At 61.6% G+C, this 115,343-nt stretch carries 93 protein-coding genes and 15 pseudogenes (2 of these 108 only partly in view); 57 read left to right on the top strand and 51 right to left on the bottom strand.

The features are described from left to right. The 3 genes from MIC97_RS17940 to MIC97_RS17930 form a co-directional block, all read right to left on the bottom strand. Nucleotides 1-843: the beginning of a TonB-dependent receptor gene (locus MIC97_RS17940; RefSeq protein ID WP_239801358.1), read on the bottom strand. It extends 2,832 nt beyond the left edge of the window; the window shows 843 of its 3,675 coding nt (coding positions 1-843); the start codon lies at nt 841-843; its stop codon lies beyond the left edge, outside the window. A gap of 144 nt (nt 844-987) precedes the next feature. After that, nucleotides 988-2,001: a FecR family protein gene (locus MIC97_RS17935; protein ID WP_239801357.1), complete on the bottom strand. Its 1,014-nt coding sequence runs from the start codon at nt 1,999-2,001 to the stop codon at nt 988-990. A 131-nt stretch (nt 2,002-2,132) separates the two neighbouring features. Beyond that, nucleotides 2,133-2,648, bottom strand: a complete 516-nt coding sequence (locus MIC97_RS17930) for a sigma-70 family RNA polymerase sigma factor (RefSeq protein ID WP_239801356.1) — start codon at nt 2,646-2,648, stop codon at nt 2,133-2,135. Between the two features lie 678 nt (nt 2,649-3,326). On the opposite strand from MIC97_RS17930, the gene MIC97_RS17925 reads away from it, so the two are divergent. Beyond that, nucleotides 3,327-4,313 carry a diaminopimelate dehydrogenase gene (locus MIC97_RS17925; protein WP_345773565.1) on the top strand — a complete coding sequence of 329 codons (987 nt, stop codon included), beginning with the start codon at nt 3,327-3,329 and terminating at the stop codon, nt 4,311-4,313. A gap of 133 nt (nt 4,314-4,446) precedes the next feature. Here MIC97_RS17925 and MIC97_RS17920 read toward each other — a convergent pair whose 3' ends face one another. The 4 genes from MIC97_RS17920 to MIC97_RS17905 all read right to left on the bottom strand — a co-directional run bounded on the left by MIC97_RS17920 (nt 4,447) and on the right by MIC97_RS17905 (nt 10,021). Then, nucleotides 4,447-5,559, bottom strand: coding sequence for an ABC transporter permease (locus MIC97_RS17920; protein WP_239801354.1), 1,113 nt, complete (start codon nt 5,557-5,559; stop codon nt 4,447-4,449). A 3-nt stretch (nt 5,560-5,562) separates the two neighbouring features. Further along, on the bottom strand, nt 5,563-8,340 hold the full coding sequence (gene rbbA / locus MIC97_RS17915) for a ribosome-associated ATPase/putative transporter RbbA (RefSeq protein ID WP_239801474.1): 2,778 nt from the start codon (nt 8,338-8,340) through the stop codon (nt 5,563-5,565). A gap of 2 nt (nt 8,341-8,342) precedes the next feature. Further along, nucleotides 8,343-9,410, bottom strand: coding sequence for an HlyD family efflux transporter periplasmic adaptor subunit (locus tag MIC97_RS17910; protein WP_239801353.1), 1,068 nt, complete (start codon nt 9,408-9,410; stop codon nt 8,343-8,345). 287 nt (nt 9,411-9,697) lie between these two features. Next, a complete protein-coding gene (locus MIC97_RS17905; RefSeq protein WP_239801352.1) occupies nt 9,698-10,021 on the bottom strand; it encodes a hypothetical protein in 324 nt (107 codons plus the stop codon). 96 nt (nt 10,022-10,117) lie between these two features. Between MIC97_RS17905 and MIC97_RS17900 the strand changes: the two genes are divergently transcribed. The 4 genes from MIC97_RS17900 to MIC97_RS17885 are packed head-to-tail and all read left to right on the top strand — an operon-like array spanning nt 10,118 to nt 15,218. Continuing rightward, entirely contained in the window at nt 10,118-10,894 is a 777-nt protein-coding gene (locus MIC97_RS17900) for a TetR/AcrR family transcriptional regulator (protein ID WP_239801351.1), read from the top strand. After that, entirely contained in the window at nt 10,878-12,629 is a 1,752-nt protein-coding gene (locus MIC97_RS17895; protein ID WP_239801350.1) for an alpha/beta fold hydrolase, read from the top strand. Before MIC97_RS17900 ends, MIC97_RS17895 begins: the two co-directional genes overlap by 17 nt. 7 nt (nt 12,630-12,636) lie before the next feature. Next, nucleotides 12,637-14,043, top strand: a complete 1,407-nt coding sequence (locus MIC97_RS17890) for a bifunctional enoyl-CoA hydratase/phosphate acetyltransferase (protein ID WP_239801349.1) — start codon at nt 12,637-12,639, stop codon at nt 14,041-14,043. Continuing rightward, entirely contained in the window at nt 14,040-15,218 is a 1,179-nt protein-coding gene (locus tag MIC97_RS17885; RefSeq protein WP_239801348.1) for an acetate/propionate family kinase, read from the top strand. Before MIC97_RS17890 ends, MIC97_RS17885 begins: the two co-directional genes overlap by 4 nt. An 84-nt stretch (nt 15,219-15,302) precedes the next feature. Here the strand turns inward: MIC97_RS17885 and MIC97_RS17880 are convergent, their stop codons facing one another. Together MIC97_RS17880 and MIC97_RS17875 are read right to left on the bottom strand one after the other, a co-directional pair. Then, the gene (locus MIC97_RS17880) at nt 15,303-15,800 is read right to left on the bottom strand and encodes a DUF3016 domain-containing protein (RefSeq protein ID WP_239801473.1); all 498 of its coding nucleotides are present in this window, start codon (nt 15,798-15,800) and stop codon (nt 15,303-15,305) included. Further along, complete coding sequence (locus MIC97_RS17875) at nt 15,755-16,714, bottom strand: IS481 family transposase (RefSeq protein ID WP_239801347.1); 960 nt, start codon at nt 16,712-16,714, stop codon at nt 15,755-15,757. Before MIC97_RS17875 ends, MIC97_RS17880 begins: the two co-directional genes overlap by 46 nt. A 386-nt stretch (nt 16,715-17,100) precedes the next feature. Here MIC97_RS17875 and MIC97_RS17870 point away from each other — a divergent pair, with 386 nt between their 5' ends. After that, entirely contained in the window at nt 17,101-17,901 is an 801-nt protein-coding gene (locus tag MIC97_RS17870) for an energy transducer TonB (protein ID WP_239801346.1), read from the top strand. Between the two features lie 68 nt (nt 17,902-17,969). Here the strand turns inward: MIC97_RS17870 and MIC97_RS17865 are convergent, their stop codons facing one another. From MIC97_RS17865 to cofG, 8 genes are all read right to left on the bottom strand, one after another. Continuing rightward, nucleotides 17,970-18,827, bottom strand: coding sequence for a 3-hydroxyacyl-CoA dehydrogenase (locus MIC97_RS17865; RefSeq protein ID WP_239801345.1), 858 nt, complete (start codon nt 18,825-18,827; stop codon nt 17,970-17,972). A 188-nt stretch (nt 18,828-19,015) separates the two neighbouring features. Then, nucleotides 19,016-20,266 carry a Zn-dependent hydrolase gene (locus MIC97_RS17860; RefSeq protein WP_239801344.1) on the bottom strand — a complete coding sequence of 417 codons (1,251 nt, stop codon included), beginning with the start codon at nt 20,264-20,266 and terminating at the stop codon, nt 19,016-19,018. A 108-nt stretch (nt 20,267-20,374) separates the two neighbouring features. Beyond that, the gene (locus tag MIC97_RS17855) at nt 20,375-21,382 is read right to left on the bottom strand and encodes a TIGR03842 family LLM class F420-dependent oxidoreductase (RefSeq protein WP_239801343.1); all 1,008 of its coding nucleotides are present in this window, start codon (nt 21,380-21,382) and stop codon (nt 20,375-20,377) included. Nucleotides 21,383-21,461: 79 nt separating this feature from the next. Next, entirely contained in the window at nt 21,462-22,139 is a 678-nt protein-coding gene (gene npdG, locus MIC97_RS17850) for an NADPH-dependent F420 reductase (protein WP_239801342.1), read from the bottom strand. Beyond that, nucleotides 22,136-23,506 (bottom strand): coenzyme F420-0:L-glutamate ligase, encoded by a 1,371-nt coding sequence (gene cofE / locus MIC97_RS17845; RefSeq protein WP_239801341.1) that lies wholly within the window; start codon nt 23,504-23,506, stop codon nt 22,136-22,138. Before cofE ends, npdG begins: the two co-directional genes overlap by 4 nt. Next, the gene (gene cofD, locus MIC97_RS17840; protein ID WP_239801340.1) at nt 23,503-24,477 is read right to left on the bottom strand and encodes a 2-phospho-L-lactate transferase; all 975 of its coding nucleotides are present in this window, start codon (nt 24,475-24,477) and stop codon (nt 23,503-23,505) included. The genes cofE and cofD overlap by 4 nt, the downstream gene beginning before the upstream one ends. A 3-nt stretch (nt 24,478-24,480) precedes the next feature. Next, nucleotides 24,481-25,752, bottom strand: a complete 1,272-nt coding sequence (gene cofH, locus MIC97_RS17835; RefSeq protein ID WP_239801339.1) for a 5-amino-6-(D-ribitylamino)uracil--L-tyrosine 4-hydroxyphenyl transferase CofH — start codon at nt 25,750-25,752, stop codon at nt 24,481-24,483. A gap of 3 nt (nt 25,753-25,755) precedes the next feature. Then, nucleotides 25,756-26,874, bottom strand: coding sequence for a 7,8-didemethyl-8-hydroxy-5-deazariboflavin synthase CofG (cofG, locus tag MIC97_RS17830; RefSeq protein WP_239801338.1), 1,119 nt, complete (start codon nt 26,872-26,874; stop codon nt 25,756-25,758). Nucleotides 26,875-27,620: 746 nt separating this feature from the next. Here cofG and MIC97_RS17825 point away from each other — a divergent pair. Further along, nucleotides 27,621-29,051: an NCS1 family nucleobase:cation symporter-1 gene (locus tag MIC97_RS17825; protein ID WP_239801337.1), complete on the top strand. Its 1,431-nt coding sequence runs from the start codon at nt 27,621-27,623 to the stop codon at nt 29,049-29,051. Nucleotides 29,052-29,285: 234 nt separating this feature from the next. Then, nucleotides 29,286-30,740, top strand: a complete 1,455-nt coding sequence (hydA, locus tag MIC97_RS17820; RefSeq protein WP_239801336.1) for a dihydropyrimidinase — start codon at nt 29,286-29,288, stop codon at nt 30,738-30,740. 57 nt (nt 30,741-30,797) lie between these two features. Here hydA and MIC97_RS17815 read toward each other — a convergent pair whose 3' ends face one another. Continuing rightward, entirely contained in the window at nt 30,798-31,433 is a 636-nt protein-coding gene (locus MIC97_RS17815; protein ID WP_239801472.1) for a TetR family transcriptional regulator C-terminal domain-containing protein, read from the bottom strand. A 607-nt stretch (nt 31,434-32,040) separates the two neighbouring features. Between MIC97_RS17815 and repA the strand changes: the two genes are divergently transcribed. From repA to MIC97_RS17795, 4 genes and pseudogenes are all read left to right on the top strand, one after another. Further along, entirely contained in the window at nt 32,041-33,249 is a 1,209-nt protein-coding gene (gene repA, locus MIC97_RS17810; RefSeq protein ID WP_239801335.1) for a plasmid partitioning protein RepA, read from the top strand. 71 nt (nt 33,250-33,320) lie between these two features. Further along, the gene (gene repB, locus MIC97_RS17805; protein ID WP_239801334.1) at nt 33,321-34,304 is read left to right on the top strand and encodes a plasmid partitioning protein RepB; all 984 of its coding nucleotides are present in this window, start codon (nt 33,321-33,323) and stop codon (nt 34,302-34,304) included. Between the two features lie 156 nt (nt 34,305-34,460). Beyond that, the gene (repC, locus tag MIC97_RS17800) at nt 34,461-35,666 is read left to right on the top strand and encodes a plasmid replication protein RepC (protein WP_239801333.1); all 1,206 of its coding nucleotides are present in this window, start codon (nt 34,461-34,463) and stop codon (nt 35,664-35,666) included. A gap of 492 nt (nt 35,667-36,158) precedes the next feature. Beyond that, nucleotides 36,159-36,306 (top strand): annotated as a pseudogene (locus MIC97_RS17795) (IS5/IS1182 family transposase); the annotation flags it as partial. Nucleotides 36,307-36,357: 51 nt separating this feature from the next. Here the strand turns inward: MIC97_RS17795 and MIC97_RS17790 are convergent. Then, nucleotides 36,358-36,998, bottom strand: a pseudogene (locus MIC97_RS17790) (transposase); the annotation flags it as partial. 268 nt (nt 36,999-37,266) lie between these two features. Between MIC97_RS17790 and MIC97_RS17785 the strand changes: the two are divergent. Beyond that, on the top strand, nt 37,267-37,596 hold the full coding sequence (locus MIC97_RS17785) for a DUF1403 family protein (RefSeq protein WP_345773563.1): 330 nt from the start codon (nt 37,267-37,269) through the stop codon (nt 37,594-37,596). Nucleotides 37,597-37,628: 32 nt separating this feature from the next. Here MIC97_RS17785 and MIC97_RS17780 read toward each other — a convergent pair. The 3 genes and pseudogenes from MIC97_RS17780 to MIC97_RS17770 form a co-directional block, all read right to left on the bottom strand. Further along, a pseudogene (locus MIC97_RS17780) lies at nt 37,629-38,320 on the bottom strand (IS6 family transposase). Nucleotides 38,321-38,386: 66 nt separating this feature from the next. Beyond that, the gene (locus MIC97_RS17775) at nt 38,387-39,343 is read right to left on the bottom strand and encodes a GGDEF domain-containing protein (RefSeq protein WP_239801331.1); all 957 of its coding nucleotides are present in this window, start codon (nt 39,341-39,343) and stop codon (nt 38,387-38,389) included. Between the two features lie 463 nt (nt 39,344-39,806). After that, nucleotides 39,807-40,160 (bottom strand): hypothetical protein, encoded by a 354-nt coding sequence (locus tag MIC97_RS17770; protein WP_239801330.1) that lies wholly within the window; start codon nt 40,158-40,160, stop codon nt 39,807-39,809. 136 nt (nt 40,161-40,296) lie between these two features. Here MIC97_RS17770 and MIC97_RS17765 point away from each other — a divergent pair. Both MIC97_RS17765 and MIC97_RS17760 read left to right on the top strand, forming a co-directional pair. After that, nucleotides 40,297-41,262: pseudogene (locus MIC97_RS17765) on the top strand (IS66 family transposase); the annotation flags it as partial. Nucleotides 41,263-41,362: 100 nt separating this feature from the next. Then, a pseudogene (locus MIC97_RS17760) lies at nt 41,363-41,443 on the top strand (nucleoside kinase); the annotation flags it as partial. 314 nt (nt 41,444-41,757) lie between these two features. Here MIC97_RS17760 and MIC97_RS17755 read toward each other — a convergent pair. Then, nucleotides 41,758-42,088: pseudogene (locus MIC97_RS17755) on the bottom strand (IS481 family transposase); the annotation flags it as partial. 44 nt (nt 42,089-42,132) lie between these two features. Beyond that, nucleotides 42,133-43,059, bottom strand: coding sequence for a LysR family transcriptional regulator (locus MIC97_RS17750; protein WP_239801329.1), 927 nt, complete (start codon nt 43,057-43,059; stop codon nt 42,133-42,135). Nucleotides 43,060-43,189: 130 nt separating this feature from the next. Here MIC97_RS17750 and lysA point away from each other — a divergent pair, with 130 nt between their 5' ends. From lysA to MIC97_RS17720, 6 genes are all read left to right on the top strand, one after another. Then, nucleotides 43,190-44,518 carry a diaminopimelate decarboxylase gene (gene lysA, locus MIC97_RS17745; RefSeq protein ID WP_239801328.1) on the top strand — a complete coding sequence of 443 codons (1,329 nt, stop codon included), beginning with the start codon at nt 43,190-43,192 and terminating at the stop codon, nt 44,516-44,518. After that, nucleotides 44,515-45,402, top strand: a complete 888-nt coding sequence (gene dapF, locus MIC97_RS17740; protein ID WP_239801327.1) for a diaminopimelate epimerase — start codon at nt 44,515-44,517, stop codon at nt 45,400-45,402. Before lysA ends, dapF begins: the two co-directional genes overlap by 4 nt. 96 nt (nt 45,403-45,498) lie before the next feature. After that, on the top strand, nt 45,499-46,599 hold the full coding sequence (locus MIC97_RS17735; RefSeq protein WP_239801326.1) for a polyamine ABC transporter substrate-binding protein: 1,101 nt from the start codon (nt 45,499-45,501) through the stop codon (nt 46,597-46,599). Nucleotides 46,600-46,700: 101 nt separating this feature from the next. Further along, a complete protein-coding gene (locus MIC97_RS17730) occupies nt 46,701-47,699 on the top strand; it encodes a succinylglutamate desuccinylase/aspartoacylase family protein (protein ID WP_239801325.1) in 999 nt (332 codons plus the stop codon). A gap of 22 nt (nt 47,700-47,721) precedes the next feature. After that, nucleotides 47,722-49,488, top strand: coding sequence for an ABC transporter permease subunit (locus tag MIC97_RS17725; protein WP_239801324.1), 1,767 nt, complete (start codon nt 47,722-47,724; stop codon nt 49,486-49,488). 12 nt (nt 49,489-49,500) lie between these two features. Next, the gene (locus MIC97_RS17720; RefSeq protein WP_239801323.1) at nt 49,501-50,571 is read left to right on the top strand and encodes an ABC transporter ATP-binding protein; all 1,071 of its coding nucleotides are present in this window, start codon (nt 49,501-49,503) and stop codon (nt 50,569-50,571) included. A 143-nt stretch (nt 50,572-50,714) separates the two neighbouring features. On the opposite strand, the pseudogene MIC97_RS17715 reads toward MIC97_RS17720, so the two are convergent. Further along, nucleotides 50,715-50,954: pseudogene (locus tag MIC97_RS17715) on the bottom strand (DDE-type integrase/transposase/recombinase); the annotation flags it as partial. 245 nt (nt 50,955-51,199) lie between these two features. On the opposite strand from MIC97_RS17715, the pseudogene istA reads away from it, so the two are divergent. The 3 pseudogenes from istA to MIC97_RS17700 form a co-directional block, all read left to right on the top strand. Then, nucleotides 51,200-52,768: pseudogene (gene istA / locus MIC97_RS17710) on the top strand (IS21 family transposase). Beyond that, a pseudogene (gene istB / locus MIC97_RS17705) lies at nt 52,701-53,431 on the top strand (IS21-like element helper ATPase IstB). Before istA ends, istB begins: the two co-directional pseudogenes overlap by 68 nt. Nucleotides 53,432-53,754: 323 nt before the next feature. Continuing rightward, nucleotides 53,755-54,702 (top strand): annotated as a pseudogene (locus MIC97_RS17700) (IS481 family transposase); the annotation flags it as partial. 90 nt (nt 54,703-54,792) lie between these two features. On the opposite strand, the pseudogene MIC97_RS17695 reads toward MIC97_RS17700, so the two are convergent. From MIC97_RS17695 to MIC97_RS17660, 8 genes and pseudogenes are all read right to left on the bottom strand, one after another. Then, nucleotides 54,793-55,400: pseudogene (locus tag MIC97_RS17695) on the bottom strand (IS481 family transposase); the annotation flags it as partial. A gap of 292 nt (nt 55,401-55,692) precedes the next feature. Then, entirely contained in the window at nt 55,693-57,162 is a 1,470-nt protein-coding gene (locus MIC97_RS17690) for an FAD-dependent oxidoreductase (RefSeq protein ID WP_239801322.1), read from the bottom strand. 54 nt (nt 57,163-57,216) lie between these two features. After that, entirely contained in the window at nt 57,217-58,014 is a 798-nt protein-coding gene (locus MIC97_RS17685; protein ID WP_239801321.1) for an SDR family oxidoreductase, read from the bottom strand. A 67-nt stretch (nt 58,015-58,081) separates the two neighbouring features. Then, the gene (locus tag MIC97_RS17680; RefSeq protein ID WP_239801320.1) at nt 58,082-58,846 is read right to left on the bottom strand and encodes an SDR family oxidoreductase; all 765 of its coding nucleotides are present in this window, start codon (nt 58,844-58,846) and stop codon (nt 58,082-58,084) included. Nucleotides 58,847-58,868: 22 nt separating this feature from the next. Further along, nucleotides 58,869-59,693, bottom strand: a complete 825-nt coding sequence (locus MIC97_RS17675; protein WP_239801319.1) for an aspartate dehydrogenase — start codon at nt 59,691-59,693, stop codon at nt 58,869-58,871. Next, complete coding sequence (locus tag MIC97_RS17670) at nt 59,690-60,238, bottom strand: 3-hydroxyanthranilate 3,4-dioxygenase (RefSeq protein ID WP_239801318.1); 549 nt, start codon at nt 60,236-60,238, stop codon at nt 59,690-59,692. The genes MIC97_RS17675 and MIC97_RS17670 overlap by 4 nt, the downstream gene beginning before the upstream one ends. 48 nt (nt 60,239-60,286) lie before the next feature. Then, nucleotides 60,287-61,243 carry a dihydrodipicolinate synthase family protein gene (locus MIC97_RS17665; protein WP_239801317.1) on the bottom strand — a complete coding sequence of 319 codons (957 nt, stop codon included), beginning with the start codon at nt 61,241-61,243 and terminating at the stop codon, nt 60,287-60,289. Between the two features lie 99 nt (nt 61,244-61,342). Continuing rightward, entirely contained in the window at nt 61,343-62,278 is a 936-nt protein-coding gene (locus MIC97_RS17660) for a LysR family transcriptional regulator (RefSeq protein ID WP_239801316.1), read from the bottom strand. Between the two features lie 54 nt (nt 62,279-62,332). Here MIC97_RS17660 and MIC97_RS25140 point away from each other — a divergent pair, with 54 nt between their 5' ends. The 7 genes from MIC97_RS25140 (at nt 62,333) to hpaR (ending at nt 69,182) form a co-directional block, all read left to right on the top strand. Continuing rightward, nucleotides 62,333-62,467, top strand: a complete 135-nt coding sequence (locus MIC97_RS25140; RefSeq protein ID WP_275592500.1) for a hypothetical protein — start codon at nt 62,333-62,335, stop codon at nt 62,465-62,467. A 2-nt stretch (nt 62,468-62,469) separates the two neighbouring features. After that, nucleotides 62,470-63,903 (top strand): NAD-dependent succinate-semialdehyde dehydrogenase, encoded by a 1,434-nt coding sequence (locus MIC97_RS17655; RefSeq protein WP_239801315.1) that lies wholly within the window; start codon nt 62,470-62,472, stop codon nt 63,901-63,903. A 38-nt stretch (nt 63,904-63,941) separates the two neighbouring features. Next, nucleotides 63,942-64,961, top strand: coding sequence for a transporter substrate-binding domain-containing protein (locus MIC97_RS17650; RefSeq protein ID WP_239801314.1), 1,020 nt, complete (start codon nt 63,942-63,944; stop codon nt 64,959-64,961). Nucleotides 64,962-64,982: 21 nt separating this feature from the next. Further along, on the top strand, nt 64,983-65,771 hold the full coding sequence (locus tag MIC97_RS17645) for an amino acid ABC transporter ATP-binding protein (RefSeq protein WP_239801313.1): 789 nt from the start codon (nt 64,983-64,985) through the stop codon (nt 65,769-65,771). After that, nucleotides 65,768-66,820, top strand: a complete 1,053-nt coding sequence (locus MIC97_RS17640) for an ABC transporter permease subunit (RefSeq protein WP_239801312.1) — start codon at nt 65,768-65,770, stop codon at nt 66,818-66,820. Before MIC97_RS17645 ends, MIC97_RS17640 begins: the two co-directional genes overlap by 4 nt. Before the next feature lies 1 nt (nt 66,821). Then, nucleotides 66,822-67,853 carry an ABC transporter permease subunit gene (locus tag MIC97_RS17635; protein ID WP_239801311.1) on the top strand — a complete coding sequence of 344 codons (1,032 nt, stop codon included), beginning with the start codon at nt 66,822-66,824 and terminating at the stop codon, nt 67,851-67,853. A gap of 792 nt (nt 67,854-68,645) precedes the next feature. Beyond that, the gene (gene hpaR / locus MIC97_RS17630) at nt 68,646-69,182 is read left to right on the top strand and encodes a homoprotocatechuate degradation operon regulator HpaR (protein WP_239801310.1); all 537 of its coding nucleotides are present in this window, start codon (nt 68,646-68,648) and stop codon (nt 69,180-69,182) included. 110 nt (nt 69,183-69,292) lie between these two features. Here the strand turns inward: hpaR and MIC97_RS17625 are convergent, their stop codons facing one another. The 6 genes from MIC97_RS17625 to MIC97_RS17600 all read right to left on the bottom strand — a co-directional run bounded on the left by MIC97_RS17625 (nt 69,293) and on the right by MIC97_RS17600 (nt 75,064). Further along, the gene (locus MIC97_RS17625) at nt 69,293-69,691 is read right to left on the bottom strand and encodes a 5-carboxymethyl-2-hydroxymuconate Delta-isomerase (protein ID WP_239801309.1); all 399 of its coding nucleotides are present in this window, start codon (nt 69,689-69,691) and stop codon (nt 69,293-69,295) included. A gap of 19 nt (nt 69,692-69,710) precedes the next feature. Next, the gene (locus MIC97_RS17620; protein WP_239801308.1) at nt 69,711-70,868 is read right to left on the bottom strand and encodes an alanine--glyoxylate aminotransferase family protein; all 1,158 of its coding nucleotides are present in this window, start codon (nt 70,866-70,868) and stop codon (nt 69,711-69,713) included. Between the two features lie 31 nt (nt 70,869-70,899). Then, nucleotides 70,900-71,655: an amino acid ABC transporter ATP-binding protein gene (locus MIC97_RS17615; protein ID WP_275592499.1), complete on the bottom strand. Its 756-nt coding sequence runs from the start codon at nt 71,653-71,655 to the stop codon at nt 70,900-70,902. Then, complete coding sequence (locus tag MIC97_RS17610) at nt 71,652-72,749, bottom strand: amino acid ABC transporter permease (protein WP_239801307.1); 1,098 nt, start codon at nt 72,747-72,749, stop codon at nt 71,652-71,654. The genes MIC97_RS17615 and MIC97_RS17610 overlap by 4 nt, the downstream gene beginning before the upstream one ends. Further along, nucleotides 72,746-73,930 carry an ABC transporter permease subunit gene (locus tag MIC97_RS17605; RefSeq protein WP_239801306.1) on the bottom strand — a complete coding sequence of 395 codons (1,185 nt, stop codon included), beginning with the start codon at nt 73,928-73,930 and terminating at the stop codon, nt 72,746-72,748. Before MIC97_RS17605 ends, MIC97_RS17610 begins: the two co-directional genes overlap by 4 nt. 99 nt (nt 73,931-74,029) lie before the next feature. Then, entirely contained in the window at nt 74,030-75,064 is a 1,035-nt protein-coding gene (locus MIC97_RS17600; protein ID WP_239801305.1) for an amino acid ABC transporter substrate-binding protein, read from the bottom strand. Between the two features lie 231 nt (nt 75,065-75,295). Here MIC97_RS17600 and MIC97_RS17595 point away from each other — a divergent pair, with 231 nt between their 5' ends. The 7 genes and pseudogenes from MIC97_RS17595 (at nt 75,296) to MIC97_RS17565 (ending at nt 83,029) form a co-directional block, all read left to right on the top strand. Continuing rightward, nucleotides 75,296-76,150, top strand: coding sequence for a fumarylacetoacetate hydrolase family protein (locus tag MIC97_RS17595; protein ID WP_239801304.1), 855 nt, complete (start codon nt 75,296-75,298; stop codon nt 76,148-76,150). Continuing rightward, nucleotides 76,147-76,944 (top strand): 2-oxo-hept-4-ene-1,7-dioate hydratase, encoded by a 798-nt coding sequence (hpaH, locus tag MIC97_RS17590; protein WP_239801303.1) that lies wholly within the window; start codon nt 76,147-76,149, stop codon nt 76,942-76,944. The genes MIC97_RS17595 and hpaH overlap by 4 nt, the downstream gene beginning before the upstream one ends. Before the next feature lie 8 nt (nt 76,945-76,952). After that, complete coding sequence (locus tag MIC97_RS17585) at nt 76,953-77,720, top strand: HpcH/HpaI aldolase/citrate lyase family protein (RefSeq protein ID WP_239801302.1); 768 nt, start codon at nt 76,953-76,955, stop codon at nt 77,718-77,720. 598 nt (nt 77,721-78,318) lie between these two features. After that, nucleotides 78,319-78,423 (top strand): annotated as a pseudogene (locus MIC97_RS17580) (IS481 family transposase); the annotation flags it as partial. A 260-nt stretch (nt 78,424-78,683) separates the two neighbouring features. Next, nucleotides 78,684-79,193 (top strand): sigma-70 family RNA polymerase sigma factor, encoded by a 510-nt coding sequence (locus MIC97_RS17575; RefSeq protein WP_239801301.1) that lies wholly within the window; start codon nt 78,684-78,686, stop codon nt 79,191-79,193. A gap of 74 nt (nt 79,194-79,267) precedes the next feature. Then, nucleotides 79,268-80,179 carry a FecR domain-containing protein gene (locus MIC97_RS17570; RefSeq protein WP_239801300.1) on the top strand — a complete coding sequence of 304 codons (912 nt, stop codon included), beginning with the start codon at nt 79,268-79,270 and terminating at the stop codon, nt 80,177-80,179. Between the two features lie 96 nt (nt 80,180-80,275). Then, a complete protein-coding gene (locus MIC97_RS17565) occupies nt 80,276-83,029 on the top strand; it encodes a TonB-dependent receptor (protein WP_239801299.1) in 2,754 nt (917 codons plus the stop codon). A 188-nt stretch (nt 83,030-83,217) separates the two neighbouring features. On the opposite strand, the gene MIC97_RS17560 is transcribed toward MIC97_RS17565, so the two are convergent. Together MIC97_RS17560 and MIC97_RS17555 are read right to left on the bottom strand one after the other, a co-directional pair. After that, entirely contained in the window at nt 83,218-83,949 is a 732-nt protein-coding gene (locus MIC97_RS17560; protein WP_239801298.1) for an IclR family transcriptional regulator, read from the bottom strand. An 84-nt stretch (nt 83,950-84,033) separates the two neighbouring features. Next, the gene (locus MIC97_RS17555; RefSeq protein WP_239801470.1) at nt 84,034-84,801 is read right to left on the bottom strand and encodes an SDR family NAD(P)-dependent oxidoreductase; all 768 of its coding nucleotides are present in this window, start codon (nt 84,799-84,801) and stop codon (nt 84,034-84,036) included. Nucleotides 84,802-85,031: 230 nt separating this feature from the next. Between MIC97_RS17555 and MIC97_RS17550 the strand changes: the two genes are divergently transcribed. From MIC97_RS17550 to MIC97_RS17500, 11 genes and pseudogenes are all read left to right on the top strand, one after another. Beyond that, a complete protein-coding gene (locus MIC97_RS17550; RefSeq protein ID WP_239801297.1) occupies nt 85,032-86,294 on the top strand; it encodes a sugar ABC transporter substrate-binding protein in 1,263 nt (420 codons plus the stop codon). Nucleotides 86,295-86,307: 13 nt separating this feature from the next. Beyond that, nucleotides 86,308-87,831: a sugar ABC transporter ATP-binding protein gene (locus MIC97_RS17545; RefSeq protein ID WP_239801296.1), complete on the top strand. Its 1,524-nt coding sequence runs from the start codon at nt 86,308-86,310 to the stop codon at nt 87,829-87,831. Nucleotides 87,832-87,848: 17 nt separating this feature from the next. Next, nucleotides 87,849-88,826, top strand: coding sequence for an ABC transporter permease (locus MIC97_RS17540; protein WP_239801295.1), 978 nt, complete (start codon nt 87,849-87,851; stop codon nt 88,824-88,826). A 37-nt stretch (nt 88,827-88,863) separates the two neighbouring features. Next, nucleotides 88,864-89,289 (top strand): cupin domain-containing protein, encoded by a 426-nt coding sequence (locus tag MIC97_RS17535; RefSeq protein ID WP_239801294.1) that lies wholly within the window; start codon nt 88,864-88,866, stop codon nt 89,287-89,289. Nucleotides 89,290-89,309: 20 nt separating this feature from the next. Then, nucleotides 89,310-90,098: an N-acyl homoserine lactonase AttM gene (attM, locus tag MIC97_RS17530; protein WP_239801293.1), complete on the top strand. Its 789-nt coding sequence runs from the start codon at nt 89,310-89,312 to the stop codon at nt 90,096-90,098. 17 nt (nt 90,099-90,115) lie between these two features. Next, nucleotides 90,116-90,964: a fumarylacetoacetate hydrolase family protein gene (locus MIC97_RS17525; protein WP_239801292.1), complete on the top strand. Its 849-nt coding sequence runs from the start codon at nt 90,116-90,118 to the stop codon at nt 90,962-90,964. Between the two features lie 16 nt (nt 90,965-90,980). Continuing rightward, nucleotides 90,981-91,763, top strand: a complete 783-nt coding sequence (locus MIC97_RS17520) for an SDR family oxidoreductase (protein WP_239801291.1) — start codon at nt 90,981-90,983, stop codon at nt 91,761-91,763. Between the two features lie 881 nt (nt 91,764-92,644). Then, a complete protein-coding gene (locus MIC97_RS17515) occupies nt 92,645-93,100 on the top strand; it encodes a MarR family transcriptional regulator (RefSeq protein WP_239801290.1) in 456 nt (151 codons plus the stop codon). After that, nucleotides 93,081-94,736 (top strand): MFS transporter, encoded by a 1,656-nt coding sequence (locus MIC97_RS17510; protein WP_239801289.1) that lies wholly within the window; start codon nt 93,081-93,083, stop codon nt 94,734-94,736. Before MIC97_RS17515 ends, MIC97_RS17510 begins: the two co-directional genes overlap by 20 nt. Before the next feature lie 23 nt (nt 94,737-94,759). Continuing rightward, entirely contained in the window at nt 94,760-95,818 is a 1,059-nt protein-coding gene (locus MIC97_RS17505) for an HlyD family secretion protein (RefSeq protein WP_239801288.1), read from the top strand. Nucleotides 95,819-95,883: 65 nt separating this feature from the next. Then, nucleotides 95,884-96,028: pseudogene (locus MIC97_RS17500) on the top strand (IS6 family transposase); the annotation flags it as partial. A 176-nt stretch (nt 96,029-96,204) separates the two neighbouring features. Here MIC97_RS17500 and ugpC read toward each other — a convergent pair. From ugpC to MIC97_RS17470, 6 genes are read right to left on the bottom strand one after another with little or no spacing between them, the layout of a single operon-like run. After that, nucleotides 96,205-97,272, bottom strand: coding sequence for a sn-glycerol-3-phosphate ABC transporter ATP-binding protein UgpC (gene ugpC, locus MIC97_RS17495; RefSeq protein WP_239801469.1), 1,068 nt, complete (start codon nt 97,270-97,272; stop codon nt 96,205-96,207). Between the two features lie 53 nt (nt 97,273-97,325). After that, on the bottom strand, nt 97,326-98,501 hold the full coding sequence (nagA, locus tag MIC97_RS17490) for an N-acetylglucosamine-6-phosphate deacetylase (RefSeq protein WP_239801287.1): 1,176 nt from the start codon (nt 98,499-98,501) through the stop codon (nt 97,326-97,328). Continuing rightward, on the bottom strand, nt 98,498-99,820 hold the full coding sequence (locus tag MIC97_RS17485) for a class II D-tagatose-bisphosphate aldolase, non-catalytic subunit (protein ID WP_239801286.1): 1,323 nt from the start codon (nt 99,818-99,820) through the stop codon (nt 98,498-98,500). Before MIC97_RS17485 ends, nagA begins: the two co-directional genes overlap by 4 nt. Continuing rightward, the gene (locus MIC97_RS17480; RefSeq protein ID WP_239801285.1) at nt 99,817-100,743 is read right to left on the bottom strand and encodes an ROK family protein; all 927 of its coding nucleotides are present in this window, start codon (nt 100,741-100,743) and stop codon (nt 99,817-99,819) included. The genes MIC97_RS17485 and MIC97_RS17480 overlap by 4 nt, the downstream gene beginning before the upstream one ends. After that, on the bottom strand, nt 100,727-101,875 hold the full coding sequence (locus tag MIC97_RS17475; protein ID WP_239801284.1) for an SIS domain-containing protein: 1,149 nt from the start codon (nt 101,873-101,875) through the stop codon (nt 100,727-100,729). Before MIC97_RS17475 ends, MIC97_RS17480 begins: the two co-directional genes overlap by 17 nt. Next, nucleotides 101,875-102,726 (bottom strand): DeoR/GlpR family DNA-binding transcription regulator, encoded by an 852-nt coding sequence (locus MIC97_RS17470; protein WP_239801283.1) that lies wholly within the window; start codon nt 102,724-102,726, stop codon nt 101,875-101,877. Before MIC97_RS17470 ends, MIC97_RS17475 begins: the two co-directional genes overlap by 1 nt. A 274-nt stretch (nt 102,727-103,000) precedes the next feature. On the opposite strand from MIC97_RS17470, the gene MIC97_RS17465 reads away from it, so the two are divergent. The 5 genes from MIC97_RS17465 (at nt 103,001) to MIC97_RS17445 (ending at nt 108,713) form a co-directional block, all read left to right on the top strand. After that, complete coding sequence (locus tag MIC97_RS17465) at nt 103,001-104,299, top strand: ABC transporter substrate-binding protein (RefSeq protein ID WP_239801282.1); 1,299 nt, start codon at nt 103,001-103,003, stop codon at nt 104,297-104,299. A 64-nt stretch (nt 104,300-104,363) separates the two neighbouring features. Next, the gene (locus MIC97_RS17460) at nt 104,364-105,392 is read left to right on the top strand and encodes a Gfo/Idh/MocA family oxidoreductase (protein WP_239801281.1); all 1,029 of its coding nucleotides are present in this window, start codon (nt 104,364-104,366) and stop codon (nt 105,390-105,392) included. Then, complete coding sequence (locus MIC97_RS17455) at nt 105,389-106,360, top strand: sugar ABC transporter permease (RefSeq protein ID WP_239801280.1); 972 nt, start codon at nt 105,389-105,391, stop codon at nt 106,358-106,360. Before MIC97_RS17460 ends, MIC97_RS17455 begins: the two co-directional genes overlap by 4 nt. An 11-nt stretch (nt 106,361-106,371) precedes the next feature. Beyond that, entirely contained in the window at nt 106,372-107,265 is an 894-nt protein-coding gene (locus tag MIC97_RS17450; RefSeq protein WP_239801279.1) for a carbohydrate ABC transporter permease, read from the top strand. A 14-nt stretch (nt 107,266-107,279) separates the two neighbouring features. Beyond that, nucleotides 107,280-108,713, top strand: coding sequence for a sulfatase-like hydrolase/transferase (locus MIC97_RS17445; RefSeq protein ID WP_239801278.1), 1,434 nt, complete (start codon nt 107,280-107,282; stop codon nt 108,711-108,713). A gap of 192 nt (nt 108,714-108,905) precedes the next feature. Here the strand turns inward: MIC97_RS17445 and MIC97_RS17440 are convergent. Then, nucleotides 108,906-109,223: pseudogene (locus MIC97_RS17440) on the bottom strand (DDE-type integrase/transposase/recombinase); the annotation flags it as partial. Between the two features lie 73 nt (nt 109,224-109,296). After that, complete coding sequence (locus MIC97_RS17435; protein ID WP_239801277.1) at nt 109,297-110,790, bottom strand: PLP-dependent aminotransferase family protein; 1,494 nt, start codon at nt 110,788-110,790, stop codon at nt 109,297-109,299. Nucleotides 110,791-110,900: 110 nt separating this feature from the next. On the opposite strand from MIC97_RS17435, the gene MIC97_RS17430 reads away from it, so the two are divergent. Further along, complete coding sequence (locus tag MIC97_RS17430) at nt 110,901-112,133, top strand: benzoate/H(+) symporter BenE family transporter (protein WP_239801276.1); 1,233 nt, start codon at nt 110,901-110,903, stop codon at nt 112,131-112,133. A 66-nt stretch (nt 112,134-112,199) separates the two neighbouring features. On the opposite strand, the gene MIC97_RS17425 is transcribed toward MIC97_RS17430, so the two are convergent. Beyond that, entirely contained in the window at nt 112,200-112,997 is a 798-nt protein-coding gene (locus tag MIC97_RS17425) for a helix-turn-helix transcriptional regulator (protein WP_239801275.1), read from the bottom strand. Between the two features lie 85 nt (nt 112,998-113,082). Here MIC97_RS17425 and MIC97_RS17420 point away from each other — a divergent pair, with 85 nt between their 5' ends. After that, complete coding sequence (locus MIC97_RS17420) at nt 113,083-114,546, top strand: MFS transporter (RefSeq protein ID WP_239801274.1); 1,464 nt, start codon at nt 113,083-113,085, stop codon at nt 114,544-114,546. A 200-nt stretch (nt 114,547-114,746) separates the two neighbouring features. On the opposite strand, the pseudogene MIC97_RS17415 reads toward MIC97_RS17420, so the two are convergent. Further along, nucleotides 114,747-114,968 (bottom strand): annotated as a pseudogene (locus MIC97_RS17415) (IS481 family transposase); the annotation flags it as partial. 352 nt (nt 114,969-115,320) lie between these two features. Here MIC97_RS17415 and MIC97_RS17410 point away from each other — a divergent pair. Next, nucleotides 115,321-115,343, top strand: the start of a protein-coding gene (locus MIC97_RS17410) for a hypothetical protein (protein WP_239801273.1). It continues 493 nt past the right edge of the window; only the first 23 of its 516 coding nucleotides appear in the window; its start codon is at nt 115,321-115,323; its stop codon lies beyond the right edge, outside the window.

Below are 115,343 nucleotides of genomic sequence, written 5' to 3'. Positions count from 1 at the left end.
CCTGACGCCCCAGGTGTTGCCCGGCTTGACGATATCGTCGGCATTCACGGTGCGCATGGCGACCGAGCCGGCATTGCCCCATGAGGCGGTATCCGCACCCTTGGTGACGTCGATGCCGGCGATAAAGTCTGGATCGACATAGGTGCGGTTGGAGACGCCCTGATAGCCCTGATAGACGGTGACGGCATTTTCGGCGCCGTCGATGGTCGTCGTCACGCGGCCCATGCCCTGCATGCCGCGAATGTTGACGTCGACGGCGCCGGCGCCGTTGCGCGCCTCGCCCGACATGACACCCGCCGTGCCGCGGAACATGTCCGCCGGACTGGAGCCGCGAAAGCGCTCGATGTTCTCGCCCTCGATATGGCTGGTCGCGGCCGCCGTCTCATAGGGGCTGTAGGGCGAGCCTTCGGCATTGCCCTTGACGTCGATGGTGGCAAGAACCATCGAGCCATCGGAGGGCTGCGGCTCGAAAGCCTCTGAAACACGATCCACAAGCGTTGCGGTCGCCGGTCCGGTAAGGCTCACCCGGATGCCGGTTCCTGCAAGCATGGTCTGCAATGCCTGCGCGGGCGACATCGCGCCCGAGACTGCCACCGAGGTCTTGCCGCGCACGATTTCTGACGTGTAGCCGACCTGCCAGCCGGAAGCGCGGCTGAACGCGCTGAGCGCCCCGGAAAGCGGCTGGGCGGGAATGGAAAACCGCACCGTCTGCGCCGCGGTGGCTGAGGTCGACTGGGCGAAGGAAGCGCCCTGCAGCAGGATCAGCGAGGATACCAGAACGGTGCTTGCCAGCAGGAGCCGGACCGGCGCTTTGCCCATGGCTGCCGTTTTGGCGCGAGCCATTGCTGCGTGCGGTGCCGGACCAGTGCGATGCCCCATGAGGAGAGTTCCTTGCGTCAGAGTAGATGCGGCGATTTTTCCCTGCGGAAGAGCGCCTCGAACATCTGACGAACGAGCTGGTCCGATCTCACAAAAAAACTTGAGTAATCAGCGAAGAATTATGATTCCGCCGGGCAAACGCGTGACTTTCGCTCCGGCCGCTTCCGCCAGAGAACGGATGACGCCTTCAGGGTCGTCCAGCCTGTAATTGCCGCTGACCCTGATGTGGCCAAGGCCGCCGTCGACGGTTATCACGCGGCCGGTGTAATAGCGGCCGAGATCGGCCAGCACATCTGCGAGCGGCTTTTCCTGAAAGATGATCCAGCCGGTGCGCCAGGCCAGCTCGCTTTCCGTGTCGACCCCGGCGACAGGAGAAAGACCTGCCGGCGATACCTCCACCATCTGGCCGGGCGACAGGCTGGCATGGTGTGCCTCATGCGCGCGTTGGGCAACCTCGACACGCCCGCGCTCAAGGATGACCTTGTCTTCACCGCCGGTGCGTACCGAAAAGGCGGTGCCTTTCACTTCGACGTCGCCGAAAGCACCCGCAACCCTGAACGGTCGGGCCGGATCGGAAACGACATCGAAGAAGGCTTCCCCACGCAGCAAAGTGACGGATCGCTTCTGTCCCTCGAAATCGAGCGCCACCGCCGAAGCGGTGTTGAGCAGAATGCGCGACCCATCCGGCAACACGAAGGCGCTTTGCTCGCCGGTAGCTGTCAGATGGTCCGCGTTCCAGCGCAGCATCATCTCGGGATAATACCGGATACCGGCCGCGATCATGACCACGGCCGCGAGGGCAGCGATCCGTATCGTCCAGCTGCCGGAGCGGTGCACCGGCACCCGGGCCAGCGGCGTCCTTTGTTCCCGCCTTGCATCAAGCCGGCTGGCATGGCGGGCGCTGGCGATATCCAGTTCGGGAAGCTCCCACATGTTCTGAAGCTTTGCGAAAGCTGCTGCGTGGCGCGGATCGCTGTCCAGCCAGTCTTCAAGTCGGGCCTGCACGCCAAGGTCGTCCGGCGCTTCCTGAAGGCGCACAAACCAGTCAAGCGCCGCATCCGTAACCGGATCGGGATGCTGCAAGGTCTGGTCTGGCTGCGGGCCATCGGCCCTGTCACTCACCACGCGGTCCACCTGCCTTGTTGCAGAATCGCAAGCTCATACAGATGAGACGAATGACCGGCTGCAATCTCACAAAAAACCTCCGGGCTTCCGCTCAGGCTGCGCGATAAAATGTTCTCTTAATATCGGATTCAACCGCGGTCGAGACGATCGAGCGCCTGCTGGCAATGGGCCAGCGCCAGCTTCACATCGTTGAAAACTGTGCTGTGGGAAATGCCGAGGTGGGCGGCGATCTTCGGGTAGGGCCATTTTTCGACCCGGCTGAGCCGCCAGACCTGCTGCGCGCGGGCGGGCAGTTGCGAAAGGGCATCCTCAAATGCCCTCAGCCGCTCGCGATGGATGACCACCGCTTCCTGCGTAGGCTGATCGGCGGCGATGTTGGCGATCTCGGCCTCTGTCGCGCCGAAATGCTCGACACCGCCGCGCATCCGGCTGCGGCGTTGATGATCAAGCGCCAGATTGCGGGCCGTCTGATAGAGAAACGCCTCGATGTGCTCCACTGGTCCAGACACCATGGCCTGACTGGCCCGGACATAGGTTTCCTGCGTCAGATCTTCGGCGATCTGCGGATCGCGCACGATCCGCATCAGGCTCCACATCAGGGAGCGGCGGTTGTTGAGAAACGCTGCCGTCAGACCACTCGCCACGGCTGCCCACTCCGATCGGAAAACTGCGCAATGTGGAGCCCCACCATCGGAGCGATTTGCCACTCTGGCTTCATCAGTGCTTCGACACGCATATTCATCCTGCCGTCGTTCCCGCGAGGCGCAGCGCGGCAGAACTCTCTAATCAGATCGCTGAAACCTCTTCAATGGTGTTGAATTGCGCCGGAATCGGCACAATTTCGGCTCTTCGGCGAAAAACATGTGTAAAATTATCATGTTTTCTGCGGGGTGCGGCGCATATGCATGCCGCTCCCTGCCCCGGATGATGTTATGTGATGATTGTTGGCGGGCGGATGAATATCGGCAACTGTCACATCACGGCAACAGTAGCGGCTCGCCACCTCCGCAATCGGCGATACCATGCTTTTTCCCGAGCACCGAATGGGAGAAGCGCAGGCTGTAGCTACGGCTGGTTCGCTGCCGCTGCTGACATGCAGAAATATCAGCAGCGGCAGCACCGCTCATAATCATTAGCCGGTCAATCAAATGGCAATTGTGCCGACGGTAGTGGAACGCCGGAGAGACTGTAGTCGCGGGCGATGCCGGAACGGCGCCCTGCGCTTCTTGAAATGTTTCTCCGATTCGGTATTGCCTTGCCTTTCTTCGCTTCCTCGCTGTTTCAGAGGAATCATCTCCCCATCAGGAATGACGATCATGAGCATGCCCCAACCCATCCGTGTTGCCATCGCCGGCCATGGTAATCTCGGAAGAGGCGTTGAAGCGGCGATGCCGCACAACCCCGACATGAACCTTGTGGGCATCTTCACGCGGCGCGCACCTGAACAGCTCAGCCCGAAGTGCCCGGCAACGCCCGTATTCTCCATGGCGGAAATATCGGGCCATGCCGATCACATTGACGTGCTGATCCTGTGCGGCGGATCCAAAGAGGATCTGCCGCAACAAGGGCCTGAACTGGCTGCCCTTTTCAACACCGTCGACAGCTTCGACACGCATGCGCGTATCCCGGAATACTTCGCCGCTGTGGATGCATCGGCACGGTCTGGCGGCAGAACTGCGCTGATTTCCGCCGGATGGGATCCGGGAATGTTCTCCATCAACCGCATTGTCGGCGAAGCCCTGTTGCCCGATGGCGACACCTACACGTTCTGGGGTGACGGCCTGAGCCAGGGGCATTCCGATGCGGTGCGCCGCATTCCCGGTGTGGCCGGCGCGGTGCAGTATACGCGTCCGGTTCCGGCCGCGGTTGAACAGGCCCGAAGCGGCGCGAGGCGGATTCTGACCACGCGGGAAAAACATCATCGCGAATGTTTCGTGGTGCTGGAGGAGGGCGCGGATGCGGCTCAGGTGCGCGATACGATCATCAAGATGCCGCACTATTTTTCCGACTATGACACAACGGTGAATTTCATCAGCGCGGCGGAACTGGCCAGGGATCATTCGGCGATGTCGCATGGCGGCTTCGTGATCCGCAGCGGCAACACAGCGGCCGGCACAACGCAAACGATAGAATACAGCCTGAAACTGGAGAGCAATCCAGAATTCACGGCCAGTGTTCTGGTGGCTTATGCGCGTGCCGTGCATCGCCTTCACCAGATAGGGCAATATGGTGCCAAGACGGTGTTCGATGTGGCTCCGGGCCTGCTTTCACCCAAAAGCGCCGAACAACTGCGCGCCGAACAGCTGTAGGATATGATCCGCAGCTACGAAATCGGGGACCGCGCAGCAGGCTGACAGCGACATGAAATCCGCCTGCCCCTTGCGGGGCAGGCTACGATCTGCCAGCGGCATATTTTCCCGGCTATCCGCCCGGACCGGTAAATCAGCGCAGATAGTTTCGGAAGCGTCGCAGCGAGAGCATGAAAAGCACCGAGCCGATCACGAACAGCGCCAGTATCTGAGGCCAGACCACATCCAGACCCGCACCGCGGAAAAGCACGCCCTGCGCCAGAATGACGAAATGTGTGTTGGGAGCGGCCAGCATGATGTCCTGAACGATCTGCGGCATGCTCTCGCGCGGCGTAAGGCCGCCCGAGAGCACCTGCAAGGGGAGCAGGATGAGCATCAGCAGCAGGCCGAACTGCGGCATCGAGCCTGCCATGGTGGCAAGGAAAATGCCCATCGAGGTCGTGGCGAAGAGATGAACGGCGGCTCCGAACAGAAACAGCGCCACCGAACCCTGAATGGGCACATGCAGCAGCCCCTGCACCACGAAGACGATGGAGGCGGCTGAGGCGACCAGCACCACCAGCCCCATCGACAGCACCTTGCTGATCATGATTTCGGCTGGCGTCACAGGCATGACCAGAAGGTGCTCGATGGTGCCATGTTCGCGCTCGCGGATAAGCGCGGCGCCGGTGAGCACGATGGAGAGCATGGTGATGGAGAACACCACGTTCGACAGCGCACCGAACCAGCCCTTGTTGAGTTGCGGATTGAAACGCATGCGCATTGCCAGATCGACGGGAAGCTCCGTAGCGCCGCGATGGCGGGCGAGGAACTCGTTTACCTCGCTGGAGACGATTGCCTGCACATAGGTGCCACCGGTGAAGGCCTGGCTGACGCGGGTGGCGTCGATGTTGAGCTGGATCGAAGGCGATCGGCCGGCCAGCAGGTCGCGCTGAAAATTCGGTGGAATGTCGAGCGCGAAGGTATCACTTCCGGCGTCCATGCGCGCGTCCATCTCGGACTGGTCGATCAGCTTCGGCACCACGAAATAGGGAGGATAGAACGCCGTGGTGATGCGCGAGGACACCGGCGACTGGTCTTCGTCGACGATGGCGATAGCGGCGCGGTTAAGCGATTCCGGCATCGCCGTCACGGCCGTGTAGATCGCTATGGTGAAGGCATAGACGATCAGGAACAACAGCATCTTGTCGCGGCCGAGGCCACGCAGTTCTTTCACGCCCAGATTGTAGATGTTGGCAACACGCATGGATCAGGACGCCTGTTTTTTCAGGAGCACGATGCCGAGGATGAAGAGCACCGGCACGGCAATCAGCAGCGGGATGAATTGCGGGGCGAGGTCGGCGAATTCCAGCGCCTTCGAGAAGGCGCCGCGCGAGATGTTGACGAAATAGGTCGTCGGGTAAATGTTGCCGATAACGGCACCGAAACCCTGCAATGACGAGACCGGGTCAATGAGGCCGGAATACTGCACAGCCGGAATGAGCGTGAGCAGTGCGGTGGCGAAGATCGCCGCGATCTGGCTTTCAATGAAGGTGGAGACCACCAGCCCCATGCCGGTCGTGAAGATCACATAAAGCAGGGCCGCCGCCGTGTAGGCCGCGAAGCTGCCGGTGAACGGCACGCCGAATATGTAGACGGCGAAGAAGGACAGCATCACGAAGTTCAGCATGGCCAGCGCCACATAGGGCAGTTGCTTGCCAAGCAGGAACTCCGTGCGGGTCACCGGCGTAACATAGAAGTTGACGATGGAGCCCAGCTCCTTTTCACGCACCACGCTCAGCACCGCCAGCATGGCCGGTATCATCAGAAGCAGGATTGGAATGATCGCGGGAACGATCGCCACAAGGCTCTGAACGTCAGGATTGTAGCGGTAACGCACCTCAAGCTGGAATTTCCCGATGGTGGCTGCATCGCCATAAATCTCGCGCGCCTTCTGGATGAGCCATGTTTGGTGAACACCCTGAACATAACCGCGCACCGTTTCGGCGCGCATCGGCATGGCGCCATCCACCCAGGCGCCGATCTGCACATTGGTGCCGCGCGAAACATCCCGGCCGAAACCGGGCGGGATTTCGATGGCGAGACTGAGCTTGCCGCTGGCCATGCGCCGGTCGAGATCGGCATAATCCCTGATCGGCTCCTTCTCGATGAAGTAGCGTGAGCCGGCGAGCTGAAGTGCGTAGTCGCGGCTAATGGTGGTGTCATCGCGGTCGAGCACCGCGAAGGACAGGTCCTCCACATCCATGCTGATGCCGAAGCTGACGACGAACATCAGAAGCACCGATCCGATGATCGCAAGGCTGGCGCGAATCGGGTCGCGGCGCAGTTCCAGCGCCTCGCGCTGGGTATAGGCGAACATGCGGCGGAAACTGAAAAAACGCTGATCGGAAGTTTTCCCGGATTCAGGTTCCGGCTCAACGGGCGTGATTTCCGCGGCCTGCGGCTGGCCGGCATCGCCGATTGCCTCTTCCAGATAGGCGACGAAGGCTTCCTCAAGCGTTTCCGCGCCCTTACGCTTGATGATACCGTCCGGCGTGTCGGAGACCAGAACCTTGCCGGCATGCATGAGCGAAATGCGGTCACAGAGCGCCGCCTCGTTCATGAAATGGGTCGAGACGAAAATGGTGACGCCATCCTTGCGCGACAGTTCGGCAAGGGTTTCCCAGAACGCGTCACGCGCCACCGGATCGACACCGGATGTCGGCTCGTCGAGGATCAGGATTTCGGGTGAGTGGATCAGCGCCACGGCCAGCGACAGGCGCTGGCGAATGCCGAGGGGCAGCGCTTCGGGCAGCGCTTCCATAACGGCGCTGAGATCGAAACGGCGCACCATTTCCTCGATGCGGCCGGGAATGGTTTCAGGCGCCATGGCGAACAGGCGCGCATGAAGCTCAAGATTCTGGCGGACGGTAAGCTCGGAATAGAGCGAGAAAGCCTGGCTCATATAGCCGACGCGCCGGCGTATCTCCATGTCGCGCGTGTCGACTTCCTTGCCGAACAGCATGGCGGTGCCTTCACTGGCCGGCAACAGACCGGTCAGCACCTTCATGGTGGTGCTCTTGCCGCAGCCATTGGAGCCGAGGAAACCAAAAATCTCGCCGCGCGGGATCTCGAAGCTCACATTGTCGACGGCCGTAAAGTTGCCGAAGCGAACGGTGACGTTCTTCGCGCCGATGGCAATGTCGCTGGCGGCATCGGCCGGCCGTGGCGCGATCACGACCTGCTTGTGGCCTCTGCGCTTTTCTTCCGGCAGCAGCGCCACGAAAGCCGCATCCAGATTGTCGGTGCCGGTCCTTGCCAGCAGTTCCGCCGGTGTGCCGGTGGCGAGGATCTTGCCGTCGTCCATGGCGACCAGCCAGTCGAAGCGCTCGGCCTCTTCCATGTAGGCGGTGGCAACGATGACGCTCATGCCTTCGCGCTCGCCGCGAATATCGTCGATCAGCTCCCAGAACTGTCCGCGCGACAGCGGATCGACGCCCGTGGTCGGTTCGTCGAGAATGAGGAGGTCAGGGTCATGGATCAGCGAACAGCACAGGCTGGTTTTCTGCTTCATGCCGCCGGAAAGCTTGCCGGCCGGCCGCGTCGCGAAAGGCGACATGCCGGTGCGTGCCAGAAGCGTGTCGATGCGGTGCTGGCGCTCTTCCTTCGAGTGGCCGAACAGGCGGCCGAAGAAGTCGATGTTCTCGAACACCGACAAGGTCGGGTAGAGATTGCGGCCGAGGCCCTGCGGCATGTAGGCGATGCTGGAATAGGCCTCGCGCCGGTGCCGCCGGTCGGCGATATCGCCGCCCAGCACCTCGACCTGTCCCTCCTGAACCACGCGGGCACCCGCGATCAGCGACAGCAGGCTCGATTTGCCCACGCCGTCGGGACCGATCAGGCCGACCATGCACCCGGCCGGAATCTGGATGTTGATCCCGTCCAGTGCCCGTGTCTCGCCATAGCTCAGGCCGACATTCTGCAACCGCGCGACGAATTTGCCATCTGGCTTTTCGTCTGACGGCGCCACGGCTTCGGCAGCATCCATGGTCACGGCTTGACGACCTCGCGCAGCTGTGCCGGCCATTCGGTCTCAGGGTCCAGCTTGACATAGGCGACACCCGGCAGCCCGGTTTTCACATACTGGATATATTCGCGCAGAAGTTCAGGCGAAATCTGTGCCTTGACGCGGAACATCAGCTTCTGGCGCTCTTCTTCCGTTTCCACAGTCTTCGGCGTGAACTGGGCGACGTCGGCGACGAAACTCACCTTGGCGGGGATGACATACTGCGGAACCGCATCCAGCACGATGCGCACTTCGGTGCCCATGGCCACGCGCCCGGCCTGTGCCGTCGGCAGGAAGAAGGTCATGTAGACATCGCCGACATTGACCAGATTGAGCACGCGGCCGCCGCTGGCGATAACTTCTCCGGGCTGCGCCACGCGATACTGGACGCGGCCATCGCGCGGCGAGCGCAGGACCGCATCATTGATGTCGGCGGTAATGCTCTCGATCGCTGCCCTGGCTGCATCCACGGCAGCCTCCGCATCGACGACCTGCGCCTGCGCGGCACTGATGCCGGCCTCCGTTGCCGCAAGCTGGGCACGGGCCGCGTTGACGGCTGCTGCGGCCTCCAGCGCAGCTGCGCGGTCATTGTCCAGAAGCTGCTGCGAAAGGTTTCCGCTGCGGGCAAGCTGCTCGGAGCGCACCAGTTTCTTGTCGATGACATCCTGCTGCGCCTCGCGCTGAGCGACCACGGCCTGCGCGGCAGCGTTCTCGGCATTGCGCTGCTTGACCAGTGCGCTCGCCGTTTCGATGCCGATCGAAGCCCGCTTGAGCTGGGCTTCGAGCTGGCGCCGCTGCGCTTCCATCTGCTCGGTATCCATGCGGGCCAGAACCTGTCCGGCCTCCACGAACATGCCTTCGTCGGCAAGAATTTCCTTGATGCGGCCCGGCGTGCGGGCGGAGATGTCTATCTCCACAGCCTCTATGCGCCCGTTGCCCGCGACAATGCCGTCAGGCAGTCCGGAACCATCGTAGAACCGCCAGAAATAGTAGCCTCCGGCAACCACTGCGGCGACCACTATGGCCACAATCCAGTTCTTGGCAGATTTCATGATGCTGTAACCTCTGCATTTGCCGCGGCGATGAGCCCGCACTCGAAAGAGGGCGCGAACGGAGAAACCCGCGCCGGACCGGATCGGATATATTTCACTTGATCCCCTCGCTGCCTGATCCGCCGCGAACCGGCGGTCATGATACTTAAATTCGGTGTCCCTCGGAGTGAAACGGATGTTTCGATTTACTTCGAGTCGTCAGGTTGCGGATAACGGTATCTTCATACCCGGAGAGTGCAACCTGTTGTTTGCTCTTTCCTTACCTGAATGTTTAACGTGCCCCCGGATCAGCCGACCTGCCGTGAAGCGGCAATGAGCGCGACATTCCTGTCGAACACCTGCCGCCCTTCAGCGGCGACGCTGCTGACGACCTTCTGCACGAATTCCCTGCTGCTCGTAACCGCATCGGACGGCCGCTCGGCTTCCGAAAGCTTTTTCAGATAATCGGCCTGATACTGGAGCTGTTTGGCTGTGGTGCTCAGCACGCCGCCCCAGACGCCGACGCCGAACCGCACCTGTGCGGCTGTGGCCACGGCAAGCCAGTCGGGTCGAAACAGGGATGGGAAGCGGGCGTAATGCGTCTGCGCTTCAGTCGGTTTCCCCTCGGCCATGATCGTCCACTCCTCGCAATGATGAGAACCTTCGAGCCCAGGATTCACCGAAGCGGATGAATCGTCATTGATCTATGTCAACAATGTTGACCTCCATTGCCGGTAGAAGCAAGCTGTATTGCGAAGCATGAGGCCACGAAAAATTCCAAGATGACCGTTCCCCAGACAGCGCCAGTCAAAACATCAGCCGCCAACTCTGGCGGAAACACCCGCGAGCGTATTCTCAGGGCTGCCATGGCGCGTTTCGCAACCCAGTCTTACAGCACCACCTCGCTGCGCGATCTGGCTTCCGATGTCGGTGTGGACGTGGCCTATGTCCACCGCTGCTTCGGTTCCAAGGAAAATCTGTTCCGGGCGTCCATCCGTGCGGCGATGCGGCCGGACTGGATGTTTTCCGGCAACATTCAGGAACTCGCCGCCACCCTTGCACGGCAGACGCTGGGCGACGAGCCGCAGAATGAAGTCCGCATGCTGGACATTGTTTTCCGATCCTTCTCCAGCCCTGATGCCTCGCAGGTGCTGCGCGAGGTGCTGATGGAAGATTTCATCGGCCCTCTGATTGCCGCTCATCCGCATGTGTCGAAACGCCAGGCCGCCCTGGTGGCCGCCTTCTTTGCCGGTGTCAGCATTCTGCACGACGTCATCGGCAGCGAACCGCTTCTCGACGGTGATGACGGCGAGACCGAACGTCTCTTCGTGCTGGCACTCGGTCAGCTGCTGGGCCACGGCCCATGTGCCACCCCTTCTTCTCCTGCTTTGTGGAAAGGTGAATCCAGTGAGTGCTCAAACATCTCCGCGGAACAAGGCGCCTGCCAGGAGCCAGACGCAGCTTCGAAAGACCAGCAAAAATGCCGTTATGCCGCGGGCGATTGACGAGAGCGTCTCGTCCGAAGCCTACCGTGCCATCGACCAGATGCGCGAGGCGCTGAGCGCGCATCTCACCGGGGGGCTGTCGCCGGCCTCGCTCGCTCTGGCGCTCATCGACTGGAGCATCCATCTTGCCGCCGCGCCCGGCAAGCGGCTTGAACTCGTTGATAAGGCCGTCCGCAAATCTGCCCGGCTTTCCACCTATCTGGCAGCCGCCGCCGTCGATCCCGAAACGCCGCCCTGCATAGAGCCGCTGCCGGGAGATTATCGTTTCAAGGCGCAAGGCTGGTCGCAGCAACCGTTCTCATCCTTCGCCCAGTCTTTCCTGCTGGCGCAGCAGTGGTGGCACAATGCTACGCATGAGGTTCCGGGCGTGACCCCGCATCACGAGGATGTGGTGTCGTTCATGGCGCGCCAGATGCTCGACGTCTTCTCCCCGTCGAACAACCCGCTGACAAATCCCGAGGTGCTGGCAAGAACGCTGGAGGCGGGTGGAACCAATTTCGTTCAGGGCATGCAGAACTGGATGGAAGATGCCGCGCGCGCCGTATCGGGCCGGCCGCCGGTCGGGACGGAGAATTTCACGCCGGGAGAGGAAGTCGCCGCCACGCCGGGCAAGGTGGTCTATCGCAACCATCTGATCGAACTGATCCAGTATGAACCCGCGACGGACAAGGTTCTGGCCGAGCCGGTGCTGATCGTGCCTGCGTGGATCATGAAATACTATATTCTCGACCTGTCCCCCCACAATTCGCTGGTTCGCTATCTGGTGGAGAAGGGCCACACGGTTTTCTGCATCTCCTGGCGCAATCCAACCGCCGATGACCGCAACCTGACCATGGACGACTACCGCAAGCTCGGTGTCATGGCCGCGCTCGATGCCATCAATGCGATCGTGCCGGACCGGAAGGTCCATGCCACAGGATATTGCCTCGGCGGCACGCTGCTTTCGATCGCAGCCGCTGCGATGGCGCAGCGCAATGATGATCGCCTTGCCTCGCTGACCCTGTTTGCCGCGCAGACCGACTTCGCGGAGCCCGGCGAGCTTGCGCTGTTCATCGACCACAGCCAGCTGCATTTCCTTGAAAGCATGATGTGGAACCGTGGCTATCTGTCTTCCGACCAGATGGCCGGAGCGTTCCAGCTTCTGCGTTCAAACGACCTGATCTGGTCGCGCATTGTGCGCGATTACATGCTGGGCGAACGCACGACCATGAACGACCTCATGGCGTGGAACGCGGACCCCACGCGCATGCCCTACAAGATGCATGCCGAATATCTGAAGCGGCTTTATCTCGACAACGAACTGGCCACGGCGCGCTTCATGGTGGAGGGGCGCCCCGCCGCGATGCAGAACGTGCGCGTTCCGATGTTCGTCGTCGGCACCGAGCGGGACCATGTTGCTCCATGGCAATCCGTCTACAAGATCCACCAGCTGACCGATGGCGATCTCGTCTTCGTGCTGACCAGCGGCGGCCACAATGCCGGCATCGTCAGCGAGCCCGGCCACAAGGGTCGCCGCTACCGCATTGCCGAGCGGCGCCAGCATGATCCCTATCTCGATCCGCAGGAATGGGTCGAGGCAGCTTCGGCGAAAGACGGTTCGTGGTGGCTCGAATGGTCGGACTGGCTGCTTGAGCGCTCGACGAAAGAGAGGGTCGCTCCGCCTTCAACCGGCGCACCCGACAAGGGCTATGCGCCTCTTGAAGACGCCCCCGGCACCTATGTGTTTCAGCGATAGGATGATCATGCAGACCCAGCTTCTGACCAACCGCACCTTCGACCAGTTACAGATCGGCGACAGCGCCTCCATCGTGCGGGTTGTCGGCCGTGACGACATCGAGCTGTTTGCGACGGTTTCAGGCGATGTAAACCCTGCCCATCTCGATGCTGCCTTCGCTTCCACCGATCTCTTCGGCCACATCGTTGCCCATGGCATGTGGACCGGCGCGCTGGTATCGGCCGTGCTCGGCACCAGGCTGCCCGGCCCGGGCACCATATATCTTGGACAGGAGTTCCATTTCCTGAAGCCGGTCGCTCCCGGCGATACGGTCACCGCCACGGTGAAGGTCACGGAGAAGCGAGCCGACAAGAACATTGTTCTGCTTGATACCATCTGCACCAATCAGAAAGGCGAGGACGTCCTGTCCGGGATCGCAACAGTGATTGCTCCCTCCCGTTCGGTGGAATGGCAGGCGACACGGCTTCCCGATGTGTCACTGAGGCGGCACGACCGCTACGAAGCTTTCGTGCGTGAAGCCAGAAGCCTTCCCACGGTGCGTGCGGCAATCGTGCATCCCTGTTCCACGGCCGCCATTCTGGGTGCCGTGGAGGTGCGCGACGAAGGGCTTTTCGAGCCCCTGCTGATCGGCCCGGAGGAAAAGATCAGGGCGGCGGCGGAAGCTGCCGGCGTCGATCTTGCCGGAATTGCCATCGAAGCTGTGGAGCACAGCCATGCCGCTGCCGCGCGCGCTGTCGAACTGGCGGTGGCGGGCAAGGTTTCCGTGCTGGTCAAGGGCAGCCTGCATTCCGACGAATTGCTGGGTGCCGTGGTGGCGAAGGATTCCGGCCTGCGCACCGAGCGGCGTATCAGCCATGCCTATGGCATGGACGTGCCCGCCTATTCCAAGCCGATCATCATCACCGATGCCGCCATCAACATCCAGCCGACGCTGGAGCAGAAGCGCGACATCTGCCAGAACGCGATCGACCTTCTGCGGATACTCGGCGTCGAAACGCCGCGCGTCGCGGTTCTCGCCGCCGTGGAGACGGTGAACCCTAAGATGCAGGTCACGCTCGATGCGGCCGCTCTTACGGTGATGGCCACACGTGGCCAGATCACCGGCGGCAAGGTCGATGGTCCTCTGGCCTTCGACAATGCGGTAAGCATGGATGCGGCGAAGATGAAGGGCATCGTCTCCGATGTGGCCGGCCAGGCCGACATACTGCTCACACCCGATCTGGAATCGGGCAACATGCTTGCCAAGCAGCTTATCCACTTTGCCGGCGCGACGGCGGCCGGACTGGTGCTTGGCGCGCGCGTGCCGATCGTTCTGACCAGCCGTTCCGATCCGCTCAGCGCGCGGATCGCCTCGGCGGCTCTTGCAAAGCTGGTTGCGGCCAGAAAATCTCTCGCGGGGAAGCTGCCGGCATGAACCAGAAAATGCTTGTAACCTTCAATGCCGGTTCCTCGACGGTGAAGATCGGCCTGTTTGCGCTCGATCAGGACAAAGCCCGGCGTATCGGCAAGGGCATGATCGACTTTCGTCAGACGCCACTTCGTTTCCAGCTCTCGGAGGGGCCGGATCGGTTCGACGTCGAGCTGAAAGCTCAGCCCGGCGAGGAGCTTGATGCCGTCCTAGGCGAGGCCTTCGAGCGCCTGTCGTGGCACTATGATCTCGATGATGTCGCAGCCATCGGCCATCGCGTGGTGCATGGCGGCGACCTGTTCGACGGGCCGGTCGCTATCGATGACGAGAGCCTTGCACAGATCGGGAAACTGGTCGAGCTGGCCCCCTTGCACCAGCCGCAGGCATTGAGGCTGATCGACGCCATTGCGCGCCTGCGGCCGGGCATCCGGCAGACCGCTTCGTTCGACACGGCCTTCCATGGCACAAATGCGGATGTCGTGCGGCGTTTCGCCCTGCCGCGCGCGCTGCATGATGATGGCATCAAGCGCTACGGTTTCCATGGCCTGTCCTACAAGTTCATTGCCGGTGAACTGGCGCGCCGCGATGCCGTGGCTGCCGCCGGCAAGGTGGTGGCAGCCCATCTGGGTTCGGGCGCCAGCCTGTGCGGCATGGAAAACGGCGCCAGCCTCGACACCAGCATGGGCTTTTCCACGCTCGACGGCATACCCATGGCGACGCGCTGCGGTGCGCTGGACGCAGGCGTTCTGCTGCATCTCCTGGGCGCGGGCGGGCGCAGGCTGGAGGATGTCGAGGATCTTCTCTACAACCGTTCCGGTCTGCTCGGCCTTTCCGGCATCAGCGCCGACAGCCGCGTTCTGCTCGAAAGCGACCGGCCTGAGGCCCGCGAAGCCATCGAGGTATTCACCTTCCGCATCGCCGGCGAGATGGCGAGACTTGCCGCCACGCTTGGCGGGCTGGACGCCATCGTCTTCACCGCCGGCGTTGGCGAGCATCAGCCAGCCGTGCGCGCCGATGTGTGCGAAAGGCTGCAATGGCTTGGCGTCGCGGTCGACCCGGAGGCCAACAAGGCCAATGCCCCGGTGATCAGCAGCGCCGGGAGCCGCGTGTCTGTTTTCGTCATTCCCACGGATGAGGAACAGGTGATCGCCGACGAAGCCCTGTCGGTCGTTAACGGGTAGCACGGGTGCATTTTTCGAAAGCTGGCCCGGAAACAGGAGCGGCTTTCGGATGCTGAAGGCGCCCGGCCTCTTCCGCTGCGGATTTCAGCCGCGCGGCGGTTTCAGTTCGACGAAGCGCTTGCGGAACCAGTCCCGCAGCATGTCCTTTTCATAGGCAAAGCGTTCCGTGGAATTGCGTGCGGAGGCGCGCCACATATAGCTGAGGTCGCTGACGGTTTCCTCGCCGCTGGCGATGATCTTGCCGTTCTGACGAAGCGTGTAACGGATCACGAAGCGCGGCGGCGTTGTGTCCCTCAAAATGCGGACGTCGTTGAATGTCGGCTGCCACCGCTCGTAGCGCCCGGCCAGCCGTGCATCGAGCACCGCAATTTCCAGCTTCTCGCCCGCGGTGAGATAGCGTTTGTCCAGGCGCTCGAAATGGCGGGTCAGCTCCCTGATCACGCCTTCCCGCTTCGACGCATTGCGGAAATCTTCGTCCCGATATTTTTCCGGTTTGACGAATGTGACATTGACCGCCGCCGCTGCACTTGCAGTGCCTAGCTGTTCAGTCCCGGCATCTGGTGGATCGGATTGAGGATGAATCGATCCGGGTCTGATGTCCAGATCTTGCAGATGTATTCGTAGGGCGTGAGACCGCCGAGGGTCTTGAGCCTTCGTGCGAAGTTGTAGGCCGCCATGAAGTCGGCGAGGTGTGTATGCAACTGCTCGTGGCTGTCGTAATGGAAGCGCTTGACGGTGGCCTCCTTGATCGTGCGGTTCATCCGTTCGACTTGGCCATTGGTCCATGGATGGTTGGGTTTGGTCAGCCTGTGCTCGATCCCGTTGGCCTCGCAGATCATGTCAAAGCGCATCGGCCGGGAGTAGATGGTATTCCGGTTCCGAGGCTGCTCTGCGAACTGAATACCGTTGTCGGTGAGAATGGTATGGACCTGGTAGGGCACGGCTTCGAGCATATGCTGAAGGAATTCCCAGGCGGTCTTCCTGTCGGCCTTGTCGACGAGTTGGGTCACGGCGAACTTGCTCGTGCGGTCGATACCGACAAACAAATATAGTTTGCCTTCAGCGGTCTGAACCTCGGCGATGTCGATATGGAAGAACCCTATGGGGTAGCGCTTGAACTTCGACCGCTTAGGTTTGTCGCCCTCCACATCCGGCAAGCGCGAGATGCCATGCCGTTGCAGGCACCGGTGCAGTGCGGATCGTGTCAGGTGCGGGATCGAGGGCTGCAGGGCGTAAAGACAATCATCTAATGGTAGAAGCGTATGGCGCCTGAACGCCACAACCATCGCCTCCTCGGCTTCGGTGAGGACGGTGGACCGCGGCTCTGACGGCCCCGTCTTCATATCCTCTACCGTCGCGCGCTTGCGCCATTTCGCAACGGTCTTGGGGTTGATACCCAACTCCCTGCTCAGTTGCGCGAGCGAAGCTTGCGATCGCTGTATTGCTGCTCGGACAGCGTGCGTGGTCGTGGCGCTGCCGTGACGAATTTGTCCCATAGGGCTTCCCTCCATTCCAGAGAAAGGATCGCACCATTAAACCGTGGGATCAAACACCTAGCAGCAGGGCAGCCAGCATGGCCGTGGCGATTCTGGAGGCGCGCATGACTTTTTCCTTACGAATGAATGTCGCTCACAACTGACAAATAAGCGCCTGACGAGCCTATTTCATCCCATATTCAAAAGAACGTCTACCGCTCACCAAAAAAATATGACACTAACAGTCATCTTTATGGCAGGGCGACGCTTTCGGATCGCCTCACCCTCCGAAGCGCCGGATCGTGTCGCGCTGACCATGAACAGTTTTGATGCCAACGGGGATGAATTCAGGGGTCCGGGGAAAAGCTGCCGTCCGGCTTCGTACGCAGAAGCCGGGTCGTTCCCGCATGCCGGAAGCAACCGCGTTTCCGCGTTGGCTTGCATTTCTGATCTCCGTGGTCGTGCACATTGGCGCGGGTACGGCCCTGATTGCCTTTTCCTTTTCGGCAGATCACCCGGTTCCTGAACCCGAGCCCATGGCGATCATGGTCGAATTCGTCGCGGATCCGACCGTCGACAATGAGGAACTGCAGGAAGCCCGCAAGGGCGATCCGGAAGCGGACGCGCCGGAAGAAGCCGTTCCGGAAGAAAGCGATGTGGAGGAGCTAGAGGAACCCGAACCGGAAGAAGCTGTCGTGCAGCCCGAGCCCCTGCCCGACAGCATTCCCGTGCCGGCGCAGCGCCCGAGCCCTGAAACGCGCAAGATCGAGGAAAGCGCGCCTGACAAATCGAAGGTCGCAAAGGCGAAGGGACTGGAAGACGATCCGCTGCCCGATATTCCGCAGGCGGACGAGCTGAAACTGGCCAATGATGCCGATGCCACCCTTGCCATGGAGGCTATGCGCGGGGTCAACCGCAATGTCCAGGCCGAGCAGAAATGGCTGGGGCGTCTTGCCGCTCATCTCGAACGGCGCAAACGCTATCCGAAGGCGGCGCTGTCACGCCGGCAGGAGGGGCTGGTACAGGTTCGCTTCGTCGTCGCGCCGGACGGAACGATCATGGCACCCGAGCTGGTCAGCCCGTCCGGCGTGCCAGAACTGGACGAGGAAGTGCTCGGTCTGCTGCGGCGGGCTTCGCCGGCTCCGAAGCCTCCGCCGGACGTCAACACTTTTGTCACGGTGCCGATCAGCTTCACGATAGAGCGCTGATCGGGCGTGATCGGAAACGGCCCTGCCGGGCGGGCAGGACGATCGCCCGGCAAAGTCGGTTTCGGGGTTCAGCCCTTATAGGTGTAAAAGCCCTCGCCGGTGGCGATGCCGAGCTTGCCCTTGTCGATGTAGTTTTCCTTCAGCCACGCGGCGAGCTTCTGATGATGCTCGTTTCCGTGCGACAGGATGTTGTAGGGCGTGGTGAGGCCGATGATGTCGTAGATCTGGAACGGCCCCATCGGGGCGCCGGTGGCGATGCGCCAGACCCTGTCCACATCGTGCGGTTCCGCATAGCCGCCGGCGGCGAGCTCGGCAGCAGCATTCAGGAGCGGGACCAGCAGGGAGTTGAGCACATAGCCCGCCTTCTCCTTGCGCACCGGGATCGGCACCATGCCGATCTCGCCCGCAAATTCGACAAGCGTGTCGAAGACGGCCGGATCGGTGTCGGCCGTGCCCATCACCTCCGCGGTGTTGAACTTCCAGATGCTGTTGGCGAAATGCAGGGCAAGAAAGCGGTCGGGACGACCAGTGGAATCCTTCATGGCACTGGGCAGGAGGGTGGAGGAGTTGGTGGCGAAGATGGTCTTTTGCGGAGCGAATTCGCCAAGCTTCGCATAGGTCTCCTGCTTGAGGCTGAGAACCTCGGGAATGGCCTCGATCACCAGATCCGCATCGGCGACGGCTTCAGCAAGGTCGGCGGACAGCGAAAGGCGCGACAGCGTGGCTTCGGCCTTGCCGCCGGCCGCACCCGGCACTTCCTTGGTGTAGGTCTCGACCAGCCCGGCGAAACGTTTGCGGGCCTTTTCAAGGGCGGCCTCATTTATGTCGTATGCGGTGACATCGAAGCCGCTATAGGCTGTCTGGAAAGCGATCTGCGCACCCAGAACGCCCGTGCCGAGCACCGTTACCTTGCGGATATCTGTCATTGCCGAACTCCTTGTCCTCAACAGGCAAGCTCTCCGGCAATCACGGGTGTCACCGGGGCGATCTTGCAGAAAGGCATTATGTTGCCTTCCTGCAAAGACGTAACCACTTTCTGGTGACATTTCAGCGGTCTGGTATCATTTGCCGCGGCGACGCAGCGTAAGCTTTTCCGGCAAATGGGAGCCGTGTTTCAGGTTACGATCTCCGCCGTTTCGATGACGGCATGGAGGAGGACGTCGGCGCCTGCTGCGGCCCATTCCCTGGAGATGTCCTCGGCCTCGTTGTGCGACAGACCGTCGACGCAGGGGCACATGATCATCGTCGCCGGCGCCACCTTCGCCACCCAGCACGCGTCATGGCCGGCGCCCGAGATGATGTCCATGTGCGAATAGCCCAGCCTGTCGGCCGCGGCGCGCACCCGCGCCACCAGCTCGGGCGCGAAGGTCACCGGATCGAAATGGCCCACCGCCTCCACCGCGCAGCCGACGCCAAGCTCGTCCGCGATCTTCTGCGCCCCGGCCTCGACCTTCGCCCGCATGGCGTCAAGCTTGGCCCGGTCGGGCGAGCGGATGTCGACCGTGAACACCACCTTGCCCGGCAGCACGTTGCGCGAATTGGGCGCGAACGTCACCTGTCCCACCCCGCCAACGGCGCCCGGCTGGTTTTCCATGGCAACAGTCTGCACCAGCTCCAGAATGCGGCCCATGGCAAGGCCGGCATTGACCCGCATCGCCATCGGCGTCGAGCCGGTATGGGCTTCCTTGCCCGTCAGCGTGAATTCCAGCCACCACAGCCCCTGGCCATGGGTGACGACGCCGATCTGCCGGCTTTCAGCTTCGAGGATCGGCCCCTGCTCGATGTGGTATTCGAAATAGGCGTGCATTTTGCGCGCGCCCACCTCTTCCTCGCCCACCCAGCCGATGCGCTGCAGCTCGTCGCCGAAGCGCTTGCCCTCCATGTCGGTGCGGCCATAGGCATAGTCGAGCTCAAGCTCGCCGGCGAACACGCCCGACGCCAGCATGGCGGGTGCAAAGCGCGCGCCTTCCTCGTTGGTCCAGTTGGTGACAACGATGGGATGCTTTGTGGCGATGCCGAGGTCGTTGAGCGAGCGCGCCACTTCCAGCCCCGCCAGCACGCCCAGCACGCCGTCGAACTTGCCGCCTGTCGGCTGGGTGTCGAGATGCGAGCCGATATAGACCGGCAGCGCTTCCGGGTCGGTGCCGGGGCGCGTCATGAACATGTTGCCCATGCGGTCGACGCCCATCTCAAGGCCGGCATCCTCGCACCAGCGCCGGAACAGATGACGGCCCTCATTGTCGGCGTCGGTCAGCGTCTGGCGGTTGTTGCCGCCCGCAATGCCCGGACCAACCTTCGCCATCTCCATCAGCGAATCCCACAAACGGTCCGGATCAATGCGAAGGTTCTCGCCGGAAGTGGACATGACATGTTCCTTTCGATGCATTTCGGGGCACTGGTCGGTTTTTGTCGGCATGATGCAGGCGGCCGGTTTCGGTCGCCTGCACCGGATCATGGCTTGTTTCCGGCCAGATCAGTTTTTCGCAAAGGCGGGAATAACCTCGCGGCCGTAGCGCGCAATGATTTCCTCTTCCTCGCCGCTGTCGAGATAGATGTTGAACTGCGTGACGCCTGCCGCCTCCAGTTCCCGGATCTTGGCGATATGGTCCTCCGGCTCGCCGAGCACGCAGAAGCTCTCGACAATGTCGGGCGTGATGAAGTCGAGATAGGGATTGTCGCTCTGGCCGTGCTTGGAATAGTCGTAGCCGCGGCGCTTCTCGATGTAGCTGGTGAGGCTTTTCGGCACGAGATCGGAATCGGCGCCGTATTTCTCGACGATGTCTGCGACGTGGTTGCCGACCATGGCCGGGAACCATTTGGTCGCCTCGATGGCTTTTTCTTTGGTGCCGAAATAGGCAGGAGCAGCGGCCATGGAGCGGAATTTGGACATGTCGCGCCCGGCTGCCTTGCCGGCTTCGATGCACTGGTCGGTGAACCACTTGCACAGGCTCGGATCGCCGATCTGGAGCACTACGCCATCGGCGGCTTCACCGGCGGCCTTCAGCGCCAGCGGGCCATAGGCGCCGATCCAGGCCGCCATGTCGTGGCCGACGGCCCAGGGAAATTTCACCGGCTCCGGGCACTCCGGATAGGTGACTTCCTCACCGCGCACCATGGCCTTCATCTTCTGCACGAATTCGGTGACGCGCGACAGCGGGGCAGGCTTCTTGCCCATCACGCGGCGCGAGGAATCGCCGCGGCCGACCGCGATCTCGAAGCGGCCGTTGCTCTGCTTGTTCAGCGAGGCGAACAGCGAGCCGGCTACCGACCAGTCGCGCACGTCCGGATTGGTGACGAGCGGACCGAAATGCATTTTCGTGGTGTGCTCCATGCACATGGCGATGGCCGGATAGCACTCGCGCCACAGAATATGCGAGTCATAGAACCAGCAATGGCTGAAGCCCGCATATTCGGCGGCGCGCACCAGATAGCGGGCGCGGTCGGGCTCGACGAAGCCTTTGAACGTAATTCCGAATTCCATTGTTTTCCTCCATTTTATAACGACGCGGACTTGATCGGGTGCCGCGCTTCAGACCCCTTGGTGTTGGGTGGCGCGCCCGTCAGTGTCCGGGCGCCCAGATGCGGACACCCGCATGGGAGAAGGAAACCTTCTTCGAGATGTTGAGGCGGATCAGCAAAGGCGTGATGGCCTCGACGCAGCGCGCGCTTTTGGCGGGGCCGGCATCGTAAGTCTGAACGCCAATGTCCTCGATCAGCGCCTGCACTTCTTCCTTGGCGGCGAGATCGTCGCCGCAGACGAAGACGTCACAATTGATCGGCGTCGGCAGATCGTTCAGCGAGTGTGCGGAAACGTTGTGCAGAGCGCCCACGACCTTAACCCCCTCGCCCAGCAGCTTCTGGGCTGCCTCGGTGGCCGAGCCTTCCGGGGGCGGGCCGTAGCCGCGCGGATTGCCCTGCTCCAGCGGCACCACGACATCGACGAGGATCTTGCCGTCGAGGGCTGCGCGCACTTCCTCCAGCGTGGCCTCGTGCGCGGCGAATGGCACGGCAAGCATCACCATGCGCTCGGCAGACTGCGCGGCGTTCACATTGTCCGTGCCGGTGATGGAGGTGAAAGATCCGCCTGCTTCGGTCAGCTTCGCGTTGAGGTCTTCGGCAATGGCGCGCGCCCGTTCGGCATCGCGCGAACCCAGCGCCACGGCCACGCCGCTGCGCGCGAACCTGAGCGCCAGCCCCTGCCCTTGCGGGCCGGTTCCTCCGAGAATTGCAATGGTCATAGAAACAGCTCCTGTGAAAGCGGTCGAAGAAAGTCGCCGGCGCTGGCCGAAGGCGTGTCGCTCCATGGCAGGCCGCGTATGATCACGACGGGAAGGCCGGCATCCTTCTGCATGAGCAGGCCGGATGCGGCGGCCAGTTCATCGGCAAAGGCCGGCAGTGTCGCCTTGAGGCCACGCCCATAGGCGTCGGCGCGCACCGTCCAGTCGACGACTGCGGGCACGCCGGCCACGCCGATGGCGACATTGACCAGACCGTGACGCCATGGCCTGCCGAAGGTGTCGGTGATGACGACGCCGATCTGCACGCCATAGCGCTCCTCAAGTCCGGCCCGGAGGCGGGCGGCGCTGGCATCGGGGTCCTCGGGGAGAAGCAGCAGCATGTCGTCCCTGCCCTCGCCCAGATTCGACTGGTCGATGCCGGCATTGGCGCAGATCCAGCCCTGACGGTGGCGGGTGATCAGAAGGCCGTCCGGCTCCTGCCGCCGGGCGCGGATGATGTCGGAGGATTCCGACAGGATCGCCTCGACCTTGCGCGCGTCCTTGCCGATTTCGGCCGCGAGCTCGAGAGCGCGCGGCGAGGGCACGAAGGCGTCGAGCGCAAACATTCGCGCTTCGCTCTTGGAGACGATCTTCTGCGCAACGATCACGATGTCGCGCGGCATCAGCTCGCTGCCCATGTCCGAGAGGGCCCGCGCGATCGCCGCCGACAGATCGTCACCCGCCCCGATCTCCGGGATGCCGGCCACGGCGAACAGGCTGACGCCCTGCCTGCGGATGCTGCCCGAGGTTGAGGCAGAGAGGAGGTCGTGTGGCGTGTCGATGTCGCGGCAGAGATTTGGAAGCGTGAGCCGCGTGCAGCCCCTGCCCTTCCCCTTTGCCGCCGTCTCATGCGCATCCGCCGAGCGTGGGCCGAAGCTGAACGGGATTGCGTCGGGCGGCGAAAGCAGGATCGCATTGGTGCCGCCGTCATGGGATTCGGCGATGACGACAGAAGCTTCGTCCGATGCCCCGATCAGGATGGCGATCTCGGCCGCCTCAAGTGTCGGGATGTCGGCATGGATGACGAGAAGCTTTTCGGCGTTGATGGAGCGGGCCCATTCGGCGGCGCGGGCCGCCGCCCCGTTGATGCCGGCCTTTCCGTTCTGGCCGAGCGCGGTCGCATCATGAGCGCGCGCGATCTCGGCCACGCGCTCCGATGGCGTAACCACCGCCAGAGGATTGTCGCCATAGAAGCGGCGAAAGAAGCCCAGCGTATTTTCGAACAGGAGCAGCGCCAGCGTTTCGCGCGCGTCGTTGCCAAGTGCGGGTTTGAGACGCGTCTTGGCCTGACAGGGGTCCTTCATCAATATGGCGATGGCGACCGTCATGCCCGAACTCCGGGTGCTGGGGCTCCGACCCCTTGCGCAAAGCCGATAAGCTCGCGGGCAAGGCGTTCCGCGCCGGCGGGATCACGCATCAATATGTCGGTGGCATGAACCCTTATGCCGTCAGCCTCGATCACTGCGATGTCGTTGACGTCGCCGCTGTCGACCAGAAAACCGTCGATCAGGCCCCTGTAGCGGGCGGCAACGCCGGCAGCGCCGCCGGCTTGGCGGAGATCGGCAAGCAGCTTGTCGAGCGGGCCTTTAACTGCCTTGCCGCCAATCAGAGGCGATACGCCGATGCGGGGCGAATGGCTTGCGGCAACCGCCTCGCGCAGGGCCTTCACCGACAGGAGCGGCTCAAGCGACAGAAGCGGGTTGGAAGGAGCGAAGACGATCAGGTCTGCTTCCCTGATGGCGGCAAGTGCCTGAGGGCTGGCGGCAGCCTCTTCCGCGCCGGCATAGCTGATTTCGCGCACGGCCGGCTGGCAACGTTCGCCGACGAACCAGTTCTGGAAGTCGAGCAGGCCCTTCTCCGTCATCAGCCTGGTGCGCACGGGATCGTCCGTCGCGGGCAGGATGCGAGCTTTGATACCGAAACGAGTGGCGCATTCTTCCGTTACCTCGCTCAGCGAGGCGCCCTGCGACATGCGCCAGTTGCGCCAGATATGCAGGCCGAAATCGGCGTCTCCGAGCTTCATCCACACCGGCGCGCCAAGATCGCGCAGGACATTGAGGCCGTTCACCGTATCGTTGGCGACGCCCCATCCCTGCCCCCGGTCGATCCGGTCGGAGAGCGTATAGAGTATGGTGTCGATGTCGGGACAGACGAGCAGGCCATAGAAGGTGTCGTCGTCGCCGACATTGACGATGACGGTGAGCGCCCCTTCCGGTAAGGCGTGCATCAGGCCTTCGGCCATGCGCGCGCCACCGACGCCACCGGCAAGCAGCACCACTTTTTGAACGTCAGCTTCCATCCGTCAGCCCCTCGCCGCCTGCTGCATTTCTGCCTGCGTGAGGAAAGCGACCGGGCTCGCGCCGCACGCCCGCTCGACCAGCGGCTCGATCTCGGGAGGATCGTGATCGGTGAAGTCTTCCAGCGTCTGATAGAGCGTGTTGCGCTGCACGGGGATACGGCCTGCGGCACGGATGATGCGCACCATCTCCAGCGGCGTGATCTCCTGCCCGTGCTTTGCACCGGCTGCCCGCGAGATGCTCTCGTTCATGAGCGTCCCGCCGAGATCGTTAACGCCGCAGGCCAGCATGGTCTGCGCCATTTCCGGGCCGAGCTTCACCCACGATGCCTGGATGTTATCGATGTAACCCTGAAGCATGATGCGCGCCACGGCGTGCATCTTCAGGTTCTCGGTCATGGAAGGTCCCGGCCGCACGCCCGGCACATTGCGGTAGAGGCGGGTGTTTTCGTGGATGAAGCCGAGCGGCACCAGTTCGGTGAAGCCGCCGGTGTCCTTCTGGATCGAACGCAGCCGGTCGATATGGGCGGCCCAGTGCGACGGCCCGTCGATATGGCCGTACATGATGGTCGAGGTGGTCGGAATATTCTGCCGGTGCGCGGCGCGGATGATCCGTTCCCACTCGTCGGCGGAAAGCTTGTTGCGGGTGAGCTGCAGGCGGATTTCGGTGTCGAGGATTTCCGCTGCCGTGCCCGGCATGGAGCCCAGCCCCTCGTCGCGCAGCATGGCGAGGAAATCGTCGAGCGGCATGCGGCTCTTGCGCACGCCGTACCAGATCTCGAAGGGCGAGAAGGCGTGGACATGCATCTTCGGCACGCGCTTCTTCACCGCGCGCAGCAACTGCACATAATAGTCGCCCGGAATGTCGGGATGCAGGCCGCCCTGAATGCAGACTTCGGTGCCGCCCCGGTTCCACGCTTCCTCGGCGCGTGCCGCCACCTGTTCGGGCGTCAGCAGCTCTGCGCCGCTGGCCTCCTTGCGCACGCCGAAATTGCAGAACTGGCAGGCCATGTAGCAGACATTGGTGAAGTTGATGTTGCGCACCGTGACGAAAGTTGCCCTGTCGCCCACCCGCTCGCGCCGCACCGCATCGGCCACCTTGAGAACGGCGGAAAGGTCCGCGCCCTCCGTGTTGAACAGGATTTCACCTGCCTCGCGCGAGATTTCTCCGCCTGCCAGCGCGCGCTCGAGAATGGCGCGCACCTTTGCAGAGGCCCGTGCCAGAACCTCATCCGGGCGGTTTTCCAACTGCTTCATGACTTCGAGATCGATGCTCATGGCTCAACTCGTGAATTGTTCGCGCGCCAGACCGTCGGCGCGGGCAAGACGGGACAGCGGGCCGGCCAGCGCTTCCCGGCACTCGGCCAGATAGCGGGGGTAGACGGTCAGCCGTTCGGCGAGGCGATACCCCTTGGCGGAGGTGCGGCGCGAAAGCTCGCCCAGCGCCGGCCATGCCCGCTCGGGGTTGATGTGGTCCCTGGTGAGCGGCGAGATGCCGCCCCAGTCGTTGATGCCGGAGTCGATGTAGTCCTCGAACTCCTCATCGAGATTGGGCGGGGCCTGCAGGCTGATCGTGGGGTCGAGCACGATACGGGCCGCGGCCAGCGTCTTCAGCATTTCGTGGCGCGAGGGCTCGATCCATTCGGCCATGGCGGTGCCCGCCTTGGCGCGGAAATTCTGGACGATCACCTCCTGCACATTGCCGTGGCGCAGATGGATTTCGTTGATGGCAATCAGGCTGTCGATGCGCTCGGACCACGTCTCGCCGATGCCGATCAGAATGCCGGTGGTGAAGGGAACGCCGAGACGCCCTGCCGCCTCGATGGTGCGCAGGCGCAATACCGGCGCCTTGTCGGGGCAGGCATGATGCGGCAGGCCGGGCTTCGACAGGCGCTTGCTGACATTTTCCAGCATCATGCCCATCGAGGCCGAGACCTCGCCAAGACGCGCCACCTCCTCTTCGGTCAGCGTGCCCGCATTGACATGCGGGATCAGCGAGGTGTGTTCGAGAACCAGACGGCAGGCATCGACCAGATAGTCGACGGTGGTGGCGTAGCCGAGATCCTTCAGAATGGCTGCTGCTTCCGGGTAGCGCCGCTCCGGGCGCTCGCCCAGCGAGAACAGGGCTTCCTTGCAGCCGAGGCGCTCACCCCGGCGGGCGATGTCGAGCACATCGTCGGGCGTCAGGTAATTGGCCGCCGGATCGCCCGGATGCTTGACGAAGACGCAGTAGCCGCAGGTGTTGCGACACATATTGGTGAGGGGGATGAAAACCTTGCGGGAGTAAGTGATCTCCCGTCCCCAGTGCTGATCGCGGATTTCACAGGCCCGCTGACGCAGGCGCGCAAGTCCGGCTTCGCTGACGCGGTCTGCCGCGTAGACGTCTTCGATCGTGATCATGGTGCCGGCCGTCAGACGGTCGCAGGAGAGTGATCGTGCAGAAAAATGCCTTGTCCGGAACTGACGCGGATACGGATTCCGCCCCTCCTCCGTGGCAAGCCTGCACCTGTGGCGAGTGCCTGCTTCATGGGTTCCTCCTCCCATTTTTTATCATCTGATCAAAATTTGACTGCATGATAAAAAAATGTCAAGTGGGTGTTTACGAAACGTCAGCCGGAATGTTTCCGACTAAGGTAACCCACTGAACTTTCGTTATTTTTGGCTCCGGTATCCTGAGTCCATCTGAAGATGGGTGCCGGCGCCAGGCTTGGGGATCCGCTCAACCGGACATCAGAATCCGGGCAGGAAATCTCCGATGCCATGCATATGGGAGAGAATTCGACATGATGTGTCGGCGTGAAGTTCCCGATGTGACCGGCAAGGCGCGATCCGCGCAGCCAATAGCATTTTCCATCGGCTGCGCCGTACCGTCCGCAAGATGCCCGCAAGTGCCTTTCAAGGCATTTCAGGACATGCAGAGCCCGCCCCTCCTGCACCATGCCGGTGCCTGTGGTGAGGTTCTGCCCCCAGCCCTCATGACAAACGGATCATTCCACAACCGCCTCCCCCCGATGGGGCGAAGACGGGTGGCGTGTATCGCAAGGGGGTCGACCATCATCGACAGCTGAACATCGGCGTATCCCGCAGCGGCCTAGGAGGTGCCGGGCAGGATACGACATCAACGCAACCATTCTGGGAGGAGCTTAATGCATAAGCATGCAAATGAATCGTCTCGACTTTTCAACGTCGAGCTATCGCCGGAGACGGCTACGGGTACATGGAAGACATGGAACCTGTTTGCCTGGTGGATGTCGGGCTGGCACAGCCTTGGCGGATACACGATGGCGGTCGGCCTGTTCGCACTGGGCCTGAGCGGATACCAGATGATCGCCGCATTCACGGCGGGCATCATCATTCTCTATTTCACCAACAATATGAGCGGCGTGGCCGGTCAGCGCGTCAAGGTGCCGTTCCCGGTCTTTGCGCGTGCCAGCTTCGGCGTCTACGGCGCCAACATACCCGCCATTTTGCGTGCCATCGTTGCCGTGGCGTGGTACGGCATCCAGACTTATCTGGCCTCCGCGGCGATGATGCTTCTGGTCATCAAGGTGTTTCCATCTTCGGCAACCCTGACGGAAAGCTCGTTCGCCGGCCTTTCGACGCTCGGCTGGATCTGTTTCCTCGTGCTGTCCTTTGCGCAGCTCATCGTCCTGTCACGCGGCATGGAGGCAGTGCGCCGCCTCTCCGACTTCGCCGGTCCCGCCATCTGGATCGCCATGATCGCGCTTGCCGTATGGGTTCTGGCACGTGCCGGCTGGTCGGTCGATTTCAGCTATCGCACCATAGAGCACGACAGCGGGCTTTTCGGCATGGCTTCCGCCATGTTCATCGTTGTCGCCTATCTTGCCGGCCCGACGCTGAACTTTGCCGACTTTACCCGCAACGCGCCCGACGAGGCCTCGGTGCGCCGTGGCAACGCATGGGGCCTGCTGCTGAACGCGACGGCTTTCGGCGCCATCTCCATCGTCATCGCACTGGCCTCGGTGAAGGTCTATGGCGAGGCGATCCACGATCCGATCGCGCTGATGAAGGACATCGACAGCATCGCCATCCTGCTGGTGGCCATCATCGCCATCGGCACGGCCACGGCCGGCATCAACATCATCATGAACTTCGTCGCGCCGGTCTATGACATCATCAATGTGTGGCCGCGTCACTTCACCTTCCGCAAGGCGGGTGTGGTCGTGGCCATTCTTTCGGTGATCGTGACGCCGTGGAACCTGTTCTCCAGCCCGGTGATCGTCAATCACTTCATCGGCAGCGTCGGAGCCCTGATGGGGCCGCTCTACGGCATCGTGATGGCGGATTACTACATCATCAGGCGTCAGAAGATCGATTCGGATGCTCTGTTCGACGATACGCCCGGCGGCAAATACTATTACAATGGCGGCTACAACACCAACGCCATCATTGCCCTTGTCGTCTCGGGCGTCATTGCCATCGGCATGTCGGTCATCCCTGCGATCAGCGCCTGGACGCCGTTCTCCTGGCCTGTCGGCGTCGTGCTGTCGGCGGTCATCTACTGCCAGCTCAGCACAGCCAAGCGTCGTGCGCTGGGTACTGTCGCCACCGACTAGGAAAAAGCCGAGGGAAGGGAATCTGATTCCGTTCCCATCGCACATCCCTTCAAGACAGCCGCCGGCTGATGGCCGGCGGTCTCCACCACCGCCCTGTGGCGCAGCGGTGGTTCGCAGGCTGATTCCCCCCGATCCGTCAGCTGCGCGACAGACGAAACAAGCGCCCGCATAGCCCCGTTCGACCCGGCCGCATCGCGCGCCCGGTCACCCGCATGAAAATGAAAGGCTTCAGCAATGTCGAAAGTAATCAAGGGAGGCACGATCGTCGCCGCCGACCGCAGCTATGAGGCGGATGTGCTGATCGAAGGCGAGACCATCGCCGCCATCGGACCGGATCTCAAGGGTGATGAGGTCATCGATGCCGAAGGCGCATTGATCATTCCCGGCGGCATCGACCCGCACACCCATTTTGAGATGCCCTTCATGGGCACCACTACGGCCGAGACATGGGAAAGCGGCACTTATGCCGCCGTTTCCGGCGGAACGACGATGGTGGTGGACTTCGTCATCCCCGGTGAGGACGGACTGATAGCAGCCCTTAATGAGTGGGAGGAGCGCGCGGCGCGTCAGGCGTGCAGCGACTATTCCTTCCATGTCTCGATCACCGGCTGGTCGAAAAAGATTTTCGAGGAGATGGAAACCGTCGTCGGGCGCGGCGTGAACACGTTCAAGCACTTCATGGCCTACAAGGGCGCGCTGATGGTCAACGACGACGAGATGTTCGCCTCGTTCCAGCGCTGCGCCGCGCTTGGCGCCATTCCCTTCGTTCATGCCGAAAACGGCGACCTTGTCGCGGCCATGCAGCAGAAGCTGATGAATTCCGGCCTGAGCGGCCCCGAGGCGCATGCCTATTCGCGCCCGCCGGATGTCGAGGGGGAGGCCGTCAACCGCGCCATCACCATTGCCGATGCCGCCGGCGTTCCGATCTATATCGTGCACGTCTCCTGCGAGCAGGCGCATGAAGCCATCCGCCGCGCCCAGCACAAGGGCATCCGCGTCTATGGCGAACCACTGATCCAGCACCTGACGCTGGATGAGAGCGAATATGCCAATCCCGACTGGGCCCATGCGGCGCAGCGCGTCATGTCCCCGCCCTTCCGCGACGCCCGCCATCAGGCTTCGCTGTGGGCGGGTCTGCAATCGGGCTCGCTGCATACGGTGGCCACCGATCACGCCGCCTTCACCATGAAGCAGAAATTGCTTGGGCTCAACGATTTCACGAAGATCCCCAATGGCACGGGTGGCGTCGAAGACCGCTTGTCTGTGCTGTGGACCACTGGCGTCGAAACCGGCAGGTTGACGCCGAACGAGTTCGTCGCCGTGACCTCCACCAATATCGCGAAGATCCTCAACATCTATCCGCGCAAGGGCGCCATCGTGCCGGGTGCCGATGCCGATCTCGTTGTGTGGGACCCGAAGGCGGGCAAGACCATCTCGGCCGCGACCCAGAAGTCGATCATCGACTACAATGTCTTCGAGGGCATGAAGGTGTCCGGTCTGCCGCGCTACACGCTTTCGCGCGGGGACCTGGTGTGGGGCGAAGGCGTTGCCAGAGCAAAGCCCGGGCGCGGAAAGTTCGTTGCCCGCCAGCCTTTCCAGGCCGTCAACAAGGCGCTTTCGACATGGAAGGAACTGACGGCACCGCGCGCCGTCACCCGTTCCCCTGAGCATATGCCCATCGGCGTGTGATCCCGCCGAAACACATGCAGGACCACACCGGCCGCGCAGAGCAATCTGCGCGGCCGGTCAGTTTCTGCTGGCCTCTGGCGAAAGCCCGTTGAGGTAAAGCTGTTCAAGAAACTGTGCTCCATCTTCAAACAGCCGCTCCCCACTGCGATCAGGCCCAAGAACCGCCCTCACCTGCACCTCGAAATCGGCATAGTGCTGTGTCGTCGCCCAGAGCGAGAAGATCAGATGATATGGATCGGTCCGGGCGATACGGCCATCTTTCATCCACCCTGCGATGACCTTCACCTTTTCGTCGACAAGCGGTTTCAGCACATCCTGAAGCATTTCCAGCGTGTGCGGTGCGCCCTGCAAAATCTCGTTGGTGAACAGCCTTCCCTCTCTCGGGAAATCCCGGGACATCTCCATCTTGCGCCGGATATATGACTGCAACTCGGCCATCGGATCGCCATCGGCATCGAGATCACGGAGCGGCTGTAGCCAGTCGTCCAGCAGACGCTTGATCAGTGTGCTGTGGATCTCCTCCTTGCTGCGGAAATAGTACAGCAGGTTGGGCTTGGACATGCCGGCAGCTTCAGCGATCTGGTCGATGGTCGCGCCGCGAAAGCCATGCGTGGAAAATATCTCCAGCGCTGCTTCCAGAATTTTTCGGCGCCGCTTTGTCTGAATGCGGGTGAGCGGACGAGATTTCTCCACTGCGGTCAGGCCACAGCTTTGATGAAACCGGGCCCGGCTGATCCGACATAAGACTTTTGAGATGCCACCAGCCATGTGAAAACCGCGCCGGACGGACGGTTCATTGAAGTCGTGATCGTCATAGGCAACTGTTTCCCCTCTCCCCATTCGACGAAGGTTCCCGATTCCGGCGAATGACATGCCGAGCATAACATCATCCGCCCGGCACAGCACAACTTCCGTTATACGGGGTCAGTGTGCTGGAATGCGTCCGGTGTTCGCGAGCATCTGCTACAGGCCTCCAGACGACATGCAGAGCGCAACGCGTAAAATCGATTCGCTGGCTGTTTCACCGTCAGCGGCCATAACATTTTCGCCTGAACAAGGGCTGTCGGCGAATTCTTGTGTCTGAAAAGGTGGGGATGCAGGCTTGTCAGCGGACAAAATCCCAACAAAGGGCTTTTATTTCAAAGGCATATAAATTTCTATGGAAGGTGAGGGCTGTTATTTAGCTGGGGGAGGGGATTGATTCAGCAGGGGGCGCTATTGCCGGCAAACCCGAATCGGGCATAATCACGGTTGTTTGGAGAAACTCCTCTAAAAATCGTTATTAGGAAATGCAGCCCGAATGAACGTGAGTTCACCGAGACCAGCAAGAGAGCCGTTGCATTTCGAGAAACACATTCTCGAGCAGGGCGATCAGATTTCGCAGAAGCTGCACCTTCTGAGCCTGCAGCGATTCCCACCGCTTGCTAAGAAGAATCTGCGTTCGTTCACGCTGGCGGAAGTCGCGAATTACCTGGGCGTTTCCCAGAGCCATCTGAAGAAGCTGCATCTGGAAGGGAAGGGTCCCGTTCCTGAAACGTCATCGACGGGCAGGCGTTCTTATACTGCCCAGCAGATGCTGGAGCTCAGGCAGTATCTCGACCAGTACGGACGCTCGGAAGCGCGCAGATATGTTCCGCATCGCCGCCCGGGAGAGAAGCTGCAGGTTCTGGCCGTCGTCAATTTCAAGGGCGGCTCCGGCAAGACGACGACGGCGGCGCATCTGGCGCAGTATCTGGCGCTGACCGGGCACCGGGTGTTGGCAGTCGACCTCGATCCGCAGGCATCGATGTCTTCGCTGCATGGCTTCCAGCCCGAACTCGACAGGATCAAGTCGCTCTACGACGCCATCCGTTATGATGACGAACGGGTCTCCCTTTCCGACATCATTCATACCACCAATTTCCCGGGGCTCGACATCGTGCCTGCAAATCTCGAATTGCAGGAATTCGAGTACGATACGCCGCTGGCGATGGCCGACCGCAGCTCCAATGCAGGCAAGGCCTTTTTCACGCGCATCGCGCGATCTCTGGAAGAGGTGGAGAGCCGCTATGATGTTGTGGTCGTCGACTGCCCGCCGCATCTCGGCTATCTGACGATTGCTGCTTTGACAGCCGCCACGTCGGTGCTGATTACCATTCATCCGCAGATGCTGGATGTGATGTCGATGGGCCAGTTCCTGCTGATGCTGGGCAATATTCTGGAGCCGATCCGCAGCGCCGGCGCAGAGGTCAATCTGGAATGGTATCGCTATCTGATCACGCGCTACGAACCGATGGATCAGCCGCAGGCGCAGATGGTGGCTTTCCTGCAGACGCTTTTTGGCGAATTCATCCTCAGAAACCAGATGCTCAAGTCCACGGCCATATCCGATGCCGGCATCACCAAGCAGACTTTGTACGAGGTGGAAAAGAACACCATGACCCGTTCGACCTATGAGCGGGCGATGGAATCTCTGGATGGCGTGAACTCGGAAATAGCCGGACTTATTCACGAAGCGTGGGGGAGGTGATCTTGTCAGCCGACAAAAACACGTCTTCGCCGTTGTGTTTCAACGAATTAGGCAACAACAGGAGAGGTTGAATGGCCCGTAAGAACCTGCTGTCAGGCCTTATGGAGACAAATGAGGAAGGGCAGGGCGCTTCGAATGCGCCAGCCTATCCCATGCGCGGGGCGTCCAAGTCGATGATCCGCTCCGTCAGCGAACTGGCGCGGCAGGCCGATGCCTATCTTGAAGGCGAGCAGGTGGTGGATCTCGACCCCGAGATGATCGATGGCTCGTTTGTTGCCGACCGTCTCTCCGAAGATCAGGAACATCATCAGGAACTTCTCGAAGCCATTAGAGAGAATGGCCAGAATTCGCCGATACTGGTGCGACCTCATCCCGAGAGGGAAGGTCGCTACATGATCGTGTTCGGCCATCGTCGCGTCAGGGTGGCGAAAGAGCTCGGCCGCAAGGTCCGGGCCGTAGTGAAAGCGATCGATGACAAGGCGCATGTCATCGCTCAGGGGCAGGAGAATTCTGCCCGGGCGAATTTGAGCTTTATCGAGAAGGCCGCATTTGCAAAGCGCCTCGAGGATCTTGGTTACACCCGCGACATCATCTGTTCGGCTCTGGCTTCTAACGAAGCGGCTGTGTCTAAGATGATCACGACGGTAACCCGCGTCCCAGAAGATATCATCAGGGCAATCGGCCCGGCGCCGGCTATCGGCCGGGAGAGGTGGATAGAGCTCTCCCTTCTGGTGCCTCGCCGGCTGGAAATGGCAAGCTCCGTCGCCGCAACGCCCGAATTCAGCCAGCTCGACAGCAACGCCCGCTTTGAGGCTTTGCACGCAGCTTTGGCTGCCGGGAGCAAGCCGGCTCGCAAGACTGTCACGAAGTCTGCGGACACAGCCTGGTTGCCGCAGGACAAGAAGGTCAGCGTACGACTGAAAAAGGCAGGTAAGACGGCAACTCTTGCAATTGGAGCAGCCGACGGACCCAGATTTGCCGAGTGGATTTCGAGTAATCTGAGCAGCCTTTATGAGGCATTCAGAAAATCGGAGAAAACCGAACAGGAGCATTGAAGCCGCAAAAGAAAAAGGCCCCCGAACGACTGTCGTCGCGGAAGCCCTTCTCGTATCTGGACAATCCGAGAATCGCATTTCCGTGAATCTGTGTCAAGCGTTGAAACTGTCGTTTTGACGGGCGGGCTTCTTTTGCCTGATTGAAGGTGGAAGGACATGGATACGCATATTGCAGCGACGCCTTTTGGGCGGCGGCCGATGTCGCTTGCCATGCTGGCAGTGCAGCAGGAAGCGGCTGCTATCCCGGAAGGGGCGACCGCGGGCAAGTGGCAGGTCTACAGAGATCTGTGTGAGGGAAAGACGATCATAGGCGTGGGCGATCGGGCGCTGGCCATCCTCGCGGCATTGCTGTCGTTTTATCCGCATGAGGAGCTATCCGAGGAGCATGGCCTTGTCGTGTTTCCGTCGAATCGCCAGCTCGCTCTGCGGGCGCACGGCATGTCGGAAGTGACCTTGCGGCGCCATCTGGCGGCCCTGGTGGATGGCGGATTGATTGTTCGCCGCGACAGTCCCAATGGCAAGCGCTATGCGCGCAGAAGCCGGGAAGGGGAGCCTGGAGAGGCGTTCGGCTTCTCGCTTGCGCCATTGCTGGTGCGGGCGGGGGAGTTTGCGGCGGCAGCCGAACGGGTGCGGGCCGAGGCTCAGGCGCTGAAGCTGATGCGTGAGCGCATTACGCTGCACCGCCGCGATATCAGCAAGCTGATCGAGGCGGCTCTGGAGGAGCAGGCTGCGGGCGACTGGACAAGCCTTTGGCAGCGTTTCCGCGCCATTGTTGAGGCCATTCCCCGCCGCGCTTCACTTGCGGATATGGAACTTATTGTCAGCAACCTTGAACAGATTCGCGAGGATGTCGATAAGTTGCTGGAAATGCATATGAATACCGAATTTATGAACGGCAATGACCAACAAAATGAACGGCAGCAATCTGATTCAAACACAAACACCTATTCTGAATTTGAACCTGCTTCAGAAAAAGACAGGGGCGAGACTGAGCCAGCTTCCCAACCGTTTGATCTACCAAAGGCCTATCCGCTTGGTTTGGTTTTGCGTGCCTGCCCGGATATCCGCGACTATGCTGTTGATGGCATCGATAGCTGGCGTGATTTCATGGCAACCGCAGCACAGGTACGCGGCTACCTGGGCATATCGCCATCCGCCTATGCCGATGCGCTGGAGGTGATGGGGCAGGAAAGCACTGCCATCGTCATAGCCTGCATTCTCCAGCGATCACAGCATATCCATTCAGCCGGAGGTTATCTGCGAGCCCTCACCGAAAAGGCAGGCAGCGGCAACTTCTCCGTCGGCCCGATGCTGATGGCAGCGCTTAAAACTGGAGCGGCGGAGGCGGCGATGACAGCATGACGGAAGCCGTTCTGGCATAACGGGAAACCGGCGCAAGCTGCTGAAGAGCTTTTTCACACAAGAGAAGAGGCTGGGGTGCGACTGAACGTTCTTTATGCGGTTCAGAAAAGAGGGGAGGGGTTTCGTGGTTTGTTTCGATGGGATTGTAAACAGAAGCTTGTTTCGCACGAAAACCATTCATACGGCTCAGGATTGTTCATGGTGGAGGATGTTGTCGGTACGGTCTGATATCGGAAGGGGATTTAGGCCGGAGTGGATAGGCACAACTACCCGGTCTCGGACAAGCGTTTCGCGAAATGCTGGCTCAGGCTTGCCCTGTCATTCGTGACAGCTGCATCATCTCCGTCGACCGCAAGCGGCTTGGGTGGCACGATGTGCCGAAGGAATATGCTCCATCCAAGCCGCTTTTAAACCGTTGTAAGGGCTGAGGCGAGAAGGACATCTTCCTGCAAGTTGATGGATGATCTGGTCATGCCTCAGATTCCAGGATGCAAGACGATTATGACTGATACGACCTATCTCAAGGCAGCACCGCCTGGCTTCTGGTTTACGAGTAAAAAAGGGGCGTCTGATCGGCTGCACGAAAGGTGCTACGGACATCAAGCTTTATGCCGTAATGGATGCGAGCGGTCGCCCGATCATCTTGGTCATAGGCGATCACGTTTTCTTCGGCGGTGTCCATGAGTTGGGGGAGCTTGACGCCGCGCAGGCTGTGCCGCGTCAGCTTGCGCAGGAACTCCCTCCAGATCGGCTCTGGCCTCGGAGATGCCGATCTCCATGCCCAGCACCTCGCGGCGGCCATCCGTGTTGACGCCGACGGCGATGATGACGGCGACCGAGACGAACCTTCAGATAGGTGGCGTCGATCCAAAGATACGGCCAGTCGCCCTCGATGGGTCGGGCGAGGAAGGCGCCTTCACCTGTCGTCGATCTCCTCGCACAGGCGGCTGACCTGCGCTCTTGGAGATGCCGCTCATGCCCATCGCCTTGACCAGATCGTCGACCGAGGGGGTCGAAACACCCTGGATGACGGGCGGTCAGGGCCTTTTCCGCCATGCGGCGCGGTTCGAGAAAGTTCGGGAAGTAGCTGCCGGTGCGCAGCTTCGGGATACGCAGTTCCACCGTGCCGGCCCGCGTCTCCCAGTCTCGCTCACGGTAGCCATTGCGCTGGGCAAGCCGAAGGGTGTCCTTCGCGCCATAGGCCGCGCCCGTCTTCGCCCTGACCTCCAACTCCATCAGCTTCTCGGCGGCAAAACCGATCATCTCGCGCAGCAAATCCGTGTCCGCCCTTTTCTCAACAAGCGAGCGCAGGTTCATCATCTCGTCGGTCATCGGTGGTCTTCCCCTCAGGTTGGCCTTGAACAACCCGACCCTAACGGAAAAACACCGATGGCCACCCCGCCAGCTACACCACCTGCAGGGACGTCATCATGTCCGCTTTGGCGCTCACAAAATCTGTATGGCGCCGATAGCACTGGCTGTGATGTCGCGCTGCGGCTGGCAAGCCCGCATTTTCGCGCTTCTGCCAGCCGGGAACGCCAATTTTGCACTGTGCGGCATAAGGAGCGATAAGGCAACATTATCAGTTGTTATCTAAACTATGCAAGCCGTTCGGAATCTCGCCAAAATTTGGTATAAATCGCACAGGTTGCTTATCCTTCGGTTGATGCAACAGACCGAATCGACCGCCATCGCCAGCCTTTCGCTCCCGACCGTCCCCGGCTGGGCGATCCCGCGCGGCCCGGTCACCAGCGCCGTCGCGGCGGCCTATCTTGCCGGTGCCGCCTTGAATTTGCTCGACAATCTCGCGCGCACTGATCTGCCTTGGGCCGGCGTGTGGCGCCAGCGGCTCGCCCTGAAATGCGCGGCGGCCGCAGCGACCTTGGCCGGCCGGACGGAAGACGAAGGTCGCTGCTGTCACATTGTTTGATGTGCAGGCGCGCGGAAGCTGTGAGCGGAATTTTAGGCGATCTGCAGGGCGGCGGTCGTCCATTCGGCTATGGCGTCTTGGCGAAAGGATCTGATCTGGGAGGCGGAACGATTTGATCTGGAGTGGACAAAGTGGTTTTGAACGGCTGAGAAGATCGAGACGAAATGCTGCAGCGATCCGATCGACCGAAATCCTTGCCGGGTTCGCTCTCGCTTCCGGAATGGCAAATGTGAATTCTCCGCCCGGTTGTTCAGGCTCTTGTGGGAGCGATGCGCGACGTGCGGCATGATCTGGCGCCTGGGCGGCGCCATAGGATCGCAGCTTGTCGGTGATCATGCGCTTTGGCGCAATACCCTGCTTTTTCAGCAATCGCCCAGCAGCTTTGATGTTACGACGTGTCTGGACGATTTCAACCAGAATCTAGCCTTCCTGATCGACGGCGCGCGACAGCCAGCACTTCTTCCCGTCGACGCAAACGACAACCTCGTCGGTGCCACAAGTCGCTGGAGGAAGGCGCTTTACGGCGCAACTGCGCCGTCATCGTGGCGCCGTGTACCCGGCACCATCGACGGATCGTCTCGTGAGATACCGCAATGCCGCGCTCAAGCATCATTTCCTCGATTTCGCGCAGGCTGACATTGAACCGGAAATAGAACCAGATCGCGCGGGAGACGATTTCGATCGGGAAGCGATGGTTTTTATAGGTCGGCGGCACGCTGTTCATGCCACACGGCTACCACAAGTCCTTTGACGAAAATTCAATGTGCCAGCACCGGTCGGCGTCTGGCAGTCAGGCCGCGCCAATCTGTTTTTGCCAAACGCGCACGTTGTTCCGTCCCGCACCCTTTGCGTCATACAAAGCGAGATCCGCCTCGCGCAAAAGTGTCTCGCGCAACACCGTCAGATCGATGTCTCGCGGGATCCTTGAAACGCCGGCGATGCCAATGCTGACGGTTAGCTTTTCACAGGGGTGGGATTCATATGTGATAGCGCGCGCTGAAATCGCGCGCTGAATGGTGTCGCAGACATGCTGCGCACCAGCCAGATTTGTATCTGGCAAGATCACAATGAATTCCTCCCCGCCATAGCGCGCAACACAATCCCCCGGCCTGCGGATCGATTGTTGTATGACCTTGCCGACCAGATTCAGCGCGCAGTCACCGGCAAGATGCCCAAAACGGTCATTGAATTGCTTGAAATAATCTATGTCGATCAGAGCCACGGAAAGCGGCTTTTCTTCTCGACGGCACCGGCGCATTTCAGTGCAAACGAAACGCTCCATGCCCCGCCTGTTTGGAAGGCTGGTCAGCGCGTCCGTTTCCGCCAGTTCCTGCAATTTGCTGGTGAAGCTTTGCAGCTTTTCAAATTTGCCCGATAAATCCGCGATCCGTCTTTTGAACGCAGAAATGTCGGTGAGCGTCACGAAAGTAGCAATCATTGCCCCTGTTTCGTGGCGAAGGGGATGAATGGTGGCGAGATACATACGCCCATCGATGACAAGCTCATCAGTGGCCGTTTCCAGACCATTTTCAAGCGCTTCAAAATCTCCTTGAAACCCTGAAATGACCGAGTCCGGAACAATCCCCACCATCGAGCGCCCGATAAGCTGATCGACGGTCGCGCCGAAGAGATCAGCGTAACGGTCACTGACCGATAGATAGATAAGTTGCTTGTCAACCAGACAGGCCGCAACCGGTAAGGATCGAATTGTTGCCTGATGCTCTTCCAGCGTGATTTTATATGTCATCCTCCCCCCGCTTTGTTGTTATGAAGTCTTTTGAGACCTGATCAGTCACAACGGGATTGTTAAAATACAACCCCGTAATTGGTACTGCAACAACCAGAGCTGGCTTATCGCCTGCGGTGCGCGCCCGCAAACATCCTCGCTGACTCTTGGTGATCGGGGAGCGACTGTATCTCAAGTCAAGGTCGTCACGGCGATATCGTCGCGCGCCGCAAGAACTGTGCGCCTCACTTCTTCTTAAGTATCGAAAAAGATTTCGCGTATCCCTGTCGGTTTCCAGCGCTCATCGAGCGGGATACAGGCATCGGCATACGTGGAGAAAGTGAAAACAAGACCTTCGGGCAACGGTTTATTCTGAAGCGATGGGGAGCGGAAGGCACCTCTAGGTGACCAAGCCCCAAGTTTCACTGACACTGAATTTTATGCAGGAGCCGGCGCTCGATCTCCTTGTCGAATGCGGAGGCTTCTACGGGAACATCAGTGAGAGACGCTCGAAACTTGGTCTGCCGATCGTCAACTCATTGACCGATCGCACTAGGGACTGCCTGTCGATGCGGAAATGGCCGTAAAGATCGCCGATCGTACCAGTCTGCCCGAAATGCTCGACGCCATGGGAGATCGTCCGGTGCCCCGCCACGCCGCCCAGCCAGGACAAGGTTGCCGGATGCCCATCGATGACGGTGACGAGGGCGCAGTCGCGAGGCAAGGGATTGAGCAACGTCTCGATATGGCTCCTCGCTCTTGGATTGCCGCGCGCTCGCTCCCTCTGCGCAGCCGTCCATCCGGCATTGAGACGATCCGCCGACGTTACGGCGAGCACGCCGATGTCCCGTCTGGTTTCGCCGATCACGCCAGCAGCAGCGATCGCCTCATCGGCGATCGCGCCCTGATATGCGATGACGACTGCGCAGTTTGGCCCAGGCTTGCGCAGCCAGTAGGCCCCATCGATCGCGCCCTACCGAAAAGCCCAGATCATGAGCCGCCAGGGCGTTGATCTCGACCGCTCCACGCTAGCCGACTGGGTCGGCCGGGCGGCATTTGAACTGCGTCCGGTCTTCGACGCTCTGATTGCAGACCTGAAGCGGTCGACCAAGCTGTTCATGGACGAAACCCGTGCGCCAGTCCTCGATCCTGGCTCTCGCAAAACCAAAACCGGGTACTTCTGGGCGTTGGCCCGTGATGACCGACCGTGGGGCGGAGGTGCTCCGCCCGGTGTAGCCTTCACCTATGCTCCTGGTCGCAGTGGGCGCCATGCCGAGCGGATATTGCAAGGCTTTTCGGGCATCCTCCAGGTGGATGGCTATGCAGGATATAATCGGCTGATCGCGCCGGATCGCGTTGGGCCCGACATCCGACTAGCCTATTGTTGGGCTCACGCACGGCGCAAGCTGGTCGAGATCACCCGCACCGGCTCGGCACCAATTGCGGAGGAAGGCGTGAAGCGGATCGGCGAACTCTATCGCATCGAAGCAGAGCTGCGCGGTCGCGACGCCGACGCCCGCTTGGCCGGAAGGCAGGCACGGTCAGCGCCATTGGTCGCCGACATGCGGACCTGGCTGACGCATCATCGTGCCCGCGTCTCTGGCAAGTCGCCGCTCGGCGAAGCACTCGCCTATATCGCCAAATACTGGGACGGGCTCTGCATCTTTTTAACCGACGGTCGCGTCGAGATCGACAACAATTCCGTCGAACGAACCATCAGGCCAATTGCTCTCAATCGGAAGAATTCTCTCTTTGCTGGACATGATGCCGGAGCGGAGAACTGGGCGATCATCGCCTCGCTGATTGAAACGTGCAAAATCAATGCCGTCGATCCATTTACTTATGTAGCGGCCATGCTGACCGCTATCGTCAACGGCCACAGGCAGAGCCGGATCGATGAGCTGATGCCGTGGAATTACTCGGCGCGAACAAACGGCTGAAGTCTGCTGTCGGTCCTGTGCGGTCATCTGCACGACAACAACTCAGGCGTATAATGGAGCACTTACCAAAGGCATAGTTGATCAATCTGGGTGAGGCGGCATGGCCATCAGGAATTATCTAATCGAAGGCGTCTCTGGTGCAGGTAAGACATCTGTTGCCACAGAATTACAGCGCCAAGGGGGGCAGCAAGGCCAAGCGCTCGGTCGCTCGCGCGGCGGCTTCACCACCAAAATCCACGCCAATGGGGATTGGAGACAGCCGCGCGTGTGCTGGAGATGACCCGGTCATTCTCTCGCCGCAGCGATATCGATCAGCCCTTTGAGATCGATGGTGTCAGCCAATCATTGATCGATGGCTGGCTCGACGAGAGGTTGCTGGATCCACGATCGAAGTTTGCGCCCTTGCTCGAACTTGCGTCGGAGGTCGGAAGCGACGCATCCATCCCCAGCAGAGTAGCGCGCTGGCTCCTGAAAGGCAGACAGCGCGGCGCTTCGGGCTTCATCCATATGGAAAAAGCCGATAGGGTAGGACTTGAACCTCTTCTTCGGCTCCTTGTCGCCCTCGATCTCCGGCAGTCGGCTGATGCCGTGACGCTGAAGACATCGATGCAGCGACGAGCGCGTCAAATGCGTAATCGTCGCCTGTAAAGCGTAGAGGCAGTCATCGAGCGGTAGCAGCGTATGGCGTCGGAAGGCAACGATGATTGCTTCCTGCTCGGCCGACAGAACCGTCGGCTTCGGCTCTGTCGGGCCGGTCGGCAGATCGGCGACCGAACTGGACGCGCAGTTTAGGAATTGTCTTCGTCGTCACGGCATAGGCCGACATACACAGAGCGTGCTGACAACACGGAGTTCGCTCCCGCCGGGACTTTAATCTATTGCGCGTGCCAGCAAATCCGCTTTGGCCTTCATGCCTTTGGCCGTTTCGCGAAGTGTTCTGATAAACTGGTTGGCCAGTGCCGACTGGAGGCCGTCGCTTGGTCGCCACAGATGGATTCTGTATGGCACGCAAACACTGAAACGGCGCAGGACGATGCCCTTGCGCGCGTAATGGACCGCCGTCAGCGGATTGACGATCGAGACGCCGACGCCTGCAGCCACCATCGAACACACGCCTGTCGCTGTGGTGGTTTCCACCCTGTAGCGCGGGTTAACGCCACCTTGCTCGAATATGATGTCCAGTTTACGGCGATAAGGATCCTCATGCGAAAAATAGACGAAATCGACATTCTCAAAATCGTGGGGCTCAAGAAGCTGGCGGGAGGTCAGAGCGTGGCCAGCCGGCAGCACGCACATCACTTCTCCGACCTCGATGCTTTCCGTGGCTGCCTTTTCGTAATCATGGCAGCCCTCAGTCAGCCCGATGTCGAAAATGCGGGTCGTCAGGTCGTTTACAAGCAGTACCTCCTCCAGCGAGTGAACGGAAAGATGAACCGGTTTGCGGCTGCTCAGGAACTGATTGGCAACCAGCGGCAGAATTGCTTCGGCATAAGCGGGAATGCAGGCGATGCGCAGGTGGTTTGCCCCGTGGCCGCGAATGGACATGGCAACGCGGCTGATTTCCTCCAGTCCGACAAAGGACCGCAGCACGACCGAATGGAACATCTGCGCCTCATTGGTCGGCGTCAGCCGCCGCCCGAAGCGATGGAACAGATTGAAGCCGATCTGCTGTTCGAGATCGCGCAGCTCGCGGCTGATCGTCGGCTGGGATGTGCGTAGCGCTTCCGCAGCTGCCGTCATGCTCTTGTTGGCCATGACGGCATTGAAGATTTCAATCTGTCTCTGGTTCAGTCGCATGCCGGTCAACATATATCGAAAATGAATGTGAACATGATAATTCAGTATTTTTAAAATGAAAAGGCTTGTGGAATCATCGCCCTGAGTACCGGCTGAGGGGCTGGTGAGGGAGAGAGGGCGAGGTTGCGCCATGGATATCCGTCACGAACGTTTTTCGGCTGCGTCGCGGTCAGGCCTGCGCTATGGCGATGCCGCGCTGCGCCTGGAGGACGTCAGTCTTGAAGACGTCGCGGCCTCCGTTGCAACGCCTTTCTATTGCTATTCGTCGGCGTCCATAAGATCGGCCTATGAGCGTCTTTCGCAGGCTTTGGCGCCGGTAGGCGCATCGATCTGCTTTGCCGTCAAGGCAAACGGAAATCTCTCCGTGCTCAGCCTGCTCGCCGAACTGGGCAGCGGTATGGACATCGTTTCCGGCGGCGAATTGGAGCGGACTCTGGCGGCTGGTGCGCCTGCCGCCGGCATCGTCTTTTCAGGGGTCGGTAAGAAGCGTGGTGAAATCCGCGATGCGCTGAAGGCGGGTATTCATCAGATCAATGTGGAATCGGCTGCCGAACTGGATGCCATCGCGGACGTTGCGCGCGAACTTGGTCTGCGGGCACCCGTCGCGTTCCGCTACAACCCGGATGTCGATGCCGGCACGCATACGAAGATCAGCACCGGCCGGAAGGACGACAAGTTCGGTATGTCGGGCGAAGAGATTCTGGATGCCTATGCGCGCGCGGCAACGCTGCCCGAGCTCGACGTCGTCGGTCTTGCCGTTCACATCGGCTCGCAGCTTCTCGATCTGGAGCCTTTTCGTCAGGCCTATACCCATCTGGCCAACCTCGTCATGACGCTGCGCGGACGCGGATTGTCCGTCACCCGCCTCGATCTCGGAGGTGGCATCGGCATCAGCTATGACGGCGGGCCGGCTCCGGACGTGGAAGACTATGGGGCAATCGTTTCCGCGACGCTGGGCGGGATCGGATGCGCGCTGACCGTCGAGCCCGGTCGCTGGCTGGTCGGGCCGGCCGGCGTGCTCGTCACCGAAGTGCTTTATCTCAAGGAGGCCGGCGAGACGCCGACGGTGATCGTCGATGCCGCGATGAACGATCTCATGCGTCCCGCGCTCTATGGTTCGCTGCATGCCGCGCTGCCGGTCAGGCAAAACGAGGTTTGCGGGGATCGCCCGGTCCGGATCGCAGGCCCGGTATGTGAAAGCTCCGATATATTCGGAACCTATGCGGGTCTGCCGGCGCTGAGCGCAGGCGACCTGCTCGCCTTCACCTGCACCGGAGCCTATGGGGCGTCGATGGCATCCACCTACAATGCGCGGGCGCTTGTGCCCGAGGTTCTGGTGGAAGGCAACCGCTTTCGTGTGATCCGCCGCAGGCAGGAAACGGCGGAATTGCTGGTGCTGGAGGAGCCGACGCAATGGCAGATCGCAGGTCTCGCCGCCGAGGGAAGGGCCGTGCGATGAGGCACGTCGATTTTCTTTCGCAGCCGGCTGCGATCGCTCCTCTCCCCTACCGGCCATTCGTGAAGATGCACGGGCTGCAGAACCATTTCGTCATCATGGACCAGCGTTCCGTCAGCAGGCCGTTCGACGTTGCCGATATCGTGCGCATCTGCGATCCGCATATCGGCGTGGGTGGTGAGCAGCTTCTGACGATCGAAAAGCCCAGCCGCGAGGGGCGCGAGGCCGGAGCCTATGCCCGGATGCGTATCTTCAACATTGATGGCCGGGAAGTGGGAGCCTGCGGTAACGCCACCCGCTGCATGGCTCATCTGCTGCTGGAAGAAACCGGAACCGACGAGGTCAGCATCGAGACGGTTGCAGGCGTATTGCACTGCCGGGAGGCCGGGCCGATGAGCGTGAGCGTCACCCTTGGACCGATCAGCGCGGACTGGCGGCTGCTTCCCGCAGCGCACGAGGTGGACACGTTTCATCTGCCGGTGGAAAGTGGCCCCCTGCGGGACGGCGCGGCCTTCCACATCGGCAATCCGCACGCTGTATTCTTTGTGGAACGGCTTGATCCGCAGGAGCTGACGCTCTACGCGCCGGCAATTCAGAACCATCCGCTCTTTCCGGAAGGCATCAATGTCGGCGCGGCACAGGTCATCGACAGCGAGACGCTCAGGCTGGCGGTGTGGGAGCGCCCCGGCATTCTCACGCGCGCCTGTGGAACCGGGGCCTGCATAGCCGCCTATGCTGCCCTGAAGCGAGGTCTGGTCTCGGCCCGGGAGATCGAGGTCCAGTTGCCGGCCGGCGCGCTGAAAATCGGCATTAATGACGATGCAACTGCGGTCATGACCGGTCCGGTCGCATTTTGCTGCCATGGCTTTGTGGAAGGAGACTGGTAGCGCCAGATCGGGAGGCGGCGCGCGCGGCAGATGGCCCGGGCTGCAGTGCCGGAAATCAAAATCGGTAGCCATAAAACTGGAAAAAGGGGAACAGAGATGAACATAAAAGCGATCAGTTTCTCGGTCTTCGCGGCGGCGCTGATGCTTGCGCCGCTCGCAGCGCATGCCGAGGATATTCCGGAAAACCTCAAGGGAAGCGGCGAAGTCGTCATCACCTCCGGTGGCGGCACATGGGAAGAAGCGCAGAAGAAGGCCTTCTTCGAGCCCTTCACGCGCGATACCGGCATCAAGGTGGTGCTCGTGCCCGAAGACCACGCCAAGCTTCTCGCTTCCGTGCGGCTTGGCCAGCCCGAAGCGGATATCACCTCCGTTCCCGGTGGCGCGCTGGCCGGCTTCGTCAACAAGCAGGCTGTCGAGGAGATGGACTACGGCTTCTTTGCGCCGGATACGCTCGCGAACATGCCTGAAGCCATGAAGAACAAGAACGGCGTTGGCGCATTGCTCTATTCCATCGCCGTTGCCTTCAACACGACCAAATTTCCCAACGGCGGCAAGCAGCCTTCGAACTGGGTCGACTTCTACAATGTGAAGGATTTTCCCGGACCGCGCAGCCTGCCCAAATGCGAAAAGCTGGTGGATGGCGGTCTGCTGGAAGGCGCGCTGATGGGTGATGGCGTGCCGGCCGATCAGGTGTATCCGATCGACATGGACAGGGCTTTTGCAAAGGTTGCCGAACTTAAGCCCAATGTCGGCCGCTGGTGGGTGGCCGGTGCGGATGCGCCGCAGAGCCTGATCGACGGAGAAGTCGATCTCGCTGCCGCCTATAACGGGCGCATCTTCGGCGCGCGCCAGCAAGGGGCACCGCTTTCCCTGTCCTGGGACCAGTCGCTTCTCCAGTATGATTATTGGGTGATCATGAAGGGCTCGCCGAACAAGGATAACGCCGCGAAGTTCCTGGCATATATCTCCCGCGCACAGCCGCAGGCGACCTTTGCAGAGGCGATCTCCTACGGCCCGGTCAACAACGAGGCCTTCAACCTTGTTCCCAAGGAGTTGCTGGACGTTCTGCCCGGCGCCCCGGAACTGGCCAAGAAGCAGATCTTCCAGAACTACGAATGGTGGAACGCCACCGGCCCCGATGGCCGTACCAACTGGGATGTGGCTCTGGAGCGCTGCGTCGCACTGCTGTCGCAGTAAGATAACCGTCATCCGGCCATCGCAGGCAGCTTTGCCGCTTGCGATGGCTTCTTGCCTGATCGATCTGCAATGGGAACGGCCGACATCCGGCCCTTGGACATATGAAGACAATCGCTTCGACCAACAGCAGCGCCTTCGGCGAACCCGGAATCTTTCGCGGACAGGCGCGTTTCGGCAGCCCGATGCTGTCGGACTATGTCTGGCCGCTCCTCGAAATACGCGGCCAGCGGCCAGGCCCGAGGCTCTGCGTCTCGGCGGGCGTCCACGTCAATGAAGTGTCGAGCATTGAGGCGGCCATCCGCCTGCAGAAACTGTTCGATCCGAAAGCCATTTCCGGCTCTGTTTCTATCATTCCGCTGGTCAATCAGCCGGCGCTCTACAAATACAGCGAGTATATCTGCCCTATCGACGGCAAGAACATCAATTTCACCTTCCCCGGCAGCAAGGGCGGAACCTTTTCCGAAGTTCTGTGCGATGCGATCATGAATGAATGGTGCGCCGGTTCGGACTGCTATGTCGACCTGCATGGCGGGGATCTGCGCGAGAACGTCTCGAAATTCTCCATATATCAGCGCACGGACGATGCCGGGCTCGAAGCGATGGGCCGCAGGATGGCCATGTGTTTCGATGCGGAAATCGTCGTCGGACTGCCGAAGGATCACATGCAAAGACCCGGCCGTCCCCCCACGGGGTTCGCCCGCCATGGCCGGCTGGCGCTGATGTCGGAAGCCGGGGCCAATGGCCTTCTGGACGAAAGCTCTATTTCCTTCCATGTCGAGGGCGTGCTCAACATTGCCCGTGCGCTCGGAATTCTCGATACGCCAATGAGCGCGTTCCGCAACGCACGCGTTGCCTGCAATGACTATCTGTGGGTCGAAACACCGGTCGACGGCGAGTTTCACGCTGAAATCGAACCCGGCATGCGGGTCACCAAAGGCCAGCGCCTCGGTGCAATGCGCAACCTTTTCGGTGAGGAGATCGCCGAGATCACCGCTCCGGAAACGGGGCTTGTTCTGTGGCGCATGACCCACCCGTCGCTGCCGAAGGGATCCTCCGTTCTGGCGGTCGCGGTCGAGGAAACGCAGGTGGGGCAGGCATGAAGCGCATGTGCGGAGGGGTGTCATGAACAAGCTGCTCGCTCATCGCTGGATACGCGGCGTTATCGTTGCCGGACCGCTGGTGACGCTGCTGGTCGGCTTTCTCATCCTGCCTTTGCTGATTATATTGTGGGGGAGCGTCGAAGGTCCGAAGCTGAACTTCGCCCATTATGAGCGGGTGCTCTCGACCGGCACCAATCTCAACATTCTGCTCAACACGCTGAAGGTGGGACTGCTGGTGACGCTGGTGTCGCTGGCCGCTGGCTATCCCGTAGCCTATCTTCTGACGCGGATGAAGTCGCGGGCGTTCTCGATCGTTACCGTGTTCATACTCATTCCCCTGTTCACGGCCTTTCTGATCCGCACCTATGCGTGGATCGTCATCCTCGGGCGTCAGGGCATCGTCAACAACACGCTGATCTGGCTTGGCCTGATCAGCGAACCCTTGCCGCTGCTCAACACAACTTTCGCCGTGGTGATTGGCATGACGCATGTGTTCATTCCGATGGCGATCTTCACCATGTTCTCCTCCATGGTGCGGATCAATCACGATCTCGGGCTGGCGGCGCAGATACTGGGTGCGAAACCGGCGCAGGCATTTTTGCGCGTCTATTTCCCGATGACCCTGCCGGCGGTGTTCTCTGCCGGAATCCTCATCTTCATCGTGGCCATCGGATTCTACATCACCCCATCTTTGCTTGGCGGCCCGGCCGACACCATGATCTCCCAGCTTATCGTCGTGCAGATGACGACCCTGCTGAATTTCGAACTCGGCTATGCGTCGTCCATCGTGCTGCTGCTGGTCACCGCGGCTATCCTGTTCATCGCCAGCCTGTTCATTCCACTGGAAATGATCTGGTCGTCCAGCGCCGTGAGTTCCGAGCGCAGCCCCGGCCTCATTTCGCGGGCAATGGCGGCGCTGAAGCGCATGGCGCATCCGCTGCTGGTGGCGGCCGAAACGCTGATCCATCTGGTCACCCGGCCGTTGCTGACGACGAATGCGCGCTGGCTATGGGCCTACACCATCCTGATGCTGGTGTTCCTGACCGCGCCGCTTGTGGTGGTCGTCATTCTCTCCTTTTCCTCTTCGCCTTTCGTGGTCTTTCCGCCGCCCGGCTTTTCGCTGCGATGGTGGGAGAAATTGGCGACGGCAACCGACTGGCACGCCTCGTTCCTGTTCTCGATCAAGCTCGGGGTCGTCTCGGCGCTGGTTGCCACGGCCATCGGCACGATGGGCGCCTTCTGGCTGGTGCGCACGACCCTGCCGATCAAGCGGCCCCTGTTTCTGTTCTCGCTGGCCCCGCTGATGGTTCCCGTCGTGATCATCGCTACGTCGCTCTATGTGTTCGAGGCCCGCATTGGCGTCCTCGGCACGTTCACCGGGCTTGTCATAGGCCATACCCTGCTTTGCGTGCCCTATGTGATCGTGGTGATGGCAGCGGCGCTGAGCAACTTCGACGAATCGCTGGAAAAGGCCGCAGCGGTCCATGGCGCGCGCCCGTTGCAGGTGCTTCGCATGGTCACGCTGCCGATCCTCAAGCCCTCCCTACTGACGGCCGGGCTGCTCGCCTTCCTGACGTCCTTCGACGAACTGCTTGTTGGACTTTTCCTGATAGGGCGTCAGACGCCGCCGCTGCCCATCAAATTCTGGGGCGACATCAAATATCAGATCGATCCGCTGCTCAGTACCGCTTCCACCCTCATCGTGGTGCTGGTTACCGCCACCATCCTGCTGACCCAGTGGGTCAGGGTTCAGCACCAGAAACGCCTATCCGCCGATCCCGGCGAGTGAATGGAGTTTATCATGTCGACAAGCCTCGAACTGAAGGATGTCCAGAAGCTTTACGGCAGCCATCACGTTGTCCGCGATTTCAATCTCCATGTACAGGCCGGCGAGTTCGTCACCTTTCTGGGGCCGTCCGGCTCGGGCAAAACGACGGCGCTTAAGATGATTGCCGGCTTCGAAACGCCAAGCTCCGGCGATATCTTCCTGGACGGGCGTTCAATCGTCGACCTGCCGCCTTATGAGCGCGGCATCGGCATGGTGTTCCAAAACTATGCGCTGTTTCCGCATATGACGGTGGCGGAGAACGTCGCCTTTCCACTTACCGTGCGCAATGTGCCGCGCGGACAGGTACAGGATAAGGTTACCCGGGCTCTTCAGCTGGTGAAGATGGTGGACTATGCAGGGCGTTATCCCAACCAGCTTTCAGGCGGGCAGCAGCAGCGCATCGCGCTGGCGCGCGCCGTCGTGTTTGATCCCAGCATATTGCTGATGGACGAGCCGCTGGGTGCCCTCGACCGAAATCTGCGCGAGCACATGAAGATCGAGATCATGCGGATCCAGAAGGAGCTGAACATCACGGTGATTTTCGTCACGCATGATCAGGATGAGGCGCTCACCATGTCCGACCGGGTCGCGGTCATCAATGAAGGCAGGCTGGTGCAGGTCGCCGATAGCCAGAGCCTGTACAATCGTCCGGCGAACCGCTTCGTCGCCTCCTTCGTGGGAGAATCCAATATGTTGCCCTGCCGGGTCGAAGAGCCGGCCGATGATCTGGCGCGCATAATCATCGCGGGCTCGTCGCCGGGATGCGCGCGCCTGTCAGGGCAGAAGCGCGGCGGCGCGGGCTGGCTGTTCGTGCGGCCGGAGCATGTTGATATCGACGTGCCTGGCGTTTCGGCTGACGGACGTAATTCCATATCCGGCGAAGTCGAAACCGCTTTGTTTCTGGGGGAAATGACCCGCTACATCGTGCGGCGCGGAGATGCACTGATGACGGTCAAATGTCAGAATCGCGGGCAAACGCATTTCCCACCCGGAAGCCAGGTCACTCTATCCTGGGCAGCTAAAGACTGCGTCGTGCTCGACTGATTGCCAGATTTTGACTCCGTTCTGCAGAAATGCAGGAACTTGCAAGACACCCTTCTTGAATATGGGAACGGGAAGGGCAATGTCACCTTAACTTTCCGTCGGCGGTTGGGCGGATAGACGCGTTAAGATGAATACGCCGCCCATCAGGCGATGGCGCTGGTGACGGCCTTCCAATGCGCCATTGCACGGATGCGGTGAATGTGGGTGGCCGGTACGGATCGTTTGTGACCGGGGGCGACGAAGAGATTTCGAAGCGCGGAGAAGATCGAGATGAAGCGCTGCAGAGCTCGCGGCGACCGGAAAACCTTGCATCGTCCTCTCCCGTTTGCACAGTGGCAGATGGGAATTTTCCGCTCATTGTTGAGCTTCTTGTGGGATCGGTGTAGGCGGTGTTTTCTTCGCACATTGACTAAGCTCAAGTAGCCATTCTGAAGAACGCCGCCGCGACATTGATGGCATGAACGCGCCAAAAGCGGACATACTGCACACATCACCCGAATGCAAAGATTCGCTGTGATTTTTCGTGGAATGAGGGCCCTGTTTGAGGGGTGATTTTCGTCCAAACGGGGCCCCTTAACGTGGGGTCCTCACAGTGCGTCCGCTTTGAACGGAGGCACTTTTGTTTTGGATGTTGGTTGTGGAGACGATTGCAAATATACGTCGGCTGTCGCTGGGTCAGGGGAAGTCGATCCAGGCGATCTGCCGGGAGCTGAATATCTCTCGGAAGGTTGTGCGCAAGGTCCTGCGTTCTGGCGAGACGGAGTTCCGCTACGAGCGCAAACACCAGCCCTATCCGCGGATGGGAGCCAGGCGCGAAAAGCTGGATCGGGTGCTGTCGGCGAATGCGGCCAAGCCGCTGCGGGAGCGGCTGACGCTGATCCGGATCTTCGAGGAGCTTCGCGACCTCGTCGGCTATGAGGGCAGCTACAGTTCGGTGTGGCGGCACGCGCAGGCGTGGGAACGGGCACGCGGCAGCGCTGCTGCGGAGGCCTACATCCCGCTGAGCTTCGCGCCGGGCGAGGCTTACCAGTTCGACTGGAGCCACGAGATCGTTCTTCTCGACAGTGTGGCCACGACGGTGAAGGTGGCGCACATGCGGCTTTGCCACAGCCGGATGTTCTTCGTGCGGGCGTACCCGCGCGCGAGCCAGGAGATGGTGTTCGACGCGCATGACCGGGCTCGCCTTCTTCCGCGGCGTCTGCACGCGCGGCCTCTACGACAACATGAAGACGGCGGTGGACGCGATCTTCATTGGCAGGGACCGCCGCTACAACCGTCGCTTCCCGCAGATGTGCGGCCATTACCTTGTCGAGCCGGAGGCTTGCACGCCAGCGGCGGGCTGAGAGAAGGGGCAGGTAGAGAACCAGGCCGGGCTGGTGCGCGAGCGCTTCTTTTCGCCGAGGCTGCGCTTCAAATCGTTGGAGGGTATGAACGGCTGGCTGGACGACAAATGCGTCGCCTGGGCCAGGACGCGCCGGCACCCCGAGCAGGGCGAGCGCACGATCTGGGACGTGTTCGAGGAAGAGCGCGCCAGCCTCATTCCCTATGCCAGGCGCTTCGACGGCTTCCATAGCGTCCCCGCCTCGGCGTCGAAGACATGCACTGTGCGCTTCGACAACAACAAATACTCGGTGCTGTCGAGCGCCGTGGGCTGGCCGGTCGAGGTCCATGCCTATGCCGACCGGATCGTCATCCGCCAGGACGGCGTGGTCGTGGGCGATCATGCCCGCGCGTTCGGACGCGGCAAGGTGGTCTACGATCCCTGGCACTACGTGCCGGTTCTGGCGCGCAAGCCGGGCGGGTTGCGCAACGGCGCGCCATTCCGGGAATGGGTCCTGCCGTCAGCCATGGAGAAGATACGCCGCAAGCTCAAGGCGGCCGACGATGGCGACCGGCAGATGGTGTCGATCCCCACCTGCGTCCTGACCGACGGGATAAGCGCCGTCGAGGCCGGCTGCCAGGAGGCGCTCGATCAGGGCGTCTCGTCGGCCGACACGATCCTCAACATCCTGGCCCGCAGCCGTGACCCGGCGCCGGGCGCGATCCTTTCCATCCCCCAGGCGCTGAGCTGAATCACGAGCCGATCGCCGACTGCGCCCGCTATGACAGTCTCAGGAGGACAAACAGCCATGGAACGCACCGAGGTTCTGGACCTGATGGGAGCGCTGAAGCTCTACGGGATGCGATCGGTCTATGACGAGATCATGGGCGTTGCCATCAAGCGGCAGCACGAGCCGAAGATCGTCGGTGACCTGCTGTCGGCCGAGATCGCCGAGAAGCAGGCCCACTCCATCAAATGCCAGCTCAACGTCGCCAGGCTGCCGCGGCCAAGGACCTCGAAGACTTCGACTTTACCGGCATGCCGGTCAACGAACCCCTGATACGCGATCTTGCAGGCGGAGCCTTCGTCGCCGATCAGCGCAACGTCGTCCTGGTCGGCGGCACCGGAACCGGCAAGTCGCATCTGGCCATCGCCATTGCCCGCTCGCTCATTCGTAACGGGGCTCGCGGCCGCTTCTTCAACGTCATCGATCTGGTCAACCGGCTGGAGACCGACACCCGTGCGGGACGACAGGGCCGCATTGCCGATCATCTTACCCGGCTCGACTTCGTCGTGTTCGACGAACTCGGCTACCTGCCCTTCGCCCAGGCCGGCGGGCAACTGCTCTTCCTCCTGATCTCAAGGCTCTACGAGCGCACCAGCGTCATCATCACAACCAATCTCGCCTTCGCGGAATGGCCGAGCGTCTTCGGCAACGCCAAGATGACGACGGCGCTGCTGGACCGGCTCACCCATCACTGTGAGATCCTCGAGACCGGAAACGAATTCTGGCGCTTCAAAAGCCGCACTAAAAGCTAAAGCCGAAAAGCCGATCAGCCGCGCCCGATCAGGTTGTGCAAACCCGACCAGCTTCGCCTGATCGGGCGCTAACCGGCGTGCCGCTCACACCCCCAAGCCGGGCTCCCTTTTGCGCGAAAAGACAGGGTCCCGATCCCACGGTCATTGACAGCAAGGTAACCCACTCAGAGGCACGCTGCTCCGTGGAAAGGGGGGACGGATAGCGCAGCTGTTGACTTCCCGCGAGGGCCATCAGTCTCCCCTAAGCGATGCGAGGATTATGCTAAGTGTTTGATCCCATGGTTTAATGGTGCGATCCTTTCTTTGGAATGGAAGGAAGCCCTATGGGACAAATTCATCATGGCAGCGCCACGACTACGCACGCTGTCCGAGCAGCAATACAGCGATCGCAAGCTTCGCTCGCGCAGCTGAGCAGAGAGCTGGGCATCAATCCCAAAACGGTTGCGAAGTGGCGCAAGCGCGCGACGGTCGAGGATATGAAGACCGGGCCATCGGTGCCGAGTTCGACGATCCTGACCGAGGCCGAAGAGGCGGCCGTCGTCGCGTTTCGACGCCATACGTTGCTGCCGCTGGACGACTGCCTTTATGCCTTGCAGCCGTCCATCCCGCACCTGACACGCTCGGCGCTGCATCGGTGCCTTCAGCGCCATGGCATCTCTCGACTGCCCGACGTGGGCGGTGACAAACCGAAACGGTCGAAGTTCAAGCGCTATCCTATCGGCTTCTTCCACATCGATATTGCTGAGGTGCAGACCGCTGAAGGAAAGCTCTACCTATTCGTCGGCATCGACCGCACAAGCAAGTTCGCCGTAACCCAGCTCGTCGACAAAGCCGACAGGAAGACGGCCTGGGAGTTCCTTCAGCACATGCTCGAGGCCGTGCCTTATCAGGTCCACACCGTCCTCACGGACAACGGCATCCAGTTCGCAGAACAGCCTCGGAACCGGAACACCATCACCTCCCGTCCGATGCGCTTCGACATGATCTGCGAGGCAAACGGGATCGAGCACAGGCTGACCAAACCCAATCACCCTTGGACCAATGGCCAGGTCGAGCGGATGAACCGCACGATCAAGGAGGCCACCGTCAAACGCTTCCATTACGACAGCCACGACCAGCTACGAACGCACCTCGCCGACTTCATGGCGGCCTATAACTTTGCGCGCAGGCTCAAGACCCTCGGCGGCCTCACTCCCTATGAATACATCTGTAAAATCTGGACTTCAGAGCCAGATCGATTCATCCTAAACCCGATCCACCAGATGCCGGGACTGAACAAGCCTGTGCTCGATCCCGTTTGCCTCGCAGATCATGTCGAAGCGCATTGGCCGGGAGTAGATGGTGTTACGGTTCCGAGGCTGCTCTGCGAACTGAATACCGTTGTCGGTGAGAATGGTGTGAACTTTATAGAGCACGGCTTCGAGCATATGCTGAAGGAGTTCCCAGGCTGCCTTTCTGTTGGCTTTATGACAAGTTGGGTCACGGCGAACTTGCTCGTGCGGTCGATACCGACGAACAAATATAGTTTGCCTTCAGCGGTCTGCACCTCGGCGATGTCGATGTGGAAGAAGCCGATAGGGTAGCGTTTGAACTGCGACCTCTTCGGCTTGTCACCCTCCATGTCCGGCAGGCGTGAGATGGCGTGGCGCTGGAGGCATCGGTGCAGCGCAGATCGGGTCAGGTGAGGGATCGAGGGCTGCAAGGCATAAAGGCAGTCGTCCAGCGGTAGAAGCGTATGGCGCCTGAACGCAACGATGATCGCCTCCTCTGCCTCAGACAGAATCGTCGAACGAGGCTCTGTCGGCCCGGTCTTCATGTCCTCGACCGTTGCCCGATTGCGCCACTTCGCAACGGTCTTGGGGTTGATACCCAACTCCCTGCTCAGTTGCGCGAGCGAAGCTTGCGATCGCTGTATTGCTGCTCGGACAGCGTGCGTGGTCGTGGCGCTGCCGTGACGAATTTGTCCCATAGGGCTTCCCTCCATTCCAAAGAAAGGATCACACCATTAAACCGTGGGATCAAACACCTAGAGGTGGGGCAGCCCCTCTATGTCAGGCTTCATTAACTGCGGCCAACTGCTCCCCGCGGTCAACTTGTCGCTGGTCAAGCGGTCCGTTTCAGAAGATCCAAGACGGATAACTGCCAGTGCGACAACTGCCCCAAGCCCGCTGGTCCACGTCGCCCCATGTCGGTCATCGGGAAGACTGCTGCAACCGCCCAAAAAGCCATTCGATACTCTTTAGTTGGGCATGGTCATCCTTCTATTGTGCTTTCGCGGCTTCGATACCGGCGCGTCGCCCGGAGACGAACACCCATGCCAGATGGGTGCCGTGACCCGGCAACATGATCCCGCCCTGACCTGTCGCGCCAGCGGCGAAGAGGCCGTCTATGGTGCTTCCATCCTCGCGCAGGACATGCTGCCTGCGGTCGACCATCAGGCTTCCGTCTGTCAGCACGATCCAGCTCTTTACGGGTCCGAGCGCATGAAACGGGCCTGTCGAGATCGGGGAGCGGCCTGAGTCGTTGCCGGTCGTCTTCAGCGCTGTGTTGTGGCTGGCCACGGCTTCGGCCAGCTTTTCCGGAGACAGCCCGATCGACCCGGCAAGCTCGGCAATGGTGCCGCCGCGGTGATATATATCCGGGCGATAGCGCTTGTAGTCGTTGAAATAGGCATATGCGACGCCGGGCGCCGTCGAAATGAAATGAGGGAAAGCGTTGAACTTTCTCGCCAGAGCATCGTCGAAAATGATGTAACCGGATTTCTCCGGCTGCTGCGCCAGCGCGAAATTGAGGCCGTCAAGCTCATTCGCAAACCGCTCCCCGTTCCGGTTCACCAGAATGGCACCCTTCTCGAACAGCAGGGGTTCCGGGCTGAGATAGGTCGTGACGAACGACATCATGAACGGCCGCAGCACGGCCTGCGGCAATGTGTCGAGCGCCCATGACATGATCCGGGTAAAGGTTTTGTAGGGCGGAATCCGGGTCAGAAAACTCTTCGAAGGAGGAGGGGTAAAACGAAGATTGGGACCGTAGAAGAAGGTGTCGTCGTGGATCGCGCCCCCGAGGTCCTCTCCCATCTTGTGCCCTTCGCCCTGACTGGTTGGCGCCAGCCCGTCGATGTCCGTCATCCTTGGATCGAAGCGGCCACGCCAGGCGGCGCTGGCGGAGAAGTCACCCGTCGTCAGGATCACCGAACGGGCATGGAAGGTTTGCTGGCTGCCGCCCGCGTCGACTTCCGCCCCGATCACGCGCCCTTCTGCTTTCAGCAACCTGGAGACCGGCGTCTCCAGTCTTATGTCGACACCAAGGCGCCTCGCTTCCTTCTCCAGAAAATAGATGAAGGCGTCGGCATTGGGCAGGATCGTGTGCATCCGTGCGGCGCTGTTCGGTTTCTCCAGAACAGGCCCGTAGAAGGTGATGCCGAGCGAGGAAAGCCAGTCGAGCATCTCCGCCGCTTCCCCGGCCATGATCCTGCGCAGATCGGGGCTTTCGTCATCGGGATGCCTGCCCAGCACCCTGAACATGTCCTGCATGTGGAGATCGGCACTGTCGGAAATGTTGCGGGCTTTTTGCAGCCCTGTTCCGGCGGCCGTATAGGTCCCGACACACAGACGGGTTGCGCCGCCGAGCTGCCTGTCCTTTTCGAAGAGGACAACCCGCGCCCCGGCCTTTCGGGCGAAGATTGCGGCCGTCAGCCCGGCTCCGCCTCCCCCGACGACGATGACGTCCATTTTCTTGTCCGTGCCGGCGCCTTGCATTTTTCTGGTCCTCTCTTGCCCGCCCGATTAACGCAGGTAGTTCGCCCCGTTGACATCGAGGATCGCCCCCGAGACGAAGCTCGCTGCGGACGAGCAGAGAAAAGCGAGCGGTGCCGCGATCTCTTCCGGTTGCGCGGCACGTCCCATGGGCTGGCGCGCGACAACCTCGGCAAGATGAGGATTGCCGGAGTTCATCGCGGTGAATACCGTTCCGGGAGCCACGCCGTTGACCAGCAGGTTGCGCGATCCATAACGGGTCGTCAGCCAGCGGATCAGCGTGTGCAGGGCGCCCTTGGAGGCTGCGTAGTGGGGACCGATGCCGGCAAAGCTGCCACCGGTAGAAGCGGCCATCGAGCCCACCAGCACCATCCTGCCTCCTCCACGCTCAACCATTCGCTCGGCGAAAGCGCGGGCGATGAGCGCGGGTACGCGAAGGTTGACGTGCATCGCCGTATCCAGTGCGGATTCCCAGTCCGGGCTGTCCCAGGCGACGATCTGGTATACGCCGGCTGCCATGATCACCGTATCCGCCGCTTCGGCCCAGTCCGCCAGTATCTGCAGGTTCCCGCTTTCGGACAGATCCATGTCCAGACCTTCGGCCTCACCTCCCGCATCGCAGATCTGCTGTGCAAGTCCGGCGCAGCCGGCCCGATCGGTCAAGAAGACCCTGGCTCCGAGACGGGCGCACAGCCGCGCGGTTTCGGAGCCGATGCCTCCTGTGGCTCCCGTTATCAGGATGGTCTGGCCGGTGAGTTCGAACGGGTTGCCCGAGCCGGGGCAGGGGCGGGGTACAGCATAAGGGCGGGGGGCGGACGAACTGGTCATTGAGTGTTTCCTTCTGGTGGAGTGTGTCGGAACCGGAAATCGCGTGCGGGGATCGGCTCGATGCGCTCTACGTGCGCAGGTAGTTTCCACCGTTGATGTCGAGGACTGCTCCGGAAATGAAGCTTGCGGCGTCAGAGCAGAGGAATGCGATCGGCAGTGCAACTTCCTCGGCGCGCGCGGCCCGGCCCAGCGGCTGGCGCGCCACCGCCGCCGGAACGTCGATCTCGCTCAGCATGGCCGTGTCGATGGTGCCGGGCGCAACGCCATTGACCAGTACTCCTTGCGAGGTGAACCGTGCCGCGAGATAGCGCGTCAGCGTATGGATCGCGCCCTTGGTCACCCCGTAATGCGGCGCGACGCCCGGAAAGGTGCCGCCAGTGTGGCCCGCGACGGAGCCGATCAGCACGATGCGTCCATGCCCACGCGCTGCCATGGCAGGGGCGAAGACGCGCGCCAGATGCATCGGCGCCTTGAGATTGACCTCGAAGGAAAGGTCGGCATGGGCATCCCAGTCGGGTGAATCCCAGTCCATTACCCGGTAAAGCCCGCTGGCAACGACCAGCCCGTCGATCTCTCCTGCCCATGCGCCGAGCTCGTCGGCGGCGCCTGCTTCGGCGATGTCGATCTCCATGGCGCTGGCCTGATGCCCTTCTGCACGCAATGCCTGCACCTTCGGTCCACAACTGCTGCGGTCCGTGAGCAGAACCTGTGCCCCGAGTTCGCAGCAGACCCGGGCGGTCGCCCAGCCGATGCCGCCTGCCGCGCCGGTGATGAGAATGCGGCGGCCGTCCAGCCTGTAAGCCTGCGGAACGCACAGGGGAGTATCGTTCATCTTCGGTCTTTCCGGTTTGCCTCTAGACCACCAGCGGCGCAGCCCGGTCGAGCAGCATCCGGGCGATGCTGAGAGCGGTCATGTCCGAGGTTTTCGGATTGGAGGGCATGGGTTCGTTCGAAATGGTCATGCTCAGGCTGCCGAAATCTCCGGTCGCGTGGAGCTGATGGATATTCTTGTCCGTTAGCGGGTCTGCCACAAGCTCTACCAGCGTCGCATCCAGACCGATCCCGGCAAGGGCGGTGGTGACGACCGCATTGGCGTTGGCGGGATAGGCCGATGCGGCCTCGCGCGCCGGGCCGCGGAAGAACACCAGCACCTTGTCGAGGTTGCCGGGATCGAAAAGCCGTTCAGCGGCAGTGCCGCGCCAGGCGGCGGGAGGCTTGCGGATGACATGCGTTACGCTGGCAAGCGGACGCAGCGAGGCCGCAGAAATCGCATGGATGCCGCCAAGCGCGCCATGCGCGATCGTCATCCTTGAGCCCGCAGCGGCTGCCGTCTGCAACAGCCGCGTGCGCAAGGCGTCATCCGCCAGCGCGCTAGCCGAACACAGGACGAACTCGCGGCACGCATGCAGGGCGGCATGTCCCCAGTCCTCCACCGCCTGACGGCTGGCTGCTTCGACAACCACGTCAGGCGCGAGTTCCTCAAGGCCGGCCGCATCGGTGATCTGGCGGCAATCTGACGGCCACCAGTCGCGGCGTTGAGCGCCGGGGCGCGTCACCACGCCCGCCAGTTCAATCCGCGCAGAGGGATATGCGCTGAGCAGGGCCGCAACACGCGCGCTGATCGCGCCCGAGCCGATCAGGCACAGCCGCAGCGCGGGTGCCGCGGCCCTTTCGGTCACAGTTGCACCCAGCCGTCCGGCGGTGTCTTGCCGGGATGCACGGTGCCGCATTTGGGGCAGGTGCGCAGCTTTTCGTCGGCGTAGAATTTGGCGTAGATCGGCGGCAGATCGTCGACGATGGATTCCAGATCCACCTCGGCGCGATGCACCCGGGTCGAGCACTCGAAGCAATACCATTCCACGGCATCCAGATCGCCTTCGGGGCGGGCCGGTTCGATCACCAGGCCGATCGAGCCTTCCTGGGGACGCTGGGGCGAATGGCGGATATGGGGCGGAAGAAGGAAGATCTCACCTTCACGGATCGGCACGTCGTAGAATTCGCCGGTCGACGTGTCATGCACCTTGAGCAGCATGTCGCCCTTGAGCTGATAGAAGAATTCCTCGACCGGATCATCGTGATAGTCGGTGCGGCGGTTGGGGCCACCCACTATGGTGACCATGAGGTCTGCATCTTTCCAGACCTGCTGGTTGCCAACCGGCGGCTTCAGAAGATGCTTGTGCTCATCGATCCATTTCTGGAGATTGAAGGCGCTCAACTTTCCCATTGCTCTTTTCCTTGGGTTCGGCGCAGCCGCACCGGTTTCAGATCGTCATCAGCCGAGCTTCAGGCCACAGCTTTCGAAGGCTTCACGCGTGGCGCGCTTTTCAGCCTCGGTCAGTTCCAGCATCGGGGCCCGCACCCGGCCACCCACCTGTCCCAGAAGCTCCTGCCAGTATTTCTGGTGGGCATGAGGTTTTTCCGCGGGCTTTGTGCGGCGGAACGCGTCTCGGACCGGATCGAGACTGGTGCTGAGCGCCCGTGCCTCGTCGAATTTTCCCGCAAATGCCAGATCGGTATAGTCGCGGATACGCCGGTCGGATGTCGTCTGCATGGTGTAGGGCGGTGAAGAACACAGATAGAGCTGCCAGCCGAGTTCGATGATGTTTTCAAGCCATTCCTCTTCCGAGGCGGTGGACACGAGGATGCGGTCGCCGGCAAGCGCCGTCAGGCGCTTGTACATCTCGCGCGGCACAGAATATTTGATCGCGACCACCGTCTCGATATCGGCCAGACGGTTGCACAGCTCCGGGCTCATCAGATAGCCGCTGTCGGGGTGCGACCACAGCGCCATCCCGATGTCGACTTTCGAAGCAATGGTTTCGTAGTAGCGCAGCAGCGTTTCATCCTGCGCCTTGAAGAAATGCAGCACCGGCGCATGGACGACGATGTAGTCCGCACCACAGGACTGGGCGTGACGGGCAAGCTCGATCACCACATCCATGTTCTGGTCGGAGCAGGACATGATCGTCTGGGCCCGGCCGCCGGCGGCAGCGACGGAGAGGTCGAACATGCGCTTGCGCTCGTCGACTGACATGGAGAAGAATTCACCCTGCTTGCCGGCCACGAACAGTCCCTCGATGCCCAGGTCGCCGATCCAGTGCTCCATGTTGCGCCGATAGCCGTCCTCATCGATGGCGCCGTCTTCGCGGAAGGGAACATTGGCCGCTGCCCAGACACCTCGCATCGTGGCACGCGCATGGGCCTTGGCGTCTGCCCTGCTGTATTTCATAGGCGGCACTCCATCAGAGAAAGGTTATTTCGCCAAGATTTCATCCGCGGATGAGTTATATTTCAAGAATGAAAATTCCTATCAATTAATAGGATAAAATTATAAATTGGGATGTGTGCCCGAATCCCGTCCGGCGGTGGGGATGCGGCCCTGCATATGGCTGCGCAGGGCGGTGATGAAACTGCTGACGGCGGGCGACAGCGATTTGCCGCTGGCGCGGATCAGGCACAGGTCTCGCGAAACCGTCGGGTCGACCAGTGGACGGGCCACGAGATCGATCTGGTCGGCGCGTGACAGCGCGTAGGTTGGCAGGACTGCGACGCCCAGTCCCGCCCCCACGAAGGCCAGCGCCGTGGTCACCAGAGAAGCCTCGAATTTCGGGCGCAGGACCTGCGAGGCGGATTCCGCGCCTACCTCCATCAGCCGCCTGATGCCGCTGCTGCGAGCCATGGCAATCAGCGGCAGGTTTGCCATGTCCTCCCACCGCACATAGGCATTTGCTGCCAGTGGATGGCCGGATGGCATGAACAGGGCAAGACTGTCGCGCATCAGGACGGTTCGCTCGATGCCTTCTTCATGCGCCGAAAAGGTGCCCAGCCCGCAATCGGCGTTGTTCGACAACACCTCCGCGCGGATGTCCTGCGCCGGGGCGTCCAGAAGCTCGACGGTGATCCCGGGATATTCACGCTGAAACGCTGCGATCGCCCACGGAACGATGGTCGATGACAGCAGGGGCGGTGCGGCAATACGAATACGGCCACGCCGTCTTGCAGCGAGATCCCTGGTATTCTGCACGGCGTGGCCGAGGTCCTCCAGAATTTTGGAGGTGGAGATGCGGAATTCTTCGCCAGCCTGTGTAAGTTCCACGCGGCGGGTCGTGCGGTCCAGCAGCCGCACGCCAAGCTCCGTTTCAAGGTCGCGAATGGTCGTCGACAATGCCGGCTGTGCAACGCCGATATGGCGGGCGGCCGCCGAAAAGCTCTTGTATTCGGCGACAGCCAGGAAGGACTCGATCTGCTTGATGGCAATGCGCATCAGCTTCTCCATTTATAATTATAGACGATAAATTAATAAGATAATTCATTATGGATGAATGAAAAAGTCAATGTCATGGTCTGGGTCGTGGTCTGGATGGACCAGACCGTTCCGCCGATGCCGGCAGGGTTGGCAAGGGCAGGAACGGCCAGCCTCGCATCCTGGCGCAGCCAGACGAACAAGGTATGAGAATGACGACTTACTCAGAACTTCAGCTCTATATCGGGGGCAAATGGCGCTCAGGAAAGGAGACGATCCCGGTCCTCAATCCGGCAGATGAATCGGTCATCGGCGCCCTTCCTGTCGCCACCCGCGCAGATCTCGACGACGCCCTCGAGGCAGCCGGGCAGGGCTTCAGGATCTGGTCGCAGACGGCGCCTGCGAAGCGAGCCGAAGTCATCCTTCGCGCCGTCGCGCTGATGAAGGCGCGCGCCGAAGAAATCGCCCGCTCGATCACGCTGGAACATGGCAAGCCGATCGCGCAGGCAAGGCTGGAAGTGCAGCGCGGCTGCGAGTTCTTCGAATGGGACGCCGGCGAGGCTGTGCGGGCTTATGGCCGCGTCATTCCCAGCGCGCCGGACATCCGTTACATCGTCATTCACCAGCCTGTCGGCACGGTGGCGGCGTTCTCGCCGTGGAACTTCCCTATGAGCCAGCCGGCCCGCAAGATCGCCGGGGCTCTGGCGTCCGGTTGTTCGATCATCCTCAAGGCCGCCGAGGAAACGCCGGCCGGTGCGCTGCATATCGCCCGCGCCTTCCATGATGCCGGCCTGCCTGCCGGCGTCCTCAATCTGGTCTTCGGCGTTCCCTCCGACATTTCGTCCTACCTGATCCCGAAGGAACAGGTACGCCTTGTGGCGTTCACCGGATCCACGGCCGTCGGCAAGCATCTGACGGAGATCGCGTCCCGCAGTGTCACGCCCGTGCTGATGGAACTGGGCGGCCATGCGCCGGTTATCGTCTGCGACGATGTCGATCCGGTGGTGTCTGCCGCCCTGTGCGTGTCGCGAAAGGCGCGAAATGCGGGGCAGGTCTGTACCTCGCCGACACGCTTCTTCGTTCACAAGGATATCTACCGCCCGTTTCTGGATGCCTTTGTCGAGCGCGCCAGAGCGATCCGCATTGGCGACGGTTTCGATGCGGCCACAGATATGGGCCCGGTCGCCAACCATCGGCGCGTGGAGGCGATCGAGACGCTGGTGGAGGATGCGCGCAGCCGCGGCGCTCGCATTCTGGCCGGCGGCGAACGCCCCACCGGCAAGGGCTATTTCTATCCGCTGACCGTCGCGGCCGAGTTGCCCGATGGAGCGCGCGCCCTGGAGGTCGAGCCCTTCGGCCCGCTGGCGCTGATCAACCCGGTCGACTCGATCGACGAGGCCATCGAACGGGCCAATGCGCTGCCGTTTGGACTGGCCGCCTACGGTTTCACCCATTCCGCCCACAATGCTCATCTGCTCGCCGAGCGGATCGAGGCGGGCAACGTCTCGATCAACACGCTCGAAGCATCGGTGGCGGAAACCCCCTTCGGCGGGGTGAAGGAAAGCGGCTATGGCCGTGAGGGCGGCGCCGAGGGCCTGCACCACTACATGACAGTGAAGAATATCTCGCACCGCATGGTGTTGTGATGGCAGATAACAACGACAGCAAAAAAGGGGAATTTCACATGAAGCTTCTGACAACTGCACTGATCGGCCTTGCCGCGCTGGTGGCGGCCAGTCCCGCCGCCCGAGCCGAAGGGGTACTCGACCGCGTGAAGGCGCGCGGCGAACTGCGCTGCGGCGTCGGCGATCCCACGCCGGGCTGGCACAGCCTCGACAATCAAAACCGCTGGGTGGGCTTCGGTGTCGACTTCTGCCGCGCCGTCTCGGCAGCCGTTCTGGGAGACGCGACGAAGATCGCGATCAATCCGATCGGATGGGCCCAGTCCTATGAGGCGTTGCGTTCCGGCGAGGTCGACATCGTGACGACCTCGCACACCTACAAGATCGAGCGCGATACGGGCATGCAGGTCAATTTCCCGACGGCCTATTTCTTCACCGGCATCACGGTGATGACCCGCAAGGAAAGCGAGGTCCGTTCCTTCGAGGATCTCGCGGGCGCCACGATCTGCATTCTTTCCGGCAGCTCGATGGAAGCCACGGTTTCTGAGTGGTTCCGCGCCAAGAACCTGCCGGTCAAGCTCGTGCCTTTCGACACGATAACGGCGAACTCCGAGGCGTATTCGAAAGGCCGTTGCGATGCCTTTGCAACCGAACCGGCGCTTCTGGCTGGCTTCCGGCAGGGATATGCCGACGCCGAGGATCATGAAATCCTGAACGATCTCTTCTCCGTCGATGCGCTCGGGCCGATGGTCGCCGAAGGTGACGAGCAGTGGAACAACATCGTCCGTTCGGTTATCTTTGCCACGATCGCAGCGGATCAGTACGGCCTGACTGCAGACAATGCGGCCGAAATCGCAGGCAGTTCCGACAATGCCTCCATTCGCCGGCTTCTGGGCACCGAAGGCGAGCTTGGCAAGTTCATGGGACTTCCGGCCGACTGGGGCCTGAAGATCATCACGCAGGTAGGTCCCTATTCCGCGATCTATGACCGCAATCTGGGCAAGGACAGCGCGAGCAAGATCGAGCCAGGGTTCAACCGGTACGTCTCCCAGGGCGGCCTGTTGTATTCTCCCGGCTTCTGAGTGCGGAAAGGGGACCCGCGCATGAAGACCGGAACTGCCCGCAAGGATTGTGCCTTCGCCGATCGGGGCTCTGACGAGGTTGCTGTCCGGATATCCGGCGTTTCGAAATGGTATGGCGACTATCAGGTGCTCCGCGACGTTTCGCTGACGGTCAGGCGGGGTGAAAGGATCGTGATCTGCGGACGTTCAGGTTCGGGAAAGTCCACCCTGATCCGCTGCATCAACCGGCTGGAACGGCATCAGGCGGGCAGCATCGTGGTGGATGGCATAACGCTGACCGACGAACTCCGGCGCATCGACGAGGTGCGCCGGGATGTCGGCATGGTATTCCAGAGCTTCAACCTCTTTCCCCATATGAGCATCCTCGAAAACTGCTGTCTCGCACCGATGCTGGTGCGCGGGCTGAAGCGTGCGGAAGCGGAAAGCCTGGCGCTGCATTTCCTCGAGAAGGTGAAAATTCCCGACCAGTCGGCGAAATATCCTTCCCAGCTTTCCGGCGGCCAGCAGCAACGCGCGGCCATTGCCCGCGCGCTGTGCATGAAGCCGCGGATCATGCTCTTCGACGAACCGACATCGGCGCTTGATCCGGAGATGATCAAGGAGGTGCTTGACACGATCATCGATGTTACCGAGGAGGGCATGACCACGCTTTGCGTCACCCATGAAATGGGCTTCGCACGTAGTGTGGCGGACCGGATCGTCTTCATGGATCGTGGCGAGATCATCGAGGATTCGGATCCCGACCGCTTTTTCACGGCGCCGGCGCATGCCAGTGTGCGTCAGTTCGTGGAACAGGTCAAAACCATATGAAAAAGGCCTCCTTTCAGGGGCATAACGTGATCATTGCGGTCATGTCACTGCTCATCATCGTGGGCTTGGGGTCTGCGCTCGACTACCAGTTCTATCTCTCGTCTTCGGGGCTCAAGATTTCCTCCGCGGTTTTGCCGTGGGATCCGTCCTGGTCGTTTCTTACGGCGTTTTCCGTGGCTGCCGTCAATTCGCTGGCAGTGGGTCTGGTGGCGATCCTGTTCGCAACGCTGCTCGGCGTGGGGATCGGGGTGATGGGCACGATGGCCGATCCAACAGCCTCGATGATCTGCCGCATCTATGTCGGGGCCTTCCGCAATGTGCCGGTGCTCTTCGTGATCCTGCTTTGCTATTTCGTCGGCATTCTTATGCCGGCACCGGCCAGGGCACCCGATCTGATGGGGCTGGTCTTTCTGTCGAACCGGGGAATTGTCCTGCCGGAACTGCATCTGGCAGGTGCAGGACAGCTTGCAATCGCGGGGGGCCTTGTGCTGGCTTCCGGCCTGATGTTGTGGCGCCTGCCGGCGCCGGTCCTCACACGGCTGGGCGGAGCGCTGGTCGCCCTGTTGCTGGCCTTCTGGTTCGGGCTCGATGCCCGGGCGCCTGAACTGGGCAAGTTCGGGTTTCGCAGCGGGGTTGAGGTTCCGCTTGAATTTCTGGCGCTGACCACGGCCCTGTCTTTCTATTTCGCTGCAGAGATCGCCGAGATAACCCGTGGCGCCATTCTTTCGGTCAACAAGGGCGTCATCGAGGCCGCAGATGCGCTCGGTCTCCATCGACTCGACCGTTTCCGGAAGATCACCGCACCTCTGGCGCTTCGTTTCGGTTTGCCGGGCGCTTTGAACAGCTATCTGGTGATCATGAAGGCCACGTCGCTGGGCGTGGCGATCGGCTACACGGAACTGTTCTCGGTGGCCCGCGTGTCCATGGCGACGTCCGGGCGCATCGTCGAATGCCTCATCCTCATGGGGCTGTACTTCCTTTTGATCTGCGGCACGCTCTCACTTGTGGTGAACCGTATGAACGCAAGGCTGAGAACACGGGAAAGATAAGATGGCCAGCCTTTCAAACGCATCACGCAGCCGCTACCACCGTGTTGGCTTTATCCTTTTCATGGTCGCGCTGGCGGTCGTGCTGCTGCCCTTCTTCCGCTGGGCCTTTCTCGACGCCGTCTGGAGCGGTGATGCAGAGGCATGCCGGGCCGGCACGGGTGCCTGTTGGGTTTCGGTCCGGCTTCGGCTCGACTTCCTGATCTTCGGCTTCTACCCGCCCGAGCAACGCTGGCGCGCACTCACGGGCATTCTGTTGCAGGCGCTGGCGCTGGTTGCGATCTGGGGCCTGCCGGCAATCCGGCAGCGTCTACTGCGCATCTACCTCACGGTGCTTGCGGCGTTCCTGTTGTCGGTGTGGTTGCTGGCGGGAGACGGGGTCCTGCTGAGCACCGTGAATTCAAGGCTCTGGACAGGCTTTTCCCTGACGATGACGCTGGCCTTCGGAGGCTTCGTCCTTGCTCTGCCGCTAGGCATATTGCTCGCCTTCGGCAGACGTTTCGGCAACAGCTACGTCTCGGCGATCTGCACCGCCTACATTGAAATAATGCGGGCCTTGCCGTCGGTTGTGACCATGTTCGCGATCCTCGTCACCACGCCCTATCTTCTGCCGCCGGCGATTGGCGAGAGCATGTTCCTGCGCGTTCTGCTTGGCTTCACGATGGCGATGTCGGCATTCTATGCGGAGGTTTTCCGCGGCGCGCTCCTAACCTTTCACGCAGGACAGATCGAAGCAGCCCAGTCGCTGGGGCTGAAATGGGCCAGGATACACGGCCGCATCATCCTGCCCCAGGTTGTCACCAGGTCCCTCCCGGCCCTGATGAATGTCAATCTCATGGTGTTCAAGGACACCGTGCTGATCCTGACTTTCGGCTACTACGAATTGCTGGGTACAGCCAACGCATCGATCAACACACAGGAATGGAGCAGCTTTGCCATGGAGATGTTCCTCCTCGTCTATCTGGTGTTTTTTGTCTCCGGCATGCTGATTTCCCTGGTGGGACGCCGGATCGAGAAAAGCCTGCTGCGCTTTTAAGAAAAGTACTATATGGACTTCGAGCGGGTAGGTTGCGTCGACCAACCGCCCACCTTGCGCGCGAAGAGATCGGCGGCCACCGCCACGCAGAGCCATCCCTGCCACGTCCGGATTGAACGACTGCTCCACCGCAACGGCATCGAGGAGACGGCCATCGTCGGCGCCATGAACCAAATGTATGTCGATGCCACGGTCCGGACCGGCAACCGATTTCGGCTATCGCACCGTTGCCACGCGGGATACCTGCGCCACGATGGACCTGGCGCGCGTCTTTGGTGGGGTGGTCGGCACCCACGAGTTCATCGCCGGCTGGAATAAACGAGAATCTTTTTCATCACCACCGGCAGAGAATTCTTTGCCCTATCAGCCTTGGGCGCCGGTGGGCAGGAAGCGCCCCTGCATGGGGGAGGCTGAAGATCACCGGGCTTCGCAACGCCACACGGCATGTTGATGTTGTCGCCATGCGTTTTCTGGTCGATCCGATGCTGTCCGAGCGGAACTTCTGACCGGACCTCGAGGGCAGGGCAAATAGCGTGAAACGCAATCCACTGCTGCATCTTCCCATCCCGGCCGAGGATGCTCTCGACGTGGATGCGGTGATTGGAAAGGCTTAAAAACTTTGCAAGTTTGTCTTGCAACCTATTGAATGGTATTGATAAATTGAATTTGTAAGGATAATGTCGCGTCAGCCTTTCAAAGGCTCGCACACCTTGTCCGGCGACAGGATGAGGAGGCGCACAGGATCAAGCATCATGCTTCCGAAATGAAAAACTACGGAAGGAGCACCTGCCGATGAAAAGGCGTCAATGTCTCAGCGACGCAGGGAAAGCCGCGGGCAGCGAGAGCCCTCCGGCGCAGGATCTGCGCGACTTTTCGATGTCCCTGCCGATGTCGCTGATGCGGGCCCGCGAGGCGGTGATGCGCCATTTCCGCATGTCGCTGCGCGAACACCATGTCACGGAACAGCAGTGGCGCGTCATCCGGGCGATCAGCTCGGCCGGCGAACTCGACGTCAACGAACTGGTTCGCCAGACATTCCTGCTGGGACCCAGCCTGTCGCGGATATTGCGCACGCTGGAAGCGTCCGGTCACATCAGCCGCCGTACCGATGAGGACGACCAGCGCCGCAGTGTCCTGTCGCTGACCGCGAAGGGGCGCGAGCTGATCCGCGAACACACGCCTCAGTCGGCCCAGATCTACCAGAGGATCACGGAAGCCTATGGCGAGGAGCGCCTGCAGTTGCTCCAGTCCATGCTGGCCGAACTCGAAACCTCCATGAACAGCTTCAACATCGTTCCGGATACGGACGAAGACGCCGACTTCCGCTGAGCGCATGCAACCTGTCCAGACAAAAAGAGCGCAGACCCGGGGCCTGCGCTCTTTTTCATGACTTCACATATGCCAGGCGCATGCCTGCACCCGTCTGATACCCGCAGGTTTCAGCCGGCCGCGCGCAGCTTCAGATAGTCGCGATAATTGCTGGTCTTGAGATTGACCTCGGCGTCGCTTTCTTCCATCTGCACGGACAGTCCCAGCGGCCGCCGTGCCATGAGCTGCGAAAGATAGTCCTTCACATTCGAGAAGACGCGGTCGCCGGCCGCCTTGCGATCGGCCTCGCTTCGGCCCGCGGCGATCCGCAGCAGCACATGCACGAAGGCATTGTCGGGATGACCGTCGACGATCAGATAGTTGTCGACGCGGACGCCGCGGGTACGCGCGCCGGCGAAGGGAAACACGCTTCCGTCATCGATCAGGGCTTTCTGCACGGTTTCGAGCAGTTGCGGGACATCGATCTCTTTCTCGATGTTGGCGGAATATTCGACCCAGATATGGGGCATGTCCAATGTCCTCTGATAATCAGCGATTGGCAGAAAGGACGGCGGCGACTGCCGCGTCCGGATCGCAGGAATGGCCGAGAGCCTGGAGGGACCGGCCGAGATAGAGCAGATCCGTCATCACATCGCCGATGGAAAACGCGCCCATGGTGCCGATGCGGATGACGCGGCCCTGAAGCTTGTTGCGGGCACCGGCGATTGCGGTGTTGTAGGTTTCCAGCATGTGTTTGACGACATCGCCGCCATTGATGCTCTCAGGCAGGCCACCGACCACCACCGTGGGCGAATAGGCAGAAGCGTCGCCGAAGGCCTCAAGGCCAAGTGCGACGAAACCGGCGCGCATGGCCTTCGACAGGCGCAGATGGCGCGCATAAACGTTTTCGATGCCTTCCTCATGCATCAGGCTGAGCGCCGTATGCAGGCTCTGAACCAGCGAGACGGCTCCCGTGAAGGCCGTCTCGTTCTGGTCGACGACTGGCAGCGCCTTGCGCAGATCCCAGTAGAAGCGTGCGCAGCGATCGTCACGTTCCACCACGGCGCGCGCCTTGGCGCTGACGCTGATCAGGCCGAGACCCGGCGGGCACATCAGTGCCTTCTGCGAGCCGGTGGCGATGACGTCGACGCCCCAGTCGTCCTGCCGCATTTCGGCGCCGCCGATGCCGCTGACGCTGTCGACCATCAGAAGCGACGGCGTTTCGGCCGTGACCGCGCCCAGCGCACGCAGATCGGCCAAAGCCCCGGTCGAGCTTTCATTGTGAACGACGAGCACGGCGCGGTAATCGCCGCCGGCCAGCCGCTGGCGCACCGCTTCCGGGTCGGGCGCCTTGCCCCATTCGATGTCGAGCACGTCGACCCCGGCGCCATGGGCTGCCGCGATCTTGGCGAAGCGTTCGCTGAACTGGCCGTTGACACAGGCCAGAACCTTCTCGCCGGGAGCAAGCACATTGACCAGTGCCGCCTCCATCGCGCCGGTGCCGGAGCTGGATTGCAGCACCACCGGCTGCGCCGTTCCGAACAGCGGCCGCAGCATCTGCTGCACCTCGCCCAGCATGACGCGCATCTCCGCGCCGCGATGATTGATGATTGGACGGGACCCGGCCATCCGCACCGCCTCGGGAATGGCGGTGGGGCCGGGAAGCCGCAGGCGATAGGGAAATTCGGTCTTTGGAAGCACTGTCATGTCGGACACTCTTTGGACTGGCCTTAAGCCTTCAATGAATGATCTGCTGGAGGAACTGGCGCGCGCGCTCCGTCTGCGGTGCGGTGAAGAAGCCGTCGGGATCGGCGACCTCGGTTATCTGGCCCTCGCAGACGAAGACCACCCGGTCGGCGACGGCGCGGGCAAAGCCCATTTCATGGGTCACGCACACCATGGTCATGCCGGTGCGGGCGAGCTCGGTCATCACGTCCAGCACCTCCTTGACCATTTCCGGGTCAAGCGCCGACGTCGGCTCGTCGAAGAGCATCACTTCCGGCGCCATGGCCAGGGCACGCGCGATGGCCACGCGCTGCTGCTGGCCACCGGAGAGCTGGTTCGGATATTTGTGGGCATGCTCGGCGATGTGAACGCGCTTCAGCAGATCGAGGCCCGCCGCCTCGGCATCTGCCTTGCGCTTGCGGAGCAGCTTGATCGGCCCCAGCGTCAGGTTTTCAAGCACGGTCATGTGAGGAAACAGGTTGAACGACTGGAACACCATGCCGACGCGCTGGCGGATCTTCTCGATCCCCGCGCCGTCGTGGCGGACCAGATCGTTGCCGACGCGGATTTCGCCGCGCTCATACCCTTCAAGTCCGTTGACGCAGCGGATGATCGTGGATTTGCCTGACCCGGAAGGCCCGCAGATGACGATCTTTTCGCCGGCGGCAACCTCAAGGTCGACGTTCTTCAGCACCTGAAAATTGCCATACCATTTGCTGAGGTCGCGCAGGGTGAGCAGGGGTGCTTGCTGTGAAGGCTTGCCTGTCATCTTTGATCCGCTTTCTTCAGTTTGGTCTCGATGCTGCGGCTGTAGAGCGACAGCGAGAAGCTCATGATCCAGAACACGATGCCAACGACGAAATACCCCTCGGCCTGTGAGCCGGCCCAGTTGGGGTCCGAAGCGCCGGCGGTGACGATGTTGAGCAGATCGAACAGACCCACCACCATGACCAGCGTGGTGTTCTTCAGGAGCGAGATGGTGGTGTTCATGATGCCGGGGATGACCTTGCCGACCGCCTGCGGCAGCACGATGTAGATCATCATCCGCCAGAACCCGAGGCCGATGGCCTTGGCGGCCTCGTACTGTCCCTTGGGAATGGCCTGAAGGCCGCCCCGGATGACTTCGCCCATATAGGCGGCCTCGTAGAAGATGATGCCCACCACCGCCAGCGCCAGCGCATTGGGCTTCGTGCCCGTGGGCAGGAAGAAGGGCAGCATGACGATGGCCATGAACAGAACGGTGACGAAAGGCACGCCCCGGCAGAACTCGATGAAGCCGATGCACAGCCAGCGCACGATCGGCATTTCACTGCGCCGGCCAAGCGCCAGCGCCGCCCCGATCGGCAGGGACATGGTGATGCCCGAGACGGCCAGAACCAGCGTCAGCATCAGTCCGCCCCAGCGATCCGTCGGCACGAAAGGCAGGCCGGCGAAACCACCCAGCAAAAGCCCCGCGCAGAAGAACGGATAGATGAGGATCATGAAGGCCCCGATCCAGCGCTTGCCCGGCGTGCCGGGAATGAGCAGCGCCGCGATGCCGGCGGCAAGCGTGACGAAGGCGATGTTGACGCGGTAGCGCTGCGCTTCGGGATAGAACCCATAGACGAATTGCGGCCAGCGCTCATGCACGAAAGCCCAGCAGGCACCTCCGGCCGCACAGTCTGCACGGCTGGTGCCCGTCCATGTGGCGTTGAGCAGCGCCCATGGCACGACGTTGACGACAATGGCCGCCAGCGCCGCCAGAACGGCGAGATTGACGATCAGCGCCCAGCGGGTCGGCCACAGCTTCGTCCTTGCGAACCCGGCCAGCCGGCCGGAGAAGGAACGGCCTTCAGTCGGCAGGGGAGACAGCACAGCGCTCATCGTTCCACGATCCGGGTCATGTGGTTGAAGACATTCAGCAGAACGGTGATGACGAGACCGATCAGCAGATAGGTACCCATCGTCATCGTCACGATCTCGATGGCGCGGCCTGTCTGGTTCATGGTGATGCCCGTGAACACGCTGACGAGATCGGGGAAGCCGATGGCGACCGCAAGCGACGAGCCCTTGAGAATGTTGAGGTACTGGTTGCCGAGCGGCGGGATCAGCACACGCATGGCCTGCGGAATGATGATGTAGCGCAGCGTCTGGGACCAGCCGAGGCCGATCGCCGCCGCCGCTTCCCGCTGGCCACGGCTGACGGCTTCGATCGAAGCCCTGACCAGCTCGGCGATGAAGGCGGCGTTATAGATAGCCATGGCGAAGACGAGCGCGCTCAGCTCCGGCACGAAAACCCAGCCGCCGACGAAGTTGAAGCCCTTGAGCTGCGGCATGTCGATCGAAAGCGTGCTGCCCGAGACGAACACCACGGCGACCGGCAGGAGGACAAGCGCGGCCAGAGAGGGCAGCCAGGCATTGAGCGGTCGGCCGATCACGTCGGACCGGCGGGAGATCGAGACATAGAGCGCGATGGAAGCGGCGATGGCGCACAGCACGCTGATCACCCACAGGAAGGGGCGGTCGGAATGGACGGCGGGAATGTAGATGCCGCGGTTGGTCAGGAAGGCCACGTCGAACAGCCCGACCGCCTGCTTGGGCACGGGCATGTTGCGCAAGGCAACATTGTACCACAGCATGATGTGCAGGAGCTGGGGCAGATTGCGCACGATCTCGACATAGAAGACAGCCGCCTTCTGCAGCGCCCAGGTCGAGGAAAGGCGGGCAATGCCGACGATGAAGCCCAGAATGGTGGAGAATATGATGGCCAGTATGGTGACCAGCAGCGTGTTGGTCAGACCGACAAGAAACACGCGCATGTAGTTGTCGCCGGCCGAAAACGGGATCAGCGAAAAGGAGATTTCAAAGCCGGCTTCCTGCCGGAGGAAGTCAAAGCCGAGCGACAGGCCGCGCTGCGCCAGATTGCCCTTCAGATTGCCGAGCGCCACGTAACCGATAGCAACCAGCACGGCAACGATCACAAGCTGCACCAGCCAGCGCCGCGCAGCAGCGCTGGCCAGAACGCCACCCTGAGCAGTTGCGAGAGATGTCGGCTGTCCGGACATGTCCTGATCCTCTTGATGAACCCGCGACGGCCTTCGTTCAGCGCACGAAGGGCCGTAGGCGGGCGACCGAAGCCGCCCGCAACAGGAGTTGTCGACCTGTTAGCGGATCAGTGGCGTGTACAGAAGCCCGCCATCCTTCCACAGGGCGTTCAGGCGACGCTCAAGCTTGATCGGGCTTTCCTCGCCCAGATGACGCGAGAACATCTCGCCGTAATTGCCGACGGCCTGGATGGTGTTCAGCGCCCAGTCATTGCCGAGGCCGAGCTTTGCGCCGAAATCGCCGGTCTTGCCGAGCAGACGCTGCACTTCCGGAGACGGCGAGGTGTCGCGCATCTCGGTCGCATTTTTCGAGGTAACGCCATACTCCTCGGCGGCAATCTGGGCGTTGAGCACCCAGGATACCACATCCTGGAACCGGTAATCGTCCTGACGCACGACCGGGCCGATCGGCTCCATGGAAATCATTTCCGGCAGAACCACCCACTCATCCGGGTTAGGCATCTTGGAACGCGCGCCGGCAAGAGCGCTCAGCACGTTGGCATAGACGTCGCAGCGCCCCTCTATGAGGTTCTTCTCGTTCTGGTCGCGCGAGTTGGCGGCAACCGGAGTGAAGGACAGGCTGTTGTTGCGGAAGTAATCCGACAGGTTCTGCTCGTAATTGGAGCCTGCCGAAACGCAGATCGACGCACCGTCGAGCTCGAGAGCGCTTTCGACGCCAAGCGACTTGCGGGCAAGGAAGCCCTGCGAATCGTAGAGATAGGCGCCGGCCCAGGCGAGGTTCATTTCAACGTCGCGCAGGAAGGTTTCGGTCGCGGTGCGCGCCAGAAGGTCGATGCCGCCAGACTGCAGCGTGGTGAACGCCGTCTTGATGTCGAGCGGCACATATTTGACCTTGTCGGCATCGCCGAGAATGGCGGCAGCAAGACCGCGGCAGAAATCGACCTCGAAGCCGGCCCAGTTGCCGCTGGCATCGAGCGTGCTCATGCCGGTCTGGACGCCGGTGGAGACGCCGCAGTTGAGCTGCCCGCGCGCCTTGATGGCGCCGACGGTGTCGACTTGCTGTGCATTTGCGCCGCCCACAAGCGCGACCGCAGCAGTCAGACCAAAGGCAACCCTTTGAATTGATTTCAGCATTCCTGTTCCTCCCAGATCCTGGCGTTAGGTGTGGAGCTTGCGGCGATCAGCGGCGTCATCACGGATGATGGAACTTGCCCCGATGAACCACAGCAAGCAATGGCTATTCACAAAGCATATAACATGTTATATATCAAGTTAAATTTAATCGCCCTGAAGCGGGGCGTAAACCGGGCCGGTTCCGCACCGGGCAGGAGAGCGGCGCGCTTGCGGCACTTTCAGGAGTGGGAAATGAACCTCGTCACCTTCACGGCCAATGGCCACAGCTATTGGGGAGCGGCCGTCGATGGCGGGATGCTTGCTCTGTCCGACGATTTTCCGCAGTGGGCAACCCTGCGCAACGTGATCGCAGCCGGCGCTGTCGCTGAGGTTCTGGAAGCCGCCCGCGGCCGTCAGCCCAGCCATGCCGACGGCACCTATACGCTTCAGATTCCGGTGCCCGATCCGGGCAAGATCATCTGCGTGGGCGTAAATTTCCCTGACCGCAATGCCGAGTACAAGGACGGACAGGCCGCGCCTGCGAACATGTCGCTGTTTCCGCGCTTTGCCGGCAGCTTCACCGGCCATGGCTCGCCCCTGATTCGTCCGCCGGAAAGCGAACAGCTCGATTATGAGGGCGAGATCGCCATCGTCATCGGCAAAGCCGGACGCCGTATCCCGCAGGAGGAAGCGCTTTCGCACATTGCCGGCCTGACCCTGTGCAACGAAGGCACCATCCGCGACTGGACGCGCCACGCCAAGTTCAACGTCACGCAGGGCAAGAACTGGCAGGCATCGGGAGCCATCGGCCCCTGGCTGGTTCCGTTCACCGATCCGGCTCAGATCCTCGACATCGGCCTCGTCACCCGGGTCAATGGCGAGGTGCGCCAGCAGGACCGCACCAGCCGCATGCTGTTCCCGGTTGCCCGTCAGATTGCCTATATCTCCACCTTCACCCAACTGGAGCCGGGCGACATCATCGTCACCGGAACCCCGACCGGCGCGGGCGCCAGGTTCGATCCTCCGATCTGGCTGCGCCCCGGAGACATCGTCGAGATCGAAGCCGAAGGCATCGGCCTGCTGCGCAACGGAGTGGCTGACGAATGACCCCCCAACAGATTCAGGAAGCCGCCGAGGCCCTCTTTCAGGCGGAGCTCACCGGCCGCCAGACCGGCCTGCTGTCGCTGAAATACCCGCATCTGGACCTTGAAGGGGCCTATGCGATCCAGGCCGCCCTCATCGAGCGCAAACGTGCTGATGGGCGCAGGGTGATCGGCTGGAAGATCGGCCTGACCTCGCGCGCCATGCAGCAGGCGCTCAACATCGAAACGCCGGACTCCGGCGTTCTCCTCGATGACATGCTGTTCGCCGACGGCGCGCAGATTCCGGCCGGCCGCTTCATCCAGCCGCGCATCGAGGCCGAGATCGCCTTCATCATGAACGCGCCCCTCAGGGGAGAGCAGGTGACACGAGAGGACGTTCTGGCAGCGACCGAATACGTGGCACCAAGCCTTGAGATTCTCGACACGCGCATATTGCGTACCGATCCCGACACCGGAAAGGCGCGTATCATCACCGATACGATCAGCGACAATGCCGCCAATGCCGGCATCGTGCTTGGCCAGCAGCGCCATGCGGTCGACACGGTCGACCTGCGCTGGATCGGCGCCATCGTGAAACGCGACGGCATCGTGGAGGAAACCGGGCTGGGCGCCGGCGTGCTGGACGATCCGGTGACCGGCATTTTGTGGCTGGTGCACCGGCTGGCGCAATACGGACTGGGCATCGAGGCGGGGGAAGTCCTGCTTTCCGGCTCCTTCATCCGCCCGCTCGAAGCACCGCCTGGCAGCGTATTCGAAGCCGACTTCGGCGCCTTCGGCAACGTTTCCCTTAAATTCTGAGGTTTTCCATGCCCGCACCCGTCAACCATTTCAAACATCGGCTTAAGGCAGGCGAGTGTCTGCACGGCATCTGGCTCGGCTTTGCCAATCCCTATGCCGCCGAGATGGCCGCCACCGCCGGCTTCGACTGGCTGCTGATCGACGGAGAGCACGCCCCCAACGATATCCGCTCGATCATGGCGCAGCTTGCCATCCTCGACGGCAAGGGAAGTGCATCCGTCGTGCGCCTTCCAGATGACGATGCGACCCTTATCAAGCAGGCACTCGACATCGGCGCGCAGAACCTGCTCATCCCGATGATCGAAAGCGCGGAGCAGGCCGAACGCTGCCTTCGCGCGGCACACTACCCGCCCGCAGGCTTTCGCGGCGTCGGGTCGGCTCTGGCACGAGCCTCGAAATTCGGCAGCATTCCCGATTATCTGACAACGGCCAATGACGAAATTCTCGTTCTCCTGCAGGTCGAAAGCCGGCGCGGCCTTGATGCCCTCGACGACATTCTCGCCGTGGACGGCGTCGATGGCGTTTTCATCGGTCCGTCCGATCTGGCGGCCGATATGGGCTATCCCGGCAATGTTGCGGCACCGCCGGTGCGTGAAGCCGTTCTGGATGCCCTTCGCCGCATCCGCGCTGCCGGCCGCATCGCCGGCGTCCTGTCAACCGACCCGGCGTTCATCGACGACTGCAAGCAGGCCGGCGCCAATTTCGTCGGCGTCGGCATCGATGTGAGCCTGTTCACGAGGGCTCTGAGAGGCCTGGCGGCACAGTATCGTTCCTGAGCCGACGCAGACCCATCGGAACGTTTCTGCCGTTCTACGGATCACGGAAACGTTCCACCCGGTCTTACCGGGTGACCATGCGAGGCCGGCACAGGTGTTTGATCCCACGGACCAATGGTGTGATCCTCTCTACGGGACAAGTTCGTTACCGAGCGCCACGACCACGCACGTCGTCAGAGCAGCAATACAGCGATCGCAAAGTTTGCCGTGGCCCAACTCGTCGACGGTGCAGCCCGGAAGATGGCGTGGGAGTTCTTGCAGTATGCAAGAGGCGGTGCCCTGTCAGGTCCCCACAATTCTCACCGACAACGGCATCACGTTCGCAGAGCAGCTCCGCACCGCAACACGATCTGTTCCAGGCCTATGCGCTTCGACATGATCTGGCGAGGCCAATGGTATCGAACACCGCCTGACGAAGCCCAGTCACCCCTGGACCACTGATGGGATCGACAAGCGATCGTCCTCTAGCGCCAAGCGGGCAAAATCGCGCTCGATCACCTGAAGGTTCTCGCCCAGCCCGGAGGTGGGCTCATCACCACAAGGTCGTTCCTGAAGCAGAACAGCAGGGCGAAGAGGCACCAAAGATCACATACCGGATAATGGGCAAGTGGCGCGGATGAAGGGCACGATCAAGGAAGCGACAGTCAAAAGCTTCCATTACGAGGACTGCGAACAGTTGCGACGGCATCTCGACGACTTGATATCTCAAGCTGGACGCATATCCGTCTTCGCTAACTGACGGATCTGGCTTGATGGTGCCTGAAAGATTGACGACATGCCGGGCTTAGTCGCTGTCTGCTTAAAGGCGGAACTCGGCCGCTCCCGGCGGTTTTCCAGAATGTGCAACGAAAGGTGACACGGATTTCTGACAGTATCTTTTGGGGGAAATCGCCTGAAATTTAATGTGACAGTTTTAGTCAGCATTTTGTTGCGCACCGCTTGCCGGCAATGCTAGCTAGCGGCATGGACAGGGCACAGCAAAATGATGTTTTTGGCGTCTTCCTGACGGTCAGATCCCGTCTGGCCGGGCTCATCTACAGCCGTGTCCGGGATTATTCCACTACGGCCGATCTGGTTCAGGATACGTTTCTGCGGCTTTGGGAGCGCAAGTCGGCTCTCAGAAATGTTTCGGACCTTGCCGGATATTTTCTTATCACCGGTCGCAACATCGCATCCGACCATGCAAGGCGCAGCCGGCTTGCTCCCGTCATCGCCGATATCGCGCAACTGGAGCATATCGCCGATCCTTATCCGTCGGCCGAGCAGTTCGTGGTCGGCCAGCAGGAACTTGCGCGCCTTCAGCGGGTGATCGATACGATGCCTGCGCGTGCCCGTCAGGTCTTCGTCCTGTCCCGCATCGAGGGGCTGACCTATGTGGAAATCGGCAACCAGCTGGGCATTTCGCCGAAGACGGTTTTCAGCCATATGGTCGTGGCGCTTGAGCGCCTGCAGTCCGGCATGCAGATATCCTGACGATCTGAACCAGAATTTTTCGTGTTTCATCCGTCCTTACTGATAGTCTGTGCTGGTCGGATGGGAGCGGCAATGTGAGCAACGGCGAGGAAAGTCCGGACGCAAGGCAGGCCGCCGAATGGTTCGCCCTTCTGCTGGACGAGAAGGTAACGCCGCAGGATTTGCAGCGCTTCCGCGACTGGCTCGATCAGGATGCCGCTCATGCCCGCGCCTATGCCCGCATCGAACAATTGTGGGGGGAGGCCGGCATGGTTCCCGGCCTGTCGCAGCACTCGGTTTCCCGCAGGAAACTTCTGAAGGCGGGAGGCGCAGCGGTCGTCCTGTCCGGGCTGGGGATTGGAGCCTATCGGCTGGCGCTTCCCGTGGCAGACTATTCCACCGGCACGGGCGAGGTGGCTTCAGTCGATCTGCCGGACCGCAGCCGCATGCGCTTGTCGACGGCTACTGCCGTGTCTGTGGATTTCACCGACAGTGTCAGGGTGCTGCATTTGCTGTCGGGAGAAGCTTTCTTCGAGGTGGAGGCCGACAGCCGTCCTTTCACCGTCGTGGCCGGAAAGCTCAGCGCCACCGCGCTTGGAACGGCGTTCTCCGTCAGCAGAACGTCTGACCGGAGCGAGATCGTCGTTCAGGAACATACGGTGTGGGTGGAAGGCGGAAAGCGAAACCTGCGCGTCGGCGCCGGTCAGATGGTAAGCTTTGCCGGCGACCATCTTTCCGATGTCAGCGCTGTCGATACCGAAGCGAGGCTCTCCTGGCTGGAGGGCAGGCTGGTGTTCATTTCCACGCCATTGTCCGTGGTGGTGAAGGAACTGGAGAAATGGCGGCGCGGACGCATCATCGTCACCGACGAAGAACTGGGCCGTCGCCCGGTCACGCTGATTTTTGACGTCAGCCGGGCTGAATTCATCCCTGATCTGCTGCGTCAGGGCCTTTCCGCCCGCGTCGAGACATGGACGCCATGGCTCACCCTGATACGGCCCCTTTAAAAAAAACTGCCTCCGGACCCAGATTTTTCGCCTCCGTACCCGTCCTTCCTTGCATGGCCCTGTGGGCGCAGTTGTGATTTTGAGACGGGGAGCAGTATGACCGGCACCAATCCATGCCTGAGGCACGCAAAGAAGCACGGCAGGCTGGCCTCGGCTCTGTTCCTGCTTTCGGTGTCACCGCTTGTACTCTTGCCGGGCATCTCCGCAGCCTATGCGCAGCAGAAGGCTTCCGATTTCAACTTTGCCATATCCGCGCAGCCGCTTTCTCAGGGGCTTGTTCGCTTTTCCAGCGTCACCGGCATCGATGTGCTGTTCGATGGCGCCGTGCCCGCACAGACGCGCACTTCAGGTGTGAGCGGGCGTCTGCCGGCAGCGAATGCCCTGAACCAGCTGCTCGACGGCACAGGGTTTTCGTGGCGTTTCACGGGTCCGAATACGGTGCTTCTGTCGCGCCCTCAGGCCGCTGGCCCGGCCACATCGGGAGTTCCCGTCGACGGGGCGCTGGTACTCGACACGATCAACATTCAGGGCGGCGCGGGTGGCCGGACCGGCACGCTGGGCGAGCTCGCCGATGAGGATGCCAATTATCGCAACGCCGGCAGCAGCGCGTTTCTGAACGAGGAAAGAATCCAGCGCTTCCGCGGTTCTTCCGTGGGTGATTTCATCAAGGGCACCCCCGGCGTCCTGACCGGCGACAACAGAAACAGCGGTGCTGTCGATGTGAACGTTCGCGGCATGCAGGGGTTCGGCCGCGTTCCCGTCATCATCGACGGCACCCAGCAGCAGAATACCGTCTACCGGGGTTATTCGGGCGTCGCTTCCCGCAACTATGTCGATCCCGACCTGATCGGCGGCGCCGTCATCGAAAAGGGTCCGTCGGCGAATGTCTATGGCGTCGGGGCGACAGGTGGACTGGTGCGGATGGAAACGCTGAACGCCGACGACATCATCAGGGGCGACAAAAACTGGGGCGTAAGGCTCAGAGGCGGCGTCATGGGAAATACGTCCACGCCCCCGGCGGTCGGCACGCCGGGCGGCTATCCGCCTTTGAAGCAGTCCCGTTTCATCACCGAATGCAACTGGGCCTGCAGAATAGACACCATACCGGACTCCCTGCTGACGGGCAGTCCTCATGGCATGGATCGCCCCTCATTTCTGGAGCCTGCCTCCGGGTCGGGAAGTGCCGCCTTTGCCGCACGCAACGACATGTTCGAGGTTGTTGCAGCCTATGCCAGACGCAAGAACGGCAATTATCACGCCGGTACGCATGGCAATACGCCGGAACTTGCCCAGAGGCATGAAACGGTCATTCGCCCCGGCCGGCTCGGCAGGCCCGACCAGATCACGGAATACACGATTTTCAGTCTCGACGGGCTCAACCGCTATCGTGCCGGCGAAGAGGTGCTGAACACGTCGCAGGACAACACCTCATACATGCTGAAGGCGAAAGCTGAGCTGGATGGCGGCCACAGCTTCGATATCAGCTATATGCGTTACCAGAGCCTGTTCGGCGAGATGATGCCGTCCGTCATCATTCGTTTCGACGGTGCAACCCAGGCGCCCCTGAGCGAAGTTACGGTCAACACCTATCGGGCCGGATATCAGTGGAACCCCGACGACAACGATCTGATAAACCTCAAGGCCAATGTCTGGGGGACCGATACCGATACCCATATTCTGACGCCCTATGCGTTTGAATTCACCAGCGGCGTGGAAAACTTCCCGCAGGCCTACTGGGACATCGCCAAGCGCTATGGTGCCGATGTCGTCAACACCTCCGAACTCGGCACCGCCTGGGGCGATTTCGGGTTCTCGGTCGGGGGCTCTTATGTCTACGAGACGATAGAGCCGCCTCCGGGCAGCGCCAATGTCGATACCAACAATCTCCTGGCTTCGCGGGATGGCTGGCGCAGGGAGGCGAGCGCCTTCATCGCCGGAGAATGGAAGCCATCGGACTGGCTGAAGGTTGACGGCGCCCTTCGCTACACATGGACCCATTCCTACGACAACAAGACAAATTCCCGTTTCGGCCTGAACAACGAGGAAAAGAACGACGGCTGGGCCCCGATGATCGGCGTGACCGTCGAGCCATGGTCCGGTGTTCAGCTTTACGCGAAATATGCGGAAGCGATCCGCTCGCCGAGCCTGTTTGAGTCCACTAGCGGTTTTTCATTCACCCCCAATCCGCTCGCCGGCGTGAAGCCGGAGCACGCGCGCAATACCGAAATCGGTGTCAACGTGCTGCGCGAGGATGTGCTGATGCCGGGCGACAAGCTGCGCTTCAAGGCAGGCTATTTCAACAATGACGTGAAAGACTACCTGACCCGCACCAACTACCCCGATGTGTCCGTCTCCAACATCGATCATGCCCTGTTCCGGGGCATGGAAGCCTCGGTCGGCTATGATGTCGGCTGGGGATATGTGGACGTCAGCGGCACCCTCTACGACAAGCTTGAGTTCTGCGCGGAGGAAGGTCCTTCCCTGACGGTCTGCCGCGTTTCCGGGGTCAGGAACGGCTACGCCCAGCTGCATGTTCCGCCGCGCAAGAGCGCCACGCTGACGGCCGGGCTCAGGCTCATGGAGGATGCGCTGGAGATCGGTGGACGCGTCACCTATCTGGGCGACAGGGGCAAGATGGGCAACAACGAGACCGGCGGCTACACGACGGTGATAAACTGGAAGAAATATACGCTGGTTGATCTGTTCGCGAGCTACAAGATCAACGAAAGCCTCAACCTCGATGTCGCGGTCGATAACGTCACCGATGTCTACTATATGGACGCGCTGACGCTCGGCCTGATGCCGTCGCCGGGTCGTACGTTCCGGGCAAATCTCACCGCGACGTTCTGAAGCCGGACAAGCTTCAGGGGAGACGTGGAACGAAGTCTGCGCGGCTGCGTGAAGATACGCTTGTCGGGCGTCTTCCCTGTGCGGCTGCGCAATGGAAGCACCTGCTTCTCATGTGGATGCAGCGAGGGCCGGCAGCTGACTTCAGGCAGAGGCCGGCGGATACGGAAGTCATCGGGGCCTGAAACGTCTCAGGAAACGGAAATCGCCTGTGCTCCGGCTATGATCTTTTCGGCAATGACCGGGATCTGATCGTCGGCGAGTTCCGCGCTCGGAACGACAATGACCAGGCTGCCCAGAATGCGCTTGTCTTCGGAAAGAATGGGCGCGGCAATGCCGGCATTGCGGCTGTCAACTTCGCCGCGACTGAACGAGTAGCCTTGTTTGCGGATATCCCTGAGGGTCTTGCGAAAACCGGCCCAGTCATTGCCCAGACCAGCGGCGGCGATTTCGGCTGCATTGGAGAGCATCAGGCTGCGCAGCCGGTGGTCCGGCAAATGTGCGAGGATCGCCTTGCCGGCGGCTCCGCGCAGAAGCGGCATCGGCCGTCCCCTGTCGTAACTCGTCAGAACCGTGCGATCGGGCCAGGCCTGCGCAATACACACGACATTCTTGCCGTAATAGCCGCAGACCATCAGGTTTCCCTGCACATCGTCCAGCATGCCGTTCATCACGTCGCCGGCCCGGTGCAGAAGCGGATCGTTCAGCCGGATTTGACGGTCGAGCTGGATGATGCGCGCGCCGAGGGTAAATCCCTTGCGCATGTCCGGCGCGATCAGGCCGGCGGCGCTCAGCGTCTTGAGGTAGCGGTATGCGGTTGGAACGGAGCAGTCGAGCGTCGTTGCCACCTCCTCCACGGTAACGGTCGTGCAGTCGCCGTCAAACATATCGAAGATCGCGATCATGCGCTGAAGGCTGTCCATTCGGCTGGGGGGCTCCGGCTTGCGATTGAAACTGAAACTTGACGACCGGCTGCAGTCTATCAGGTCCCGGGTCGCGCGCGTCAATCAGTGGATGTGCATTCCCCCGTTGATGTCCACGGCAGTGCCGGTGATGTAGCCGGCGAGCGGCGACGCCAGAAACAGGCAGACATTGGCCACGTCCTGAGGCGTTCCGAAGCGCTGGAGCGGGATCGTCTCGATGAAGCGCTGCTGCGTGGCCTCGTCGAACGCGTTTACGTTCATTGGGGTGATGATGATGCCTGGATTGACGCAATTCACCCGGATGCTGCGGGCCCCGAGTTCGCGCGCCATGCTCTTTGCCAGCGCGAGCACGCCGCCCTTGGAGGCGGCATAGTGCGGGCCGCCCAGCAGCCCGCCGCCGCGCTGCGCCGCAATCGAAGCGATGCAGATGATGGCGCCGCCGTCCTGCATATGCGGAATGGCAGCCTGAGAGAGATTGAGCGTGCCACGCAGATTGACGTCGAGCGTGGTCTGCCAGTCCTGATCGGTGATGTCGAGAAGCTTGCGGGCCTGCGCGATGCCGGCATTGCTGACCACGACATCCAGCCTGCCGAAGCGCTCTTTTGCACAGGCTACCACCTCAGCCAGAGCAGCACCGCTGCGCACATCCGCTGCCATTCCGATGACGCGGGAAGCAGGCGCAGCCGGCAGGCCGGCGTTCAGCAGGGCCGCGGCGCGCTCGCAGGCGGCGGCGTCGAGGTCCACCAGAACAACCCCGGCGCCAGCCTCGGCAAGGGTGCGCGCAATCGCAAAGCCGATTCCGTCCGGATGCGCAGCGCCGGTGACGATGGCTGCCTGGTCATTGAGCATGATTTTTCCTTCAAAATTATCACATTACGATAATTTACATAAAAACATTTTGTCAAGCATCTGCCGTCCTGCTTAACCGGAAGCTGTGCATCTCATGGAATTCCTTATGAAATCCCGCGCTGAACGGGGCGGCGGAGCCGGACGGGTGCCGGTCGGCAGCCTATTGACATGGATATAAATTACTGTTTCTCATAATATGATAATTTTGGATTTATTAGTTGGGAGGAGCCATCATGATCGACAAAGAATTCAACATGCTTGCGACCATGCACGCCCTGGAAGACGGCGTTGGTCGCCGCACTTTCATGAAGCTGCTGGGCGCGGCCGGCATTTCGCTTGCGATGACGCCGGCGGTGTCGCGCATGGCGGAAGCGGCAGAGATTATCCGCGGCAAGATTGCCAATCAGGTCTCGACGCCTGCCAACGACTACTGGTCTGTGTGGACGCGTGCTTTCGCCACCGCGTCCGATGCGCTCGGCCTTGAGAAGCAGGAGCTGTTCCATCAGAACGATACGGCCAGGCAGCTTTCGCAGGTGCGCAGTCTGCCTGCCAGCTCCGCGCGCATGCTGATTGGCTGCGTCGAGCCGGCCGGCTCTCTGCCGGCGGTGGCCAAATTCTGCGAGGAAAACCAGATTTTCTATGTGCCGAGCTGGGAATCCCCGGCCTGGTTCACGCCCCCCGACATCGGCGATCACTATGTGTCCTTCGTCACGCCCAACTCCGTGGAAGGCGCCTATGAAGTGGCCAAGGCGCTGTTCGACAGCGTCGGCGGGGAAGGGAAGATCGTCCACATCGCCGGCATGGCGACGCCAACGGATTCCTACCGCACCGCGGGTCTCATGCAGGCCGCGAAGGAATATCCCGGCATCAGCATCGTTGGCGGCCTGCGGGCAAACTGGGATCGCGAGCAGGCCCGCAAGGTCATGCTTTCGATGATCACGGCCCACCCCGACATGAAGGGCGTGTTCGCGCAGAATGACAACATGGCGCTTGGTGTGTTGTCGGTGCTGCGCGAGCGCAAGCTCGACAAGGTTAAGGTGTCGGGCGTCGACGGTCTGCCCGAAGGGTTGCGCGAGGTGGCCAGAGGCGGGCAGATGGTTGCCACCCATACATCGCTGCCGCCCTATGGCGCGGGCTTCACCGCGGTGCTGGCATTCGATGCGCTGAATGGCTGGAAGCCGACGCTTGGCGAGCGGCTGCTGTTCACCGGCTCCGCGCTGGCCACGGCGGACAATGCCGCAAATATCGAGGCGGCCATCTATGGCGAAGGGGCGAGCCCTTTCGACTGGGCGCTGATGAGCCGCACTCTCAACCCCGACAACTGGGACCCGCAGAACAAGATCACAGCCATCGATCCCGAAGCCTACTGGGCTCCGTTCCCGGAAGGAAAGGAGCGCCTGAACGCGGCCTATGCAGGGGCGAAAGACAAGGAGATCTTTGCTTCCGTCGATGCGCTCTATGCCGCGCATTACAAAGCCGGTCCTGTGAAAGCCTGACGGGCCGGTCGTCATGGACAGGAGACCACCGGCGCTCGAACTGCGTGGCGTCAGCAAGCAATACGGTCCGGTCACGGCCCTGAGTTCCGTCGATCTGAGGCTCGAACGGCACGAGGTTCTGGGGCTGATCGGCGAGAATGGCGCGGGCAAGTCGACGCTGATCTCGGTCATCAATGGCACCGTAAGCCCGAGCGAGGGCCAGTTGCTGGCTGGCGGCAACATCGTCAGCCCGGGCTCGCCTGCCGATGCCGCGCGTGCCGGGATTGCGACCGTGTTTCAGGAGCAGGGGCTGGTGGCCAGCCTGCCCGTCTTCGAGAACATCCTGCTGGGGCGCGAAGCCGGGTTTTCCCGGGGCGGGGTGCTCAGCAGGAAAGCCATGGCAAGGTTTGCGGCCGATGTCCTGAATGAGCTGGGCATCGCCATAGATCCCTTCGCCATCACCGGCAGTCTTGCCTTTGGAGAGCGTCAGCTGGTGGAGATCGCCAAGGCCTTCGCGCTGGGGCGGATTTATCCTGTCGAGCCGGTCATTTTGCTTGATGAGCCGACCAGTGCCTTGTCGGACGCCGAAACCCAGATCCTGTTCAACTCGATCAGGCGCTGGCGGGGCAAGGCCTCGATCATTCTGGTCTCGCACAGGCTTTCCGATGTGTTTGCCGTGTGTGACCGCGTTGCGGCCCTGAAGGACGGGACCGTCAACGGCACCTGGCCTGTCTCGGAGGTGACGGCGGACACGCTGCATGAAGCGATCGTGGGACGACCGCGTTCGGCGGGCTATTACAAGGAAAGCGAGCAACGCGAGGATTTCGGCGAAATCGTTCTCGAGGTTCGCGACCTTGTGGTGCCCGGCCAGATCGAAGGCGTGTCGCTCACGGTGCGCGCCGGAGAAATCCTCGGCGTCGCCGGTGTGCTGGGCTCGGGCAAGACCGCTCTCGGCCATGCCATTACCGGCGCGGTCGCGGGAAAAGGCGAGATCGCCGTCGATGGCAGGCGGTTGCGGCCGGGATCGCGCGCCGCCGCGCTTGCCGCCGATGTCGGCTCCGTCCCGGCGGAGCGCAACAGCGCCGGCGTCATCGGCATGCATTCGGTCGAATGGAATCTCACGCTTCCCAGCCTGAAGTCGTTCCGGCGTGGGCGCTGGCCCGTGCTTTCGGCAAAAAAACAGGCCGGAGTCACAGATGACTGGATCCGGCGTCTGCGCGTACGGACCCCGAACCGGGCCATCCAGATCCGCAACCTGTCGGGCGGCAATGCACAGAAGGTGGTGTTCGCCAAATGGCTGGCACGCGGCATCCGGCTCTTCGTTCTGGACGACCCCGGCCGGGGTCTCGACGTCGGGGCCAAGGAAGAAATCTACGCGCTGTTGCGCAAGCTGGCCCGCGAGGGCGTGGCTATCGTCCTCATCTCGGACAATCTGCCCGAGATCATCGGGCTCTCCAACCGCATCCTGACCCTGCGTGCAGGCAAGATTTCGGCTGAGCTGGCGGCGCCGGCACATGACAAACCTGCCGAGACGGCAGTCGTAACCCATATGGTCTGACAGAAATGGAAACCGGAGTGACCCATTCCAGCCCCGCCACCGCTCATCCTGGCAAATGGATCGCCAGGCACGCGGTTTCGCTCTATCCGATACTGGTGATCGCCGCTCTTGCGGTGTTCTTTACCCTGCAGAACCCTTATTTCATGACGTTCGACAACATCATGAACATTGGCCGCCAGTCGTCAGTGCTGCTGCTCGTGGCGCTGGCGGGAACCATGGTCATCATGATCGGCTCGATCGACCTGTCTGTCGGTTCGGCCGTCACCCTCGCGGGGATCGTGACGGCCCTGATGATCGACGATTTCGGGCCTGTGGCCGCCGTCGCCGCTGGCATTGGCACGGGGCTGATCGTCGGCTTCGTCAACGGGGTCATCCTGATCAGCCTCAAGGTACCGTCTTTTCTGGTCACGCTGGGCACGCTGTCCATCCTCTCCGGCATCGCCAACATGATCTGCGGCGGTTCTTCCATCATGTTCATGGACATGGGGCTGACGGATTTCGTCAATGCCGAACTGATCCCCGGCATTCCCAATATCATCCTGCTGGCGCTGGCCGCCGCCGCGGTGCTGTCGTTCGTCGCCTTCAACACCGTGCTCGGCCGCTATCTTTTCGCCATCGGCGGCGGCGAGATCGTGGCGGCCAACAGCGGCGTTCCCGTCGAACGCTACAAGGTGTTCGCCTTCATGCTGTCCGGAGCGCTGTGCGGCCTGTCGGGAGTGCTGCTCACCGCGCAGGTGGGAGCCGGGACGCCTGCGGCCGGAGCCAATATGCTGCTCGATTCCATCGCCGCCATCGTCATGGGGGGAACCTCCCTGTCCGGCGGCGTGGGTGGCCCGCACCGCACCATTCTGGGCGTGCTGGTCATCGCCATCCTGTCCAACGGCATGGACGTGACCGAAGTCAGCAGCTTCACTCAGGAGGTCATCAAGGGCCTCGTAATCATTCTGGCGGTGGCCTCGACCATGGATCGCCGGAAATACGCCTTCATCAAGTGATCGCGATCAGTTCGCCTCAGCAGTCAAAGGAGCAGACATGACAAACAGGCTTGTCCCCGTCGTGACCCGCAAGGATCAGGAACACACCGGCACCGGGCAATCCGGCGGCGCCGTTCGCATCTCGGGTGTCAGCCCGCAGCACACGCCTGCCACCAAGATCTGGTTCGGCAAGGTCAGCAACAAGCCGGGCTATCGTTCGTTTCCCCATCACCATGGCGAGGCCGAAACCGGCGGTTATGTGTTCAAGGGCAAGGGGCGCATCTATTTCGGCGAGAATTATGCTGAATATATCGACATGGAAGAGGGCGACTTCGTATTCGTTCCGCCCTTCATGCCGCATGTCGAGGTCAATATGAGCACGACGGAGGAACTGGTCTGGCTCACGGCACGCACGCCGGAAAACATCGTGGTCAATCTGCCGGATGTCGATGACGCCATACTGGCTGGCTATTCGCGCGCCTGACCCAAATCAGGGAGGAACCCATGACTGATATCCGCCTCTATATGTTCGATACGGGCATCCTGAAATGCAAATATCACGACATCTATCTCAATCAGGGCGGTGACGCCGATCACGAGATTCCCGTTCCCTTCTTCTTCATCACCCACCCGAAGGGCAATGTCGTTATCGACGGTGGCACGCCTGTGGAGTGCGCCATCGATCCCTACGGTCACTGGGGCAAGGTCGCGGAATTCTTTTATCCCGTGCTCACACCCGAGCAGGGGTGCGTGGCCCAGATCGGCAAACTCGGTTTCGATGTCGACAGTGTCCGGTATGTCGTGCTGTCACATCTGCACCTCGACCATGTGGGCGCGGTCGGCCGCTTTGCGCAGGCCACGCACGTCGTTCAGCGCAACGAGTATGAATATGCCTTCACGCCCGACTGGTTCGCCAGCGGTGCCTATGTGCGCAAGGACTTCGACAATCCGGCTCTGAAATGGCTGCTTCTCGAAGACGCATGGGGCGATTTTTACGACCTGTATGGCGATGGCTCGATCGTGCTGATCCGCTCGCCCGGACATACCGGCGGCCATCAGTCGATTCTGGTGCGGACGTCCGCCGGTCAGTCGGTTCTGCTGGCCGTCGATGCCGCCGATACGCTGGATCATTGGGAGGAGAGGGCATTGCCGGGGGCGCTGCACTCGGCCGTCGATGCCGTGCGCTCCGTGCGCAAATTGCGGGCCGTCCGGGAAAAGACGGATGCGCTCGTCGTTGCGGGCCATGACGGAACGCAGTGGGCATCGCTAAAAAAAGCTCCGGATTTTTACTGAAGAAAGACCATCAAATCATGAAATTGCTACGTTTCGGAGAGCCCGGCCGGGAAAGACCCGGCCTTGTCGATCAGTCGGGCAGCTTGCGGGACCTTTCAGGCATCGTCGATGACATAGCCGGTGATGTGCTTGGAGATGCCGGGCTGGATATGCTCCGCAGGATCGATCCCGGCACGCTTCCCCTCGTCGGGGGCCCTCCGCGTATCGGTGCCTGTGTGGGCAGGACCGGAAAATTCATCTGCGTGGGGCTGAACTATGCCGATCATGCGCGCGAGACCGGCAAGGAACCGCCGGCCGAGCCCATTCTGTTCATGAAGGCGACGAGCGCGATCTGCGGCCCCGATGACGACATCGAGATCCCGGAAGGTTCCTCCAAAACAGATTGGGAAGTGGAGCTGGGCGTCGTCATCGGCCAGCGTGCCAAATATGTCCGGGAAGAGGACGCTCTCGAACATGTCGCCGGTTACTGCACCGTCAATGACGTGTCCGAACGGGCGTTCCAGTCCGAGCGGGGCGGCCAGTGGACGAAGGGCAAGAGCCACGATACATTCGGACCCGTCGGCCCGTGGCTGGTCACCCGCGATGAGGTTGCCGATCCGCAGGCGCTGGAGCTCTGGCTGGAGGTGGACGGTGTCCGCCGCCAGAACGGTTCCACCCGCACCATGATATTTGGCGTCGCCAGCCTCGTATCCTACATCAGCCGATTCATGACGCTGGAGCCGGGCGACATCATTGCGACCGGCACGCCGCCGGGCGTCGGTCTCGGCCATAAGCCGCCTGTGTTCCTCAGGGCCGGTCAGACCATGCGCCTTTCGGTGGAGGGGCTCGGAACCCAGACCCAGAAAACCATTCCCACGCGCCACTGAGATGGAAAGCACTGCCATGACCAAGCTTGCCAATCGCGTTGCCATCGTCACCGGTGCCGGCCGTGGTCAGGGGGCTGCCGAAGCCCGCATGCTGGCCGCAGCGGGGGCGGCGGTGCTCATCTGCGACGTTCTGGAAGAAGAAGGCTCCGAACTGGCGCGCAGCCTTGAACGCGAGGGCTGTGAGGCGCGGTTCCTCAGGCTGGACGTCTCATCCGCGGCCGGGTGGGAAGCGGCGATCAGCCATGTCCGCGCCTGGAAAGGCCGTCTCGACATTCTCGTCAACAATGCGGGCATCATCAACCGCAAGTCCCTGAACGATACGTCGCTGGAGGGATGGAACCGGCTGATGGCCATAAACCTGACCGGCACCTTTCTGGGCATTCAGCATGCAGCGCCGCTGATGAAGGAAAGCGGCGGCGGCAGCATCGTCAATATTTCGTCCAACAGCGCTTTTTCCGGCCACTACGATCCGGCCTATACGGCAAGCAAATGGGCCGTCAGAGGGCTGACCCGGACCGCCGCGATGGAATATGTCGGCTGGGGAATTCGCGTGAACAGCGTCTGTCCGGGCCTGATCGTCACCGGCCTCAACGCCGATGCGCCGCATCTTCAGCCGATGATCGGTCTGACGCCGATGAAACGCAGCGGCACGCCGGAAGAAGTCGCCCGCCTGGTGCTGTTTCTTGCCGGCGAGGATTCCGGCTTCATAACGGGCGAAGACTTCGTGATCGACGGCGGCTTTACAGCCGGTGCCGCCTATCGCCGTGTCGGTGTCGAAAGCGGCCTCTACAACGACTGAGGCCTTTTCTCGCGACCCTCCGGCCGGCCGGGTTTCTGACAGTCGCGGGCAGGATGCGGGGGCGGCAAACGCCCTGCGCCTGTTGCATGAGGATGCGGAAAACCGCATCGTCGGCGACATCCGCACTCGATTTCTTCGTGAGTTTAGGCGAAGCCATAACCGCCCAACGCGATGCTCGGCTTTCTGTTGAAGAGGCGGTGACTACTGTCGCAAGCTGGGAAGAGCTCATTCAGGCAACAGCTTCGACGAAGGCGGTAAGAAAGCCTCGCAGGGAGGATGATTTGATCACCTGCCAGCCCACCCAATATGCTCGCATCCGGCGGTTCGCGGCTGCATTTCTGGCCTCGTTAACCTTGGAAGGAAATCGCAGAACGTACATTTCATTGAAGGTATTGTGCAGCTGGCAACTGCCCGGGGGACGGGGCCGGAACCTCCGCTAAACTTGACCGCCATCTGTCTCAAAATTCTTGACGACGGACCATGCTGGTCAGAACCGGCCGAGAAGCTGGTAAGGCGCTTTGCCCGGCTAATTACGGCGACAACTGGTGCATGCAGGAGCTGAGAAACCAGATTTCTGATCGTGGGTGAGTGTTTGGTCACTTCGATACGATAGATGTCCTCGATGGCGCCACGCAGTTCGATGCTGCATCGCGTGCAGACATGTCGTGGGCGAGGTTCAGCCTGGTCAAAGGAAGGCGATACCGGCACTGCAACCAGGGCATAGATCGTGAAGACTGCGACGATGCACGGAGCAGAATAGGCAAAGTGCAGATCCCTGAGCCGATTAACGTGCCAAACTCGCTCCGCAATAAGAACTTGAAAATTTCCTGACAGGGCGCTATATGCTCGCACATAGTTAGCTTACTAATATTAAGTGCAATATGAAAAAAGATGCTCTGGAGTCGGAATTTCTGGAGGCGCTCACCAATGTGAGCCGGAAAATCCGTACGGCTTTCAATCAGCAGGTGATGACGCACGGTCTCACCTATCCCCGTGCGCGCGCCCTGCTGCGGCTGGCGCGCAAGCCGAGCATGAACCAGAGCGAGCTGGCCTATGAGCTCGAACTGGAGCAGCCGACGCTGGTGCGGTTGCTGGATCGCATGGAGGAAAATGGCCTCATCGAGCGCCAGCCCGATCCCGGCGACCGCCGTGTCAAGCTGGTGGTTCTGACATCGCTCGGCGAAGAACAGGCCGAGATCGTCAAAGCGGTGGGGCAGGACCTGCGCGAGCGGATATTTTCCGAGATCGGTGCGGACGACCTTCAGGCGAGCATCGGGCTGTTCGCGCGCATCGCCGCCAATGTCGCGGAACTCGACCATGCCGACGGCAGAAGCTGAGCCGATTGTTTCCGAAAGGCCGCAGGCCGCCGCTGCACCGGCGGCACCGCCGCCTTTCGTGCCGAAGCCGCCCATGATCACCCTGGCCTACATCGCGGCCGGAGTCATGATCTCGCTCACCCAGGGGCTGGGCCTGAGCTTCATCTCCGCCAACACGCAGCAGATCGCCGGATCGATGGGAATAACCACGACGGAAGCGACATGGCTGATGGCGGCCTATCTGTTTCCGAACGCCAGCCTGACCCTGCTGCTGTTCAAAGTGCGGGCTCAATATGGCCTGAGAAACTTCGCCGAGGTGGCGATTGTCGTCTATGTCCTCGTCTGCCTCGGGCATTTCTGGGCGGACAGCTACGAGAGCGCGCTGGTGCTGCGGTTTTTCGCCGGTATCGCCGCCGCGCCGATGACCTCGCTCGGCTTCCTCTACATACTCGAACCCGTTCCTCCGGCCCGCAAGATGAATGTGGGCCTGTGCACGGCGCTCACGGCCATGGCCATGCCGATGCCCGTTGCCGGGCTCATCTCGCCTGCACTGCTCGACATCGGCGGCCATCATGCGCTTTACGTCGCCGAGATGGGGCTGGCGATGATCTCTGTCGGCTTCGTCTTCGTTCTTCCCCTGCAATCGCCGCCGCGCGCCAGGGTGATCCACAGTCTGGATATCGTCAGCTATGTCTTCCTGGCGGTCGGCCTCGGGTGCTTCGCTGTCATCTTCACCGTGGGACGCATCTACTGGTGGACGGCTGCCGACTGGATAGCATGGCTGTTCATCGGCGGCATCGCCGCATCCACCGTCCATGCGGTGATCGAGCTGAACCGCGACAACCATCTGATCGATATACGGTGGCTGACGTCGCGCGAGGTCCTGCATCTGGCGGGCGCGCTGATGGTGTCGCGCCTCCTGTTCTCGGAGCAGAGCAGCGGCGCCATCAATTTCCTGCGCAATGTCGGCATGGTCAACGAGCAGATGGCGGGGCTCTATCTCGCCATTCTGGCCGGCGGCATCGTGTCGGGTGTGGTTTGCGCGGCCGTGCTCAAACCCGGCCGCGAGCCGGCCATCCATGCCATCTCGCTGCTGCTGGTCGCACTCGCCAGCTATATGGACAGCCAGTCCACCGTGCTCACCCGGCCGGACCAGATGCTGATCAGCCAGTTTCTCGTCAGCTTCGCCAGCGGCCTGTTCCTGCCGCCCGCCCTGGTGGTGGGGATGGGGGCGGCCATGAAGCGCGGACCCGGCTACATCCTGTCGTTCATCGTCGTGTTTCTCGCGACACAAAAGGTCGGCGCCTATCTCGCCAGCGCGGTCTACGGCACGTTCATCGACTGGCGCGAGAAGCTCCACTCCGCTCATCTTGTCTCGCACCTGTCATCGACCGATCCGCAGGTTGCCGCCCGCCTGAAACAGCTCGTAGGCGCCTATGGCAGGTTGCTGACGGATTCCGCCCTCCAGACCAGCCACGGCGCATCCACGCTTGCTAGGCAGGTCCAGCAGCAGGCCTATGCGCTGGCCTATAACGACGCCTTCCTGCTGACGTCGTGGCTGGCGCTTCTGACCCTGCTGTGCCTGCTCGTGCATGTCGCCTGGCGCCACCGGGAACAGTTTTTCCCGCTTCGGGCGCGACCCGAAATTACTGCTTAACATATTGAAAAGAAAAAACTTCGATGTCCAGAATATCGCGGCTTATCGCAACCTGCATTGCCCTTGTCGCCGGTCTTGCCGGTGTGCTCGTCATTCTCCATGTTTGGAATCTGCCGCCGTTCCGGGGCTCCCTGCAGACCACCAATGACGCTTATGTCCGCGGTCAGGTGACGCTGCTCAGCCCCCAGCTTTCCGGCTACCTCGTCGAGGTTCCGGTGCGCGACTACCAGCTTGTGAAGCGCGGCGATCTGATCGCGCGGATTGATGACCGCATCTATGCAGAGAAGCTGGAACAGGCCCGCGCCATGCTGGCCAGCGCCGAGGCTGATCTCGCCAATTCCGAGCAGAGCCGCCGGTCCGCCGAGGCGCGGATCGCATCGGCGAGGGCCACGCTGGAGGCCGCAACGGCCACCCTCGATGCCGCCGACACCGCCTATCGGCGCACCACCAGTCTGGTGGCCAAGAACTATGCCAGCAGGAGCGAAGAGGACAAGGCGCGTGTTTCCTTCGATCAGGCGCAGGCATCTCTGCATCAGGCCGAAGCGGCCTTGCTCGTGGCGCAGCAGGATCTCAACACCATCGTGGTGGGCCGCCGCTCGCTGGAGGCCAAGGTCCAGAGCGCCGAAGCGGCGGTCAAGCTGGCGGAGATCGACGTCGCCAACACCCGGATCGTGGCGCCGCAGGACGGAACGCTTGGCGAAGTGACGGCCCGCCTTGGCCAGTATGTCTCGGCCGGCACCCAGATAGGCTCGGTGGTTCCGCGCCAGGTCTGGGTGGTGGCCAACTTCAAGGAAACCCAGCTGAGCGGCATGCACGCCGGCCTCAAGGTCGACTTCACCGTGGATGCGCTGGGCGACCAGCGTTTCACTGGCACCATCCAGCGTTTCGCGCCGGCCACCGGTTCGGAATTCGCCGTGATCAAGTCCGACAACGCCACCGGCAATTTTACCAAAGTAGCCCAGCGCATTCCGGTGATGATCGACGTCGATCCGGACCAGCCCTCAATCGAGAAACTGGTGCCGGGCCTTTCGGTCGTCGCAACCGTCGACCTGAAACAGGCAGAGGCGACCTCCGGAATCTGAAAAGCGGCACGCCGCCCGGATTTGCACTGCAAAGCCCGGCAGATACGCGGTCGCCCGCCGCGAACGTGCTTGTATTTTCAGCCCGCCATTTTGACCGCTCGGTGATCCTGCTGTGTGCGGTGGTATCCGGCCTGCAATCTCAGCCTGCATGACCTGGAAGAGATGATGGCCGGGCGCGGCATGCGCGTCGATCATTCCACGATCCACCGCCAGTCGATCGGATAGACATCTGGCGTGACAATGCGCATGGGGCGCCAACCTGAGTGGGCAATAAATCAGCGCAACAATGAAGGTCTCATGTTCATCAGGCCGGGATACGGTATTCGCGGGACCGCGTTGCCTTCAGCACTGTGCCGTTGCCTGATGCATCGCGGACGCAGGCTGGATTACGAAAGCAGCCGTTCTCCGGAGTGCGGGTCGAAGAGATGCAGGGCATCGGTGTTCGCGTTGAGATGGATCGTGTCCCCTGGCTTCACCGGCAGCCGCTCCCGCAACACGCATGTGACATTCTGTGTGCCACATTGCGCCATCACGAGCGTTTCCGAGCCGGTAGGCTCAACCCCCGCGACTTCCGCCGGTATGCCCTCGGAAGCGATCGTCAGATCTTCGGGGCGGATGCCCAGCACGATCGGCTGGCCGTCTTGGAAGCCACAGGCCTCGCCAATATCCATAGCGAAGCCTTCCGGCACCGAGAATGTCGCTCGCTCCCCGAGGCGGACAGTACCTTCGATAAAATTCATGGATGGCGAACCGATGAAACCGGCAACGAAGAGGTTGTCGGGTCTGTCGTACAGTTCGAGCGGAGTGCCGATCTGTTCCACCACGCCATTGTGCATGACCACGATGCGGTCCGCCATGGTCATGGCCTCGACCTGATCGTGGGTGACATAGACGGTCGTGGTACGCAGCCTCTGGTGGAGGGACTTGATCTCGCTGCGCATGGTGACGCGCAGCTTGGCGTCGAGATTGGACAGAGGCTCGTCGAACAGGAAGACCTGAGGATCACGCACCGTGGCGCGGCCCATGGCGACGCGCTGGCGTTGGCCGCCCGACAACTGGCGCGGATACCGGTCGAGCAGCGCTGACAGGCCGAGGATCCCGGCGGCCTGTTCGATGCGCCTGTCGATCTCCTGTGCCGCCATCTTCCGCAGCCTCAGGGCGAAGGCCATGTTCTCGCGAACGGTCATGTGCGGATAGAGCGCGTAGTTCTGGAACACCATGGCGATGTCGCGATCCTTCGGGGCGACGTCGTTGATGATGCGGCTGCCGATGCGGATGGAGCCGTCGGTGATGCTTTCCAGCCCTGCAATCATCCGCAGCAGGGTGGACTTGCCGCAGCCCGACGGCCCGACCAGCACCATGAATTCTCCATCCTCGATGTCAACGGAAACACCGTGCATCACATCCAGATTGCCATAGGACTTGCAAATGTTGTCGATGGTGACGGGCGCCATGATGTTCTCCCTCATTATGTTTTTCTCTTTCGTCTGTCCGGGCCCTGTATCCGTCAGAGCGCCTGCCCGTCGCCGAACACGCGGGCGACCGACAGGTCGTGCTCCAGAAGCAGGAAATCGGCCTTGCCGCCGACCTCCAGCCGTCCGATTCCATGGCCAAGGCCCATTGCGTCGGCGGGAACGGAGGTCGCCATGGCCAGCGCCCGCTCCAGCGGCAAGCCGATTGCCCGCACCAGCCGGGCGACCGAATGGGCCATGTCCACATGTGCGCCGGCCAGCGATCCGCTGCGGTTGACGAGACGGCCTCCGTCGACGCGGATCGTCTCGCCGTAAAGGACGAACGAATCCGGCCCGCCGACCGTTGCCATCGCGTCCGAAACGATGAAGGTGCGGTCCGGGCACTTCCTTGCGCGCAGGGAAATCCGCGTCGTCGCATCGCTCACATGGAAACCATCCACGATCATGCCGCACCATGCATCGCTGTCGAGTGCTCCGCCGACCACGCCGGGATCACGCGAGGTCATCGGCGTCATGGCATTGTGAAGATGGGTGAAGCAGTTGACGCCCGCGTCGAGTGCGGCTTCTGTCTCACAGCCCGTTGCGGCGGTGTGGCCGGCAGAGACGACGACGCCCATGGACCGCAGCTGCGCGATGACACCATCGGGCACGCATTCCGGCGCCAGCGTCAGCATGGTGGGCACGCCCGCCTCGCGCAGCCTGCCGGCGCTCGCCATGGTGCGGGCGTCGAACGGGCGGATCAGCTCCGCCGAGTGTGTTCCCTTGCGGGCCACGTTGATGTGGGGCCCCTCAATATGCATTCCCGCCACGCCATGCCTGCCCATCGTGGCGATCACGGCATCGACCGCCATGTCGAGCCTGTCGGCCGTGTCGGTGATGAAGGTTGGCAGCCAGGCCGTCGTTCCAAGACGGCGATGCGTCTTGCCGATGATGGCGAGCGCCTCAGGCGACGGATCGTTGTTGAACATCACGCCGCCGCCGCCGTTGACCTGCAGGTCAACGAAACCGGGACAGGCGAGACGCGGGGTGCAAACCACCGTTTGCGTGGACGGTATGGCCTCCTGCGGGACGATACCCGTGATACGGCCGGCTTCGATATGCAGCGCGCGTCCATTGCGCCACCTTGTGCCGTCGAAGAGCCGGTCGGGCAGCAGCCACCACCCGCCTTCATCGCTGGTTCCGCCGGCGATCTGTTGGGCGGGTCCGCTCATGCGCGCAGCTTCTGTTCCGGTTCGGGGTGTCCCGCTTGCGGCGCAACCGAGAGATAGGGGGCCAGTGCGGACTGGATCTCCGCGATGATCAGGGATTTGCCAAGCGGATAGCCCGATGCGCGCATGTTTTCGGCCCGGTCCAGGACGGCGTGCGGAAAATACTGGAGCAGGGCGGGTTCGGCCGGTGACAGGCCGGCGAAGGACCGTTCCAGCGCGGCAACGGCTGCCACTGCCTCGGGCAGGTTCCAATAGTAGCGGATGCGGTCCGCATAGGCGTAGTGACGCAGGATCCTCGTGGTCGTGTCGTCGGCGCCTGCATAATGCGTTTTCCAGTGGTCTGGACGGGCGAGCATCAGGTTTTCCATCACGGCCGGCAGGGGCATGGATGAAGCATCGCTGCGATAGAGGCGCACCAGCTCGTCGAGGGCGTAGAGCGCGCGACGGTAGGCGAAGGTGAGGGCCGGGCCCACCTTGAGGATGGCGAAGTGGCGCCGCGCCAGAGCATGGAACACGGCGTCCGGCTGGTAGTCGGTCGAATGCGCTTCGAATGCCATTGCCGGGTGAGCGTCAAGCGCACGCGACAGATCGTCGGGCGCGGCCGGGTCCAGAACGTCTATATGGTCGGGGCCGAATTCTACGCCCGGCTGGACCACGAGCCCCGCCACTCGCGCAAATGCCTGGTCGAGCCGGCGCTTGCGGAAAGCGGCAGCATGGCAGGCGATGGTGGCCGAAGCCCGCTCCGGCGTCGTCACCACCAGCGACTGGTGATCGTCTTCGCCCCGCGCCCCGCCGGGCGGTGGCACCTCCGTTCCGATGATGTAGCTGATGTCGGAAGGGTTGGCGGCGCTGCGTTCGCATATATCGGCAAGTTCGGCCGCACGTTCTGCGGCAAGCAGGTCGCCGACCTGCGCCGGCTCGCCGCGGCAGCCTTCGGAGCAGTCGAGATGGATCTTGGAGAAGCCGGCCCGCACATAGGCGGCCATCATGTCGCGGGCCTTGGCCATGGCCGTGGCGGAATCCTCGCGCCGCCATGCCTGCGGTCCAAGGTGATCGCCGCCGAAATGGATCTGTCCGCGATTGACGCCGAGCCGGTCGCAGAAGCCGTGAACGAAGGCGATGAAGTCGGCGGGCTGCATTCCGGTATAGCCGCCGAACTGGTTCACCTGATTGCTGGTGGCCTCGACCAGCAGCGTCTTGCCTTCGTCGCGCGCCAGCAGAAGCGAAGCCGTAAGAACGTCGGGATGAGCCGAGCAGACGGCGGTAAGCGCCACAGCCTCCCCGGCCCGGTTGCGGCGGATGACATCTTGCAGGGCTTTCATGGATTTGCTCGTGAAGGTTGGTGATCCGGACGCGCCAGCATGGCCGCACCACGCACGCCGCTGCTGTCGCCGAAACGGGCGGGGGCTATCGAGGGGGTGCGGGTCGGCGCGAGCTTCGCGCCTGCGAAGGCATGGAGGATGCGATCGGCAATGCCGGGAATCAGCGTGACGCCGCCGCCCAGAACGACGCGTTCCGGATCCAGTGTGAGCTGAAGGGTATGGATGAGTTCGCCAGCCAGGCGCGACCACGCGGCGATCGTGCGTTCGGCACCTGCATCGCCGGCAGCCAGCCCGGCGGCCACCGTCTCGCCCGTTGCGGTCACGGCGTTGTACGCAACGGAGATGCGGGCAATGCCGGGGCCGGACAGATAGGTTTCATAGCACCCTTTCCGGCCGCAGCCGCAGGCAAGCGGTTCAAGCTTCAGATCGTCGAGCAACCAGGCCGGTATGCCGATATGCCCGACCTCGCCGGGAAGGCCGGTCCAGCCGCGCGACAGGCGGCCATCGGCGCATATGCCACCCCCAACGCCGGTACCGATGATCAGGCCGAACACGGTCGCCGCACCTTCGCCGGCACCGCCATTCGCCTCCGACAGGGCAAAGCACTTGCAATCGTTTTCGACGGGCAGAAGCGTTCCGACGCGCAGGAAAAGATCCTGTGCCAGCGGCCGGTTCATCGCGGCAAGGTTGGCCGTATAGGCTAGGCCGCTGGTGTGGTCCACCAGTCCGGGGATGCCGACGCCGATGCGCAGGCCGCTATCGCCAGCTGCATGGCGCAGCCATTCGATCTGGTCGCCCAGTGCGTCGATCAGGGCATCGTAACCCGGGGGCGTCGGTATGCGGCGTCGTTCGAGCGCATTGAAGTCGCCGTCGTGCAGGCAGGCTTCGATCTTGGTGCCGCCGAGGTCAATGCCGCCGTACATCGTCGTCGCCGTCATAGGGGTAGAGGGTGACGCCCGACACGACGCGGTTCAGCTCGCCGCCCTCGAACGGATTGTCGACAGTAATACCGAGCGCCTCGCTCCAGCGCACCGCAAGTAGTTGCGGCAGCAGCACGTAGAGCACTGCGCTCCACGCGTCGTTGCCCACGGGCTCCAGCTCGATATCCGCACCGATGCCGGCGGGCCCGACGACCACCAGTTGGGAGCTTCCGAACTGGCGGCGGATTTCCCCGATCAGGTCGAGATCGTAACGGCGCGTATGGGGATGAATGGAGACGTTGGCGACGACCAGCGTTCTGTCGTTGAGGATGGCCTTGGGGCCGTGACGGAAGCCCAGAGCCGATTCCCAGGCCGTGGCGATGCGGCCCCGGGTGAGTTCGAGCACCTTCAGCCCGGATTCCCTCGCTATGCCGGTGAGCGCGCCGGAGCCGAGGAACACTGCCCTTTCCGGAGGCGAGGAAAGCCGTCTGGCCACGAAAGCTTCAACTGCCGCCAGCGTCTCCGCGGCCTTCTGCGCCAGTGCGCGCACCGAGGCGCGGATCAGGGCAGGCGAGGCCTTGTCGAGGCAGGCAAGGACGGTCAGCAGCATCGTCGTGAAGCTGGCCGTCATGGCGAAGCCCTGATCGTGCGCCCCGGCGGGCAGCACCACGGTCTTTTGCCCGCCTTCGCCTGGCCCCTTGCGGCGGGCCAGCTCGCTGTCACCGTTGCAGGTGATGTTGAGCCTGTCCGCCGCCGGCATGTGCCGGTCGAGAATATCGAGAACGCCAGTCGTTTCCGAACTGTTGCCGCTGCGTCCGAAGGAGACGACGAGGACGCGTCGGTCGGTGACGATGAAGTCCTGCGGGGAGGAAACGAGATTGGTCGTGGCGATGGCACGGTGGCGGATGCCGGTGCGCGCTTCGAGATAGGCGCATGCGGTCTCGCCGATGTAAGCGGAAGTGCCGGCCCCGCACAGCCAGATCTCCTGTGGCGCGCGCTGGCGGATCCATTCGTGGATGTCAGCAGAATGCCGGGCCAGCTCCGCCGCGTACTCGCCCCATACGGCAGGCTGCGACTTGATCTCTTCCTCGGTCATGCTGGCGCTGGCGGGCAGGTCGAGCTTGTGAACGTTCATCAGCCATTTCCTTCCGGCGAGGGGTCGGCGCAGATGAGTTCCAGACCCATGTCCTGAATGAGATCGCGCGTCTGCCGGGGCAGGCGGGTGTCGGTGACGATGGTGTGCACCTTGTCCAGTTCGCAGATGCGGTGCAGGGCCGGCGAACTGAACTTGCTGGCGTCGGCCAGCACCACGACGCGCTCGCTGGCCGCGATCATGGCGAGGTTCTGGTGCGCCTCGTCCTCGTTGAAGGTGCTGAGGCCGATAACCGGATCAATGCTGTCGCTGCCGATATAGGCGGTGTCGAAATGCATCGTGCTGAGCGACGTTTCGACCATGCGACCGACCAGCGACATGGATTCGGAGCGGAATGTGCCGCCGGGTAGGATGATGGTGTGCTGGCGTGCCGTGCGCAGTGTCTGGACGATGTTGAGGCCGGTTGTCAGGATGGTGAGGGGGCTGCCCTCGCGAAGCTCCTCGGCCATCATCTGCATGGTGGAGCCGGAATCGAGGATGATGCGCTGGTCGCTGCCCGCCAGTTCAGCCGCGCACCGGGCGATCGCGCGCTTGGCGGCGCGGTTGACGACATTCTTGTCCTCGATCAGCGGCTCGAAGATCTGCGCGCGGTCGGCAGCATTGCGCTCCGCCAGCGACATGGCGAGCGCGATGCGGAATTCCGGCACGCCGCTGCATCCATAGTGGCGGCAAAAGCGGATGAGCGTCGGCTCGCTGACCCCGGTGGCGAGCGCCAGCTCGCGCACGGTTCTGTTCATGAAGCCTTCGCGCTCCTGCTCGATATAGGCCGCGATCCGGCGAAACGATTTGCTCAGTCGCGGCGCGTCGGCGGCGATGTTCTCAAAAAGCGACATGGTCTCCACTTCATCTGCTCCGCCTGCGCGGAATGACATCATTGCCGGAACGCATCTCGGCAGCATGATATTTGCGCCCGATCAGCCTGACGCAGAATATAGTTTTGCTAAAATTTTTTGTCAAAACCTAGTTGCGCACAAATTAAAATTACGCAAAACTACATATCATAAAGCCGGGCAGACAACAAAGGCGCCATGGGGAGAACCGCCGCTGTCCGGGATGGAAGGCGCATCCAAAGGCATCCGGTTACGGACCAAACAAGGGAACGGCACGATGACGATCAGGATCAACATGACCCGACGGACCGCGCTGGCGGTCATCGCAGCGACGGCAGCCGCCGGCATCGCAGGTTCTGCGCAGGCGCAGGAAAGCATCACCTACTGGTCGATGTGGAATTCGGGTGAACCCCAGCAAAAGGTCATCCAGAAGGCGATCGACTCCTTCACCAGCGAGACGGGCATCGATGTCAAGGTGCAGTGGATCGGCCGCGACAATCTCAAGAAGCTCGCCCCCACGCTCAACTCGCCCGTGACACCCGCTGATCTCGTGGACGGAGCACAGCGCAATGTCCGGGCGATCCTCGTGTCGACCGGCAGCCAGAGCGATCTTTCCCCGGTCTTCGCTTCCGAGATTCCGGGTGAGGCCGGAACGACCGTTGCCAGCGTGTTCCCGGAGAAATATCTCGATTTCATCACTGCGGACGGAGCGAAGTGGCTGGTGCCGTATGAGGTGATCACCTCGCAATGGTGGTATGATGCCGCCTTCCTGCCGGAGGTTGAGAAGGCGCCGCCGAAGAACTGGGCGGATTTCGTGGCCTTCCTCGACAAGGCCAAGGAGAAAGGCGTCGCGCCGCTTGCCCTTGATGGCGACATTTCCAACTTCAACCTTTACTATTTCGCGGAAATCGCGGTGCGCCATCTGGGCCCCGGCAAGCTGCGCGAGGCAGTCGCTGATCCGACCGGCGAGGCCCTGAAGGATCCGCGCATCCTCGAGACCGCGAAGCAGATCGAGGCACTGGTGAAGGGGGGCTATTTCGCGCCGGGATACAATGCCAGCAAGTGGCCGGCCATGCAGCAGCTCTGGGCCACCAACAAGGCGGCCGTCATCTTCAACGGTCCGTGGATCGTCAGCGAGACGACCACCTATGCCGTGCCCGGCTTCAAGCCGCGCTCCTTCCCGATGCCGGACGTAGGCGAAGGCGCACACCAGACGCAGGAAGTGTCCTTCATCGGCTTCGCCATCCCGAAGAAGGCCGCGAACCAGGAGGCGGCGCAAAAGTTCATCAGCTACTTCCTCGCCAAGGACAGGCTGACGGGGATCGCCACCGACGCCAAGAACCTCACGCCTCGCGCCGACATCGCCGTTCCCGACGAGCTGGCCCCCGCCAAGCAGGCGATCGAGACTTCGCCCGAGGTGCACAGCCAGTTCGACGGGCTGATCGATCTGGATGCCGACTATACCGGCAAGGTGCTGATCCCGCTCGTCAACGAGTTGATCTTCGGCGTGAAGAGCGCGCAGGAGTTTCAGGATGCGCTGGTTGAGAATACGGTCACCTACCGGCGTCTCAACTGATCACGCACCATCCGCGGGCAGGCGCGGTGCCTGGCCGTCTCCATCGCATGATGAAGGCGAAGACATGAAGGACAATCTCAGGACCCTGCGCTTCGGCATTGTCGGATGCGGCCTGCGCGGGGCGCTTTACGGGCGTATCCTCCAGCGCCTGCACGGCGTGGAAGTGGCAGCGCTGTTCGATGTCAGCCAGTCGACGGCGCGCCGGCTTTCCGAAGAGCTGGATGTGCCGCTGGCCTCAAGTCTCGACGATCTGACGGGCAGCGATCTCGACGCGGTCATGATCGCAACGCCCGACTTCGCGCATGTCGAGCCGGTGCTTGCCGCCACGGCGCGAAAGCTGCACATTTTTCTTGAAAAACCGGTTTCGACGTCCTCGGGGGATGCCCGCATCATCCGTGATGCCGTTGTCGGTTCCGGGGTGCTGTGCACCGTTGCCTGCATGAACCGCTGGCACCCGGTTTTCGCCTCCCTGCTCGGCAGGGTCAGGGCCGGGGAGTTCGGTGCGGTCATTGCGCAGAACGTGCGGCTCAGCAACAGCCTCGCCGTTCCGCTGGGAATGCTGAAATGGGCGGCGGATTCCTCCCCCGGCTGGTTCCTCATGCCGCACTCGCTCGATATAGTCGGTGCTGCCGTCGGGGCCCAGCCGGCGCGGGTCTATGCGGCCGGCCGGCGCGGCCTTCTCGCTGCATCCGGCGTCGATACATGGGATTCGCTGCAGGCAACCATCAGGTTCGCCGATGGCTCGACGGCCAATGCCGAATCCGTGTGGGTGCTGCCCGAGAACTCGCCTTCCCTCGTCGACTTCCGATATGAGCTGATCGGCGAAAAAGCCGTGGCGCGCGTCGACGACAGGGACCAGGGGCTCGAAATCGTTTCCGACAAGCTCGCTCTGCCGCGGGTGCAGGTGCAGGAAATCGACGGCAGGATCGCGGGTCCCAACCTGCTCATGATCGAAACATTCGTGCAGTCGGTGCGCGAGGGCGTTCAAAAGGGGCCTGACGTCGTCCACTCGGCGTGGATCACCGAACTTATCGAGGCGATCCACATCAGTGCCGCCGAGGACCGGCCGTTGGATATCGGAGGTCCCGAATGACATCGGATGCCGGGATCACAGCGCAGGGACGCGCCGCCATGACGAGAGGTTCCACCATTCGCACGACCGCCGCAGCCGTGGATCCGATGCACGCTCCCCGCCGCAGGCTGTTCCTGTGGTTCGTGCTGCCGGCACTGCTTCTCTATGTGGTCTTCTTCATACTGCCCACCATCGCCACGATCTGGATTAGCTTCCACAAATGGCCGGGTGCCGGCCCCATGGAATATGTCGGGCTGCGCAACTATGAGATTCTCTACTACGATCCGGTTTTCATCAATTCCTTCATAAACACGCTGAAGATCATCTTCATCGTCGGGGGCGCAACCTTCCTGATCAGCTTCGCCCTCACCATGGCGCTGCGCGAGATGGCGGGCCGCAAGGTGGTCAGGTCGGTCATCTTCTTCCCCAACATCCTGTCTGCGGTGGTGATCTCGATCCTGTGGGGGTTCCTGTTCCAGGCAAACGGCCTCGTCAACAGCATGCTGGCAGGCATCGGCATCACCAGTCCGCCCGCGTGGCTCAACGAGTCCAACCTCTTCAACGTGATCATGATCGGGCTGGTCTGGGTTTCCACCGGGTTCTACACCACCATCCTAATGGCGGGCATCGACCGCATTCCTGCCGATCTCTACGAGGAGGCGGAGCTTGCGGGCGCCAACCCGCTGCAGCGCTTCTGGTATGTTACGCTGCCGCTCATGTGGGAGATCGTCGCCATGGCCGCGGTGCTGTGGACGATCAGCTCTATCAAGATATTCGAGTTCATCTATGCCTTTGCCGGCGGGGCCGGATACCTGCCGTCCACCAAGGTCTGGAACACGGCGCTCTATTCCTACGCGGAAGCCTTCGCATCACCGGGCACGCCGCGCTATGGCCCCGCCGCCGCCAGTGCCTTCGTCATGCTCGTTCTCGTCGCCGTTCTGGTCTGGCTCATCCGCCGGGCCACGCGCCGCGAAGCCCTTCAGTTCTGAGGAGGCCTGCAATGAGCTCCACCTATACCCAACGGGGACAGTCTTCCCTGCCGGGACCGCTGCGTGCCGGCCTTGCCCGCATTTCGCTGTCGCGGCTCGTGCCGGTCGTTCTTGTCTGGGCATTCGTCGCCTTCGACATCTTCGTGCTGGGCTGGCTTTTACTGTCGTCGTTCAAGACGACGCGCGAGATTCTCGAATTCCCATGGTCGCTGCCGGCGGCCCTGCGATGGCAGAACTTCGAGGAAGCCTGGGTGGCCGGCAATTTCGGGGTGGCGGCCATGAACACGCTGATCCTGTCGGTGGCCACGGCGGGTGCCACCATCATCATCGCGGCGCCCGCGGCCTATGCGCTGAGCAGGTTCAGGGTTCTGGGCGCCGAGCCGATCACCATGTTCTTCGCGCTCGGCATCGGCATTCCCGCACAGGTGATCGTGCTTCCGCTCTATGCGCTGATGAGCGCTTTCGGTCTGGTCGACAGCCTGAGCGGCCTGTGGGTGCTTTACGTTGCCACGTCGCTTCCTTTCGCCGTATTCTTCCTGACGGGCTTCTTCGCCACCATGCCGGCGGAACTGGAGGAAGCGGCAGCGCTCGACGGTGCATCCCCCTTCCGCACCTTCTGGTCCATCATGCTGCCTATGGCGCGTTCGGGCATCATCACCCTGTTCATTCTCAACCTGATCGCTCACTGGAACGAGACGATCTTCGCCCTCGTTCTCCTCCAGTCGCAGGAAAAGGAAACGCTTCCGCTGGCGCTGCTGAAGTTCCTGCAGCAGATGCAATATAATGCCGCCAACTGGGGTGGGCTGTTCGCCGGCATGTGCATCGTCATCCTGCCCATCCTCGCCATCTATTTCTGGCTGGGCAGCAGGATCATCGAGGGCTTCACCCTCGGCGGCAGCAAGTAGGCGGAGGCACTGGCATGGCGCACGCACGACCCAACATTCTCATGATCGTTTCGGACGATCAGGGCCACTGGGCCATGAAGAATGCCGGAACACCCGAGATCCATACGCCGAATCTGGACGAACTGGCCCGCAACGGCAAGCGTCTGGACGCGCTCTACTGCGTATCGCCCGTGTGCTCTCCAGCGCGCGCCTCGCTGCTGACGGGGCGCATTCCCTCCACCCATGGGGTGCATGACTGGATAAGGGCGGGCAACGCCGCCATCGAGACGGAGTTCCACAACCGCCTGATCCGCTATCTCGACAGGCATCGCACCTTCGTCGAGATACTGGCTTCGAACCGCTATGTCTGCGGGCTGAGCGGCAAATGGCATCTGGGCAACACGCACGAGCCGCACAGGGGCTTTTCCTACTGGCAGGCCTATGCCACCGGTGGCGGCTCCTATCAGTCGCCGGCAATGATCCGCAACGGAGAGGTCCATCTGGAACACGGCTATCTCACGGACATCATCACGGCCAATGCCCTGACCTTCATCGACCGGCAGAAGGGCCGCGATCCATGGTATCTGAGCGTACACTACACGGCACCCCATGCCCCGTGGGATGAGGCGGAGCACAAGCCTGAGGATTTCCGGCGCTATTATCCCGGCTGCGCTTTCGCGAGCCTGCCCGCTCCGCCCATGCATCCGGGCTTCTACGATCCGGCCAGGTTTCCTGGGGACGAGGATGCGCGTCGCCGTATCCTTGCCGGTTACTTCGCCGCCGTCACGGCCATGGACAGGGGCATTGGCATGCTGCTCGAGGCGCTGGAGCGCAGCGGCCAGCTTGAGGACACGCTCGTCATATTCACGTCCGACAACGGCATGAACATGGGCCATCACGGCATATACGGAAAGGGCAACGGCACCTTCCCGCAGAACCTGTTCGAGACTTCGGTCAAGGTGCCGGGCATCTTCATGCAGCGCTCGCGCATCGCTCTGGGAACGCTCAACGGGCTTTACTCGCACTATGATTTCCTGCCGACGATCCTGTCATGGGTCGGTCTGGGCGACCAGATACCGGCAGGCTTGCCCGGACGCGATATCGGTGCCGTGCTCACATCCGACGCGCCTGAAGAGGATGCCTATGTCGTGGTCTTCGATGAGTATGGCCCGAACCGGATGATCCGGGAGGGGCGGTGGAAATACATTCATCGCCATGCAGGCGGTTCCTGCGAGCTTTACGACCTCGTGGCCGATCCGCAAGAAGAGCGCAACCTCGCGGCAGATTCGGACAGGGCAGCCGTCGTCGCGGCGCTGCTCGCGCGCATGAACGAATGGTTCGCACGCTACGGAACCAGCCAAATGGATGGCTCACGCCTGCCGGTCATGGGCGGCGGACAGATCGACAGGGTCGGCGGCCAAGGTGTCGGCGGCGCCATTTTCGTCGATCATCAGGACCGCCTGCACTGAGGCAATACCAGCGAGAGTGCGCAGCGCTTTTGCGCGCGCAATTGTGTCAGGACTCCGGGTGGTTGTGTTGCAAACTCTTGGGAGTGCGTCTTACCTTGCTTCTCAATACACAATTCAGGCTGCGATTGCCTCGAATTGCTCCTTGAGCGTTGGAGCCGGGTTGAAGGCGATAATCTCCTCGTCATTATGGCAGATGATCGCCTTCCGGTTGGTCTGGCTCCCATCTATGACGATGCTGTCGAGGGCCCGGTAGAGATACATCCATTGACCGCGAAGCTTGATATAGATTTCGTCTATATGCCATCTTCCCCTGACGGTTCGCTTCGTGAGGTTGAAGCGCTCCAGCAGCATCGGCGAGAAACGAACGCCCCGGCGGTGGATCGTCTTATGACAGACGTGGCCGCCACACTCTGATCATCTCCTTCAGATTCCGGAGGCTCAGGCCATGGGCCAAATACCAGCGTACACACAGCAAACAACAGATCGGTCGAATTGGCAGCCTTTGAAGATAGTGAAAACTCGTTCCACATGACAGCCGAACCCATAAGATCATTAGCTTGCAGGAAAATTTGCAACAAACCATTTAAGTGCGCGTCTTCACCGTCTGGAGTGCGTTCGCCAGTTTCCTGACGGCAACTTCAAGTTCCGCTGGCGTGTAGGCGGCAAAGCCCATCAGGAAGCCGGCTTTGCCGTCACCAGCGGCATGGAGGGCGGACAGTCCCAACAGTTCCACCCCCACACGGCGCGCGGCATCGACGGCCATGCGCTCGGGAATGTCGCAGGTAAGAAGGCACGGCATTTGCAAGCCGCCGACGGGGATACGGGGTTCGGCAAAATCGGAAAGGTGTTTGCTGACCAGGCCGGAAAGCACCTCAAGCCGTTGCGCATAGATGCCACGCATGGCGCGAACATGCGCTCCGAAATGCCCGCCTTCCATGAACCGCGCCAGCGTCAGTTGCGCTATGGATGCCGTGTGGCCGTCAAGCAATGTGCGGGCGACCGTCATCGGGTTCACCAGTTGCGGCGGTAACACGACATAGCCAATCCGCAAGCCCGGAAAGAGCGATTTGGTGAAGGTGCCGATATAGATGGTCCGGTCATGCGGATCGAGGCCCTGCACACAGGCGGTAGGCTTGCCCGCATAATGGAACTCGCTGTCGTAATCGTCCTCAATGATCCATGCCTGATGCCGGGCGGCCCATTCGATCAGCGCCAGCCGGCGATCGAGCGCCAGCGTTGCGCCGGTCGGAAACTGGTGCGAGGGCGTGAGGAAAATTGCCCTGGCCCGATGCGGATCGCTCAGGATCGGCTCGACCGTGACGCCCTGGCTGTCCACGCGGATCGGCACCGATTCCAGACCAGCGGCGTCGAATGCCTTGCGCGCCCCGTAGTAGGCCGGGTCTTCGATGAAGATCCGCTCGCCGGGATCGAGAAGCATGTTTGCGCAGAGCGTCATCGCCTGTTGCGAACTGGTCAGCACCAGCACGCGGTCGGCCGTGGCGCGTGCCCCGCGTTCGAGGTTCACATAGTCGGCGATAGCCCGACGCAGCGGCTCGGCGCCCTGCGGGTCGCCATGCAGCAGCGCCAATGTGCCGACTTCTTTCAGCACCTGCCGCTCCAGCCGTTCCCAAAGCGGTAGTGGAAAGCTGCGCGTGTCCGGCACCCCCGGCGCGAAGGGCCGTGGTATCAACATCTCACGCACACCACCGCTGCGGAACATGGTGTCGCCGCGCTTACTAAGGTTCGGGGCCTGATTGCGCATGAGGGCGTCGCGCCTGGAGCGCCGGTGTACGGGCGCGAACTCCGTCATTTCCGCCACGAAGCTGCCGCTGCCGACACGCCGTTCAATGAAGCCCTCGGCATGAAGCTGCGCATAGGCGGCTTCTATCGTGTCGCGTGAAACGCCCAGCGATGCCGCAAGCGCGCGCGAGGCCGGGAGCGGCTTTCCGGGGCCAGGCGTGCCGTCAAGGATCAGTTGCCGGATCGCCCGCTGTATCCGCGCATAGAGCGGCATCGCCGCATGCGCAGGATGTGCGAGCCATGCCTTCACGGATTCGAGCTGCGAGTGCCTGAACAAATGGTCTGATCCTCTGGAAAGAATTGGCAGGGAACATCAGGCCATTGACCGGCTAGATGTCAAGGCATGTTCGCGGCTTCGTGCCCTGTCTCCGGAGAATGCTCTGAACCATGTCGCCCAGTTCGTCACCATCACCTATCCGGCTGAATGATCTTACCCATCCCATCGTCGCCGGGCTGATCTCCGTCATCGTCAACTATGGCGGGACGTTCATTCTGGTTTTCCAGGCCGCACGGGTTGCGCGCCTTAGCCCGGAACTGACGGCATCCTGGGTATGGTCGGTCTCGATTGGTGTCGGGCTGACCGGGCTGTTCCTGAGCTGGCGCTACCGGGAGCCGATCATCACGGCCTGGTCAACACCGGCTGCCGCCTTTCTTGTCACGGCGCTTGCCACCACGTCTTATGCGGAAGCGGTCGGCGCTTACATCATCTCTGCTGTTGCCTTCGTTCTGCTCGGCATGTCGGGATATTTCGAGAAGGTCATTCGATTGATCCCGCCTGGCATCGCCTCGGGCCTGCTTGCGGGCATATTGCTGCAATTCGGAGTCGGGGCCTTTGGCGGCGCGAGCGTCGATCCGGTGCTGGTCGGTCTGCTGATCCTCGCCTATGTGCTGCTCAAGCGCATTTCCGCGCGTTATGCCGTGGTCGGCATCCTCGTAATCGGTCTTGTGTTTCTGCTCTGGCAGGATCGCGTCGATCTGTCGGGCCTGCAATTGAAGTTCGCCATGCCGATCTTCACCATGCCGCAGTTCACGCTGAACGCGGCATTGAGCGTCGCGCTGCCCTTGTTCCTCATCACACTGACCGGCCAGTACATGCCGGGTATGCTGGTGCTTCGGAATGACGGGTTCAGGACGAGCGCCAACCCCATCGTGACCGTGACCGGCCTTGGCTCGCTTGTCATGGCCCCTTTCGGCTCCCATGCGTTCAACATCGCCGCCATCACGGCCGCCATCGCCACGGGCCGCGAAGCGCACGAAGACCCGTCGAAGCGGTGGATCGCCGGCATTGCGGCAGGCTGCTTCTATGTGCTGGTCGGCGTGTTCGGCGTGACCCTTGCGGCGGTATTCATGGCGTTCCCCGCCACGTTCATCACCACGCTCGCGGGCCTCGCGCTGCTCGGCACCATTGGCGGCAGCCTCGCGGGGGCGATGGCGGAACCGGCATCGCGCGAAGCGGCGCTCATTACCTTCCTCGCCTCGGCCGCCAACATCAACATGCTCGGCGTCGGAGGCGCGTTCTGGGGGCTGGTGATCGGCCTCATCGCATACATGGTGCTGAACGGACAGCTTCCCGGCAAACGGGCTGTCGAAACTGCGATCACCGAAGGCGCGGCAGAGTGAAGACCATGCAGCCCCATCATTTCGATCCAGAGCCAGGTCGTTCATGCTTGCCTACATGCAGCGTGGTCAGCGTTTTTGCGCGTAGACGACGAGGCGCAGATGCTGTCCGCCATCAACGGTAAGCGATGTGTGCTCAAACTCCATGGGCTTCCCCCCGACACGGATCACCCGGGTGCCGGTGCAAGGCGCATGGACGTCCTGACTGCGCCACCAGCCTTTGAACGCGCGCGAAACCGCCTCCAGTTCCGCCACCAGCCTTCCGGCATCGGCATCTTCCCGTGCGGCGGCGAAATCACGGCGGAAGCTCGCCAGCATTGCCGGCGCCTGTTCTTCCCAGTCAACGATGGCATCGCGCAGCGCGGGATCGGTAAAAAGCAGCCGCAGCATGTTTCGCTGGCCGGGTTCATGGCCATTGAACCCGAACAGCGAGTCGGCGGGATCATTGAAAGCCAGCACGTCCCAGCGCAGGTTAATGATATAGGCGGCGTGGGGAGCAAGGTCTTCCACCAATCGGGCGGCGAGTGCCGGCACGATGCAGAACGTTTTGCCGGGTTCTGCCGGCGGACGCTCGTGGGCGAGCAGAAACAGATGCCGTCGTTCGGCGGCATCGAGTTTGAGCACGCGGGCAAGATTGTCGAGGAAATCGGCAGAAACCCCAATCTCGCGGCCTTGCTCAAGCCATGTGTACCAGGTCAGTCCGACACCTGCGAGGGCGGCAACTTCCTCCCTCCGCAGCCCGGGTGTTCGCCGACGCTTGCCGGATGGAAGGCCAACGTCTTCCGGTAACAGCCGCTCCCGGCGCGTGCGCAGGAAATCGGCAAGCTCTGGTCGGGTTCGCTCAAGGGTGCGCATCGGTTCGCCCATTACAAAAAGCAACAGCATAAGCAGTTAAATTGTAAAAGGATAATGTCCGTGGAATCGCTGGTGCGTCAACACACGAGGACGCCAGATGAGTTCCGAGGCCTGCACCACCGAACGCCTTTCCCCCATTCCTCCCGAAGCTGTCCGGCGGCCGCCATGGCCTGGCCTGTTCATTCTGCTGCTGGCCGGGTTCGTGACGATTTTCGATCTTTTCGTGGTCAATGTCGCGATCCCTTCCATGCAGGCGGAACTCGGAGCGAGCCTGTCGCAGATCGGGTTCATCGTGGCGGGTTACGAACTGGCCTTCGGCGTCCTGCTGGTTACAGGCGGGCGGCTTGGCGATCTCCATGGGCGGCGGCGGCTGTTCATTCTCGGCATGGCCGGGTTCACAGTCGCATCGCTTTTTTGCGGGATTGCTCCAACCGTGGAAATCCTGATCGGCGCGCGCGTATTGCAGGGGCTGGCGGCGGCGTTGCTCTTCCCGCAGGTTTATGCCTCGATCCGGGTGAATTTTTCCGGCGAGGACAGCCGCCGCGCCTTCGGCTTTCTCGGCATGACGCTCGGGCTTGCCGCCATTGCAGGACAAATCGTCGGTGGCTTTCTGGTTGAAGCCAACATCTTCGATCTTGGATGGCGCACGATCTTCCTCATCAACGTGCCTGTCGGAATATTCGCAATCCTGATGGCGCGGTTCATACCGGAGACGCGCTCGCCTGAGCGTCCGGCGCTCGACTGGCCGGGTGTGGCTTTGGTTACCCTAGGGCTGACGATGCTTCTCGTGCCGCTGGTCGAGGCTACGACACATGGCTGGCAGCTCTGGAGTTTCCTGTCGCTTGCCGGGGCTGCACTTTTGCTCACCACCTTCTATCGCCATCAGGAACGTCGCCGCAAAACCGGCCATCAGCCTCTCGTCGACATGGCGCTGATGCGTCGGCCCCGCTTTGCCCAGGGCGGATTGTTGGTGCTCCTGATCTATTCGACGGCCTCATCCTTCTTTCTCTGCTTCGCGCTTCTGGTGCAGACGGGTTTTGGCCTCAGCCCCTTCGATGCAGGCAGCGCCTTCGTGCCCTGCTCCGTAGCTTTCGTCATCCTCTCGCTCAGCGCCCCGCGCCTTGTCGCACGTTTCGGCACGCCTGCCATTGCCCTGAGTGCGCTGGTATATGCGGCCTCACTCGGCGTGCTGGTAGTGCAGGTGTGGATTGCCGGCGCCGATCTTGTGGTGGCACATCTTATCCCGGTGCTGATCGTCATCGGCGGGGCGCAGGCGATGATCATGACACCTCTGCTCAACCTCGTGCTCGGCTTCGTGGAGGAAGGTCAGGCCGGAATGGCATCGGGCGTCATCTCCACCCTTCAGCAGGTCGGCGCGGCGCTTGGCGTGGCCCTCGTCGGCATCCTTTTCGGTGCAGCGCTCGGGGAGGGTGCCGAATTACAGGCCGCGCGCTACGCCTCGGCCTTCGTCTCCGGCATGAGCTACAATGTTGCGGCGGCCATCCTGGCAGCGATCCTGCTGGCACGACTGGCAGTTCATGGACGGTGGGCAACAGCATGAAGGCGTTTCTTGCACGCGCGGTGACCAGAGCCAAGCTTGCAGATTAGCCGTTGTGTCGGGGTTGTTTGGGAAAGAAAAGCCCCAGCGATGCGCAAGCGGTTTCAGTTGTTTTGCATCGTGGCTGCGGGTCAGCGCCGGCGTCAAACAGCTAGGCCATTCTCGCGGCGTACAGTACTCCCAAGCGAAACCGGAGGCGATAAGGCGGCAATGACCGCGTCATCCTTCCGCGATAACATCGTTGGATGCGGCTTCTTCGGTCCCTTCGGCAAGTCTGCTGTCGAGGTCTGCTTCTTCCGCTTCGGTACTGTCTTCTGGTTGATCGTGTAGCGCCTGGTCAGCCCCCTCAGGCTCTCGTGATTATGTTGTATCGCTCGACGCAGCACCTCTGTTGCCGTGGCGCGCCCATGAGGCACCGGGCCCATAGCGCATCCTTCCATTGCTGCGAAAGATTGCATCATAAAATCCTGAATCAAACACCGGGGATGCAGGCGGTTGGGTCGAGCGGGATTTGCTTTCTGCGGTCCGAGTCTGGTCGTCCGAATTCACATCAACGAAGGCGCACACCGCATATTTCTACTTAACAACTCATACGGAGCATGGGTTGTTACCGTGTGATTTAATATTAGAATTTATTTCTAATAAACACATACGAAGAAGTTCGATATTCCTCGCAGGGCGCTTTGAAGCCTCTTGCATTAGCCCGTTTGCGGCGCTACGAATTTGTTGAGTTACTAAATATATGACTTAACATGGCACATCGTGATCGGAGGATGCATGACCATAGACGAGGCCATTAC

Origin of the sequence: Aquamicrobium sp. NLF2-7, assembly GCF_022359935.1 — a bacterium.
GTDB classification, from domain to species: Bacteria; Pseudomonadota; Alphaproteobacteria; order Rhizobiales; family Rhizobiaceae; genus Mesorhizobium; species Mesorhizobium lusatiense.
Note: the sequence above shows the minus strand (reverse complement) of the source record. Positions and strands in the feature narration are given on the sequence as shown.

What these genes read in the sequence shown, in the direction of transcription:
- MIC97_RS17870 (WP_239801346.1), top strand. Translation starts at nt 17,101, where the DNA reads ATGCCGGAAGCAACCGCGTTTCCGCGTTGGCTTGCATTTCTGATCTCC.
- MIC97_RS17615 (WP_275592499.1), bottom strand. Translation starts at nt 71,655, where the DNA reads ATGACAGGCAAGCCTTCACAGCAAGCACCCCTGCTCACCCTGCGCGAC.
- MIC97_RS17860 (WP_239801344.1), bottom strand. Translation starts at nt 20,266, where the DNA reads ATGTCCACTTCCGGCGAGAACCTTCGCATTGATCCGGACCGTTTGTGG.
- MIC97_RS17685 (WP_239801321.1), bottom strand. Translation starts at nt 58,014, where the DNA reads ATGACCAGTTCGTCCGCCCCCCGCCCTTATGCTGTACCCCGCCCCTGC.
- MIC97_RS17595 (WP_239801304.1), top strand. Translation starts at nt 75,296, where the DNA reads ATGAACCTCGTCACCTTCACGGCCAATGGCCACAGCTATTGGGGAGCG.
- cofD (WP_239801340.1), bottom strand. Translation starts at nt 24,477, where the DNA reads ATGGAAGCTGACGTTCAAAAAGTGGTGCTGCTTGCCGGTGGCGTCGGT.
- attM (WP_239801293.1), top strand. Translation starts at nt 89,310, where the DNA reads ATGACTGATATCCGCCTCTATATGTTCGATACGGGCATCCTGAAATGC.
- MIC97_RS17485 (WP_239801286.1), bottom strand. Translation starts at nt 99,820, where the DNA reads ATGAAAGCCCTGCAAGATGTCATCCGCCGCAACCGGGCCGGGGAGGCT.
- MIC97_RS17425 (WP_239801275.1), bottom strand. Translation starts at nt 112,997, where the DNA reads ATGGGCGAACCGATGCGCACCCTTGAGCGAACCCGACCAGAGCTTGCC.
- rbbA (WP_239801474.1), bottom strand. Translation starts at nt 8,340, where the DNA reads ATGGATGCTGCCGAAGCCGTGGCGCCGTCAGACGAAAAGCCAGATGGC.
- cofG (WP_239801338.1), bottom strand. Translation starts at nt 26,874, where the DNA reads ATGATCACGATCGAAGACGTCTACGCGGCAGACCGCGTCAGCGAAGCC.
- MIC97_RS17625 (WP_239801309.1), bottom strand. Translation starts at nt 69,691, where the DNA reads ATGCCCCATATCTGGGTCGAATATTCCGCCAACATCGAGAAAGAGATC.
- MIC97_RS17560 (WP_239801298.1), bottom strand. Translation starts at nt 83,949, where the DNA reads ATGGACAGCCTTCAGCGCATGATCGCGATCTTCGATATGTTTGACGGC.
- MIC97_RS17640 (WP_239801312.1), top strand. Translation starts at nt 65,768, where the DNA reads ATGAAAAAGGCCTCCTTTCAGGGGCATAACGTGATCATTGCGGTCATG.
- MIC97_RS17505 (WP_239801288.1), top strand. Translation starts at nt 94,760, where the DNA reads ATGTCCAGAATATCGCGGCTTATCGCAACCTGCATTGCCCTTGTCGCC.
- MIC97_RS25140 (WP_275592500.1), top strand. Translation starts at nt 62,333, where the DNA reads ATGAATGAAAAAGTCAATGTCATGGTCTGGGTCGTGGTCTGGATGGAC.
- hpaR (WP_239801310.1), top strand. Translation starts at nt 68,646, where the DNA reads ATGAAAAGGCGTCAATGTCTCAGCGACGCAGGGAAAGCCGCGGGCAGC.
- MIC97_RS17680 (WP_239801320.1), bottom strand. Translation starts at nt 58,846, where the DNA reads ATGAACGATACTCCCCTGTGCGTTCCGCAGGCTTACAGGCTGGACGGC.
- MIC97_RS17920 (WP_239801354.1), bottom strand. Translation starts at nt 5,559, where the DNA reads ATGCGTGTTGCCAACATCTACAATCTGGGCGTGAAAGAACTGCGTGGC.
- MIC97_RS17610 (WP_239801307.1), bottom strand. Translation starts at nt 72,749, where the DNA reads ATGAGCGCTGTGCTGTCTCCCCTGCCGACTGAAGGCCGTTCCTTCTCC.
- MIC97_RS17575 (WP_239801301.1), top strand. Translation starts at nt 78,684, where the DNA reads ATGGACAGGGCACAGCAAAATGATGTTTTTGGCGTCTTCCTGACGGTC.
- MIC97_RS17660 (WP_239801316.1), bottom strand. Translation starts at nt 62,278, where the DNA reads ATGCGCATTGCCATCAAGCAGATCGAGTCCTTCCTGGCTGTCGCCGAA.
- MIC97_RS17885 (WP_239801348.1), top strand. Translation starts at nt 14,040, where the DNA reads ATGAACCAGAAAATGCTTGTAACCTTCAATGCCGGTTCCTCGACGGTG.
- MIC97_RS17450 (WP_239801279.1), top strand. Translation starts at nt 106,372, where the DNA reads ATGAGCTCCACCTATACCCAACGGGGACAGTCTTCCCTGCCGGGACCG.
- MIC97_RS17925 (WP_345773565.1), top strand. Translation starts at nt 3,327, where the DNA reads ATGCCCCAACCCATCCGTGTTGCCATCGCCGGCCATGGTAATCTCGGA.
- dapF (WP_239801327.1), top strand. Translation starts at nt 44,515, where the DNA reads ATGAGGCACGTCGATTTTCTTTCGCAGCCGGCTGCGATCGCTCCTCTC.
- cofE (WP_239801341.1), bottom strand. Translation starts at nt 23,506, where the DNA reads ATGACGGTCGCCATCGCCATATTGATGAAGGACCCCTGTCAGGCCAAG.
- MIC97_RS17565 (WP_239801299.1), top strand. Translation starts at nt 80,276, where the DNA reads ATGACCGGCACCAATCCATGCCTGAGGCACGCAAAGAAGCACGGCAGG.
- MIC97_RS17645 (WP_239801313.1), top strand. Translation starts at nt 64,983, where the DNA reads ATGAAGACCGGAACTGCCCGCAAGGATTGTGCCTTCGCCGATCGGGGC.
- MIC97_RS17455 (WP_239801280.1), top strand. Translation starts at nt 105,389, where the DNA reads ATGACATCGGATGCCGGGATCACAGCGCAGGGACGCGCCGCCATGACG.
- MIC97_RS17480 (WP_239801285.1), bottom strand. Translation starts at nt 100,743, where the DNA reads ATGTACGGCGGCATTGACCTCGGCGGCACCAAGATCGAAGCCTGCCTG.
- hpaH (WP_239801303.1), top strand. Translation starts at nt 76,147, where the DNA reads ATGACCCCCCAACAGATTCAGGAAGCCGCCGAGGCCCTCTTTCAGGCG.
- MIC97_RS17465 (WP_239801282.1), top strand. Translation starts at nt 103,001, where the DNA reads ATGACGATCAGGATCAACATGACCCGACGGACCGCGCTGGCGGTCATC.
- MIC97_RS17475 (WP_239801284.1), bottom strand. Translation starts at nt 101,875, where the DNA reads ATGAACGTTCACAAGCTCGACCTGCCCGCCAGCGCCAGCATGACCGAG.
- MIC97_RS17550 (WP_239801297.1), top strand. Translation starts at nt 85,032, where the DNA reads ATGATCGACAAAGAATTCAACATGCTTGCGACCATGCACGCCCTGGAA.
- MIC97_RS17725 (WP_239801324.1), top strand. Translation starts at nt 47,722, where the DNA reads ATGAACAAGCTGCTCGCTCATCGCTGGATACGCGGCGTTATCGTTGCC.
- MIC97_RS17515 (WP_239801290.1), top strand. Translation starts at nt 92,645, where the DNA reads ATGAAAAAAGATGCTCTGGAGTCGGAATTTCTGGAGGCGCTCACCAAT.
- MIC97_RS17525 (WP_239801292.1), top strand. Translation starts at nt 90,116, where the DNA reads ATGAAATTGCTACGTTTCGGAGAGCCCGGCCGGGAAAGACCCGGCCTT.
- MIC97_RS17600 (WP_239801305.1), bottom strand. Translation starts at nt 75,064, where the DNA reads ATGCTGAAATCAATTCAAAGGGTTGCCTTTGGTCTGACTGCTGCGGTC.
- MIC97_RS17585 (WP_239801302.1), top strand. Translation starts at nt 76,953, where the DNA reads ATGCCCGCACCCGTCAACCATTTCAAACATCGGCTTAAGGCAGGCGAG.
- MIC97_RS17655 (WP_239801315.1), top strand. Translation starts at nt 62,470, where the DNA reads ATGACGACTTACTCAGAACTTCAGCTCTATATCGGGGGCAAATGGCGC.
- MIC97_RS17430 (WP_239801276.1), top strand. Translation starts at nt 110,901, where the DNA reads ATGTCGCCCAGTTCGTCACCATCACCTATCCGGCTGAATGATCTTACC.
- MIC97_RS17535 (WP_239801294.1), top strand. Translation starts at nt 88,864, where the DNA reads ATGACAAACAGGCTTGTCCCCGTCGTGACCCGCAAGGATCAGGAACAC.
- MIC97_RS17545 (WP_239801296.1), top strand. Translation starts at nt 86,308, where the DNA reads ATGGACAGGAGACCACCGGCGCTCGAACTGCGTGGCGTCAGCAAGCAA.
- MIC97_RS17720 (WP_239801323.1), top strand. Translation starts at nt 49,501, where the DNA reads ATGTCGACAAGCCTCGAACTGAAGGATGTCCAGAAGCTTTACGGCAGC.
- MIC97_RS17690 (WP_239801322.1), bottom strand. Translation starts at nt 57,162, where the DNA reads ATGGACGTCATCGTCGTCGGGGGAGGCGGAGCCGGGCTGACGGCCGCA.
- MIC97_RS17420 (WP_239801274.1), top strand. Translation starts at nt 113,083, where the DNA reads ATGAGTTCCGAGGCCTGCACCACCGAACGCCTTTCCCCCATTCCTCCC.
- MIC97_RS17445 (WP_239801278.1), top strand. Translation starts at nt 107,280, where the DNA reads ATGGCGCACGCACGACCCAACATTCTCATGATCGTTTCGGACGATCAG.
- MIC97_RS17775 (WP_239801331.1), bottom strand. Translation starts at nt 39,343, where the DNA reads ATGACATATAAAATCACGCTGGAAGAGCATCAGGCAACAATTCGATCC.
- MIC97_RS17895 (WP_239801350.1), top strand. Translation starts at nt 10,878, where the DNA reads ATGCCGCGGGCGATTGACGAGAGCGTCTCGTCCGAAGCCTACCGTGCC.
- MIC97_RS17890 (WP_239801349.1), top strand. Translation starts at nt 12,637, where the DNA reads ATGCAGACCCAGCTTCTGACCAACCGCACCTTCGACCAGTTACAGATC.
- MIC97_RS17665 (WP_239801317.1), bottom strand. Translation starts at nt 61,243, where the DNA reads ATGAAATACAGCAGGGCAGACGCCAAGGCCCATGCGCGTGCCACGATG.
- MIC97_RS17620 (WP_239801308.1), bottom strand. Translation starts at nt 70,868, where the DNA reads ATGACAGTGCTTCCAAAGACCGAATTTCCCTATCGCCTGCGGCTTCCC.
- MIC97_RS17910 (WP_239801353.1), bottom strand. Translation starts at nt 9,410, where the DNA reads ATGAAATCTGCCAAGAACTGGATTGTGGCCATAGTGGTCGCCGCAGTG.
- MIC97_RS17875 (WP_239801347.1), bottom strand. Translation starts at nt 16,714, where the DNA reads ATGGGACAAATTCGTCACGGCAGCGCCACGACCACGCACGCTGTCCGA.
- MIC97_RS17635 (WP_239801311.1), top strand. Translation starts at nt 66,822, where the DNA reads ATGGCCAGCCTTTCAAACGCATCACGCAGCCGCTACCACCGTGTTGGC.
- npdG (WP_239801342.1), bottom strand. Translation starts at nt 22,139, where the DNA reads ATGACCATTGCAATTCTCGGAGGAACCGGCCCGCAAGGGCAGGGGCTG.
- MIC97_RS17650 (WP_239801314.1), top strand. Translation starts at nt 63,942, where the DNA reads ATGAAGCTTCTGACAACTGCACTGATCGGCCTTGCCGCGCTGGTGGCG.
- hydA (WP_239801336.1), top strand. Translation starts at nt 29,286, where the DNA reads ATGTCGAAAGTAATCAAGGGAGGCACGATCGTCGCCGCCGACCGCAGC.
- MIC97_RS17670 (WP_239801318.1), bottom strand. Translation starts at nt 60,238, where the DNA reads ATGGGAAAGTTGAGCGCCTTCAATCTCCAGAAATGGATCGATGAGCAC.
- MIC97_RS17730 (WP_239801325.1), top strand. Translation starts at nt 46,701, where the DNA reads ATGAAGACAATCGCTTCGACCAACAGCAGCGCCTTCGGCGAACCCGGA.
- MIC97_RS17460 (WP_239801281.1), top strand. Translation starts at nt 104,364, where the DNA reads ATGAAGGACAATCTCAGGACCCTGCGCTTCGGCATTGTCGGATGCGGC.
- nagA (WP_239801287.1), bottom strand. Translation starts at nt 98,501, where the DNA reads ATGAGCGGACCCGCCCAACAGATCGCCGGCGGAACCAGCGATGAAGGC.
- MIC97_RS17750 (WP_239801329.1), bottom strand. Translation starts at nt 43,059, where the DNA reads ATGCGACTGAACCAGAGACAGATTGAAATCTTCAATGCCGTCATGGCC.
- MIC97_RS17510 (WP_239801289.1), top strand. Translation starts at nt 93,081, where the DNA reads ATGCCGACGGCAGAAGCTGAGCCGATTGTTTCCGAAAGGCCGCAGGCC.
- repC (WP_239801333.1), top strand. Translation starts at nt 34,461, where the DNA reads ATGGATACGCATATTGCAGCGACGCCTTTTGGGCGGCGGCCGATGTCG.
- repB (WP_239801334.1), top strand. Translation starts at nt 33,321, where the DNA reads ATGGCCCGTAAGAACCTGCTGTCAGGCCTTATGGAGACAAATGAGGAA.
- MIC97_RS17735 (WP_239801326.1), top strand. Translation starts at nt 45,499, where the DNA reads ATGAACATAAAAGCGATCAGTTTCTCGGTCTTCGCGGCGGCGCTGATG.
- MIC97_RS17865 (WP_239801345.1), bottom strand. Translation starts at nt 18,827, where the DNA reads ATGACAGATATCCGCAAGGTAACGGTGCTCGGCACGGGCGTTCTGGGT.
- cofH (WP_239801339.1), bottom strand. Translation starts at nt 25,752, where the DNA reads ATGAGCATCGATCTCGAAGTCATGAAGCAGTTGGAAAACCGCCCGGAT.
- MIC97_RS17785 (WP_345773563.1), top strand. Translation starts at nt 37,267, where the DNA reads ATGCAAGCCGTTCGGAATCTCGCCAAAATTTGGTATAAATCGCACAGG.
- MIC97_RS17825 (WP_239801337.1), top strand. Translation starts at nt 27,621, where the DNA reads ATGCATAAGCATGCAAATGAATCGTCTCGACTTTTCAACGTCGAGCTA.
- MIC97_RS17470 (WP_239801283.1), bottom strand. Translation starts at nt 102,726, where the DNA reads ATGTCGCTTTTTGAGAACATCGCCGCCGACGCGCCGCGACTGAGCAAA.
- MIC97_RS17905 (WP_239801352.1), bottom strand. Translation starts at nt 10,021, where the DNA reads ATGGCCGAGGGGAAACCGACTGAAGCGCAGACGCATTACGCCCGCTTC.
- MIC97_RS17605 (WP_239801306.1), bottom strand. Translation starts at nt 73,930, where the DNA reads ATGTCCGGACAGCCGACATCTCTCGCAACTGCTCAGGGTGGCGTTCTG.
- repA (WP_239801335.1), top strand. Translation starts at nt 32,041, where the DNA reads ATGAACGTGAGTTCACCGAGACCAGCAAGAGAGCCGTTGCATTTCGAG.
- MIC97_RS17520 (WP_239801291.1), top strand. Translation starts at nt 90,981, where the DNA reads ATGACCAAGCTTGCCAATCGCGTTGCCATCGTCACCGGTGCCGGCCGT.
- MIC97_RS17855 (WP_239801343.1), bottom strand. Translation starts at nt 21,382, where the DNA reads ATGGAATTCGGAATTACGTTCAAAGGCTTCGTCGAGCCCGACCGCGCC.
- ugpC (WP_239801469.1), bottom strand. Translation starts at nt 97,272, where the DNA reads ATGGCGCCCGTCACCATCGACAACATTTGCAAGTCCTATGGCAATCTG.
- lysA (WP_239801328.1), top strand. Translation starts at nt 43,190, where the DNA reads ATGGATATCCGTCACGAACGTTTTTCGGCTGCGTCGCGGTCAGGCCTG.